The organism is Hymenobacter sp. IS2118 (genome assembly GCF_000715495.1).
Classification (GTDB): Bacteria; Bacteroidota; Bacteroidia; order Cytophagales; family Hymenobacteraceae; genus Hymenobacter.
Map to the genome: position 1 here is coordinate 1 of NZ_JNLX01000087.1, position 81876 is coordinate 81876.

The window sequence follows — 81876 nt, forward strand, 5'->3', positions numbered from 1 at the left end:
TGGCGGGCGTGGCCGCCGGTATCGCGCAGTACTTCGCCATCAACCCGGTGTGGGTGCGGCTGGGCTGGATTGTGCTCGTGTTCCTGCTGCCCGGCGTGTTCGGCGGCTTCAACTTTGATGACGGCGACAATCACTTCAGCTTCGGCGGCTGGGCGTTTCTGGCCTATGTCATCCTTTGGATTGTGCTGCCCAAGCGCTACGACGCTCCGGCGCCCAACGAGGCCATGCTCAACCAAGGGCCCCTGGCCGGCCGCAAGCTGTTTCGCGACACCGGCACCGCTAAAATTGCGGGCGTATCCGCCGGTTTGGCGGCCTACCTCAGCATCGACGTGACCCTGGTGCGGGTGCTGCTGCTGGCTGGCTTATTTGCCGGGGGCTTCACCTTCATCCTCTACATCATTCTGTGGATAGTCTTGCCCGAAGCCAAAACGGTTTCGGACAAGATGCGCATGCGCGGCGACGCCGTGACGCTGGAAGGCTACGACAGCAGCCTGCGGGCCAATGAGTTTGGCGAGAGCCCGGCCATGCCCAACCGCCCGGTGGGCGCGTTTGTGGAAGATGCGGCCCGTGGCCTGCGTCCGTTGGTTGATTTCGCGGGCTCCACCATCCGCATTGTGGCCGGGGTGCTGCTCACGCTCACGGGCTTCTCGCTGCTGCTGGGCCTGGCCGTGCTCTTGGGCGCGGGTATTGGCCTGATTCCCAGCTCCGAAAACATTTATTTGGGCGATGCGCCGGCCCACGTAATGCTGAATAGCATTCCTGCCTGGGGCATCATCGCCGGCTTCTTCGCTTTTGGCATTCCGGCCCTGGCGCTGTTTTTGGGTGGCCTGAACCTGCTGCTGCGCCGCTCGCTGCTGTCGCGCACCGTGGGCTTGTCGATGCTGGGCCTGTGGATTCTGAGCATTGTGGGCGTGACGATGGCCGTAGCGCAGCAAAGCCGGCAGTACCAGTACGAGGCCGAAGTGGAGCAGCTGGAGCGCTACCCCGCCATCAACACGCCGGTAATTATGCTGGACGCCCGCCGCGTGAACCGCGACCGGGAGCAGCGCGTGGACGTGCGCATTGCCGCCGCCGATAGCGGCCGCGCCGTGGAAGTGCTGCGCCTGCTGGGCTCGAAAGGCCCCTCCGAAGCCGAGGCCCGCCGCAACGCCACGGGCTCCATTGAATACACCATCCGGGCCCGGGGCGACTCCTCGCTGGTATTCGACGACCATTTCTCCTTCCTACCCAATGCCAAGTACCGCGACCAGGAGCTGGCCCTCACGCTGCGCCTGCCCCGCAACCGCACCTTCCGCATGAGCCGCCGCTTTGCCGAAGAACTGCTCGATGACGAGAACTTCGTGAACAACCGCCGCCCCAACGACGCCGAGCGGTACCAGTACCGCATGCGCGGCAACCAGTTTGAGTGCATGGGCTGCGCCGAAACCGACCTGGGAATTTCGGCCGGGGACGAAGACAGCAATGTTGACATCAACATCGACATTGATGATAACGACAGCGACCCGGACGAAGGCGACATGAGTGACAATGAAGACGACGACAACGGCCTCAAGCTCAACTACGGTGGCGCGCCTGCTTTCGACACCGATATGGATAGCTACGGCAGCAGCCGCCGCTCTTTCCAGCAAACTGACTTCAATAAGGTGGAGGTTGCGGGCGGCTACCGGCTGGTGGTGCGCAAAGGCAGCGCCTTCAAAATAGAAGCCGGTGGCAATTCCGATGCGCTGGAAGACCTGCGGGTCACGACCAGCGGCAACACCCTGGAAATCCGGCCCCGCAACACGTCGTTTTTTGGCGGAAACTGGCGGCGTAAAGAAAACAAAGTGCTCATCGTCATTGAAATGCCCGCTATCGAAAAAATTGACCTGGCTGGCAGCGTACAAGCCGACCTCGGCGGCTTCGACCGCCAGGACCGGCTGGACATTGAGCAGACCGGCGCCAGCCACCTGCGCCTGAATGGCAGCTACGGCAACCTGAAAATTGAGCAGGCCGGCGCCTGCCGCACCACCGCCACCGGCAGCGTCAACACCCTGGACCTGGACGCCGCCGGCGCCTGCGAGCTGGCCGCCGCCAACCTGCAGGCCCGCTCCGCCACCGTGGACCTGGCCGGCGTGTGCAAGGCCCGCCTGCACGTCACCGAAAGTATTCGGGGCGATGCCGTGGGCGCCAGCCAGATTACCTACAGTGGCAACCCCGGCAGCAGCAACGTAGACGCCACCGGCCCCTCCAGCGTGAAGCGTCTGTAGTTGGCGGCCGCGCGACGCAACGCTTTGCTTCGCGCGGCCGTCGTTGGCCTCAACTTGTATTTCACTGGCTAAAACTGATAATTGCCAATTGTTTACCTGGCCGCTACGCGAATATTCCCGTATAGCTTAGCCGGGTACCGAGAAGCCCCGGCACCACGAAAAAAAAGAAGTCAGGCTTAGTTTGGTGAGTGAACGAAGCCTCCTTCCGGACGAAGTCCTTTGGCCCGCCCTGCTGCAACAGGAAAGGTCAGGGCTTCGTCCATTTCGTTTTCAGGCCTGTGAGCAAATCCGACGAGGCGCTGCCGATAAAAGTCGAAAAACAGTTTATTTCCGGGCAACCGTAGCTGCCTGACCTGCATTTGGGAGTCGTATCAAACTACTGCTTCCAACCCTATGAAACCGTTTTTCCTGTCACTGCTGACGGCGGCTCTGCTTACGTGGAACCCCAACAGCGCCCGCGCCCAATCCCCTGATTTCAATAGCCTGATGGAACAGGGCGGCGCCCAGCTCCAGGCCCAAAATCCGTGCGGCGCCGCGGCCACTTTTGAGCAGGCGTTTGCAGCCGACAGCACCCGCGCCAACGAGTTTGAGCTGTTTGGCGCGGCCACTGCGGCGGCGGCCTGCCCCGCCCAACAGGCGCTGGCCTGGCGCTGGCTGGGGCAGCTCAGCCGCCGCCGGCCGCTGCGCGTGACGCCGAGCGACCTCGACAACGTGAGCCGGGACCCCTCCCTCGCCCCGTTGACAACGGATGCCGCCTGGCCCCGCTGGCTGGCCGCCATGCGCCAGGCCCTGGCCGAGCAGGCCGCCGCCGCGAAACTTGCCCAAACGCGCTGGCTGCGCGATACCCAGGCCCGCGCGCTGCCGGCCCCCGCCAGCGCCAGCCGCAAACGCGGCCGGGCGGCGGCCGAGCCCGGCTTCGCCCTCTATTTCAGCACGGTGCCCAACGACACGGTGCGCGTGCCCTACCTGGTGCGCGTGCCCGTTGGCTACACTCCCGGCCAGCCCGCGCCCGTGGTGGTGTATTTGCACGGCGGCGTGGTGAATACCTCCGCTTTTAGGCACTCCGACCCGGACGTGGTGGAAGAACCCATTTTTGAAGCGGCCCCAGCCAATGCGCTGGTGGTATATCCGTTTGCTAGGCAAAGCTTTGGCTGGGTAGCGCAGCCGGCGGCTTTTGCCCAGGTCGAGGCCATTGTGCGGGAAGTGCAGGCGCGCTACCGCACCGACCCACGCGGCCCCGTGCTGGGCGGCATGAGCAACGGCGGCAGCGCCGCGCTATGGTTTGCCAGCCAGCGGCCCGATGCTTTCCGCGGTTTTTACGCCTTATCGCCGGCCCCGACGCTACCATTGGGCGCTGGCGTGGGGCGCCTGGGCCAGGGCAAGCCGTGCCTCCAGGTAAGCGCCCAGGACGATACGCTTTATCCCTTCGCCACAGTGCAGGCGGCCCACGCGGCGCACCGTGCTCAGGCTCCGCAATGGGAATTGCAGGCCCTGCCCGAAGGCGGCCACGGCTTTTTGTACCGACCAACCGGTCCGGAAATCCTACGTCAAACCCTGACCCGCCTGCTCAAGTAGCTGTTGTATTGATGGAGCAGAAGCAACCGCAACACTATCAGGACTTACACTCAGTTACTGGCGCGCGCCAGCGACTGACTGCGTAAAACCGGAAGAAAGTACCGGTCTAAAAATCGAATCGGATAACGCCACCCGGAATTACAACTGCGGAGGTAGCTGGGTAACCGGTATTTCCGCCGCCGTTTCGGAGGCAGGCGCCAAGCCCCTGGCCGCCCCCTGCTGCAACAGGAAGGCCAGGGCTTCGGCCATTTCGTTTTTAATGGTGCCTTCCAGAATGGCTTCCATCAGAGCTTCCTTCAGCTCGCCCACTTGGCGCGAGGGCTTTAGGCCAAAGGTTTCCATGATGATTTCGCCGGTGATAACCGGGCGGAAGCTGCGCAGGTGGTCCTTTTCCTCCACCTCCTTCAGCTTCTCCTCCACCTGCCCGAAGTTGCGCAGGTAACGCTCCTTGCGGGTGTGGTCCTTGCTGGTAATGTCGGCCCGACAGAGCAGCATGAGGCGGTCCACATCCTCCCCAGCCTCGAAGAGCAGGCGGCGCACGGCTGAGTCGGTCACGGTTTCCTTCACCAGGGCAATGGGCCGCAGGTGCAGCTTCACCAGCTTTTGCACCATGCGCATTTCTTCGCCCTGCGGCAGCTTCAGCTCAGCGAAGATGCCGGGCACCCAGCGGGCGCCCTTATCCTCGTGGCCGTGGAAGGTCCAGCCCACGCGCTGGTCGTAGCGCTTGGTGGCGGGCTTGGCAATGTCGTGCAGCACGGCGGCCCAGCGCAGCCACAGGTCGCCGCCGGCGTTGGCCACGTTGTCGAGCACCTGCAGGGTGTGGTAGAAATTGTCTTTGTGGGCGTGGGTGCCCACTTTTTCCACGCCATGCAGCAGCGCCATCTTCGGAAAAATGAGGTGCAGCAAACCCGTCTGAAACAGCAGCTTGAAGCCGTAGCTGGGTGTGGGCGACTCAATAATCTTATTCAGCTCCACGGTGATGCGCTCCTGCGACACAATCTTTATCCGGTCCTTATTCCGAATAATAGCGTCGAAGGTATCCGGCTCAATATCGAACCCAAGCTGCGCGGCAAAGCGGACGGCGCGCATCATGCGCAACGGGTCGTCGGAGAAGGTTATGTCGGGCCCCAGCGGCGTGCGGATGGTTTTGCTGGCCAGGTCCTTCATGCCCTCGTAGCGGTCAACCAATTCTCCAAAGCTCTCCGGATTCAGGCTCAGGCCCAGGGCGTTGATGGTGAAGTCGCGGCGGGCCAGGTCTTCTTCCAGGGTGCCGGCTTCCACGTCGGGCTTGCGGCTGTCGGCGCGGTAGCTCTCCTTGCGGGCGCCCACAAACTCAATTTCGCCAGCCTCCTTGGTAGGCAGCATAGCCGTGCCGAAGTTCTTGAACACCGTGACCCGGCCGCGGCCCGGCAACCGGGCGCCCACGGCCTGGGCCAGGGCAATGCCGTCGCCCACGGTCACCACGTCAATATCCTTGCTGGCGCGCTCCAGGGCCAGGTCGCGCACGTAGCCGCCAATAACGTAGGCGGGCTGCCCAAGCTCGGCTGCCGCTTCGGCGATGGTATGGAAAATGGGCAACTCTGGCAATTGGGGCGTCTTCATGGGCGCAAAGTTCGCACGTTCACGCTTCATCCGTCTTTTCTGCAGTTCCTTCCGCTGCTTTTGAGGCTTCGTGCCCGCCGGCTTGGCCGCGCCCGATGGCCGCCGGACATTTATATCAGCAACCTTGCTGCACTCCCAACTCCATCATTGCCATGCTGTTTTCCCTGCCATCTTCGGCCTTGGCCGTTCGTATTGTTTTAGGCATGCACATTGCCGCCGGCACGCTGGCGCTGGCGCTGGGCCTCATTCCGATGCTGGGCCGCAAGGGCGGACCGGCGCACGTTCGGGCCGGGCGGGCTTACACTTATGCCATGATAGTAGTGGCCGCGACGGCGGTGGGGCTGTGCTTGTTGCAGCCACTCACCTTGGGCCGGCTGTTTCTGACCGGCGTGGCGGTGCTTAGCTTCTACCTCAGCTTTAGCGGCTGGCGGGCGGCGCGGCGGCACAGCGTGGTGCTGCCCCCGGCCGATGCGGTGCTGGCGGCCCTCGCGGCGCTGGTGGGGCTGGGCATGGCGGGGGCCGGCATTTGGCTGGGGGCGATACTGTTTGCTTTCTTCGGGGGGCTGATTTGCCTTTTTGCGGGCCTCGACACCTGGCGGGCCCTGCGGCCGGCCGCCGTACCGGAGGCTACGGCCTGGTTGTTTCGCCACTTCATCCGCATGGGCGGCTCCTACATTTCGGCATTCACGGCTTTTGTAGTCGTGAACCTGGGCCGCTGGCTGCCCGAATCCGCCCCCTCCTGGGCCGGCCTGGTGGGCTGGATTGCCCCCACCATCATCGGTACCATTTTGATTGCCAGCACTGTGCGGCGCCACAAAGCCCGGCTGCGGCGTGGGGCGGCCCTGACCCTGGCCGGCCTGGCCCTGCTGGCCGCACCGGCCGAGGCACAGCCGGGCCGAAACCTTACGGGTCAGCTCACCAACGAAATCGGCCAGCCCCTGCCCTACGCCACCGTAGGTGTGGTGGGCCAGGGCGTGGGCACCGTGGCCGACGCGGATGGCCGCTTTTGGCTAGCGCTGCCCCCGGCGGTGGCGGCTACCGATACCATCCAGTTTGCGTTGCTCGGCTACGCCAAACGCAGTCTAACGGTAGCGGCGCTGCCCGCCGGCCCCGTCACGATAGTGCTGCCAGCTACCGCTGTGGCCTTGCCCGACGCTACGGTGCAGGCCCGCCGCCTCGATACCCTGCGCATCGGCAATCCGCACTACCGCACGCGGCTGCAAACCAACTTCGCCCTCGGCACCAAGCCCGGCCAGAACGTGGGCTCGGAAATCGGGCGCGTTTTTCAACTACCTAAGGGTGGCGCCTGGCTCGACCAGTTTGATTTCGTTCTCAGTGCCAACGACTTCGATACGGTAACATTCCGCATCAACGTGTACGCGCTGCGCGGCGGGGTGCCGGCGGTGCCTTTGCTGCGTCAGTCCATCTACCGCGAGGTGGTGGGCCGGGGCGCCCGCCGGGTGCGGGTTGCGTTACAAGCTGAGCAGCTGTTTGTGCAGGAAAATGCCATAGCCGTGACGGTGGAGTGGGTGGGCCACTCCCGCCACGGCCAGCAGCTGGCGCTGCCGCTGCTCATGCCCGCCTTTGCCACCCACCTCTACCGCTACGGCGCCGCCAACCGCTGGAAGCGTTTTGCCTCGATGAGTACAACCATGGAACTGCGCGTACTGCGCGCGCCCAAAGAGTGAGCTTACTACACGATGTGGGATTATTATTCCCGGACCACTTCCATTTTCCCATCCGCACCCAGCCGCACCACCCGCGAGGGCGCTACTCTGGTATCGTCGTCCTGACGCCAGTGCGCTACGTGGTCGGCGCCGCGCAAAATGGCAGCATCGATTTCCCCGTACACCGCCGGGGTGGGCTCGCCCGCCTTGTTGGCCGACGTGGAAACCAGCCCGTGCCCCAGCCGCCGCACCACCTTAAAGCAGAACTCGTCTTTCACCACGCGCAGGCCCACCGTGCCATCGGGCGCTACCAGGGCCGGCGTCACGGCTCGGCCCGCGGGCACGATGTAAGTAGTGGGCCGGGTTTCGCTGGCCAGCAACGCTTCTATGTCGTCGGGCAGCTGCGCGGCGTAGCGCTGCAACATCGCCAAATCGGCCACCAGCACAATGCTGGGCTGGCCTTCGGGACGGCCCTTTAACTGATAAAGCTGCTTAACGGCGGGCGGGGACTCGGCATCGCAGCCCAGGCCCCACACCGTATCAGTGGGGTAGAGAATAACTTGCTGGAGCAGCAGCGCATCCACGGCGGCATCTACTTCTTGTTGAAAACGATTCATAATCACTGATTAACGCTGATTTTTATGATTACACTGAGTGGGCTGTCACGGGCTTTCCCTTTGGTGTATTTGGCGACTTAGCAACACAAAACTACTCAGCCCGCATTCGAACGAGGGTCAACTCCACCGACGGAAAATCAGCGGAATCACCCTAATTAGCGCTAATCAGTGATGGTTTGGCACAGTTCCACCAATACGCCGCCGGCACTTTTGGGGTGCACGAAACACACCAGCTTGTTGTCGGCCCCGCGTTTGGGCGCTTCATTTAATAAGATGAAGCCCTCCCCTTTCAGCCGCGCCATCTCCGCCCGGATGTCATCGACCTCAAAGGCGACATGGTGAATGCCTTCGGGCTTTTTGGCCAGAAACTTCGTGATGGCACTATCGGGCGAGGTGCCGGCCAGCAGCTCAATCTTAGAGCCCCCCACCCGAAAGAAAACTGTGTCGACAGCCTCGCTGGCCACGTGTTCCTGCTTGTAAGGAGCCACGCCAAGCAGCGCGGTGTAGAGCGCGGTGGCAGCTTCCAGGTCATTCACGGCCAGGCCGAGGTGTTCAAGATTGGTGAGCATGAGAGCAAGTTTGAAAGCAGTAGACCGCTTACGGGCCTAAAAAGGCGGTTTTGCCGCGTCTTTTGGTTCGCGGCCGCAACCCGAAGCAATTCCTTATTTAGATTGTATCTACTTTTGTGAATTCAAAGAAAACTGATTCCCCTGTAAATGTGTTCTACAGGGGTCCAGCCATTCGCTGGTTTACCACTTTGCTATTCCGCTACGCGCAATGCTTAAGCTCCCCATTTACCTCGACAACAACGCCACCACTCCCCTCGACCCGCGGGTATTGGAGGCCATGATGCCCTATCTGACCGACGTATTCGGCAACGCTGCTTCGCGCAACCATCCGTTTGGTTGGGCTGCTGAAGAAGGTGTGGACTACGCCCGCGAGCAAATCGCCAAGCTTATTGCCTGCGACCCGAAGGAAATTATTTTCACCTCGGGCGCTACCGAGTCCGACAACCTGGGCATTAAGGGCGTGTTTGAGATGTATAGCCAGAAAGGCAACCACGTCATCACCTGCACCACCGAGCACAAAGCCGTGCTCGACACCTGCAAGCACATCGAAAAGCTGGGGGGCCGCGTGACTTACCTGCCCGTGAACGAGCAGGGCCTCATCAGCCTCGAAGAGCTGGAAGCGGCCATGACGCCGGAGACCATTCTGGTCGCCATCATGTTTGGCAACAACGAGACGGGCACCATTCAGCCCATCCGCGAAATTTCTAAAATTGCCCACAGCCACGGCGCTCTGTTTATGACGGACGGCACCCAGGCAGTAGGCAAGATTCCGGTGGACGTCAACGCCGATGGCATCGACATCATGGCCTTCACGGCCCACAAAATGTACGGCCCCAAGGGCGTGGGTGCCCTGTACGTGCGCCGCAAAAACCCCCGGGTGAAAGTAACCGCCCAGATGGACGGCGGCGGCCACGAGCGCGGCATGCGCTCCGGTACCCTCAACGTGCCCGGCATCGTGGGCCTGGGCAAGGCCTGCGAGTTGGCCCGCCTGGAAATGGACGCCGACACCGCTCGCCTGAGTGTGATGCGCGACCGCCTGCAGAAAGAACTGATGACGTTGGAAGAAAGCTACGTGAACGGCTCGGTAGAACACCGCCTGCCCCACGTCACCAACATCAGCTTCAAATATGTGGAGGGCGAAGGCCTGATGATGGGCGTGAAGGACCTGGCGGTATCGTCGGGCTCGGCCTGCACCTCGGCTTCGCTGGAGCCCAGCTACGTACTCAAAGCGCTGGGCCTGAGCGACGACCTGGCCCATTCCTCGCTCCGTTTCGGCCTCAGCCGCTTCACCACCGACGAGCAGATTGACTACGCCATCGGCCACGTGAAAGAAGCCGTCACCAAGCTCCGCGAAATGTCGCCCCTGTGGGAGATGTTCCAGGAGGGCATCGACCTCAGCAAAATCGAGTGGGCGGAACACTAGGCTGCGCCTTAATTAAAAATTGAGAATTAATAATTAAAAATGGCTTCACCCATTTGCGTTAGAACTCAATTTTTAATTCATAATTTTTAATTCTTAATTCAAAAAAAGCCATGGCTTACTCCGATAAAGTAATTGACCACTACAGCAACCCCCGCAACGTGGGCACGCTGGACAAAAGCAAGAAAAACGTAGGCACCGGCCTCGTGGGCGCGCCTGAATGCGGCGACGTTATGCGCCTGCAAATTGAGGTAGACGAAGCCACCAACACCATCACCGACGCCAAATTCAAGACGTTTGGCTGCGGTTCGGCCATCGCTTCCTCGTCGCTCGCAACCGAGTGGCTGAAAGGCAAAACCGTGGACGAGGCGCTGGCCATCGACAACATGGAAATTGTGGAAGAGCTGGCCCTACCGCCCGTGAAAATTCACTGCTCGGTGCTCGCCGAAGATGCCATCAAATCGGCTATCTCGGATTACCGCGTGAAGAATGGCCTGCCCGCTTTGGAGCTTGCCCACCACTAATTATTATTTAGTAGTTAAAAATTGAGAATTAAAAGTTAAAAGCGCGGCTTCGGCTGTTCCTTTTAACTTTTAATTCTCAATTTTTAATTTATACCCCATCGAATGACCGACGAATTTGAAGTTGCCCGCTTAGAGCGCGAAATTCAGCAGTATCTGGGGTTGGAGCCAGCACAGCTGCGGTTTGAATTCCGCGAGGTGGAAGGCCAGGTGCGGTTGGACCTGGTTACCGTGAACCCCCGGCACCACCAGTCTTTTCTGTTTCGCTTCGAAACGGGCCGCGACGAGGTGGAGTGCCTGCAAAAGATGCTGGACTACGTGAAGCGGCTTCGCGACACCGAAAGCTCTTTCACGCTGCAATGGCGCACCCGCGGCGACAAGGAGCTGCAAACGTCCTACTTCCGGGCCCACAATGCGTACGAGGCGTTGGACAAGCTCTATTTCGGCCGCGACCTGAACGCCATTACGGTATTCAGCGTGGTGCTGAATCCGAGCTCGTAGGGCCAATACGGCGCTAAGCGCAGGTCACTGAACGAAGAAAACAAACCCCTTGTTTATAATTTGTCTAAATTGCGCATCCGTTTACGCTATTAGCTGACTGAGGTCTCTGCCTCCTATTGCCATGATTACTGTATCTGATAAAGCCAAAGAAAAAGTAGCGCGTCTGATTGAGGACGCGCACCTCGACGATACGTACCGCCTGCGCGCTTCCGTAGCCGGCGGCGGCTGCTCGGGCCTGAGCTACAAGCTGGACTTCGACAACGAAGTGCGCCACATGGACCAGGAATTCGAAGACAAAGGCGTGCGGCTGGTGGTCGATATGAAGAGCTTTCTCTACCTGGCCGGCACCGAGCTGGACTTTTCCGACGGCCTCAACGGCAAGGGCTTCCAGTTCAACAACCCCAACGCCTCCCGCGAGTGCGGCTGCGGCGAAAGCTTCTCGGTGTAGCCCCACTGGACCACGGACCAGCTCGAATTATTCGGATTGCACGGATTTTCCGGACGCATTCGTTTAGGATTTACCGCATCAAAAAGGCCACCCAATTGGGTGGCCTTTTTGTTTTTGAGTACGTCCACAAAATCCGTGCAATCCGAATAATCCGAGCGAAACGAAGTTCGTGGATTTATTGCTTCTCGAATTTCTGCACCACGCGGCCGGCGGCCGTTTGCAGCTCCAGGAAGTAGAGGCCGGCCGCCAGCGACTCGATGGCTACCTTGGCAGTACCCGCCTCGGTAATGCCGCGCAGCAGAGGCTGGCCGAGTTGGTTGAGCACCCGGTAGGGCGTGGCCGCGTCGGCGATGAAGCTGATGCTGCTGTGGGCCGGGTTGGGATAGAGCAGCAGCCTGGTGGCAATGGCGCCGCCGGATACGGTCAGAACGGGCGAGTAGCTGGTCGTACCATCGGTATCGGCCTGAAACAGCCGGTAGTAAATGGTGCCGGCCGGGGCCGCGTTGTCGAGGCTGGCGTAGCTGCTGAGGCGGCTGCTGTTGCCCTGGGCCTGCACGCGCGCGATGGTGGTGTACTTGCGGCCGTCGAGGCTGCGCTGCACGTCGAAGTGGGCGCTATTCTGCTCGCTGGCGGTGGTCCATTTCAATAGGACTGCGCTGCTGCCCTGACGTTTGGCCGTGAAACCATTCAGCTCCACTGGTAGCGGGTTCACGTTGGTATTGGTATTGGTGGCGCCAAGGGCAAATGTGCCCGGACTAAAGAGAGCGGCAATAGTAGTCGACGTGACGGTACCGGCTGCTCCTGGCCCCGCCGTGCCCGTAACCGCGGACCGGCCCAGGCTCTGCCAACCATTGATTAAAGGCACGCGGGCGGCTACCACCAGACCGGGGTCGTTGGGGTTATTCACGAAATCATCGGCTCCGAAGCTGAGCGTGACCCGGCCGCTCGTGCCGCTGTTTGCGGCGTTGGAGGAGCTCAGCGCGAACGAGCGGATAAAGGAAACTCGTTTGAGCGGGTCACCGCCTATGATATTGATAGGCGACAGCACCTGGCCCGGATTGCCCTCTATCTGTTCGGCGGTGTAGGTGGTGGCACCCGTCTGGGCCGTGATGGTGAGCGTGAGCGGGCGGAAGGCCGTGCCCTTGCCAATGGGGAACACCACGGTGGCGGCGCCGGTGCCGGTGGCGCGGGCCAGCGGCCCGCTCACGAAGCTGCTGCTATTGCCGCCACTGGTAGTAGCAGTGGTAGCCAGGGTGAGCAGGTTGGTGGCATCGGTCGTCAGGTTACCTGCCGTCAACTGCAGGCGATTCAGGGCCAAGGGACGGGCTAGAATAACGCCGGCGGCGTTATTGATTTGTAGGGTTCTGGTTGAACCGATGGTGAGCGCCGAAGCCCCAGCAGTACCGCCGATAACCTGAGGAGCAGTGCCATTCAGCGTTAACATTTCAGCACCATTGTCTTCTGGAACAAAGCTGAGTGTGCTGGTACCATTGACTAACAGGTTGCCACCGATGGCGATGGTGTTGTCCAGATACAAACCCACGTTGCCGCTGGTGATGGTGAGGTTGCCCACAATAGTCAAGGCGCTATTCGCTCCTGAAGTGGTAGTAATACCGTTACCAACATTGAATTCGAGGTTGCCATACGTACGGCCACTGAGCGGGGGCACGGAATTATTGGCCGCGATGCTGTAGATGTAGTTGCTGCTCGGCTCCAGAGTGATGGCACTGGCTGGAGCGGTCGGCCCAAATGGCTGGAGTCCGCCAGCTTGCTCCAGTGTCGAGCCGTTGCGGAAAATCACCTTATTGGCATCCGCAGCACCACTGCCAAACGGGCTGCCATCCTGATTGGCGCTGGCCAGGAAATACCCTCCACTCAAAAACTCGACGCTATTGGCAGTGGTACCCAGCAACCGCTGGGTACCGTTGTTAAACCGGAGCGCACCGGCTACGCTGGCCGTGGCCGCAGCCGAGAGTTGCAGGGTAAGGCCCGTTGCAACCACCGTGGAATTGGTTACGGCCAGCGCAGAGCCGACCTCTATCACCAAATCGGCTCCGCTGGCGTTGCCGTTCACCAGCAGAGTTCGGTTGCCACTATTGTTGAAGGTAACGGCCACGCCGTTGCGTACCAGGAGTTGGCCGATGGTTTGGGTGGTAGTGAAATTTACTAAAACCGAGGTAGTGGCTGGAGTGCCCAGCATGGCATCAAATACCAGTACATCGTTGGTCGCCGCAGTGCTACGGGTGGGCGTCCAGCTGCCGGGCGCTATGTAGCTCGTGCCCGAACCGTTCCACACGTAGGTGGGCGTGGGCGGCGCGGTGGTGGTAAAGGCGGCCGTACCGGGGCCGGTGGTCAGGTAGTTTTCGGCTCCTGCGGTCGCGTTGTCGTTGTAGGCGTAAACTACGGCGGTGTAGTTGGTGCCGGCTGCCAGGCCCGTGATGGTTACCGAGGTAGTACCGGCATCGGCCACTACCACAAAGTTATTGGCGCCGGTGGTTGGTTTGAGACCGGTGGTGGTGCCGTACGTGGTGTTGGCGCTGTACGTGCTTCTGTCCAGGGGAGCGATTGCCACCGACGCTGTAGGCCGTAGCACCACAAGGCGCTTGGCCCCATTGCCCCCGCTGAGTGTGAGCAGCACCGAAGTAGAAGTAACAGCCGTAGCCGTAATGCCCGGCTGAACGGTGGGCTCACTCGCCAGCGGCACGTTGGCCGTTACGTTACCAAAAAGGTTAATATCATCAACCCCAAACGTACCCCCTGAGCCTCCTGAAACATAAGCATAGATGCGGATGGTAAGCATACCGGTGACGGCTGCCAGCCCGGCCGTACCAGACATATCAATGGTTTTAGTTGCTCCGAATGCAGTGCCAGTCGTTTGCTCCGCACCTACTCGGGTTGCATAGCTGTCCAAGCTGGTACGCAACTGGTACTTTGCTGGGCCTGTGGTTGAGCGACGGTCCAGCAAACTCAGACTGCTAAGGTTTGCCACGAAGCCGGGTGCTACCGTGACGACAAATTGAAAGTATCCCAGGTTGAGGCTACTTGGAGTAGCCGTAGTGGGAAAATTCGAACGGCGAAAGTCAGGGGTATTGTTACCATTGGTTGTTGAAAGGTCTGAACTTGCCACAACGGCGGTGCCGGAAATATTGGCATTCCCAGAAACTCCTGCAGTATTGGCCGTTTCGAAGTCATAATAAAGCAACGGTGCCGCAGTGGTAGTGAAGACCTCATCTGCGCCGTAGGTTGTGGCCACACTGTTGGTGGCGTAGGCCGCTACGTAATAGGTGGTACTGCCGGTCAGGCCCGTCAAATCGCTGGTAAAGGAACCTGCTCCGACAGCACCGGGCAATTCGGTGACGCCCATATCGCCAATGCGGGGATTGGAAGTAGTGCCGTACACCACGCCGCGGGCCGTGGTACCGCTGCCGGTGTTGTTGCCGCCGCTACTGGCCGAAATAGCGGTAATGCTCGTGGCCGGCTTGGTCGCGACTACGGGTGGTGCGATGGTGGTGAAGGAGCGGTCAACGCCGTAGCTTGTTCCCACGCCGTTGGTGGCATAGGCCGCCACGAAGTAGGTGGTACCCGGCGTGAGGCCGGTGAGGCTGCTGGTGAAGCTGCCGGTGCCGGGTGCACCATCGGCGAGGGTGGTGGTGGCGGGGTCGCCCAGGCGGGGGGCCGCTGTCGTGCCATACACCACGCCGCGGGCGGTAATCGTAGCGCCGCCGTCGTTGGTCACGTCGCCACCGCTTTCGGCCGAAAAGCCGGTTACGGCGCTCGCGGCCTTGGTTGTGACGGTGGGTGCGGCCGGGGGCAGGGTGGTAAACTCCTTGTCGGCACCGTAGCCCGTAGCTACGCTGTTGGTAGCATAGGCCGCCACGTAATAGGTAGTGTTGGGCATCAGGCCCGTCAGGAGGCTGGTGAACGTACCCGAGCCCGACGCGCCGGTCACATTAACCACGCCTGTACCACCAATGCGGGGGGTTTGGGTGGTGCTATAGACTACGCCCCGCACCGTGATGCTGGAGCCAAAGGCCTCGCCGCCACTGCTGGCCGACACCGGCGTGATGGCCGTAACGTCTTTGGTCGTGGCCGTGGGCGCACTGTCAGTGGTGAACGTTTGGTTGCTGCCGTAGCTGGTGCCGTTATCGTTGGTAGCGTAAGCAGCTACGTGGTAGGTCGTTGCCGGGGTCAGGCTGGTCAGGTCGCTGGTGAAGCTGCCGAGGCCGGGGCTGCCATCGGCCAAAAAGGCCGTACCGGGGGCGCCCAGCCGGGGATTGGCTGTTGGGCCATAGACCACGCCACGAGCCGTGACGGGTATGCCGCCATCGCTGCTCACGTTGCCGCCGGTGCGGGCCGTAGTACCCAGAATCATGGTAACCACAGCAGTCGAAACGCTGGGGGTTGTCGTCACGGTCAGTGTGTTGGTCGAGCTCGACCCAGTGGTGACAGGGTTGCTAGCGACAACCCGAATGCGGTAATTGGTCCCTGCTACGATGCCGGCGGGGATGGTAACGGTGAGCGTGCCGGCGCCGCTAGTCGTGGTCACCAGCGCGGTGCCGGGGCTGAAATTGCCGGAAGAATTCGACAGCAAAGCGCTGAAAACGTTACCGACTCCAAAGGTGCCGGTAGTGGTGTAGCTCACCGTCACATCGTTGCCAGCCACTACGATAGCAGGCGCAATGGTACCCGTGGTAATGGTGGGCGGAGTAACCGTACCCGTGACGGCAATGCTACGCGTGGTGGCCCCAGTGCTGGCATTGTCAATGTTGCCATTATAGGTGCCGGCCGTAGTGGCCGCGGCCAGCCGCACCGAAACCGTCACGCCGGACACCGCGCCGCTGCTGGGCATCAGGCTCAGCGAAGCAAAGCCCGCCGTAGTAAATCCGTCGGTTGAGAATTCGTAGCCCGTCAACGGCCCTACCGCTAGGTTGGCCGTGAGGTCGGCACCACTCAAGGTGTAGGTTTTAATGGCCGAAGCCGTACCCTGCACGGTGGCGAAACTACCCGCTGGCGTGAGGGTGCCCACCGTGATGGTGGGCGTGGGGGTGGCCGTAGTCACTGTGAGCAACACAGCGGCAGCTTGCAAATTAGGCACGCCATCTTCGGCTACTACGTACACTTTGTAAGTCGTACTAGCCGTGAGGCCCGACACGGAAGTAGTAGCAGCGGTATTTGCCGTAGCATTGGTGAAGTTACCAGACAGGGTAACAGCTGTGCCAGCGCTATTCTGGCCAGCTTTTACCTGGGCGGCGGTGGGAGCTGTAGCACCGCTAGGCAGCACTACGTAGTAGGTTTTGCCAACCTCATTAATGGTGGATGAGAGCGTGAAGCTAGTTGTTGCAATGGCTGAGGACAAGGGCGAACCGCTGGCAAACACAGGCGGCGTAGTATCGGCTCCACTTGCGGTACCGGACACAATTACATCGTCTACAACCCAAGTCTCATTATCACTGTCATTCAGAAGCGTAATTTTGAACCGCAGCTGCGCTGTTGGGCCAATCCCGGTTACCCCGACAGTCCCATATCTAGGATTAGCTTCACCCCCTCCTCCAGTAAAAAGGGTAAACGCTCCCGTGCTATATACACGGGAAGCAGTGGTCGCCCCTGTAGCGAAAGACCAACGGCTGTTTGAACTAGTTGTAGAACCACCTCGTATTCGTATTTGGTCAAAGTAGGTAATCCCACCGTCAGTACTGATAGCCAAGGTTACTAGGTCCGGTAAATCTGCACCATTACCAACAGTTCCAGAAAATGAAGCCAATCTGAAATCGACCGAAATGTTTGAGTAGGCACTCGCGTCGATGTTGGCAGAGGAGGTTATTGTCGCCGTACCGTTAGTGACGCTGTAGGCTCGTGCGCCAGATGCGTACAGTGGAGCACTGGGAGTTAGGCCGGAGCTCCGTGTCTCATTCCCGCCACCGCTAGTGCTGATGGGAGCATTCGGCGTAGCAGGAGTGGTTTCAAAGTTCTGGGTTGCAATCGTCACCTGTCCCCAGCCCAGCAGCGGAAACAGGAGCAGCAGCAGGGTGGCGCTGAAGCTAAAAAATGAGCGAAAAGGTGTAATTCGTGTCTGCATATCGAGAGGGGTGTTGAAGAAGCCTGATTTAATCCCGCGGGGTAGACACGTATGCTGTAAAAGTATAGCTAAAACTCTATCGGCGATACTCTTATATTTTTTATTCCTATTTTATACATCTAGGATTACATTATGATATTATCAAGCGAAAATATATCCCGTGTGACCGAAGGCGCACCAGCAGGCCTCAGGCCATTTTTTCGGACCAACCACCTGATTTTTAGCCTATGATTTCTCATGCTGGGCCGGCACCATACACGGGCAGGGCCTGGGCAAGCCTGGCGCAGTGCTTCGCGACCAAATCGTAGTTGGGCGGGCCTTACGGCTGGTAGCAGCGTGCCGCACAGCCGGGGCCGGCGTGGGCAGGAAGCGGTTGCGAGTCCGGTTGCCAGGCCCTCATACCATCAGATTTACGCCTGCGCCCGGTTGCCGACAGGGGTCCAAATATGCAAACGCCTGCCCCGGTCAGACCGGAGCAGGCGTTAAGGCCGCAGGCTGGCAGCCTACGTCCAGCGGCTCAGAAACTGCAGGAACGGCTCCTTGTACTGGTCGCCTACGGGGATGGTGACGGCCCCAATCTGCACGGTGAGGCGGCGCACGGCCTCAATCTTGTCGAGCGCGACGATGAACGAGCGGTGAATGCGCATGAAGCGCCGGGCGGGCAGCTTTTCCTCCATCGCCTTCAGGCTCATGAGCGAAAGCAGGGCGCGCGGCGTGCTTTTGAGGTGCACTTTCACGTAGTCCTTCAGGCCCTCCACGTACAAAATGTCGCTCAGGGCCACCCGTACCAGCTGGTAATCGGCCTTCAGAAACAGGTACTCCTCTTCGTCGGGAGCGGTGGGCGCGGGGGGGGCGTGCTGGGCCGTGCGTTCGGCGTAGGCCCGCGCCTTGCCGGCCGCCCGCAAAAACTCCTCGTAGTTAAAGGGTTTCAACAAATAGTCGAGCGCATCGACGCGGTAGCCATCCACGGCGTACTGGCTGAAAGCGGTGGTGAAGATGACACGGGGCCCGTCGGGGCCCAGCACCCTGGCCAGCTCCAGGCCGGTCAGCTCCTGCATCTGAATATCGAGGAAGGCCAGCTCCACGGTGCCGGGGTGCTCGTGCAGGTATTTCAGGGCCTCCACGCCACTCCCAAACCGACCCACCAGCTCCAAAAACGGCGTTTTCTGGATGAAAGAAACCACCAGCCCCAGGGCCAGCGGCTCGTCGTCAACGGCAATGCATTTGAGGGAGGTCATGTGGCGGGGGGGGTTGGGGTTGGACGTTCACCCCATCCCCTAGCCCCTTCCCCTCCGGGGGAAGGGGAACTAGTTCTAGTCTTATGATAGGCTGTTTTTATACACTAGAGCTAGCTCTAGTCCCCCTTCCCCCAGAGGGGAAGGGGCTAGGGGATGGGGTGAACGTAACAGACGAGGTTAAAAAGTTACAGACAAAATCACTACCTACCTACCTACCTACCTACCTACCTACCTACCTACCTACCTACCTCCTCCCCCACCGTCAGGGTGAGGAGAACCAGGAATTCGTTGGTGGGTGTGTGCTCGTCGACTACCAGCGTGAACCGGCCCGGATACAGCAGGTCGAGGCGGCGGCGGGTGTTCACGAGGCCGATGCCGTTGCTGCCGGCCATGTCGGTGGAGGGCAGGGGCAGCAGGGTGTTGCGCACCTCCAGCGCCAGCACGTGGGGCGTGGGCTGGCGCAGGGCCACGAAAATAGTGCTGGCCTGGGTGGCGGCCACACCGTGCTTGAAGGCGTTTTCGAGGAAGGGCAGCAGCAGCATGGGTGCCACGGACACGTCGTGCATGGGCTCGGGCCGCTCGAAGGTGACGGTGACCCGCTCATCGAGCCGGAGCTGCATGAGGGTGATGTAGTCTTGCACGAACGCAATTTCCTGGCTCAGCCGGGTGTGGCCGCCGGCGCTGTCGTAGAGCACGTAGCGCATCATGCGCGAGAGGCGGTGAATGGCGGTGCGCGCCTGCTCGCCGTCGAGCAGCGTGAGGGCGTAGATGTTGTTGAGGGTGTTGAAGAAGAAGTGCGGGTTGATTTGGGCCTTGAGCACCGACAGCTCGGAGCTGATGCGCTGCTGCTCCTGCGACTGCCGCAGCTGGGCGTCGAGCTGCCACTTCTGCACCACCGTGATGCTGGTGGCAATGCCCTGCACCAGCAGCGTGGTGAGCAGGCCCACGAAATCGAACCGCGGGCCGGACGAACGCAACAGTCGGGGCCGGCCCGCTGCTGCCTCAAATGCCTTGTTCATCAGCTCGGGCAGATTAAGGCCCGCTTCGAGGGCGCGGCTGAACAGCAGCACGCCCAGCGTAGTGCCCACCAGGGCCAGCCCAAACCACCCCGTGCGCCCCTGAAACAGCAGCCGGGGCACGCTTATTCGGGCCGTGAGGTAGTACGAAGCCACCCAAACCAAAAACATCAGCCCCTGCCGCACCCAAAATTCCGGAGGCATCACGAGCCGGCCCGTAAGCGGCTGAATCAGCAGGAAAGTAAGTCCGAACAGTCCCCACACCAGCACGTGCACGAGCGGACTGAGGTAGCGACGGGGCGTGAGTGGGGGCATAGGCAGGCGGGAATTCCGAACAAACTTAGCGACTGCCAAGAGCCGCAACCGCCGCAAACCGATTGCCGGGGGAATTGTATCGACGGCGGGCCGCGTTTCATCGGCCGGGCGGCGACTGGGTGTTGCCGTCAACTGACAACTAACAACCAGCAACTAGCTTGCACCCATGACCCGCCCCTTCCTGCTACTACTTGTGCTGCTTTCCGCTGCTTTGGCCGCTCCGGCCCAGTCCCTCCCCGATTTCGCCAGCTACCCCGTGTACCACGGCCCCGACCTGGGCCTGACCTGGCGTGGGGGCCGGGCCACCCTGCGCGTGTGGGCCCCCACCGCCGACGCGCTGCGGCTGCGCCTCTACGTTGCCGGCACCGGCGGCATCCCCACCGCCGACTATGCCATGACCAAAGCCCAGGCCGGCACCTGGACCTACGCCCTGCCGGCCGGCACCACCGGCTTTTACTCAGTGCAAGCCACCATCAAAGGCAAGCAAATGGCCGAAGTAGTGGACCCCTACGCCCACGCCGTGGGTTTGAACGGCCTACGCGGCGCCGTGCTCAACCCCGCGCTGGCGGCCCCACCCGCCTGGGCCGACGACCGGCGGCCGGCCCTCAAGCAGGCTACGGACATCGTGATTGGCGAAATGCACATCCGCGACCTGAGCATGCACCCGCAGTCGGGTATTCGGGCCAAGGGTAAGTACCTGGGGGTGGCACAGGTGGGCACCCGCGGCCCCGGCGGCGTGGCCACCGGCCTGGAGCACCTCGTGGAGCTGGGCCTGACCCACGTACACCTGCTGCCCACCAACGACTTCGCGAGCATCGACGAAGCCGCGCCTGCCAGTGCCAACCGCTACAACTGGGGCTACGACCCGCTGAACTACTCCGTGCCCGAAGGCACCTACGCCACCGACGCCGCCGACCCGGCCGCCCGCATCCGCGAGTTCAAGCAGATGGTGGGCAACCTGCACGGCCAGGGCCTGCGCGTGGTGCTCGACGTGGTGTATAACCACACCGCCGATGCCGCCCGCAGCAGCTTCGAGCAGCTGGTGCCCGGCTACTACTACCGCCACCGGCCCGATGGCACGCTCTCCGACGCGGCCGCCTGCGGCAACGAAGTAGCCTCGGAGCGGCCGATGGTGCGCAAGCTCATCGTGGAATCGGTGGCGCACTGGGCGCGGGAATACCACGCCGACGGCTTCCGCTTCGACCTCATGGGCATTATCGATATGGAGACGATGCGCGCCGTGCGCGTGGCCCTCGACCTGCAGGACCACAGCATTTTCGTGTACGGCGAAGGCTGGACCGCCGGCCCCTCGCCCCTGCCCGAAGCCCGCCGCGCCGTGAAGGCCAACGTGGGCCGGCTGCCGCGCATCGCGGCCTTCGGCGACGAGCTGCGCGATGGCGTGAAGGGCCACTACGCCCGCCAGAACGAGCCGGGCTTCGCCAGCGGCCACCCCGGCCTGGAGGAGAGCGTGAAGTTTGGCATCGTGACCGCCACCCAGCACCCGCAGCTCGATTACAGCAAAGTAAATTATTCGCAGGCACCCTGGGCCACTGCTCCGGCCCAGGCCATCAACTACGTGGCCTGCCACGACGACCGGGTGCTCTGGGACAAGCTCGTGGTGGCCAACCCCGGCGCCTCGGAAGCCGAATTGATTCGGATGGATTTGCTCAGCAACACCATCGTATTCACGTCGCAGGGCGTGCCGTTTTTGCCGGTCGGCGACGAGTTTTTGCGCACCAAGGGCGGCTCGCACAACTCCTACAACCAGCCCGACAGCGTGAACCAGCTGGACTGGGGCCGCAAGGCCAAATACCAATCGGTGTATGATTTCTACCGCCGCCTCATTGCCCTGCGCCGGGCACACCCCGCGTTTCGGCTGCCCACCACGGCGCAGGTGCAGCGGCACCTCGAATTTCTGCCCGACGTGCCCGCCGGAGCCATTGCCTACCGCCTGAAAGACCACGCCGGCGGCGACGCCTGGCAGAACATCGTGGTGATTTTCAACGGCAACCGCACCGCCGTAAACGTGCCCGTTCCCGACGGCAAATACACGCTGGTCCTCAGCGGCGACCAGCTCAATGAGCGAGGCATCGGCAAGGTGGAGCAAAGCGGCGCGGCCCTGCTCGTTCCCGCCAGCTCCGCCATGATTTTGGTGCAATGAAGCGGTTCAAGCAGCTTGGTGGTTTGTGGTTTGCTATCCTGAGTGCAGGAATTACCGGTCTGGGCGCATGCACGGGCATTCGCCGGGCCGAAGACGTGCAGCTGATTACCACCGACCTGGATAATTTCTGGGCGGCGTATCCGGCCGTGTTGTCGGACACGGCCAACGCGGCGGCGGTATTCGAGCAACGCTATTTTGCGCCCGGCTCGCCGGGGCTGCGCGAATACTACGAAAACCGCTACCAGAGCCAGCCGCTCCGCTTCGCCCGCGCCGTTACGCAGCACCCGCGCTTCTACTCCTCGGCCCGGCCCACGATGCTGGCCATAGCGGCGCAAAAGCCGCAGATTCTGGCGGCGTTCCGACGCTTACAGGCGCTTTATCCGCCCGTTCGTTTCAACAATATTTATTTTCTGGTGGGCGGTTTTCGCGGTAGTACCGCGCAACGCGAAGGGTTGCTAATCGGGGTTGAATACCTCGTCGTAGGCCCTGATGTCGACACTTCCGAACTAACCTTGGTGCAGCGGAATCGGTGCGCGCCGGTCACGGCCGTGCCCGCGATGGTGACGCATGAGATGATTCACAATACCCAGCAACCAGCCGATGGCACCCTGCTAAGCGCGGCCATTCGTGAGGGCATGGGCGATTTCGTGGCCGAGCTGGTAACCGGCATACCCGGCACCAACGCGCGGCTGCACCCCTACGGGCAAGCGCACGAGCGGGAGCTATGGCAGACTTTCCGGCAGCAAATGCACGGCCGCAACACCGATAACTGGCTCGCCAACCCGCAGCAGGAAACCGCCCAAAAGCCCTGCGACCTGGGCTATTACGTGGGCTACAAAATTTGCCAGGCCTACTACAACAAGGCCGTGGACAAGCAGCAGGCAGTAGCCGATATGCTGACCACCAAAGATTTCAACGGCTTTTTGGCGCAGAGTGCGTACGGCACGCAATGGGTGGCGCGGTAGGTTTGCGGCCCAGGTTAGGCCGGCGCCGTAAGCATCATACCGCTTGGCAGGAGTTTCCGCGCTTTCCGGCTGTTTGCGGGCGGCGGCCGTAAACCCGGTGGCAGGGGCCGCCACCTTTCGCGGCCTTTCGCATCATCCCGATACCATTTATTATGTCGACCACCGAGCCTAAATTCACCGTTGAGCGTTTGTCCTTCACTTCGTTAACTGAGCTGCCCAACTCCTGGCAGAACTCGGACTACAAAGAGCTGCTGAAGAAGATGAACTACGAGAACCCGGACGCCATCAGCGAAGCCGAGCTGAAGGACATGTGCCTGATGTCGTTCACTGATATGGAGCCGCGCGAGGCCGCCGAAATCGTGCTGGGCTACTTGTTTCCGGAGCAGCTGAACGCCGGCCAGATTGAGAACCTCTCGCATCAGATGCTGACGGAAAAGCTATGGGAAGAAAACCCCGAGCTGCCGCTGCACGAAGGCTTCTACAAAGCCACGCAACTGCTGCACACCGCGTTCAACGGCACTTTTCCCCGCACCCAGGCCGTGGAGTTTCAGGTGAAATGCACCGCCGAGAACGCCGAAGACCTCGCCCTGTTTGCCGAGGCGCCCGAAGCCCCGCTCCTACGCCTGCTGGCCCAGGGCCTGCCCGATAGCGCGCTGCTCAACCGGCTGTTTTCGACCCACCTGGCCGGCACCGAATTCGAGGAAGCCAAGTCGATAATCTGGGAGTTGAAAACGGTTGAAAAGACCGATTCTTCTCTCACTTTCGACGTCACCAGCTCTACCAGCTGGCTGGAAGAATTCAAGTACGCCGATACCTACGAGGCTACTACGCACGCCGACGCAGTAGTGGAAACAGAGGAGTAAACGCCTTTCCGCCAGCAGCGGCCTCTTCGGGAGGACACTGCTGGCGGCTTATTTAGGAGCGGTACAACTACCTTCCGTTAATTTGGTGTTGCTGGTGCGTGCCGGCGCCCTGGCCCGCGGCTTATTGCTATGAAATCATTCCCTGTCCGTCGGCTCCTGGCTTCGCTGCTGCTGCTTGGGGTGCTGGGAGCTGGGATGGCAGTGTGGCTGCTGGGCACCGAATACGCCCGCAAACGCCTGGCCCAGGCCGTGCGCGAAGGCCTGACGCACGATTCGGAGCTGGTGGTTGGGCCTTTTGAGGTTGACTTTTCGCCGTGGCGCGACTTCCCCTACCTCACCGCCTCCCTGCACCACCTCAGCCTGACGGATACCGCCTACCAGCAGCAGGTGCCCGTGCTGCGCATTGCCCGGGCCGACCTGCGCCTGCATTGGGCCGGCTTATTACGGGGCCAGGCCCACGTGACCCGGTTGGTGGTGAGCGACGTTGATTTCCGGGAACGAGTGGACTCGCTGGGGCATTCCTGGGGCCTGCGGGGCAAGCGCCGCAAGGGCACCGGGAAGGCGCCCACCCTCAACCTGGAGCTGGACCAGCTGCTCGTCAACAACTTCCGCATGAGTGCGCACAACGCCTATTCGCGCAGCGAGTTCGGGGCGGAAGTGCGGCAGGCACGCCTCACGGCCCGGCTCAGGGGCGGCGTGCTCCAGGTGGCCGGCACCCTGAAGGGGCAGCTGAGCTACCTGCGCACCCGCACCGGCTCCTTGTTTGAGCAGGAGCCGGTGCAGGCCTGGGTGAACTACCAATACACGTTTGCAAAGCGTGAGGGCCGGCTCTGGAACACCCGCGCCACCCTCAACGAAGACACCATTCAGGTGAGCGGCACCCACCGCGTGGACCCCAGCCAGCCGGTGGGCACCCTGCTCAAGCTGAAGTTTGTGGGCAACCAGCCCCTGACCGACGTGCTGCACGCGGCCCTACCCCCGCGCCTGGAGCCGTACCTGACGGGTGCTACCAGCCCCAGCCACGCCCACATCCAATACACCATCACGGGGCTCAGCGGGCCCACCATCACGCCGCGCAACGTCCTCACCTTTTCGCTGCGCAACGGCCGCCTGCAATGGCCTGACGCCACCCAGCGCATCAGCCGCTGGGACCTGCAAGGCACCTACGACAACGGGCCGGCCCACAATCCCACCTCTACCGCCCTGACCCTGCAGCGCTGCCGAATCTATTCGCCCGCAGGACAGCTCGACGCCGCAATCAGTATTCGGGACTTTACCCGGCCCTTTGTGGAAGGCCACGTGCGGGGACAAACGGAACTCGGGGAGCTGGCCGCTGTGGTGGTACCGGGCCGCTGGCAGGCCCGCCAGGGTACCGCCGATATTGACGTGCGGCTGCGCGGGCGGCTGCCGCCGCTGGCCGGCCGGCTCAACCCCCGCCCCCTGCGCCGCAATATGTCGGTGCGTGGCAGCGTCACGCTGCGCCACGCCTCGTTTGTGGTGCCGGTGCGCGGCGCCGATATTTCGGGCCTCAACGTGCGAGTGGGCCTGCAGGACAGCGTGTGGCGCCTTTCGAACGCTTCGGGGGTGCTGAATGGCATGACGTTCCGGGCCACGGCGGTGACCACCAATTTGTATGACTACCTGGGGGGGCTGCAACCCAGCGCCCGCATAGCCGGCACTTTTACGGTGGATGAGCTGCGCATTGACCGCCTGCGGGCGTTGCTGCGGCCGGTGGCCCAGACCAACCGGGCCGGGTTTTCGCCCACCAGCCTGCCCAAGCCCAGCCGCGCCCCGCGCGACCGAGCGCAGCTGGCCGCCACGCTGGGCAGCGAATTGCTTCCCGCTGGCCTGCTGCTCGATGTGGACCTGCGTTGCCAGCGCTTGATACTGGCCAGCGATACCCTCAACCAACTGGCCGTGACGGTGCGGCACGACGGCCAGCGCGTGCAGCTCCTCAACCTGGCCGGCCGCGTGTGGAACGGCGACGTGCGCGGCAACGTGGAATGGCCCACCGACTCTACCAACCAGGTAGCGCCCGTGCAGTACCGGCTGGGCGTGCACTTTGCCACCCTCAACTACCAGCAGTTTCTGGCCCGCCTGGCCCGGCCCGACGCCAAAGCGACGCCGCCCACCAAGGCCAAAGGTGCCGCCATTCCGGCCTTGCGCGACCTGCTGCTGGCGGCCAACGGGCAGCTTAGCCTCGATATTGACCGCCTGGTGTTTCCCGGCAATGAAAGCATCGCGCAGGTGCGCCTGCGGACAAAAAAAACCGGCGGCCTGCTGCAGGTTCCTTTCCTGCGCTTCCAAACGCCCGGCGGCGGCCAGGGCGAGGCCACCGCCACCGCGCAGCTGGACGGGATGCACCTGCTGGCGGCCGATGCCGATGTGACTCTGCGCTACAAGTCGCTGGACGTGCAACGGCTGCTTGGCATCGTGGCCAGCCTCACCGCCCCCGCCCAACCGGGCACTTCGGGCCTGAGCCTGGCGCGGGCCACGCGCCGCGCCACCCGCCGCGCCCTCCGCCAACAAACCCAGCCCGACCCTTCCCTGCTCACCAATGGGGTGCTGAGCGCGGTGCTGCGCGTGGAGGCCGACGAGGTACGCTACGCCGATGTCAGGGGCCGCGGGCTGCGGCTGGTATCGCGCCTGCTTGAGGGCGAGGCGCGGCTGGACCAGTGCACCTTCAATGCCTTGGGGGGCCGCATCGGCCTGCGCGGCCTGATGGTGAGTACGCCCGACCGCGCCCATCACCCAACGCAGGCGCAGGTTTCCTTCGAGGATATTCAACTGCCCGCGCTGTTTGCCACGGCCACCGACATGGGCCTGAGCGTGCTGGATGGCGCCAGCATTCGGGGCACGGTGCGGGGCGAAGCCGACCTGCGCACGGACCTTGGCGCGACTTTTCTACCCGATTTAATGCAAACCACGGCCTACCTGAAAACCAATTTGCAGGACCTGGAGCTATTGAATGTGGAGCCGCTGATGGAGGCCCTCAAATTCATACGGGAGGAGCGCACCCGCCACCTGGTCTTTGAGCCCGTGCGCAGCGAGTTCATCCTAATCAACAACCAGCTGCTTATCCCGGACCTGCGCCTGAACAGCAACCTCAGCAGCCTGAACGTGAGTGGCCGCTACGTTCTCCGGGGTCCTACCAGTCTTTTCATTGGCCTCAAGCCCCTGCAAGCCCTGTTTGGCAATAACGACAAGCGCGTCGAACGCATCCAGGACGGCGAGCCAAAGCGCAACGCCAACCGCAAGCTCACCTACATCAACCTGCACCGCGCCGCGCCGGGCGACAAGTTCAAGGTGCGGTTTTTTCAGAAGGAAGAGCAGCGCCGTGAACAAGCCACGCTCCAGCAGGAATACCGCGACTTTCTCCTCACCCAACGCCTGGACACCACTCTACGCGTACTACGCTAAGCCAAGCTGCTACGCGGCATCCGCACTGGAAGTGCCGGCAGCCTGAAATAGGGCAGCACGCATGCACAGCCGCAGAAGGAGTGTTTCTCGCAGAGGGCCACAAATTGCTAACGGTCAATTCTGCGAACCTCGGCGATTTTATCTCGGCGGACCTCGGCGAGCAGAACGTAATATTTGCCAATTGATGCTTAAGCTACTTGACGCTGAAAAACCCAACAGCCTTGTCTTTCACATGAAAACAACTGCTATTAAGTGTGTTTCAATATTCTGCATTCTCTTTTCGCTTGCCTCATGCAGCGATGTTGAGAAAAAATTAAGTGGCGGGTATTTCCTGAGAATGGAGGGAAAAGACCTGAACGACATCTTATCAAATTCCGCTGGGCGCAAAGAAATACCGTCTAATGTTTTGACCTGCAATTACGATAACAACTTCATAATTGCTTCCCAAAAACCAGGTAAAACTGATGACCCACTTTACGAACCAGCTGTTTACAAAAGCGGCAGAAACACCATTTACTATTGGTTAATCGTTCATTCAAAAAAAATAACTCTCGGGCCACTGAGCAACCACGAATTTCTTTCAGCCCGACAAGCTTATAACGTCCCTGCCGACTTGGTTTTAGAACCCCTTGACTGGGAATAATTAGTAATATTGGTTTGCACAGCCGCCACCAAAAACGCCCCCGCCGCAACTAAGCGACGGGGGCGTTTTCAATGGCAAGCTGCACTGATTAATCGAACGCTCAGCTTCTACAACCCGTCGCCGATTACGGCTACAGCTTCGGCCAGGGCAGCGTCTTTGCGCAGCGGCTTCAGAAACCGGGCGAGGCGCTTCGCGGCCGTCGAGTCGCTGCTACTGGCGGTGCTGGCATCGGCCTGGAGCTGGGCGATATCGAGCGTGGGCAGGGCATTTTGGGCGGCGGTTTGCTGCTTGTTGATGACGCGGGCCTGCTGCTGAGTGGCGCGGTAGGTGGCCAGGTTCAGCGAGAGGCTGGTTTGCTTGCGGCGCTCGGTGGCCCGGTCGGATGCTTCGGTGATGAGGCGGAAACCGGGGCTGGCGGCTACGCGGGCTGCGCTGGCGGTGCGCAGCTTTTCCACGGCCGGCAAGGTGTTGGTGGGTTGGTAAGCCGCCGAGGCAATTTCGTCCCACTGCAGCGGGTAGTCGGTTTCCTGCTCGCCTTTGGCAAAGGAGGTCAGGGCATCCGGCAGCGTGATGTCGGGCACCACGCCCTTGAACTGGGTGGAGCCACCGTTGACACGGTAAAACTTCTGCACCGTGAGCTTGAGCGAGCCAAGGGGCGTGAGGGCCTTTGCTTCGGGCGACACCGCATTGTCGAGGTCAAACACCTGCTGCACGGTGCCTTTGCCGTAGGTGGTGCTGCCCATCACGATGCCCCGGCGATAGTCCTGCATGGCGGCAGCCAAAATCTCGGACGCCGAGGCGCTGTACTTGTTCACGAGCACTACCAGCGGGCCGCCGTACTGCACTTGCGGGTCTTTATCGGCCAGCGGCTGGGCCTTGCCCCGGCCGGTTTTCACCTGCACCATGGGGCCAGTGGGCACAAAGAGGCCACCCATGGCCACGGCGTCCTGCAGCGAGCCGCCGCCGTTGTAGCGCAGGTCGAGAATGACGCCGGCCACGTTTTCCCGCTGGAGTTTGGCCAGCTCGGCTTTGATGTCGGTGGCGCTGCTGCGGCCGCCTTTGCCCCCAAAGTCGGCATAGAAGCTGGGCAGGTGAATGTAGCCGTAGTTGCGGCCATCGCGCTTGATAACGGCCGATTGCGCGTAGGTTTCCTCTATCACCACCACGTCGCGGATGATGGGAATGATGATGATGGCGCCGTCGGGCTTGCGCACCGTGAGGCGCACCTCCGTGCCCTTGGGACCGCGAATGAGCTTCACGGCCTTATCGAACCGCATGCCTTCCACGTTCACCGGCTCGGCGGCGCCCTGGGCCACGCGCAAAATGATGTCGCCCACTTTCAGCTCGCCCTGCCGGAAGGAAGCCGAACCAGCCACGATGTCCGTCACTTTCAACAGCCCGGCGTCCTGCTGCAGCTGTGCGCCGGTGCCTTCGAGGCGGCCCGACATGGTAATATCAAAATTGTCGCGCACCAGGGGCGCAAAATATTCGGTGTGCGGGTCGTAAGTGTTGGCAATGGCGTTGGCGAATGCGGCCAGCCGGTCATCGGCGTCGCTTTTCAGCTGGTCGGCAAACGCATCGTTGTAGTACTTGAGCACGCGCTTGCGGGCCTCGGCTTCCAGCTCCACGTCGGTGCGCGGCAGGGCTGTGGTGGTGCTGGTGGCCGCGCTGGCTTTAGTGGCGGCCAGAGGCTTATCCTTTTTGGCGGCTTCCGCGTCCATCAGCTCCGAGAGCTGGGCCAGGGTCTGGTACTTGAGCAGCTTGCGCCACTGCTCGCGCTGGTCGGCCGCGTTGGCCGCGTACACGGCCTTTTCGGGGTTGGTTTCCCAGTTTTCCTGCACCGAAAAGTCGAAGGGCTTGGCCAGGAGTTCGCGGTACAGGGCCTGAATTTCCACGGTGCGCTTGCTCAGCAGCTGGCTGGTTACGTCCAGAAACTCGTGGGTGCCGGCCTTGAGCTGGTCGTCAATCTGGGTTTGGTACTGCCGCAGCTGGGCTACTTCGGGGGCACGCAGCAGCTGCTTGTTCACATCTACCCGCTTGAGGTAGGTATCAAACACACGCTGCGAGAACTGGTCGTCCAGCTTTTCGGGCTGGTAGTGGGCCACGGTGAGGCCTTGCAGCATCACGCCGAGCACCACCTGGTCGCGCGGCGGCGTGCCCTGGTACACCGAAAACGAAGCCAGCCCCAACAGGGCCAGCGAAGCAATTAATCCAGCCTTAAATCGGGGAGCTTGCATGCAAAGAGGATATTAGAAGGAAAAGGGAAGCCGCTGGGGCGAAATACCGTGCGGGAGCTGGGGCGAGGGCTAAGCCCGACGTTTGCTTAACCAGAATCGCACCAATAATTGTTACTAAAGTCGAAATGTACGGGATAAGGTTGCGGAAAATTTGGTTGCATTTCCAGACGCACCATCCTCCGCTCACCGCCGAAAAATCAGAAGCTCAGCGTGAGCTGCTTGCCTGCGGCGGCGGGGCCGGCAACCGCCTGGCCGGTGCTGAGGTTGGAAAGGGACACGCCCAGCAGGCGCACGCCCTTTGCCAGCGGAAACAGGCCCTCGACCAGTTCCCGGCAGCTGCGTTCCAACACGGCCAGGCTCGGAATGGGTCCCGGACTGCTGCGGCTGCGCGTGATTTGCTGGAAGTCCGCGAATTTCACCTTCAGGGTAATGGTCCGGCCCAGGATGCCGGTGCGCTGGCAGAAGTCCCACACTTCCTCGATGGAAGGACGCAGGCCCACCAACAAATCCGGAAACTCCGTCAAATCCTGCGCGAAGGTGGTTTCGGAGCCCACCGACTTGCGCTGGCGGTCGGCCACCACGGGGCGGTGGTCCTCGGCGCGGGCAATGGCGTAGTAATAATGCCCGGCTTTGCCAAACTGCTGGTGCAGAAACCCGGCACTCTGCTCCCGCAAGTCGGCCCCGGTGAAAATCCCGAGCTGGTTCATGCGGGCCGCCGTTACCGGGCCCACGCCGTGGAACTTGCCCACCGCCAGGCCGGCTACGAAATCCGGGCCCTGCTCCGGCCGCACCACAAACTGCCCGTTGGGCTTGCGGTAGTCGGAAGCCACCTTGGCGAGGAATTTATTATAGGAAATGCCAGCTGAGGCGGTTAGCTGGGTTTGCTCAAAGATTTTAGCCCGGATTTCCCTGGCAATCTGGGTGGCCGAGGCCAGCTCTTTAAGGTTGTGCGTGACGTCGAGGTAGGCCTCATCCAGGGAAACGGGTTCGATGAGCGGGGTGTACTCGGCGAAAATGGCCCGAATCTGCCGCGACACTTCTTTATAGACGTGGAAGCGGGGCGGCACGAATACCAGCGCCGGGCACTTGCGCAAGGCCGTGGTGGAAGGCATGGCCGAACGCACGCCGAATTGCCGGGCCTCGTAGCTGGCCGCAGCCACCACGCCCCGCTCCCGCGCCCCGCCCACCGCCACCGGCTTTCCGCGCAGCTCGGGGTTGTCGCGCTGCTCTACCGAAGCATAAAATGCATCCATATCCAGATGGATGATTTTGCGCGGGAGGTTTTCAATCACTAATTTTGCTCTTTTTTCTATCAAAGATAAATTGGCCGTTTTTGAATTAGAAAGCTGCGTTTAATTTAAATAAGAGGGGTTAAGCGTGGATGAAGCCTCCGTGTTTTTGCATAGATTACACTTATTTTCAAGCTGTTAAAAATAATATAATACTGACCATTTGTATCTGATAAGCACAATGTGTTGGTAACTTTGCAGCAGAAACACAATGTGGGGTGGCGGAATTGGCAGACGCGCTAGCCTATCTCGCTAGTAAAATTAGAGGTTCGAATCCTTTCTCTACAGCAAATTCCCAGGGCCTCGCTCTGGGAATTTTTGCGTTTGCACCTTCCTCTGCGGTGGCTATTCTAACGCCCGCGTCGGTGTCGGGCCCAGAGGCAATAGGTTCTAGCTCTGAGTAATGGGGCAGCCACATACATTAAAATCGGGCGAGAAGAAGGCAATGTATTGCCCCTGATTCCCATTTTTCACGTGTTTTTTAACCAATGTGGGCGGGGTCTAACGAACAACTGCCAGCGACGCGGCAGGGCCGATAAGAGGATTATTTGCGTGTGCCGTAAGTGTATGCAAAAACCCGAAAGCATCGATTTTAGGGCCGTGAAAGCCTTTTTCGAGTCAGTTTTTCGGGTGCGCTACGGCTACATTTGCCTTGGCTGGTCCGTATTTATTCCTTTCTACTAAACTACAATCGCCGCATGAGCAGGTCTACCCCTTTCCGGTTCCAGGTGCCGTTTGCCTACCGCTGGCGCTTTCTTGTGGCGGTGCTGCTCCTGGTTGCGAGCGGTTGGGCCGGGCCAGCTGCGGCCCAGAGCTTCCTGCGGGCCAGCGGTACCAAAATCGTGAATGCCAGCAACCAAGAAGTCATCCTGAACGGGGTGAACCTGGGCGGGTGGGCCTTGCAGGAAGGCTACATTTTGAAGCCCGGCTGGGGCGGCATCAACGGCAAGCAAACGCAGGGCGCCGTGAAGCAGACGCTCTACAACGCGGGCATGAGCGATGCCGCCGTGGAAGCCTTCTACCAGAGCTACCGCGACAATTTCATCACCAAACCTGATATTGATTTCATTGCTTCGCAAGGCTTTAACTGCATCCGGCTGCCGCTGCACTACGACCTGTTTCTGACGCCCGGCCAGCGGGCCGTGCGCAATGCCGTGCTGCGCGGCACCACCACCTACGCCGACTATGTACGCGCGCTCAGCGCCTGGAATAATGCCAACGAGCTGTTTGTGGACCCGGCCAACATGGAGGCGTTTCGGATGATAGACCGGGTATTGGAATGGTGCGCGGCCAACCAGCTGTACGTGGTGCTGGACCTGCACGCCGCGCCGGGCTCGCAGGGCACCGATGCCAACATTGCCGATTCGCTGATACCCCTCGATTTCTGGAACAACCCCATCAACCAGGACGTGACCAACCGGCTGTGGGCCAGCGTGGCCCGGCGCTACAAGAACGACGCCCGCGTGGCCATGTACGACCTCATCAACGAGCCGAACCACGTGCCCAGCAACCAGCAGATTCGGGACGTGTTTCAGCGGCTAATCAACACGGTGCGGGCCGAGAGCGACAACCATTTGCTGCTACTGGAAGGCAATGGCTTTGGCAACGATTATAATTTTATGGAGAAGCGCAACTTCACCAACACCGCCAACCTGGTGTACAATTCGCACCGCTACAGCGGCACCGGCTACCTGCTGGATAACAATGTGAGTTCCTCGGAACCCAACAACCCAAACAGCTTGCGCACCATCGGCAACCTCACCCGGTTTCGGACCGAAAACGATGTACCGATTTGGGTGGGCGAAACCGGCGAAAACACCAACGGCTGGATGCAGGAAGCCGGCCGCAACCTCAATTCGGTGGGCATCGGCACCTGCCACTGGACGTATAAGCGCTTCGATGCCAACAACAACGCCGCCCTGCTGCGCATCAACCCGCCCTACATCGTGGACGGGCAGTCGGCCCTACCGCAGGTGCTGACCAATATCCTATTCGCCAACTGCGTGCCGAACAACACGCTGGCCGCCGTGTCGCCCCTCCAAAACGGCCTGGTGAACTACCCCGACGGCGGCAACTACCTGGGCACGGCCGGGGCGGGCTACACCGGCCCGGCCGTGGGCCGGAACTATGAAATCAGCGCCAGGCACAGCGGCAAGGCCCTCGAAGTTGAAAACGGCTCGCTGGCCAACGGTGCCCGGCTGCAGCAGGTGGCGGGCGCGACGGCCCCCAATCAGCAGTGGGAGCTGGTGGAAACGGGCAACGGCTACGTGCGCATCGTGAACCGCAACAGCCGGAAGTCGCTGGACATCGACGGCCCTTCCACCGCCAACGGCGCGCTCGTGCACCAGTGGCAAAACCTGCTGACAGACAGCCAGTACTGGCAGATTTTGGGCAACGGCGACGGCACGTATCGCGTTATCAATAAATTCAGCAACAAGGCTTTGGAAATAAGAAATGCAGCCCTCACCGACGGGGCCGGCGTGCAGCAAAGCACCTGGGCCAGTGCCGACAACCAGCGCTGGGGGTTCCGCGACCAGGGCGCCGTGGGCACGCCCCTGGCCACCGGCCCGGCCCGCGCGGCGGCTGCTCTCGGCGCCTATCCCAACCCGGTAGCCGGCACCCTGAGCTACCCGGTGCCAGCGGGCCTGAGAACCCACCGCCTGGTGGTATTGGACACCGCCGGCCGCCAGGTGCTAAGCAAAACCTGCGGGCCGGCCGGCGAGCTGCACACCCTCGATGTGGCGGTCCTCAAGCCCGGCCTGTACGTGGTGCGCATCAGCAGCCCAACGTATAACACCGAGTTCAAAATCAGCAAGCAGTAGCGAGCTGCAAGCTCCAAGCCGAAAGCTGATAGTTCAACCCGAGGCGTGGTGCCGGGCCATTACAGACGAGGTTTTCGGGTGGCGATATTTCCAGTGTTGCGGGCAACAAGGCGCGTAGGTTCCAGCTTTCTGCTACTTTTAGAAACCTGAAGCCGGAACCATTGAAAATAGCGCGTGATTTCTCGGAACCGGACTGCATCCGGCAGTTGAAGCTGGACGACGAGCGGGCGTTCGACGCCCTGTTTCGGCATTACAGTGCCCTGGTTTACCGGTTTGCCTACAGCTACCTCAAGTCGCGGGTAGAGGCCGAGGAAACCGTGCAGGACTGTTTTCTCAAAATCTGGGAGAAGCGGCAGGAGCTGCGCGACGACGTGCCGCTCAAGGGCTATCTGTTTACCATTGCGCACCACGCCATTCTCAACCAGCTGCGGCGCAACCAGCACCACCTGCGCTTTCAAACGCATCTGGCCACCCTGGTGCCCGGCGTGGCCACCAACAGCGCCGAGTTTTCGGAAATGGAGGCGCTGTATCTGGCAGCCCTGGAGCGAATGCCCCCCAAGCGGCGGCAAATTTTTATTTTGAGCCGGCAACAGGGCCTCACCTACCCCGAAATTGCCCAGCAGCTAAACCTGTCGGTGAAGACCGTGGAGGCGCAGATAATGCAGTCGCTCAAGTTCTTGCGGGCGTTTTTCCGGGCCCACGGCAGTGAGGTACTGAGCCTGCTGCTGCTGCTGGCAGTGGGGGCAGTCTAAAAATTATTTTTTCAGGGGGAGTAAGGGTGCAGGCCGCTTGCGGTGTAGTACTGCAAACGATTGCGGCTTTTTGACCAATCGTTTGCAAAAAATAGGTGGCCCGCACGGGGTTTTCTTCATCGGAAACCGGTCCGGCAACTTGCTTCACTGCTACTCTCCTCCTGAATTACATGCAGACACCGATTACCGAAGAAATGCTGGCCCGCTACGTGCAGGGCAATGTTTCCGGCCCCGAAACGGCCGCCGTGGGCGAATGGCTTACCAACCCGGCCACGGAGGCCAAGGCCCGCGAATGGATGCACCGGCGCTGGGACGATTTAGCGGCGGCCCCCGCCCCGGCTGGGGCACTGGACGAGCCCGACTACGAGGTGCTGCTCAGCAGCCTGCACCAGCGCCTGGCATTTGGCCGGCCGCGCCTGCCCGTGGCGCAGCCCAGCCCGATGTGGCGGCGCTGGGCCGCGGCCGCCGCGCTGGCCGGCACGGTGGCCGGCAGCGGCTGGCTGCTGTATTCGCAGCGCACCGTAGCCCCGATAGAAACGGCCACCAACTACGGCCAGACCCAGAATATCCGCTTGCCCGACGGCTCGGAAGTAACCCTGAATGGCCACTCCAAACTGCGCTATGCCGCCCAATGGACGGCAGATAAGCCCCGCGAAGTGTGGCTGGATGGCGAAGGGTATTTTTCGGTGCAGCACCAGCCCAACCACCAGCGCTTCGTGGTGCACACCCAGGCCGGGTTTAGCGTGGAGGTGCTCGGCACCAAGTTCACCGTGAACCGGCGCCGCGACCAGGCCCGCGTGGTGCTGCTTTCGGGCAAGGTGCGGGTGAACTTCGACGACCCGGCGGTGGCCGACGTCATCATGAAGCCCGGCGAGCTGGTGGAAACCCGCGACGCCCAACCTACCGCCCTGGTGCACAAAACCGTGCGCACCGCCCCCTACGCCGCCTGGAAAGACGCCCGACTGGTACTCGACGAAACGACCATTGCCGAAATGGTCACCCGCCTGCAGGACACCTACGGCATTGAGGTGGTGGTGGAAAGCCCCGAGCTGAACCAGCGCAAAGTGACGGGCACCATTCCGGTGCGCGACCTGGACGTGCTGCTGCTGGCCCTGGAGGAAGCCTTCCACCTCAAAGCCGCCCGCGTAGGCAACCGCATCACCTTATCCGACCAATCTGCTTCCCCCCGTCCCACCTCTTCAAAATAATTCCCTATGAACACCCCTACTCGCAAGGGCAGTCGTTATACCCGGCCGGCCGGGCTCGCAGCCGGCGTGCTGCTGCTGGGCGCCCTGCAGGTGCCCGCGTCGGCGTCGGCCCAACTACTCGCTTCCGCGCAGCGGCTTCAGACGCCGGCCAGCACCGAAACGGTGTCGCTCAAGGACCTGCTTAAGCAGTGGGAAAACGACTACCACGTCACTATTTTCTACGAAAGCAACCTGGTGGGCAACAAGCGCGTGCCCCGGCCTACCGGCGTGGCCACGCTCGAAACGCGGCTAAGTGCCGTGCTGCCCGCCGCCGACCTGGGCTTCAAAAAGCTGCGCGAGGATTACTTCATCGTGACCGGCAACGCCCAAAGCACAAGTACGGCTCCCCGCTCCGCTAGTGCGGTGGCCGATGTGCCGGTGTCGGGCCGCGTGGTGGGACCCAACGGTATGGGCCTGCCCGGCGTGACTGTGCTGGTGCAAGGTACCAGCACGGGCACCAGCACCAATTCGGACGGGAGTTTCGTGATTACGGCGCCCGAAGGCAGCACCCTGGTGTTCAGCTTTGTGGGCTTTGTTACCCAAACTGCCGTGGTTTCGGCTTCGTCGGGGGCATTGGCAGTGACTTTGCAGGAAGACGTGGAGAAGCTGAGCGAAGTGGTGGTGGTGGGCTACGGTACCCAAACCCGCACGGAGCTAACCACGGCCGTGAGCTCGGTGAATGCCAAAGCCATTGAGCGGCAGCCGGTGGCGGGCTTCGACCAGGCTTTGCAGGGGCAGGCGGCTGGCGTGCAGGTAACGGCTCCGTCGGGGGCACCCGGCGCGGGCATCAACGTGCGCATTCGGGGCAACAGCACGGTGAGCCTGAACGCCTCGCCGCTGTACGTTATCGACGGCATTCCCATTCTGCCTACCTACGACCAGGAGCTAGCCGTGGGCAACCAGCGCCCCAACCCGCTGAATGCCCTGAACCCTAATGACATCGAGGATATTACCATCCTGAAAGACGGTGCCGGCGCGGCCATCTACGGCGTGCGGGCTTCCAACGGCGTGGTGGTGATTACGACCAAGCGCGGCAAGGTGGGCACGGCCGTGGTGGGCTTCAGCGCCTACTACGGCCAGCAAACGCTGCGCAAGAAGCTCGACCTGCTCAACGCCCGGCAGTTTGCCGAGTACTTCAACGAGGCGCAAACCAACGCGGGCCTGGCGCCGGGCTTTGCGGACCTCAACAACCTGCCCGCCGATACCGACTGGCAGGACCAGATTTACCGCTCGGCGGCCATTCAGAACTATCAGCTCAACGTGAGCGGCGGCACCGATAAAACCCGCTACTACCTGTCGGGTGGCTATTTCAAGCAGGACGGCATCAGCCTGAATTCGGGTTTCGACCGGTTCAACTTCAAGATTAATCTGGACCAGGAGCTGGGGCAGCGCTTCCGGGCGGGCACCACGCTCAACCTGAGCCGCACGATGACCAACGGCAGCGTGCGCAGCGAAAAAGGCATCGGCAACTCGGGCACCGTGCTGGGCGCGCTGGCCCAGGCGCCCACCGTGCCCGTGCGCAATGCCGACGGCACCTATGGCACCAATCCGTTTCAGAACTTCGACAACCCCGTTGGAAACCTACTGGAAACCAGTAATAAGGCCAACATCTACCAGGTAATTGGCAACGTGTACGGCGAGCTGGACCTGCTCAGGAACCTGGCGCTGCGCAGCTCCATTGGCATCGATTTCCGGAGCCAGATTGAAAACGAGTTTATCACCCGCGACTATCCGGGCACGTCCAACTCGCAGCCCGAAACCCGTGGTAGCGGCCGCACCGGCACCAACCAGCAGGTTATCTGGCTCCAGGAAAATACCCTGACCTACAACCCCGAGCTGGGCGAAAAGCACAACCTGACGCTGCTGGTCGGCGAGTCGATGCAGGAGTCGGACCGGTTTACGTCGAGTGCCGCCGGCTCAGGCTACCCGTCCAACGGCGTGCCCTACCTCTCGGGCGTGTCGGTGTTCACCAAGCCCAGCAGCTACCAGGACCAGTGGGGCCTGCTGAGCTTCTTCGGCCGGGCCATCTATAACTACGACGGCCGCTACCTGGCCACGGTGAGCATGCGGGCCGACGGCTCCAGCCGCTTTGCCGACGGCCAGAAGTTCGGCTACTTCCCGGCCGTGAGCGCGGGCTGGCGCATCTCGAAGGAGCGTTTCTTCCCGCAAACTCAGGCTGTGTCGGAGCTGAAGCTGCGCGGCAGCTTCGGGGCCAACGGCAACCAGGAGTTTTATACCTACCAGCGCTTTCCGCTCTATGCGGTGGGCTTTAGCTACCCTGGCGCGGGCAGCACGGTGCTGCCCGGCATCGCGCCTTCCAGCATCGGCAACGCCGACGTGAAGTGGGAAACCACCTACCAGTACAACGCCGGCCTGGACCTGGGCCTGCTCGGCGACCGCCTGACGCTGACGCTGGACGCCTACCACAAGCGCACCGAAGACCTGCTTACCCTGGTGAGTATTCCGCTGAGCACCGGTGCCCAAAGCCTGGAAATATTGCAGAACGTGGGCACCGTGCAGAACCGCGGCCTGGAGCTGGGCCTGAACACCATCAACCTGAGAGGTACGAACGCGGATGCCTTTACGTGGTCGACCAACTTCAACGTGTCGATGAACCGCAATAAGGTGCTGGACCTGGGCAAAGTGGTGAACGAAACCGGCGAGCAAATAGACCGCCGCCTGCCCAGCGGCAACGGCTTCACGCTGGTGGGCCAGCCCCTGGGCGTGTTCTACGCCTACCAGGTGCAGGGCATCTTTCAATCGCAGGACGAAATCGCGCAGGCGGCCCGGCAGGACAACGCCGCGCCCGGCGACATCCGCTTCCGGGACCTGAACAACGACAACGTCATCAACGAAAAGGACCGCACGGTTATCGGTAACCCCAACCCCGAGGCGGTGGCCGGCGTCACGAACACCTTTGGTTTTAAAGGGCTGGAATTAAGCGTATTTTTTCAGGGCAGCTTTGGCAACGACATCTATAATCAGAACCGCGAAACCATTGAGGGCCTGCGCGACCCGCTGAACCAGTCGACGGCTGTGCTCGACCGCTGGACCCCGACCAACACGAATACCAACGTGCCCCGCGCCGTGCGCAACGACCCCAACGGCAACGCCCGCTACTCGGACCGCTTCCTGGAAGACGGCTCCTACGTGCGCCTGAAAAACCTGACCCTGGCCTACAACGTGCCCGTGACGCTGACCAAGCGGGCGGCCATCAGCAGCCTGCGCCTGTACGTGACCGGCCAAAACCTCATCACCTGGACCGATTACTCCGGCTACGACCCCGAGGTTAGCTCCGACCCCTTCTCCACCACGGGCCTGGGCCGCGACTTCGGCGTGTACCCGCAGGCCCGCACCTACACGGTGGGCCTCAACGCTTCCTTTTAAGCTCCGCGCCTAGCCTTCCCCTTCCCATGAAAAAGCTCACAACTTCCCTTTTTGCGTTGGCCCTGCTCGCGGGCTGCAACGTGCTCGACAAGGACCCGCTGCCCAGTATTTCGCCGGCCAACTTCTTCCAGACCGCCGACGATGCCGAGGCCGCCCTCACGGCCGCCTACGACGGCATTCAGGGCACGGGCGCCTATGCCCAGGAACTCAACGTGGTGGGCGAGATGCCCTCCGACAACTGCACGAGCACCAACGGCGACGTGGCCGCGATGGAAAGAATTGCCTGGACTCCGACTACTAGTCAGGTCAATAACATTTACCGCGAAGCCTACATCGCCATCAACCGGGCCAATGCCGTGCTCAAGTACGTGCCCGCCCTGCGCATGGTGGAGGCCCGCAAAAACTCCATTCTGGGCGAAGCCCGCTTTCTGCGCGCCCTCTCCTACTTCAATCTGGTGAAGCTTTACGGCGGCGTGCCCCTGCGCCTGGAACCCACCGAAAGCGGTGCCCCGGCCGTGCTCAACCTGCCCCGCGCCACCAGCGAGCAGGTGTACCAGCAGGTAGTAGCCGACTTGACCGAAGCCGCCGGCCTCACGCCCACCGCCAACGCCACGCGGGCCAGCAAGGGCTCGGTGAACGCGCTGCTGGCGCGGGTGCAGCTCACGCAGCGCAACTGGGCGGCGGCCCAGGCAGCGGCCAATCAGGTTATCACCGGCGGAGGCGGCTACGCGCTGGCGGGCAGCTTCAAGTCGCTGTTTCCGGCTGATAACAAGTCGGAATCGGTGTTTGAGGTGCAGTACGCGGGCAACCCCGACGGCGGCACGTCCAACATTCTGCCCGACCTGCTGCTGCCTTCGCCGCCCGCTACTTTCTCGTTTCCGAAGTTCAACATTCCCACCGCCGAGCTGCTCGCCTACGCCGACACGGTGAACGACCTGCGCTGGCGCTTCCAGGGCAAAACCAATGCCGGCCGCGACCACGGCAGCTACGTGGACGGCGGCCGCGGCAACAGCAACGACGACGGCCCCTTCGTGTACAAGTGGCCCAGCAACCCCAACGGCTTCAACAGCCCCGACAACTACTACGTGCTGCGCTACGCCGACGTGCTGCTGATGTACGCCGAAGCCACCAACGAGCTCAGCGGCCCCACCGGCGACGCCCTGGCCCGGCTCAACCTGGTGCGTCAGCGCGCGGGCCTCGCGGCCCTCACCCCCGCATCGGCCCAGGCCGCTACCAAACAGTCGCTGCGCAACGAAATCGACCGCCAGCGTCGCCTGGAGCTGGCTTTTGAAGGCGAACGGTGGTTCGACCTGCTGCGCTACGCCCGCCACAACCAGGCCGAGGCCGGCGCCCACGCCGTGACGGCCCTCGACCTGATTGCCCAGCAGCGGCAGGGCCAGCGCGACGTGAATTACCTGTTGTTTCCCATTCCCTTGGGCGAGCTGAACACCAACACTCAGATTCTGCAAAATCCCGGGTACTAGGGTGTGGTCGTTTCGGGGCAGGGAAGCAGGTGGGAACCAAGACAGTACCTGCCCTGGGACGACTTTTTTTTTAAGCACTCGCTCAACAGTAACCGCAGCAAAAAACCGTCATGCTGAGCTTGTCGAAGCATCTCGCTCGCTTCGTTGGGCCGCTTCAACGAGGCGAGCGAGATGCTTCGGCTGCGCTCAGCATGACAAACGGATAGAATACGATTGCTTCTACACCACTCCTTGATTGTTATCCTTTCGATAAAAATCTGACTGACTGCCCATTTACTTACTGATTTCAAACCATCCATGTCCTTGTTCTCCCGCCGTATTCTATTTCTGAGCCTGACGCTGCTGGCTTTTGATGGCTGCGCGCAGAAAACCGCCCGCCAGAGCGCCCCGACGGCGCGCACAACGGCACGGGCAACGCTCTGGCTCACCACACCGGACCAGAAGAGCCTGTTTCAGCGGCAGCCGGGCACGCTGGCTTTCGGCGCGACGGCCGGAGCGGGGCCGGTTATTGAGGTGGATGAGCAACAGCTTTTTCAGCCCATCGACGGGTTCGGCTACTGCCTCACGGGCGGCAGCGCCATGCTGCTGCACCGCATGGGCGCGCCCGAACGCACGGCCTTGCTGCGCGAGCTGTTCGGCACGGCGGGCAATGACATCGGGGTGAGTTACCTGCGCCTGAGCATCGGGGCGTCGGACCTGGACGAAAGGGTGTTCAGCTACGACGACCTGCTGGCGGGCGAGACGGACCCGACGCTGGCCAAATTCAGCCTGGCGCCCGACCGCGAGCACCTGCTGCCGGTGCTGAAGGAGATTCTGGCCGTTAATCCCAATATCAAAATCCTGGGCTCGCCGTGGTCGCCCCCCGTTTGGATGAAGGACAACGGCGCGAGCAAAGGCGGCAGTCTGAAACCGGAGTTCTACGATGCTTACGCCCGCTACTTCGTGCACTACATCCAGGAAATGAAGGCCGAAGGCGTACGCATCGACGCCATTACCATTCAGAACGAGCCGCTGCACCCCGGCAACAACCCCAGCCTGCTGATGCAGGCCGGGCAGCAGGCCGGGTTCATCAAACAAAGCCTGGGGCCGACGTTTCGGAAGGCCGGGCTCGACACCAAAATTATTGCCTACGACCACAACGCCGACCGGCCCGACTATCCCATCACCGTTCTCAACGACCAGGAGGCGCGGCAGTACGTGGACGGTTCGGCGTTTCACCTCTATGCCGGCCCCATTGAGGCCCTAAGCCAGGTGCACGACGCGCACCCCGACAAGAGCATCTACTTCACGGAGCAGTGGATTGGCGCGCCCGGCAAGTTTGCCGGCGACCTGGCCTGGCACACCAAAAACCTGGTCATCGGGGCCACCCGCAACTGGAGCCGCACCGTGCTGGAATGGAACCTGGCCGCCGACCCGCAGCAAAACCCGCACACGCCCGGCGGCTGCACCGAGTGCCTGGGCGCCGTGACCCTGGCCGGCAACGCCGTAACCCGCAACCCGGCCTATTACATCATCGCCCACGCCAGCAAGTTTGTGCGGCCCGGCAGCGTCCGCCTTGCCTCCAATGCCCCGGCCACCTTACCGAACGTGGCCTTCCGGGCGCCCGATGGGTCGCGGGTGCTCATCGTTATCAATGAAGGCACTGCGGACCAGTCATTTGCCATCCGGCACCTGGGGCGGCAGCTGCGCGCTACGCTCCCGGCCGGGGCCGTCGGCACCTACGTCTGGTAAGTTTTTTTCACTGGCCCCGGCCGGTTATTTCAACTCATTTTTCCCAATTTTCAAGTTCCCCCATTTTCACATTTTTCACATTTTTCAAGTTCCCATGAAAAAGTATTTTACCCTTTCCGCTCTCGCCGCGCTGGCACTTTCTTCGCTGAGCGCCCAGGCGCAGTTCACGGTTGACGGCACTCTCTCGCCGACCGAAGTTGGCACCGGTACAGGCAAGTACCAGCTGCTGGGCACCTACACGGGCACCCACTCCATTGCCGACCGCGGCCTGAAAGACCTATACGTGGGCGTCACGGCCACAACCCTAAACATCATGGTGGTGGCTTCGCCCGAAATTGATGGCTACAACTCGATGCTGTTTTACCTGGACGTGCCCAACAAAACGGGCATCGCGGCCGGTACCCGCCTGCCCGGCAGCAGCAACGACGGCAACGGCGGCCGCGAGTCGCTGCGGCAGCGCCCTACCCTGGACATGCCCGTTGACTACGGCTTCCGCCTCACCACCTCACCCTTCGGCAGACCCAACGAGAATGCGATTTACCTCAGCCGGGTAGACTACACCGTAGCGCCGGGCGCCAACGGCTACAATGAAATCGGGATGGGTGCGGGCAAAAAAGACGGCACACTGACCACGGATGCCAACGACCCCGCCGGCGCCAAAACGGCCTTCCAAACCAGCGCAACGGGCAGCGTGGCCGCCAACACCAGCACCGGCTGGGAGCTTGAAATTCCACTGTCGGCCCTCGGCGGGCTAGCCACGGGCAGCAACCTCCGCATGATGGCGGCTTACATCGACGACTTCCGCAGCTTCAACTCCGACGTGCTGCCCCAGATTGCCGGCCGCACCACCGCCCTCGGCATCGACCCCGACTTCACGGCCATTGCCGGCGACCAGTTCTACACCTACCAGGTGAACAGCACCGCGCTGGCCACCCGCACCGGCAGCGCCCCCGCCCTGCAGGCCGCCGCCTACCCCAACCCCGTTGCCGCCGCCAGCCGCCTGGCCTACACCGTGCCCGTGAGCGCCCAGCCCGTAACGGTGGAAGTGTACAACAGCCTGGGCCAAAAGTCTTTGTCGCTGGTGAACGCCACCCAGAACGCCGGCCGTCACGAAGTTGCCCTGGCCTCCCTGCAAAACCTCGCCGCCGGCCCCTACCTGGTCACGCTGCGCGTGGGCCAGCAGTTGAGCCGCCACCGCGTGGTGGTAGAATAAGGCCACCGGCCGGGGCGGCGCCCACGCTGGTAGCGGGCGCCGCCTTTGGGCCGCGGCACTTCCCACATGAATTCCAGGAGTTGTCCGTTTTTAGTTATCGGTTGCTAACGCAGGTATAACTCTTTGACCAATAATGAATATTAAGCAAATAACAACTTTTCTATTTCTGAACGAACACTTGATTTTATGAATTTCACGATGCTTCTACCTACCCGAACCTTACTTGTTGCCAGCGGCTTGCTGCTGCTTGCGGCCGGGGGCTGCAAGGAAAAAGGCGAGGTCAAGCCCGGCCCCACTCCTCCCGTGGTAGTGTTGCCGCCGCCGCCGCTGGCCTCCTCCCAGATTGCGGCCTGGGTGACCAACGCCGACAAGTCGTCGCTCTTTGCCCGGCAGCGCGTGGTACTGAACTTCAACGCCGCCGCCAACTCCAACCCCATCATCGCCGTCGATACCACCCAGCGGTTCCAGACGATGGACGGCTTTGGCTACACCCTCACGGGCGGCAGTACTCAGGTGCTGAGCCGCATGGGCGCCCCGGAGCGCGCGGCCCTGCTGCGCGAGCTGTTTGCCACCGATAGTACGTGGCTGGGCGTGAGCTACCTGCGCGTGAGCATCGGCGCCTCCGACCTCAGCGAACGGGTATATACCTACAACGACCTGCCCGGCGGACAGACCGACGTGAACATGGTCCAGTTCAGCCTGGAACCCGAGCGCGAGCATTTTATTCCCGTGCTCAAGGAAATTCTGGCCCTGAGCCCCAACATCAAAATCATGGGCTCGCCCTGGACGGCTCCGTCCTGGATGAAGACCAATGGCAACCCCATTGGCGGCAGCCTGCGCCCCGAGTATTACGCGGCGTATGCCCGCTATTTTGTGAAATACGTGCAAGGCATGGCCGCCGAGGGCATTCCCATTGACGCCGTTACCCTACAAAACGAGCCGCTTTACGGTGGCAACGAACCCAGCATGCTCATGTCGGCGGCCGAACAGACCGACTTCATCAAGAACCACGTGGGCCCCGCCTTTGCGGCGGCGGGCCTGAAAACCAAAATCATTGCCTACGACCACAACGCCGACCGGCCCGACTACCCCATCGCCGTACTCAGCGACGCGGCGGCCCGGCCCTATGTGGACGGCTCGGCCTTTCACCTCTACGGCGGCAGCATTAGCGCGCTGAGCCAGGTGCACAATGCCTTTCCCGACAAAAGCATCTACTTCACCGAGCAGTGGACCCAGGCACCGGGCTCTTTCGCCAGCGACCTGCGCTACCACGTCGATAACCTCATTATCGGGGCGCCGCGCAACTGGAGCCGCAACGTGCTGGAGTGGAACCTGGCCAACGACGCCAGCTACGGCCCGCATACCTCCGGCGGCTGCACCGAATGCCTCGGGGCGGTAACCATCGCGGGCAATGCCGTGACGCGCAACCCCGCCTACTACACCGTGGCCCACGCCAGCAAATTTGTGCGGCCCGGCAGCGTGCGCGTGGGCACCAACGTGCCCGGCAACCTGCAAAACGTGGCCTACGTGCGCCCCGATGGCCGCAAAGTGCTGATGGTGCTCAACAACGGCAGCGCCCTGCAAACCTTTAACATTCAGTTCAAGGGCAAGATGGCATCTACGGCGCTCTACGGCGGGGCCGTGGGCACCTACATCTGGTAGCCGAAACCACGGGAAGTGACCTGAGCGCCGGCCCTCCCGCTACCTGCTTTTGAGTTTCAACTTACTGTTTTCTTTTTCTCACAATGCCTTGATTCATTGTTGACTGGCCCGGCGTGCTCGAGAGTGTCTGGTTTGCCAACTGCTTTTTTCTTCTGAATTTTTTCACCCAAAATCCCCACAATTCATGAAAAAGCTTTCCAGACCGCTGTATTCTCTGCTGGCCGCCGCCCTGGCCCTGCTGCCCCTGAGCGCCTCCCGGCCCGCCGCCCCGCTGGCCAACGAGCCGGTGAGCGTGTGGCTGACCACCGGCGACCAGAGCAAGCTGCTCCAGCCGCAGGCCAACGTCAGCTTCAGCTCCTCGGCGCCGGGGGTGGGCACCACCATCACCGTGAACGAAGGCACGACCTACCAGAGCATGGACGGCTTCGGGGCGTCGATGACCGGCTCTTCGGCCTTCCTGCTGAACCGGCGCATGAACACCGGCCAGCGCGACGCCCTGCTCAACGACCTGTTTGGCAGCGGGGGCATCCGGCTGGGCTTTTTGCGCCACACCATGGGCGGCTCCGATTTTTCGGCGCAGGGAGATTTCACTTACAACGACCGGCCGCAGGGACAGACCGACCCCAATCTGGTCAATTTCAGCATCGCCAACGACCTTGTTGATGTAGTGCCCATGCTGAAGGCGGCCTACGCCCGCAATCCCAGCCTGAAAATCATGGGCTCGCCGTGGAGCGCCCCGGCTTGGATGAAGGAAACCTACAACCTGCGCGGCGGCGGCTGGCTGAGCACGGCCTGGTACCAGGCCTACGCCAACTACTTCGTGAAATACGTGCAGGCCTACAACGGCCAGGGCCTGCCGGTGTACGCCGTGACGCTGCAAAACGAGCCGCTGTATGCCGCGCCCTACATGGCCATGCGCATGGACGCCGGCAACCAGGCCGCGTTCCTGAAAAATAACATCGGGCCGGCCTTCCAGGCGGCCAAAATCACGACCAAGCTCATTGTGTACGACCACAACTGGGACCGGCCCGACTACCCTAACGAGATTTTTGCCGACGCGGCGGCGGCGCAGTACGCGGCTGGGTCGGCCTTCCACGGCTACTCCCCAACTGCGGGCATCGCCAACCAAACCGCGGTGCATAATGCTTACCCCGGCAAGGACATCTGGTTTACGGAGGTGTCGGGCTCGGCCGGGGGCAACTTTGCCGGCGACCTGAAATGGCACGCCTCAAACATCCTCATCGGCAACACCCGCAACTGGGCTAAATCCGTGCTGGAGTGGAACCTGGCCCTGGACCAGAACAACGGCCCTACCAACGGCGGCTGCACCACCTGCCGCGGCGTCGTCACCATCAACAACGGCACCGGGGCCGTAACCAAAAACGTGGAATACTACGTGTTGGGCCACGCCAGCAAGTTTGTGGATGCCGGCGCGCTGCGCATTGCTTCCACCTCCAACGCCGGCGGCATCGAAACCGTGGCTTTCCGGAATCCCAACGGCAGCAAAGTCCTCATTGCGCTCAATAACGGCAGCTCGGCCAGCACTTTCAAGGTGCAGTGGAACGGCCAGTCCTTCAACTACACCCTGCCGGCCGGCGCCCTGGCCACTTATAGGTGGAGTACCGGCGGCAGCACGCCACCCGCCGGCGTGAGCAACATTCCGCTGGGTCGCGTCTTTGAAATCAGCGCCAAGCACAGCGGCAAAGCTATGGAAGTAGCGGCTTCGTCGACGGCCAACGGCGGCCGCGTGCAGCAGTGGGGCTGGGTGAGTGCCGCCAACCAGAAGTGGAAGACGGTGGACATGGGCGGCGGCTACGTGCGCCTGGTGAACGTGAACAGCAACAAGTCGTTGGACATTGCCGGGCCCTCCACGGCCAACGGCGCCCTGGTGCACCAGTGGGACTGGAGCAACAACGACAGCCAGGCGTGGCTGGTGCAGCAGCAATCCGACGGCACCTACCGCATCCAGAGCAAGTACAGCGGCAAGGTGCTCGATGTACCCAGCGCCGCCCTGGCCGACGGCGCTGCCGTGCAGCAGTGGGACTGGTCCGGGACCGATAACCAGCGCTGGTGGTTCAGCGACCAGGGCGCGGCCCGCACGGCCCTGGCCACCGTGCCGGCCGGCAGTTCCGCCGATGCCCGCCTGCAGGTGTACCCCACCGTGGCCAACCAAGAAGTGCGGCTCGACTACAACGCTGCGGCCGCGCAGTCGCTCAGCCTGAGCGTGCGCGACCTGACCGGCCGGGTGCTGAGCAGCCAGCTCCGCCCCGTAACGGCCGGCAACAACCATTTCACGCTACCCGTCGGCACCCTGGCCGCCGGCATCTACCTGCTGCGCGTGGGCACCACCGAAGGCACTCTGGTGCGCCGCGTCGTGGTGGCGCACTAGCGCGGGGGCGGCCGGGCCGGGCGGGTTCGGCAGCCACTTTTTTTCACTTGTTTTTTAAGCAAGCGGCGGCTGGGTTGGCAAAGGGCCATTGGGGCACCTGCCGGCCCAGCCGCCGCCTTGCAACGTGTGTTGTACGTGTATCAGCAACCGCTATAAATCATTTCGCAGCCTCTAAAGCCATTTTCCACCTGAATACCTAACGACGCGGCCGGCTACATTTGCTTAGGCTCAAAGCTTGCGCACGCAGCTTTTTTTTGACGCCGCACCCTTCGCCCGTCCCCCACACTAGTCAGCTTTTACGCTGCACCAATTTTTCCGATATGTCCTCCAAAATCCCATCCGTCCTCCTGCTTTCCGTGCTTGGCTTCGGGGCCAATGCGCAGCAGCCGAAGTCGAAACCCGCTACCGCCCGTCCCGCTACGGCTGCCTACTCGGTGGCGGGCAAAACGGCCCAGGTGTACGCCACCGTGGCCGGCACCAGCCAGCGCCTAGCAGCTGGCGAAAAGCTGGCCTTCACGCCCGCCGGCCAGCCGCTTGAAACCCAGGTCTGCGTTTTTGTCGACCCCAACCACTCGTTTCAAACCATGCTTGGCATTGGCGGGGCGCTGACGGATGCCTCGGCCGAAACCTTTGCCAAGCTGCCCAAGGTCCAGCAGCAGGAGTTGCTGCAAGCCTACTATAGCCCCACGGCCGGCATCGGCTACACCCTGGCCCGCACCAGCATCCACAGCTCGGACTTTGCCAGCGGCAGCTACACCTACGTGGCCGACAACGACAAGACGCTGAAAACCTTCAGTGTGAAGCACGACGAGCAGTTTCGCATTCCCTTCATCAAGCAGGCGCAGGCGGCGGCCGGCGGCAAGCTCACCATGTACGTAACACCCTGGAGCCCGCCGGCCTGGATGAAGGACTCGGGCTCGATGCTGAAGGGCGGCAAGCTGCTGCCCGCCTACCGTCAGGCCTGGGCCGACTATTACGTAAAGTTCATCCAGACCTACGAGAAGCTGGGTATTCCTATTTGGGGCCTGAGCGTGCAGAACGAGCCCATGGCCACCCAGAGCTGGGAATCCTGCATCTATACCGGCGAGGAGGAACGGGACTTCATCAAAGGCTACCTCGGGCCCACGCTGGACAAGGCCGGGCTGGGCAGCAAAAAGCTCATTGCCTGGGACCACAACCGCGACCTGCTGACCCAGCGGGCCGCCGCCGTACTCGACGACCCCGAGGCGGCCAAATACGTGTGGGGCATCGGCTACCACTGGTACGAGACGTGGACCGGCAGCGCCATGCTCTTCGACAACGTGCGCCGCGTGCACGAAACTTACCCCGACAAAAACCTGCTCTTCACCGAAGGCTGCCTCGAAAAATTCGAGTTTGCCAAGGTAGACCGCTGGGACCTGGGCGAGAAGTACGGCATGTCGATGATTGGCGACTTCAACGCCGGCACCGTGGGCTGGACCGACTGGAACGTGCTGCTGGATGAAACCGGCGGCCCCAACCACGTGGGCAACTTCTGCTACGCCCCCATCATCGGCGACACCCGCACCGGCAAGCTCATCTACACCAACGCCTACTACTACATCGGCCACTTTTCCAAGTTCATCCGCCCCGGCGCCAAGCGCATCGGCGCCGCCGCCAACCGCGACGTGCTGCAAACCACCGCCTTCCGCAACCCCGACGGCAGCCTAGCTGTAGTGGTGATGAACCAGACCGACAAGCCCCTGGATTTCCAGCTCCGCCTCGCCGGCCAGGCTGCCAAGACCACCGCCGCTGCCCACTCCATTATGACGTTCGTACTCTAGGCAGCAGCACGTCAGCAAACAGCTTCAATAGTAAAACAGCTGTTCATGCTGAGCTTGTCGAAGCATCTCTACCGCGCAGCTAATCAATTTTAGTATCTGACGTTACGCATCAACAGGCTGGCGCGCGTCTCTGACGCGCTGCCTACTGGCTTCGAGCCGCTGGCTCGTACGTGCAATGGCGTTACGGACGACCTTCCGATTCGAGCCAGAGGCTCGGAACCAATCTGCAGCGCGTCAGCCTCTCTGCGTAACAGCAGTTAGTATTGCGGTAGTGATGCTTCGACAAGCTCAGCATGACCCTTTTTTAAATCAAATTGATTAGCAGCAGCCACTTAGCATCGCTCGGTTTTTTTGAAAACGATGTTCTGTTGAGTGCAGCAAACCCTTTTGCTTATGTCCAGAACGCCCACGATACTGCTACGCCGGGCCGCCGCCCTGGCAACCGTCCTGCTCCTCAGCACAGCTGCCCATGCCCAGCAGCCAGCCGACCCGGCTGCCACCCAAAAAGCGGCCGACGACGCCTACCACCAGCGCCAGGAATACCTGCTGCACAACGACTGGCCCAACCTGCAGAAGTATGCCGCCGCCAACCAGCGCCTACCCGCCCCGGTGCCCGGCCGGCCCCGCGTGGTCATCATCGGCAACTCCATTACTGAGGGCTGGGTGAAGGAGGATTCGGCCTTTTTCCGGGGCAAAGCCTACGAGTACGTGGGCCGGGGCATCGGCGGGCAGGGCACCGGGCAAACCGTGCTGCGCTTCCGGGCCGACGTAATTGACCTGCACCCGGCCGTGGTTGTCATTTTGGTGGGCACCAACGACGTGGCCGAAAACAACGGTCCCTACAACCCGCAAAATACCCTCAACAACATCATGACCATGTGCGAGCTGGCCCGCGCCCACGGCATCCGGGTGGTGCTGGGCGCGGTGGCTCCCAGCCTCGATTTCTGGTGGCACAAAGGCCTGAATCCGGCTCCCAAAATCCTGGCTCTCAACGAGCGCCTCAAAGCCTACGCAACTCAGCAGCGCTTCGGGTACTACGACATGCACACTGCCCTGAAAGACGAGCAGAATGGCCTGCGCAAAGCCTACGGCGAAGACGGCGTGCACCCCAACCTGGCCGGCTACCGCGTCATGGAGCCGCTGCTGAATCAGGCCGTCGCCGCCGCGCTGAAGCAAAAATAGACGCCGACCTAGAGCGGTTTCCGCCGCCATGAACATAATTAAAAATGAAGAATTAAAAATTAAAAGCTTGACTGTCAGATTTTTAATTTTTAATTCTTCATTTTTAATTCCCTTAAAAACTGTTCACTAACCTGGAAACCGCTCTAATCAGCATTTCGGGCCTCAGATTTTACGCCGGGTAGCGGCACCGGCCGCTGGCGCGGCCGGCTTTTTCGCCTTGGCTTTTACTTTGGGCTTCGCCTTGGGACGGGCTTTTTTTCGCCGAGTCGGCAGGCGGGCGCGCTCGGCTTTGCGCTCGGCCCGCCGCAGCAGGCGCTCGGGCAGGCGGGCCATGAGGCGGTCGCGTACGAACTGCGCCAGGCCCGAAAGTGGCACCAGCTGCGTGGTGCGCAGGAACTGGCCTACTTCCCGCAGCCGCAGCGTGCTCACGCCCCGCAGGCCCAGCGCCAGCAGGTACTGCTTCACTTCTTCCAGCAGCAGCAGCCGGGCCAGGGGCGCCCGCTCCACGGTGGCGTTGTAGGCAGCGGCACGGTGCGGGCGCAGGCCGTCGGGCGCAGCTACCAGCACACCTACCCAGGCGGGCAGCAGTGGCAGCAGCTTGGGCAGGTGTTTTTCGGTTACCACAAAGGTGACGAAATCGTAGACTTCGCCGTAGCAGCGCAGCTGGTTGGCCACCCGCTGCAGGGTGTCGCCGTCGCCCTTCACCTCGTAGCCGTGCATGAAAGCGGGCGTAATATGTACCACATCGGCGCGGGTGCTGCCAGTGGGCAGCTCGTCGATGCGCACGCCGCCGAGCAGCAGCGGGTAGAGCAGGGCACGGATTTCCGGGTCGTTCATGGCAACCTCAAAAGTAAGCCGGGCCAAGTATTGGCGCGGTTGAAAGTGCGTTCGGGCGTGGCGCGGGCAGGGGAATTTTACGGCGTGTCCTGTACCTTGCCGGCCCCTGCGGGCACCCGCATTTTTCACGCTTTAGCGGCTGGCGGGGCGGCAGTTCTACTCCGGCAGCCAGAATCCAGCTTCTGATTTCCAAGGCTCGGCTACTTCCCTCTTCCCTTTCTTCATGACTGAAATGAGAAAACATCTCCTTTTTGGCTTCCTGGCTGCTGGCTTGCTGGCCGCTGCTCCCCCTTTGCCGCCCGCGCCCCCAGCCGATGTGGACAGCTTGAAAACCCAGGCCATTAATGCGCTGGATGCCCGGTATCCCGACTACCGGCAGGTAGCGCTCAGCATCTGGAACTTTGCCGAAGTGGGCTTTAAGGAAACTAAAAGCTCGGCCCTGCTGCAAAAAACCCTGCGCGACAATGGCTTCACGGTGCAGGCCGGCGTGGCCGAAATTCCCACGGCTTTCGTGGCCACTTACGGCAGTGGCAAACCGGTAATTGGCATTCTGGCCGAATTCGATGCCCTGCCCGGCTTGTCGCAGCAGGCCGGGACTGAGAAGCTGCCTGTGGCGGGCCGCGACGCCGGCCACGGCTGCGGCCACAACCTCTTCGGCACGGCCAGCGTGGCGGCGGGCATCGAGCTGAAAAAACTCATCAAAGAAGGTAAATTCAAGGGTACCGTGAAAGTGTACGGCACGCCGGCCGAAGAAGGTGGGAGCGGCAAAGTGTATCTGGTGCGGGCGGGCCTGTTCAACGGCGTGGACGCGGTGGTGCACTGGCACCCCAGCAACCAGAACCGGGCCATAATGAGCAGCTACATCGCCAATTCCTCGGCCAAATTCCGCTTTCACGGCATCGCCTCGCACGCCGCCGCCTCGCCCCAGCGCGGGCGCAGCGCCCTCGACGGTGTAGAAGCCATGAACCACATGGTCAACATGATGCGCGAGCACGTGCCCCAGGAAACCCGCATTCACTACATCATCACCAACGGCGGCAAGGCCCCGAACGTGGTGCCCGAATTTGCCGAGGTGTATTACTACGTGCGCCATCCCAACCGCGACGAAGTGCAGCAGACTTTTGCCCGCGTGGTGAAAGCGGCCGAAGGTGCCGCCCTGGGCACCGGTACCAGCATGGACTATGAAATCATCGGTGGCACCCACGAGCTGCTGCTCAACGAAACCCTGGCCCGCGCCCTGCAAGTGAACCTGGAGCGCGTGGGCGGCGTGACCTACACACCGCAGGAAATGGCCATCGGCCGGCAAATTCAGGCCACGCTGGGCTTTGCGGCGCCCGCCGTTGAAACCGCCGCCACCGTGCAACCCTTCGCCCTCAGCGATGGAGGTGGCAGCTCGGACGTAGGCGACGTGAGCTACATAGTGCCCACCGTGGGCCTCACGGCGGCTACCTGGATACCCGGCACGCCGGCCCACAGCTGGCAGGCTGTGGCCTGCAGCGGCCAGGAAATCGGCACCAAAGGCATGATGGTGGCGGCCAAAACCATGACCCTCACGGCCATTGACTTATTTACTAATCCCGCGCTGCTGGAAAAAGCCACCGCCGAGTTCAGGCAGGACGTGGGCCCGTACGTGTACAAACCGTTGCTCGGTGACCGGAAGCCGGCCCTCAACTACCGGGACTAACGGCGCTACCGAAAGGGGCGTGCTTAAGCGGTGGGTTGCTTCGCGGGGGCCACATAGGCGGCTGTGCCTACTAAAGGCGTGTGCTTCCGCGCACTGTAGCCCCGCCCGGCAACGGCCCGCCCGGCCATTGAAGCTACTATTTCCTGCTGCAGCTCAATAAGTTTCAGCTGACGCTCAACCTGTTTGCGGGCCATGTAGGCGCTGTATGCTTTGTCTAGTGTCGTTTCCATGTAGTGAGTAAGTTACTTTTTTTCTGAATATATTCACAATAATAATCTTTTTTACGCATAATTCAAACTTGTTTCCTTTATAGTATTATCTGGGTGTTTGCGGGACTGGGGCAAAGTATTTACGTTCTCCTGCTTTGGGCCTGTTCTTGACCAGAAAACACGAAAAATTATTGCCGAATTTTCTTATTCTTCACTTTCCTTTTTAACCATTTGTTGCCGTGCCAACGAAAACTTTGGCTGACTTGCTACTCCTCGGCGACCCGCGCCTCTACGAAGTATGCGCCCCGGTAACGGCGGCGGAGCTGCCCTTGGTGGCGAGCTGGGTAGCCGACCTCGATAACGTCATGACTGAGGTACGCGCCAAGTACCACTTCGGACGCGGCATTGCGGCCCCGCAGCTCGGGGTAATGAAACGGCTGGTGTACCTCAACCTCGACCGGCCCAGGGTGTTGCTCAATCCCGTGCTCACCGAATGCAGCGACGCCCTGTTCGAGGTTTGGGACGACTGCATGTGTTTTCCCAACCTGCTTGTGAAGGTGCAGCGGCACGTCAGCGTCACGGTGCGGTACCACGACGAGCACTGGCAACCGCAGACATGGACCGTGCAAAACGCCGTGGCCGAGCTGCTGCAGCACGAGTGCGACCACCTCGACGGTGTGCTCTGCACCATGCGCGCCGTGGACGCGCAGTCGTACCGGTGGCGCCCGTAAGTGCGGTTGCGTGCACTGCTTTGTGTCAGAAACAACCCCGGTAAAAGGCGTGAATGCACTGCTGCTTTTTTCGCGTTGCCACCCTTACTATAGACCGCAAAAAAGCCTCTCACGCTACCGTGAGAGGCTTTTTGTGGGCCCACTCGGAATCGAACCGAGGACCTACTGATTATGAGTCAGTTGCTCTAACCGATTGAGCTATGGGCCCTTTGCCGGAGGCAGTCATCTTTCACCTCAACCCTGGCTGTTTCCAGCCCTCCAACGGCACAAAAGTACGACCTTCGCCCACGTAAAAACAAGCCAGCCCATGCTACCCCATCTGTTATTTGATTTTGGCGGCGTCATCATCGATATTGATTACGACGCCACCCCGGCCGCCATGCGCCGCCTGAGCCGCGCGGGCAGCACCATCGCCTTTTCGCAGGCCAGCCAGTCGGCGCTGTTCGACCAGCTCGAAACCGGCCGCCTGACGCCCGCCGAATTCCGGGCCGGACTGCGCGAAGCTTATGAGCTCGACGCGACCGATGCCCAGATTGATGCCGCCTGGCACGCCATGCTGCTGGACGTACCGGCCGCGCGCCTGGCCCTCATCGGCGAGCTGCGGGCGCAGGGCCACCAAACGGCGCTGCTCAGCAATACCAACGCCTTGCACATTGCCGAAATCAACCGGCGGCTGGCGGCCCGGTACGGCTTCCAGCACGGCATTGCCGATGTGCTGGACCGGGTATTTTACTCCCAGGAAGTAGGCCTGCGCAAGCCGGGCGAGGAAATATTCCACCACGCGCTGGCCGAAATGAACTGGCGGGCCGAAGACGTGTTGTTTATTGAAGACAGCCCGCAGCACGTGGCCACGGCCCGGCGCCTGGGGCTGCGGGTGCTGCACCTCGCCCCACCCCTCACCCTGCTCACCGCCCTGCCCGAAGCCCTCCGTGCCTTTCCCCGAGAATACGCCCCCGCCCAGTCCTGACCCCGATTTTAGCCAAGCTCCTGAGCTCGCCGTGCCGCCCGCCGCTGACACCTTTCGGCTGCGTTTTGAGCGCGCGCGGGCCCGCCGCCTGCTACGGCGCTACGAACGTCCGGAACGCTCCAAAACCTACACTTACACGGTCCACATTCTGCTGTTTGTAGTGACGCTGGTGACCACCACGCTGGCGGGCATTCAGCTCACGCGGGGCGGCCTGGGCTTCCTGCCGCTGGATGTGTTTGCGTTGCGCGGAACGGCGCTGCGCACGGAGGTAGCGCGCGGGTTGTGGTTCGCGCTGCCGTTTTTGGGGGTGCTGACCGTGCACGAGTTCGGGCATTACTTCACGGCCCGATACAACCGGGTGCGCACTTCGCTGCCCTACTACATTCCGTTTCCGCTGGGGCTGGGCACTTTTGGGGCCGTCATTCGCATCAAGGAGCGTATTTTTTCGCGGCGCGAGTTTTTCGATATTGGGCTGGCTGGCCCGTTGGCGGGCTTTCTGGTGGCGGTGCCGCTGCTGGCCTACGGCTTCCTGAGCCTGCCGCCCCTGGAGGAGTATCTGTTCAAAATCCATCCCGAGTATGCCCGCTACGGTGCCGACTACGCACGCTACGTGTACGGGCCCGGCCAACAGGGTATTACGCTGGTCAAACCCCTGCTCTACCAGCTGCTCGAAACCGGTTTGGCCGACCCGGCCCGACTGCCGCACCCCAACGAGCTGCTGCACTATCCGGTGCTGCTGGCCGGGGCCCTCAGCCTGTTCTTCACGGCCCTGAACCTACTGCCCATCGGCCAGCTCGACGGCGGCCATATTCTCTACGGCCTGCTGGGCCAGCGGCGCTTCAACCGGCTGGCCACGCTACTGTTTGTGGGGTTCATTTTTTACGCCGGGCTGGGCCTTTTCAACCTGCAATCCGACTGGCAAACCTGGCTTTACGGGGCGCCGGTTTACGCCTTGTACCTGGGGCTGATATTCTGGCGCGTGCTGCCCACGCCGCGCCGGGGGCTGTTGCTGGCGGCGGGTATCTGGGCGGCGCAGCTGGCTTTTTCGGTGGCTGCGCCGGATGTGATGGGAAACCCCGGCTGGCTGTTTTTTGGCCTGCTGCTGGGCCGCTTCACGGGCATCTACCACCCGCCCGCGCCCGACGAGCGGCCCCTAAGCGCCGGCCGCCAGGTACTGGGCTGGGCGATGGTGGCTATTTTTGTGCTTTGCTTCACACCCAGCCCGTTCCGCTAGGGTCTTTAGTTATTGGTTGTTAGTTGTCAGTCTAATAAATATCCAACAACTGACAACCAGCAACCAACAATAAACTCTGCTGCTATTTTCGGAATGATATTCAACCAAAAACAACTCTTTCTGGGCACCACGCATATTGCGTTGCGGGCTGAGAGTCTCTACGTCTGCAAGCGTAACCCGCAGGGCGTGGCTACGCTCGAAACAGAAATACCTTACGAGGAGATTTTACCGGTGAAAGCCAGCGAGTACCGCCACATCCCCACCAATCAGCTGCTGCTCACGGGGTTGCTGCTGGCTTTTTTGGGGTATGCGCCCCTGCGCGAATGGCTAGCCACCGGTGAGGCCGGCAATCAGCTGTACCTGTGGGTGGTTATTCTGGGTATCAATGCCCTGGCCATGTGGCTCCGCTTCGAGCAGCAGTGGTCCACTTTCCGGTTGCAAACTGCCCATCTGGCCCTCACGCTGGCCGGCCGGCCGTGGCAGCGCAAGCAGTTCCGGGCGCTGGTGGCGGAGCTGGAACGCCGCACCAAAACCTACCTGCGCCACGAGTACGGCCAGGTTAACCCGTTGGGGTTCATCGAGCCGCAGCTGCGCCGGGTGGCCTGGCTGCGCGAGCTGAACGTGCTCAGTGCCCGCGAGGCCCAGGCGCTGAGTACCCGCCTCACCGGCCGGCGCAGCACCGAGCCGCTCAAGGGCATGGGCCAGGAGTTGGAGTCGCCATATCTGAATTAGCTAGTGGCAGAGGCATAGCCGTCTATTACTTGTTTGATTAACAGCTAATTATTGGATTTCCCTAGTGCTACCATGCCTGGCCGCCGAACGCGCCAAGGCGCGTTCGGCGGCCGTTCAACGATGCAATAATTCTCAGCACGTTCCATGCGTGGAAGAGTTGTAGGAACGCGCCTTGGCGCGTTCAGCAGTTGGGCACGGTAGCACCACTAAACAGGAGAAAGCAACTGACAACCAAATCCAAACGCTATGGGGTCGTTTTCTGCTGCTGCTGCTCCGCCGCTGGTCAGCATTATTATTCCGACTTACAACGAAGCCGAGGGAATTGAGGCACTGTTGCACCACCTGCGCCGGGCCGGCACCGCAACCGACGCGGCCGTGGAAATCATCGTGGCCGACGGCCGTAGCACCGACGCCACCACTACCCTGGCGCGGCGTGGCGGGGCCAAGGTAGTGGCGTGCCCCATTAAAGGCCGGGCGTCGCAGCTCAATTTTGGGGCCCGCCAGGCGGCCGGCAGCATCCTGTATTTTCTACACGCCGATACGCTGCCGCCGCCGGACTTCCTGACGGCCATTCGGCGGGCGGTGGCGGCGGGATTTGGCTGTGGCTGCTTCCGGCTGGCCTTCGATGAGCCGCACTGGTTCCTGCGAATCCACGCCTGGTTCACGCGCTTCAACCTAGGCGTGGCCCGGTTTGGCGACCAAAGCCTGTTTGTCGAGCGCACTGTGTTTGAGCGGGCGGGCGGCTACCGCGAAGATTTACACCTGATGGAAGACCAGGAAATAACGCGGCGACTGCGGCGCCTCACGCGGCTGCGCGTGCTGCCGGCCACCATCGTTACCTCGGCCCGCAAGTACCGCGAAAACGGTGTTTTCCGTTTGCAAGGCGCGTTTTATTTGCTGGTGGCACTCTATTATCTGGGCGTGCCGCAGTCCCGGCTACTGCGCATCTACCAGGCTTTTATCCGGCAGAATAAGCTGTGAGCGCTGGGCCGGAGCGGGCACGGCGCTGGGTTGAATTATGAGCATAATCCCTCTGCTACAAGCACTTGCATTTCTTTCAGACCTGTTCCTTCGGTTTCATACGAGCAAAAGCGAAGCGACCATGAATTCAGTACAAATTTCCGTACGGCCACTTCCGCACAGTCCACCGCAACAGACTGCTTGCGAACAAAGAAAGCGCGGCCCAACAAGGCTACCACGCACCAAAAATGCCGCCAGCCAGCGCCTGCGGCTCCTGAAAAAGAAAGCCTGAGAAAGCCTGAGAAAGCTACAACGAACAGCGGCCCGGCTGCAGATGCAACCGGGCCGCTGAAAGGGCGCGTCGAGAGATATTATTCGACCACTAGCTTTTTCACCACCATGCCCGCCTCCGTTTGCAGGCGCAGCGAATACACGCCCGTGGCCACGTTGGCCAGCGGCAGGGTGTGCGTAGCCCGGCCGGCGGGCAGCACCTGCTGCACCACCACGCGGCCCAGGGCATCGACCAGCGCGGCCGTCACGGCCTTGCGGCTGAGCCCGGCGGGCAGTTCCAGAAATACCGCTTTGGTGGCGGGGTTGGGGTACACGGCCACCTGGGCCACCAACGTGGCCGAAGCAGTAGCCAGCACCTGCCGCGCAAACACCAGCTCGAAGCGCGGAGTGGAATTTGCCGCATCCTGGGTGAAGGTGTAGCTGGGTTGCTGGTGTAGGTCGGTGAGGGTGTTCAATTGCAAATCGCGCAGGAAGGGCTGGGCATTGGGACTGAAATTGAGCACTTGCAGCGCCGTTAGCGTGTACGTTCCCGTGGCCGGCACCCGCACCCGCAGGGGCACCACCAGACTGGTGCTCACGGGCAGCGGCAAGCCGTTGATGGACAGCTCGGAGCCCAGCGCGAGCGAAGACAGGTTCAGGCCCGTGGAATTGGCCAGTTTCACGGCATCAAACTGCGAATCCAGACCGGCTGTGGCGCCGGCTTCAAAGTAAATATGGGTGTTATCGGTGGCCAGGCCTGCGGCGGGACCACCCAGCTGCAGTTGCACCAAAGGGCGCGTTTCGGTGGTGCTGCGGCGGAAGGTGGGGTCCTGGTAGGTGGTCAGGCGCTGGCTGTTGCGGAACGTAAGGCTGCCCGTAGTCTGCCCCTCGCTCACCCGCACGAAGAAGCCCTGCCCCATGGTGACGACGGGGTTACCGAGGCCATTGATGTAGCTGCGGTACTGCCCGTTGTACTGGCTGGTGCTTTCGAAAACGTATATGGCCGCGTCGAGATTGGGCCGGTCGCTGGCGGCTACAAGGCTAAAATCGAGCGGTGCGGGATATCGGTTGCCCACCAGCTGCCAGCCCGCCGCGGCGGCCGTGGAGCCGCTGTTGCGGGCCAGGCTCAGGGTCTGGTCGCCGTTGTTGAGCGTGCCCACGAAATCTACAACCTGGTTGGCCCGCAGGTTCACGGTGTAGCCCCGGCCCACCGCCAGCGCCGCGGTGGTCGAAGCCGGCGAAAACCAGCCTTTATCAAAAGCTGCCAGGTTGTTGCTGGTCGTGGCCAAACGGCTCTGGTCGTAGCCAAACACCGTGGGATAGGGCTTGACTGTCGTAGGCGTAGCCGAGGTATTGTAGCTCCCATTAACTACCGGCCCGAAACCCGTTGTTGCCAGGTCGGCCACGGTGCTATTGGCCACCGGCGAGCTGTAGTGGCGGTAGCCCGCGCCCGCGTTGAGGCTGGGGTTGATATAGCGCTGCACCGTGGCATTGCCCACCACTGTTCCGCCGGTGTTCACCACCATCGCCGTGCCGGCGGCATTCGAGAGCAGGGTAAATGAATTAGCGTCGGTAGTAAGACTGCCTGCCAAGGTCAGCACCCGCTGCACGGCAGCAACGCCGGTCAGGGAAGCGCCGTTGGCGCCCACGCTCAGGTTCCAGAAGGTGCTTGGGGCGCTGCCGCCCACGGCCTGGCTGACGGTGCCGGTAAGGGCCACGCTGCCGCCGGTGGCACTAAAAATACCGTTGTTTACGAAGCTGCCCTTCAGGTCAATAACACCACCGTTCTGGGCTAGCCCAGCGCCTGTACTCAGGAACAGGCTTTTGGCTGATGCCGTACCGGCCTCCAGCAAAGGGTAGCGGGGCGCGCCGGCCGGAATGGTGGCATCGATAGTGGCTGTGGGCACGCCCCCGGTCCAGTTCTCCGGCGTAAACCAGTTGGTACTCATGCTGCCGTTCCAGACTGCCACCGTGATGGGAGCATTGTACTGAATAGTGAACTGCGTAGCGGCCGAGTTGCCCGTGTTGTTGGCGTCGATGGCCACATTGGCGGGCACGTTCACCGTCACTGCGCCGTTGCCGGCGGGCGTCACATTAAAGGTGTAGGTAGTGCCCGAGCCGGCAAAACCCGACAGCGTACCGTTGTCCAATACCACGTCAGAAGCCACGAAGCCGCTCACGGCTTCCGAAAAAGTCACCGTCACCGGAATCGGCGAGGTGCTCGTCGGGCTCGTGGCCGTGCTGCTGATGAGTGCCGTTGGGGAGGTGGTGTCCACGGTCCAGGAGTAGGTGGCCGGGGTGGCATCCACGTTGCCCGCGGCATCCGCGGCGCGCACCGACAGCGTGTGACTGCCGTCGGTAAGGCCGGTGTAAACCCGCGGGTTTGCCGTAGCGGTGAAGCCCGCCCCGTCCAGGCTGGCCTGGTACGTTACCGGACTCTCGTTGCTCGAAAAGCTAAATGTGGCCGTTGTGCTATTGGTGTTTGCGGGCGGCCCCGATACAATGCTGGTTTGCGGAGCCACCGTATCCACCGTGAAGGTATTGGTATTGCTGTTGGCGCTCACGGCCGAGCCGCTGGTCTGGGCCGTGGCCCGCACCGTGTGGCTGCCCTGGGCCAAAGCCGTGGGCTGAGGCAGGCTCCAGCCACCGCTGGCCGAGGCCGTGGTCGTGCCAATGGCCGTGCCATCGACAATCACCGTCACGGTGGAACCGGCCGGGGCCGTGCCCGTGTAGGTGGGCGTGTTGGTGCTCACCAAGCTGCCGTTGGCCGGCGCGATTACCACCGGGGCCGCCGTCACCGGCTGGCTGTAAGTAATGGTGAACTGCGTAGCGGCTGAGTTGCCCATGTTGTTGGCATCGATGGCCACATTGGCGGGCACGTTCACCGTCACCGCGCCGTTGCCGGCGGGCGTCACATTAAACGTGTAGGTCGTGCCCGAGCCGGCAAAGCCCGACAGCGTACCGTTGTCCACTACCACGTCAGAAGCCACGAAGCCGCTCACGGCTTCCGAAAAAGTCACCGTGTAAGCAAACGGGCTGGCGCTACTCGTGCTGCCGCTGGCCCCCGTCGAGCTGCTGATGTCCACCAGCAGTGAGGTCGGGGTCACCGTAAAATAGGTGGCCGCGCTATACACGGCCTCGCCGTTGGTAAAGAATAAGCCGACTATTACGCCGTACCTGCCAGGGGCCAGATTCGTCGGTTGAAGCACGCTGAAGGTGCCATCGGCCGTGGCAATGGTGCCACCTCTGTTTACGAGAGAAAATGAGCCGCTGCCGGTCACATCCAGATATACTCCAACTACGCCACCGGCCTGCGCCGTGCCGCTGTAGGTGGGCGTGCGGATGGCCGTTTGGCTGCCATCGGCGGGGCTGAGCAGCACGGGCGGGCCGGCCGTGGCAAAGTGCTCTACGCTGCCGTAGCTGGTGCCTGCGCTGTTGGTGGCATAGGCCCGCACGTAGTACTTGGTAGCGGGCGCTAAGCCGGAAATGGTGGCTGAGAACGAGCCCGTGCCGGTGCCGTTAGCCGCCTTGGTATCGGCTGTGGTTGGGGTCGTGTTGGTGGAGCTGTACACCACGCCCCGGTCCGTCACGGCTGCGCCACCGTCGGCCGTCACGCTGCCGCCAAGCACGGCGCTGGTGGTTGTGATGCTGGTGGCCGCGGCCGTGGTCACGGTTGGGGCTACGGCTACCGAAACCGCGAGGGCCAGGCCATTATAAGTAGCGCCGGCCGTGGGTGGTACAATCACCGTGCGGCTGGCGCCGGCGGTGCTGAAGCGCAGAATACCACCGGTACTCACAAACTGGTCGGCTACGTACAAAAAGCTGTTCGTTGCGTCCAGGGCAATACCGGTGGGCTGGGTAAAGCTGGCGGCGCCGCTGGCCAGCGTGGTTACGGCAAAGCCCGTGGCCAGGCTCACCACTTTCAGCGCGTCCAGCGTAGCATCGGCGCTGCCCTGGGTAAAGAAAATGCGGTTACTGGCCACGTCCAGGGCCAGGCCGTTGTAAGCCGCATTGGCGAGGGCCGGTACCACCACCGTGCGGCCGGCACCCGTCAGGCTGAAGCGCAGGATGCCACCGCCGCCGATATACTGGTCGGCCACGTACAAAAAGCTGTTCGTTGCGTCCAGGGCAATGCCGGTGGGCTGGGTGAAGCTGGCGGCGCCGCTGGCCAGCGTGGTTACGGCAAAGCCCGTGGCTAGGCTCACCACTTTCAGCGCGTCCAGTGCGGGATTGGTGGCGCTGCCCTGGGTAAAAAACAGGCGGTTGCCGGCCACGTCCAGAGCCAGGCCGTTGTAGGTAGCGCCTGCGGTGGGCGGCACGATAACCGTCCTGTTGGTGCCGTCGGCGTTGTAGCGCACGATACCGGTAGCGCCCAGGTAGTGGTCGGCCACATACACGAAGCCGTTGGCCTGGTCGAAGGCAATGCCGGCGGGCTGTCGGAAGTTGGTGCTGCCGCTGGCCAGCGTGGCGCCGGCCGTACCATCCGGGTTCACCGCTTTGGCGGCGTCGAGGGCGGCGTTGCTGCCGCTGCCTTGCGTGTAGTAGAGCCGCACGGCCTGGGCCGAGGCACCAGGCGCCACCAGCAGCAGCAAAAGCACCAACGCTACGCCCAGTTGGGCAAAGCACCGCAAATTATAGCTGTGTTTCATGCGGGCAGGATTTGGCGAAATAAAGAGGATTCCATGAGAAGTAGCGGGTTGCAATACGACATCAATTAATTATGCATCAGAAGCTTGGGTAAACCCCGAATACCGATATGCAATAAATCATGGCCAGCGAAGGCGGCATAATATCGACGGGCTGGCCGCTGCCGGTGGGCTGCACGGTGCCGGCAGCGGCCGTTTCGTTGGGCGAGGCGCCGTAGCCCAGCGCGCTCACGGCTTCGCCGTTCACATCGGTGGCCACGGTGGCGGCCGGCAACAAGCCAACCGGGGAGGCACTGGTGGGCGTGGCGCTGGCCCGCAGCCCATGGGTGTGGGTCGGCAGCTGCGCCTGCGTTAACGTCACGGTTTCGGCCCCGAAAGACTGGCCCAGTACATAATTATTGGCAAGGCCCGGACCCTGACCAAAATGCCGGGGCGCCCGGCTGCGCAGGTCGGGTAAGGCAAAGGTGTCTTGGCCATCGCCGCCGTAGGTGGTCCCAATCAGATTAAACAAGACGTCGTATTCCGATATTGGCAATAACCGCCCGTCACACGGTAGGTAGTTCTGAGGTGCGAAGCTGCCCGCAAACAGCATTATCTCGCCGACGTAAGGCGCGTTTAGCGTATTGCGGGGGCCGGCCACGGCGGGGGCCGCCACGGTGGCGCCGAGCATCAACGCGCCCAGGCGCTTGAGCCAGCTGCGGCGCTCCGGCTGCGCCGGAGCCGGACGAACACCATAGGCCGGCATCAGGCCGGCAGCGGTAGCTATTAGTCGCATCGCAAAGAAATTATTAAAAAAGGAAGGTAAATGCCCGTACTATGGGGTGAGCCATAAGCTTTAAGCTGCAAGCCGCAAGCTTTCATTTTGATTATCAATTAATTGCCAGCCATTCATTGTGCGTTTATTTTCGCATAATTGCTTAAGGACGCGGCGGAAACAGGCCGGAAAGGCAGATGCAGTAGTTCAGGGCCAGGTAAGGCGACAGCTCAAAGGGCTGCTGGGCACCGGCGGCGGCCACGGTGCCGACGGCGGCGGCGGCATCGGGCGCGGGGGCGCGGTTGAGGTAGACAATGGCTGCGCCGGTGGCCGTGGCGCCGTTTGCCAGCACCGCCGGCACGCCCACGGTGGGCGAGCTGCTGGTACCGGCCGCATTACTCACCCCAGCGGCGTGCTGGTGCGCGGGCAGCTCGGCGGTGAGCAGCGTGTGTGTTGGGCTGCCAGTGCGGTCGCCTACGTTTTGCTGTGTAAGGCCCGGCCCCTGCCCTACCCCAATGGCGGCGGCCCCACGCAGGTCGGGCAGGCCAAAGGTGGTTCGGCCGTCGCCGCCGTAGTTGGTGCCCAGAATGGAAAACAACGCCGTGTTTGAGGCGATGGGCAATAGCTGGCCCTGGCACAGGGCGAAGTTGCGCGGCGCGAAGTTGCAGCCCAGCAGCACTATCTCGCCAACGAAGGAATTCGTGCCGCCCAGGGGGCTCGCGGGCCGGGCCAGCGCGGGGGCAGCCAGGGCGGTGCCGCCCAGCAGGGCTCCCAGGCGCTTCAGCCAGCTGCGGCGGGTGGGTTCGGGCTGCGTGAGCCCGGTCGCGGCCGCCAGGGCGGCAGGTGAGTCGAAATCAGTCATAAGAAATAAGACGGGAGAGGAAGCACCCCGGCCGGGGCTTTAGCTGCGGGATGGAAAAACGCCCTGGAGGGCAATGCAGTAGCAAAGCGCCAAACCAGGCGACATCACGTTCACGGCCTGGCTGGCTCCCGCCTGGGCGAGGGCAGTACCGGCGAAGTTGCTGGTGGGGTCGGCGCCGTACGCCAGCAGGCTCACGGCTTCGCCGTTGAGGTCGTTGCCGGCCGAGGCCACGGCCGCCACGGTATTCACGGGCGAGTTGCTGGTGGCGGCGGCGCTGCTCACCTGGTAGCCGTGGGTGTGGGTGGGGAGCTGCGTGCTCGACAACACCACCGCATCGTCGCCACCGAACTGCCCCTGGAAATAGTCTGGCCGGCCCGGCCCCTGGCCAAAGCCTATCGGCATGCGCCCACGCAGGTCGGGCAGGGCAAAAGTGGTTTGGCCATTGCCGCCGTAGGTGGTACCCAGCAGCGCAAACAGGGCCGAGTACTGATTGATGGGCAGTAGCTGGCCGTCGCAACGCGCCCAGCCTCTCGGAGCCGAGCCATAGGGAAAGAGCTGAATTTCGGAGAGGTACGGCTCAATGCTCTGCACCTGCAGGGGAGCGGCAGGGCGGGCCTGGGCACTGCGGCTCAGGAGCAGGCCACCCACCAGCGCGCCCAGGCCTTTGAGCCAGCTGCGGCGGGCGGCGGCAGGCGGCGGTGCGCCGGGCTGCGCGAGGCTAGCAGTAGAAGGTATTGCCATAAAAAAGAGGAAAATGAAGAAAACAAAAGGGCGGTGGCAGTCAGCAGAACTACTAAAGGAAGGGCAAACAAACATACAGCAATTCATTTATAAAAACTAGCATATCTACCCTGAATAAAACACCAAAATGCCCCCACCGCCCGCATTGGGCCGTGGGGGCATTTTAGCTACCCTTAGCAAAACTGTAGTACCAGGCGGCGGTGCTAGCCCAGCGCCGCCACGCCGGGCAGCTCCTTGCCTTCCATGTACTCCAGCAGCGCGCCGCCGCCGGTGCTGATGTAGCTCACCTGCTCGCCGAAGCCCAGCTGCTGAACGGCCGCGGCCGAGTCGCCACCGCCGATGAGCGAGTAGGCGCCTTTGGCCGTGGCGTCGGCAATGGCGTGGGCCACCTGCTCGGTGCCTTGGGCGAAGTTGGGCATCTCAAACACGCCCATGGGACCATTCCAGAGAATGGTTTTGCTCTCGCGGATGATGGCCGTGAAGGCCTCGCGGCTTTCGGGGCCCAGGTCGAGGCCCATCCAGCCCTCCGGGATTTCGGTGTTGGGCGCCTCCTTCACATTGGCGTCGTTGGCGAACTTGTCGGCAATGAGCGAGTCGGTGGGCAGCACCAGGTTCACGCCCTTTTCTTTGGCTTTCTGGATGAGCTCGCGGGCCAGGTCCACCTTGTCGGCTTCGAGCAGCGAGCTGCCCACTTTGCCGCCCTGCGCCACCGCAAAGGTGTAGGCCATGCCCCCGCCGATGAGCAGGTTGTCTACCTTATCGAGCAGTTTTTCGATGATTAGAATCTTATCCGAAATCTTGGCGCCGCCCATGATGGCGGTGAAGGGCCGCTCGGCTTCTTCCAGCACTTTCTTGGCGTTGTCGAGCTCCGACTGCAGCAGGTAGCCGCCCACCCGGTCTTCGGGCGCAAAGGAGTGGGCCATTACGGCCGTGGAGGCGTGGGCGCGGTGGGCGGTGCCAAAGGCGTCGTTCACGTACACGGTGCCCAGCTTGGCCAGTTTGGCAGCAAAGTCTTTATCGCCGGCTTCCTCTTCTTTGTAGAAGCGCACGTTGTCCATCAGCAGCACCTGGCCGGGCTGCAGGGCCGCGGCTTTTTGCGCGGCGTCGTCGCCCAGCACGTCGCCCCCAAACTGCACCTCGCGGCCGTATTCCTCGGTGAGGCGCGCCACCAGGCTTTCCAGCGAAAACTTCTTCTCGTAGCCGCCCTTAGGCCGGCCCAGGTGCGAGAGCAGCACCACGGAGCCGCCGTCGTTGAGGATTTTCATCACCGAGCGCGTGGCCATGCGGATGCGCGTATCGTCGGTGATGCGCAGGTCTTTGTCGAGCGGCACGTTGAAATCGACGCGCATTACGGCGCGCTTGCCAGCGAAATTGTAGTTATCGAGGGTGTTCATCGAATGGGAAGGCGTTGGTTTGAGGCTGCAAAGTAGCACGACAACTCCCCTCCTTACCAAGGAGGGGACGCTGGTGCGACGCGCCAGCGGGGGTGGTTGTGGGCATTGGACGCTAGCGGCGCAACTCGTCCTTGAACCGTTCAGCCGTTGTTCAACGCCTCAACCACCCCAGCCAGCGCGTTGCGCTGGCATCCCCTCCTTGGTAAGGAGGGGAGTTGTCGTTCTGCTGGCCCCGTTCCCCTCCTTACCTTTGCCTCACTTATGAGAATCGGCATTTTTTTCGGGGGCACTTCGCGCGAGCGGGAAATTTCTTTCGCCGGCGGCCGCACCGTCTTTGATAATTTAGACAAGGCCCTGTTTCAGCCAGTGCCCATCTTCGTGGACAGCCTGGGGCAGTTTATTCTGCTCGACTGGCAGTTTATTTACAAGGGTACCATTCGGGACTTCTACCCGCCGGTGTCGTCGCAGCCGCCTTCGCTGCACCATTTGCAGGTGTACATCGAGAGCCTGGGCGAGCTCAGCCCCGAGGAGAAATTCCAGGCCATTTCCAAAGTGGGCCGCCAGGTGCAAATAGCGGAACTGCCGCTGCTCATGGACTTCGCGTTTCTGGCCCTGCACGGGCCGGGCGGCGAAGACGGCGCCATTCAGGGCATGCTGGAGTGGCTGGGCATCCCGTACTCGGGTTCCGGCATTCTGCCCTCGGCCTTTGGCATCGACAAAATTGCGCAGAAGAACCTGCTGCACGCCCTGGGCCGGCCCACGCCCGCTTTCCGCGTCATCAAGGCCGAGGAATGGGACAGCACCAACCACGCCGCCACGCTGAGCTACCTGGTGCGCGAGCTGGGTTTGCCGCTGGTGCTCAAAGCGCCGCGCCAGGGCTCTAGCATCGGCGTGAGCATTCTGAAAACCGACGACTTGGCCAAGTTCGAGGACGCCGTGGAGCGCAGCCTGTTCCGCAAAACCCTCACCAAGGAGGAATGGCTGCGGCTGGGCGAGCAGGACAAGCTGGCCTGGGTGCAGCACCTCACCGACATCCGCGAAGGCATTGGCCTACCAGTGGTATTCGACGACGAAACCGCCCCCATCTACCACCCCGAAACCTTGCTCTTTGCCCTCAACGAGCGGTTTGAGACAGCCGACAGCGTGCGCCTGACCAATGTAGACGGCGAAACGCAGGTGCTGATTGAAAGCTTTGTGGCCGGGCGCGAGTTCAGCTGCATTGTGGTGGAAGACGCCAGCGGCCTGCCTCTGGCCCTGCCGCCCACCGAGATTGTGAAGGGCGACGAGCTATTCGACTACCGCTCGAAGTACCTGCCCGGGCTGGCGCGCAAAGTCACGCCCATTGACCTGCCCGAGGAAAAAATTCAGGAAATCCGCGAAGCCTGCGAGGAGATGTTCCGCACGTTCGGCTTCCAGGTGTACGCGCGCCTCGACGGCTTCTATGTGGAAGGGAATGAGGGTATGGGGGTAGGAGGGCATGAAGTAGACAAATCCTATACCGCAACTCCTACCCCCATACCCTCCCCCCCCCCTACCCTATACCTCAACGACCCGAACACAACATCGGGCATGCTGCCGGCGTCGTTCTTCTTCCACCAGGCGGCCGAAATCGGGCTCAACCCGTCCCAGTTTCTCACATTTCTGATTCGCACGTCGCTGGCGGCGCGGCGCCGGGCCGGACTGCGGCCCGTGAAGCTGGCGCAGCTGCTGGCCCGGCTGGACGAAGCCGTGGCCGGCCGCCAGCACGAAACCACCGAGCGCATCCGCGTGGCCGTAATTATGGGCGGCTACTCCTCGGAGCGGCACATTTCGGTGGAAAGCGGCCGCAACATCTACGAGAAGCTCAGCTCCTCGGCCAAGTACGCGCCGGTGCCGGTGTTCCTCACCGGCTCGGCCGACGAGCACCGCCTCTACGTGCTGCCCGTGAACGTGATGTTGAAGGACAACGCCGACGACATCCGCGAAAAGATTGAGCACGCCGAGGCTGGCGAGGCCCCGCACCCCATTCTGGAGCGTATCCGCCGCGAAGCCAGCGCCATCACGAGCACCTACGCGGGCCAGGGGCTGGCCTTGCCCCGCCGCATTACCTTCGAAGACCTGGCCCAGCTGGCCGACGAGGTGTTTATTGCCCTGCACGGCCGGCCCGGCGAAGACGGCGCGCTGCAGCAGCAGCTGGAAAAATTCGGGATGCCCTACAACGGCTCGGGCGTGGCCAGCAGCAGCGTCACCATCAACAAGTTCGAAACCAACAAGCGCCTGCGCACCGCCGGCCTGCTAGTGGCCGAGCACCGCATGGCCGCCAAGCTGGAGTGGCAGGCCGAGGCCGAAAGCTTCTACCGCACGCTCGAAACCCAGTTCCCCTACCCCTTCATTGCCAAACCCGCCGACGACGGCTGCTCTTCGGCGGTGAAGAAAATCAAGACCCGCGCGGAGCTGGAAGCCTTCAGCCAGCTCATTTTTCGGACCGAGGAAGACCTGCTCACGGGCCCCGCCGGGGTGCTGCAGTTGGGCTTCAAGGAGGAGTTTCCGCGCAAAGACGCTTTCCTGGTCGAAACGCTCATCGGCCGCGACGGGGCCGCGCATTTCCTGGAAGTAACGGGTGGCCTGCTCACGTCTTTCGACGAAGATGGGCAGCTCAGCATCGAGGTGTTTGAGGCCAGCGAGGCCCTGGCCACCGGCGAGGTGCTGAGCCTGGAAGAGAAATTCCTGGCCGGCGAAGGCCAGAACATCACCCCCGCCCGCTACCACGCCGACCCCGCCGAACGCCAGCGCATTTCCAACGAGGTAAAGGCCGTGCTGCGTCGCGTGGCCGAAGTGCTCGACATTCAGGGCTACGCCCGCATCGACGCCTTCGTGCGCGTGCGCGCCGGGGGCGAAGTTGAGGTGCTCATCATCGAAGTAAACTCCCTGCCCGGCATGACGCCCGCCACCTGCATTTTCCACCAAACGGCGCTGGCTGGCTACACGCCGTATCAGTTTATCGACCGGATTCTGGAGTTCGGCAAAGCGCGGGTGGCCTTAAGCACAACCAATTAGCCCGTCATGCTTTATCTGGCGTCCGCTTGCTGAAGCATCTCTACCGCGTAACTAACCCAATCAATTGGATTTACTATTGCGGTAGAGATGCTTCGACTCCGCTCAGCATGACGTTCTTTATTCCTTCAAATAGCATCTTATTCGCTCAATGTCATTCTTTTCTGCTAATAGCCCCCTTGATGTGGTGAAGCACCTGGTGCTGATTACCGTTGCCGGCCTGCTGCTGGTACTGGGGTTCTTCTACGTGTACCTGCCCATGACCACCCACCACGGCGAAACCATCACCGTGCCCAAGGTGACGGGCATGAACGTGGCCGACCTGGAGGACTACCTCGAGGAGCGTAACCTGGCCTACTTCGTGGATGATTCCAGCTACAGCCCCAGCATTCGGCCCTTTACGGTGCTGGTGCAGGACCCCGCGCCCGGTGAGAAGGTGAAGGAAGGCCGCAAAATTTACCTGCAGGTGAGCATGCAAAACCCGCCGGTCATCAAGATGCCTAAGCTCACCGATGGCTCCTCGAAGAACGCCATGCTCATCCTGAAAAGTTACGACCTGGTGGTAGGCCAGATTCAGCTGGTGCCCGACCTGGCCCAGAACGCCGTGCTCAAGCAGCTGGTGAACGGCAAGGAGATAGCGCCCGGCGCCCCCATTGCCAAAGGCACCAAGGTCGACCTGGTGGTAGGCGACGGCCAGGGCAACCAAACGTTTGCCGTGCCCAACCTCATCAATATGCCCGAGGACGAGGCCATTACGCTGCTGGTGGGCCAGGGCTTGCAAAAAGGCGAAGTATTTGAGCAAACCGCCGAAGCCGGCCAAGTTACTGGCACAGTGGTGCGCCAGCGCCCCGCAGCCGGCCCCGACGCCACCATTCGCATGGGCCAGCTGGTCGATATCTGGGTGGCGCGTTAACGGTCAACCAAGTATTGCGCGGGTTTGCAGGCGACGTGCTGATGGTTTCGCACTTTTTATACGGCGGTTCTCGTTAGGCTGCTTTTGAGTAGTCAGAAAATTACAATTCCGATAAAAGGCGCGGCTAATTGACTGCACTTTTCACGCGTACCCGGCCGTTAACCTCACTCCCTAACCCACTCTTCTTGGGGAGAGAGGGCTAGGGAGTGAGGTTAACGGCCGGGTACGATTGCACAATACGGGCACACAAAAGCTAACTACCTATGACAACACCCTTCCGCATGTGGCGCGGCCTGCTCCTACCCGGGCTGCTTATCCTCGCCGGTGCTGCTTCGGCGCAAGTAGTTCCCACGCGGCCCCTGTCGGCCGACCCGGCCCGGGCCGCGTATGCGCCCCAGCCAGACGCGCGGGCCCAGCGCCGGACCGCCGCTTTGGAGCTGCCCTTTTTCGACGATTTTACCACGCCGCTGGAAGGCGCGCCCGGGGTTGAAAACTGGCTGCCAACCGGCGGCGCGCTGGTGAGCAACCGCCTGGCCATTTACCCGCTCACCCGCGGCGCGGCCACGCTGGATGGCCTCCGGGCCAACGGCCAGAGCTACAGCGGCACCGTCAACGCGTCGTATGGCATCCTCGATTCGCTGGTTTCGCAGCCCATCAATCTGGCCGGCCTCACGCCAAACGACCAGCTCTACCTGAGCTTCGCCTGGCAGGCGGGCTCCATCATCGGGGTGCCCAACCGGAATATTGGCAACACCCAGGTGCGGCTGGAGCTGTATGCCAAAACGGCGGCCGGTGCCTGGGAGCTATTGTGGCAGGAGCTGAGCACGGGCCGGCGCACGGCGTTCCGGCAACAGGTTTTCAGCCTCAACGACGCGAAGTACCTGCACGGCAGCTTCCAGTTTATGTTGCTGGCCACGGGCAACCGGGCCGACAACAGCGACGGCTGGAGCGTGGACTACGTAGTGCTGGACCGGGGCCGCACGCGCGGCCTGACCGATACCACGTTTGTGGACGTGGCCACCAGCGCCGGCATCCGGGGCGGCATTCCGTCGGGTGGTTTGAGCAACCCGCTGCGCCGCTACACGGCCATGCCGGTGTGGCAATTCAACGCTGCCACGCCGCCCAACAGCGAAGTAGCGGCCCGCATGGGCGTCAATTTCACCAACCTGAATGCGGGTAATCTGCCCGTTCCCATCAGCATCGCAGGCACGGTGCGCGAGCTGCCCACTAGCTTGGTTCCTGGTAATTGGGCCGGGCGCTCCATCGCCTTTCCCGTGAATCCGCGTCAGGACAGTGTGACGGGCCACCCCGACCGCGTGGCCATTCCGCGCACGCCCACGGCCAAAACCCTGCGCTACACGCTGGTGCTCGACGCCCAGGAAACCGACCCGCGCACGCAACCCAACGACACCATTTTCCGCGACGTGGTACTGGATAACTACTATGCCTACGACGACGGCTCGGCCGAAAATATCGTGCAGCTGGTGTCCTACTCCACCGGCATTGCCTCCGCCTTTGCCTACCGCATCAACCTCAACCAGCCCGATAATGTGCGGGCGCTGCGCCTCTACCCCGTTTTCACGGCCTCGGACCGCGCCAGCCGACCTGTTACCATCAGCGTCTGGAATGAGGAAAATGGCCGGCCCGCCGATATGCCGGTGGCCACCAAAAGCGTGAGCCTGCCCAACCCGCTGCCAGCGGGAGCGCCGTACTTCGAAATCACTTTCGACCAGCCGGTTCCGGTGTCGGGCACGTTTTACGTGGGCTACTCCCAGCCCTCGCAGGGCCGCGACCTGCACTACGGCCTGGACTTGAACAATACCTTCCCGCCCGCCCACCTCTGGCGGCGCGACAACACCGGCGCCTGGGACACCGTGAGCTTCGTGCCGCGCGGTGCCGTGCGGCGGGGCGCCCTGATGATGCGCCCGGTAATGACCAACAGCGTGCTAACCGCCAGCGCCACCGCCCGCCAGGCCGAGGCTTACAGCCTGTTTCCCAACCCCACCCGTGGCACGGTAACCGTGGCCGGGCCCGCATTTGCCCGCGCCACCGTGCTCGACGCCGTGGGCCGCCGCGTGTGGGAGCAGCCCGCCGCGCAGGCCGGCCAGGCCACGCTCGCGCTGCCCTACCTGCCCGCCGGCGTCTACACCGTGCGCCTGACTCTGGCCGATGGCCGGATAGTGGGCCGCCGCCTGATGATTGAATAAGGAAGAGCGTTAGTCGCAGCCGCCACCCACCAAAAAAAACACCCACCGGCCAGCCGGTGGGTGTTTTTTGTTTACGAGCAGCAAGCAGAACACCTGTTTGGGACTGTCAGCCTGCTGCTTGATTGGCTGACTATTGAGCGGGCATCAGCACCGTGTCGATTACGTGAGTTACGCCATTTTTAGAAATAACGTCGGCGATGGTCACGGTGGCCATGCCGCCTTTGGCGTCCTTAATCATCACGCCGTTGCTGTTCTTAATCACCGTCAGGGTTTCGCCCTGCACGGTGGTGAGGACCTGGCCATCCGTAAGGTTGGCGGCAGTAACGCTACCGGGCACTACGTGGTAGGTCAGGATTTTGGTGAGCGTAGGCTTCATTTCGGGCGTCACCAGGGAGTTGACGGTACCGGCGGGCAGCTTGTCGAAGGCGCTGTTGGAAGGTGCAAATACGGTGAAAGGACCGGCACTTTTGAGGGTTTCTACCAGGCCGGCGGCCTTCACGGCAGCTACCAAGGTGGTGTGGTCGGCGCTACCCACGGCGTTGTCCACGATGTCCTTGTCAGGCGTCATCATGGCGCCGCCTACCATTACACCGGCACCCATGCCCATGTCGCCTTTCATATCGGCTTTTTTGTCGTCTTTGCGGGGCTTGGTTTTGGCCTTCATCTTGTCGCCCTTGTCCGATTTGCCTTTGACCTTCATCTTGCCGTCATCGGCCATCTTGGTCTTGGTCATCATGCCATCGGCCTTGGTTTTGGTCTTCTCGTCGTCGCTCTTGGTTTTCATATCCTGGGCAAAAGCAGGAGCGGTGAAAGCGACGGTAAGAGCGAGGGTTGCGAAAAATGGTTTAATATTCATGGTTCAAAGTTGAGTAAACGAAACAGTTGAAAAACACAGAATGCCTTATACGCAGAAGCGGGGCCGAAGGCTGAGAACCGGTCGATTATAGCCAGCAAATCGCTTCATGAATGGGTTTGCCACGGAACGACAATCTTGAAAATAAGCCTGGAATCCTCCTCGAAAACTCTCCCCAAAAGCCAGTAGTCAGCCATTGGGCAGTACCTTCTGCCGTAATTTCCTAATCAACAACTTCCCTTACCGCTTGCCGTTATGCCATTTCCTTTCGTCTTACGGATAGGTGCTGCCCTGCTCCTGCTCGTGCCCGCCGCGTGCAGCTACGACATCGCCGAAAGGCCCACCAGTGGCCCGGTAACCGAGGCCGTTGATAACGCCGCTCCCACGACCTCGCCCCTGCGCGACGTGCGCTGGGAGCTGCGCGAGCTGGCTGGCCAGGCCCCTCCCGCCATGGAGCAAACGCCGTATCTGGTACTCGACGAAGGCCGGGCCCGCGTGGAGGGCCGCGCCGAAGGCCGGGCCCGCGTGGAGGGCCGCGCCGGCTGCAACCGGTTTTCGGGTCCTTACACGGCGCCCGCCGTGGGCCAGCTCCGCCTAGGGCCGCTGGCCACCACCCGCAGCGCCTGCCCCGACCTGGCTACCGAAGGCATTTTCCTGCAAGCCCTCAACCAAGTGCAGCACTACCGCGTCAGCGGCACCACGCTCAGCCTGTTTTCGGCCGATACGCTGGCGGCCCCGCTCGCCCGTTTCCAAGCCATAGCGGGGAAGTAAGTGGCCGCGCAGCCGCTCTGAATGCTTTCTGCCCCACTGCAACTACTGAGTACCAGCTCGAACGTTTTCTTCGCGTTCGGCATTTCAGCAAGAAAAAACCCCCTAAGCAAGCTGCAGAGGGGGTTTTACGTGGCCGCGTTAGGAATCGAACCTAAATCAAGAGCTTCGGAAACTCTCATACTATCCGTTGTACGACGCGGCCGGATTAGGCTGCAAAAGTAGCCAAAAAAGCGAAGGGGACCAAATATAACCTCACAATTCCTACGAGCCAGCCGAGAAGCGACAAAACCCCAGACCGGAAAAAGCAGTTAAACTAACTGTATTAGTGAGCATAAATCTTCATCCTCCTACACTGTTTTTATGAAAAAGAATCTGTACACGGCCGATGCCTCGGCCATTGGCGGCCGCAGCGGCCGCGTTCGCTCGGCTACGGGTACCATCGACATGGAAATGTCGGTACCAGAAGGCCTGGGTGGCAAAAAGGATGCAACCAACCCCGAAGAGCTGTTTGCCGCGGGCTACGCCTCGTGCTTTCAGCAGGCGCTGCTCGTGATTGCTCAAAAATCGGGCGACACCCTCGACAAAGAAAGTACGGTGCAGTGCTCCGTTACGCTCTTTCAGGAAGGCGAAGCCTACGGTCTCAGCGCCATCCTTGACGTGGATTTGAAGAAATTTGACGAAGGCAAAACCATTGATATGGTACGCCAGGCGCACAAAATATGCCCCTATTCGGTGGGCACTCGCGGCAACATGGAAGTCGAGCTCAAAGTAATGGGCAAGACCATTCCGGTGCAAGCGGAGGAAAACGTGGGCGTAGCCGAAGGCAAGTGAATTAAAAATTGAGGATTAAAAATTAAAAAGGCCGTTCGGATATGTTCCGAACGGCCTTTTTAATTTTTAATCCTCAATTTTTAATTGCCGCTACGCAGCCGCCAGCACTTCTTTCACGCGGGCAGCGGCGTCCTTCAGCAGGGTAGCTGACTTCACTTGCAGGCCGCTTTCGTCGATGATGCGGGCGCCTTCTTCGGCGTTGGTGCCCTGCAGACGCACGATGATGGGCACGCGGATATCGCCGATTTTTTTGTAGGCTTCCACCACGCCGTTGGCCACCCGGTCGCAGCGTACGATGCCGCCGAAGATGTTAATCAGGATGGCCTTCACGTTCGGGTCCTTCAGAATGATGCGGAAGCCCGCCTCCACCGTCTGGGCGTTGGCTCCACCCCCTACGTCGAGGAAGTTGGCCGGCTCGCCGCCGCTCAGCTTAATGATGTCCATGGTGGCCATGGCTAGGCCGGCGCCGTTCACCATGCAGCCCACGTTGCCGTCGAGCTTCACATAGTTCAGGTTGTTCTGGCTGGCTTCTACTTCCAAGGGGTCTTCCTCGTTAAAGTCGCGCAGGGCCACGAAATCCTTGTGGCGGTACAAGGCGTTTTCGTCCAGCGTCACCTTGGCATCAACGGCCAGAATCTTGTTGTCCGACGTTTTCAACACGGGGTTGATTTCGAACATGGCGCTGTCGGTTTCGTCGTAGGCCTTGTAGAGGGCGGTTACGAATTTCACCATTTCCTTCTGCGCTTCGCCCTCAAGGCCCAGGTTGAAGGCAATTTTGCGGGCCTGGAAGCCCTGCAGGCCCACGGCGGGGTCCACGTGCTCGCGGTGGATTTTCTCGGGATGCGCCTCGGCTACCTCCTCGATGTCCATGCCGCCTTCGGTGGTGTAGATGATGACGTTTTTGCCCAACGCCCGGTCCAGCAGCACGCTCATGTAGTACTCCTTCGGCTCCGAATCGCCGGGGTAGTACACGTCCTGGGCTACCAGCACCTTGTTCACTTTGCGGCCTTCGGGACCGGTTTGCTTGGTGATGAGCTGCATGCCAATGATGTCCTTGGCAATGCCTGCCACCTTGTCCAGGCCTTTGGCGAGCTTCACTCCGCCCCCTTTGCCCCGTCCGCCGGCGTGAATCTGCGCCTTGATGACGAACCAGGTGGTGCCGGTGTCAGCCGTTAGTTTTTCGGCGGCGGCCACGGCCTCCTCGGGGGTATCGGCCACAATGCCTTCTTGGATACGGACACCGTATTTTTTCAGGATTTCCTTGCCCTGGTATTCGTGAATGTTCATAAGGTTGGTAAAGGGGTGGGTTTAGCGACTCTTACCTTCGGTTGGTAGCACGAAAGTACGGCGGCCAGTCTTTATTGTAGCAATTGCGTGCTCGTAGCACAAGCTTTAGCTTGTGACGAGCACCGCGAGTTCGGCGGCTGGCTTCGTTAAACGGTGCGTTACCGGATACTCGCTGCACTCGTCACAAGCTAAAGCTTATGCTACATTATAGCTTGCACTACTGCCCGTACCAGCGGGCCAGCACGGCTTCGGCGGGTTTGTGCTGGGGCGTAAAATCGGCGTGGCGGCGGGCCGGGCCGTCGGGGGCCAGGCCGGGGTACCACTTCCAGATAAACATGCCTTTCAGCCACGGCTGGCCCCAGCAGGCCCGGAACAGCGCCTCGTAGCAGCGGGCCTGGGTGGCTTCGTCGGGCGCGATGGGCAGGGCCAGGCGCTCGGGCCACTCCCAGGGCCGGGCCGCGGCGTCGGGGGTGGTTTTGTAGCCCACTTCGGTGAACACAACCGGCTTTTTGACTTTTTTCTGCCAGGCGGCCAGCTCGCGTAGGTGGGGCTGCCAGCCGGCCATCAGGGCGTCGAGGGACGGGTTGGCGGCTGGGCTCAGGGGGAAGTAAGCTTGAATGCCCACGTAGTCCAGCGCGTCCCAGAACCGGATTTGTTGGTACTCCCCGCTCCAGTTGGCGGCGTAGGTGAGTGGCCCGTGGTACACCTGCCGGATTTGGCGAATGAGGCGGCGCCACGCCTTTTCGTGGGCGGGCTCGGTGGGGTGCAGCAGCTCGGTACCAATGCAAAACGCGTCGAATTTACCCTGCTCCGCCACTTGGGCGTAGTGCAGGATATAGGTGGCGTAGCTGGCAAACCAGGCGTCCCAATCGGCCGGGCTCTTCATATTAATGTCGCCGGGCCAGGCGCCGTTGCCGCGCACCCAGAGGTGAGGCTTGAGCAGCGTGCGGATGCCGTGCTGGTGGGCCAAGCGCGCGGTGTGCAGCAGGCCGGCGTCGCTCTCGCCCCAGTAGCTGCCGCGACCGGGCCGCCGCCCGGTGCTCACCCGAATCAGCGGCTCGTTGGCCCCGGTCTGCCAGCCAAAGGGCATCTGGGCTATCCAGGTCACGTGGGCTTTGCGCAGGGGCTCCAGGTCGGCGGCGGTCGTAGAGTCGCCGCCCACCCAGCTCACGCCGCGCAGCCGAGTACTATCGAAGACTTCCGCGCCGCTGAAAGAGGCGGTTCCGAATGCAGAAGGCATTGTGGCCAGTTGCTGGCTAAGGGCCGTATCGGCGCCTTCGCCCCCCACCTGCCGGGGCCACCACCGCAGGGCCAGCAGCGGCACTGCCGCCAGCAGCACCAGCAGCCACCAGCGCCGCCGCAAAACAAAAAATACAGGCATTAGCGAGAGGTCAGTCACTGGCACAATTTCAAAATACGCCGCCCGGTCTATAACATATTTGCGGCCTCGTAACGCTAGCGCAGATTCTGCGTAGCTTTGCCACTACCGCATCATTCACGCTTTTCGTTGCCTTCCGTTGCTGCAAGCTATCAACATTCACAAGAGCTACAACTCCCTGAACGTGCTCAAGGGCATTGATTTGACGATTGAAAAGTCGGAAATTGTCAGCATCGTGGGCTCTTCGGGCGCGGGAAAAAGCACGCTGCTGCACATTCTGGGCACCCTGGACAACCCGGATTCGGGCGAGGTGTTGTTCGATGGCGAGTCGGTGAGCACGCTGGGACGCAACGACCTGGCCCGGTTCCGCAACCGGCACATCGGCTTCATCTTTCAGTTTCATAACCTGCTGCCCGAGTTCACGGCGCTGGAAAACGTGTGCCTGCCTGCCTACCTGGCCGGGCGCTCCGAGAAGGAAGTGCGCGTGCGGGCCCGCGAGCTGCTCGGCATGCTCAACATGGAATTCCGGGCCGACCACAAGCCCAGCGAAATGAGCGGCGGCGAGCAGCAGCGCGTGTCGGTAGCCCGCGCCCTCATCAACTCGCCCGAAATCATTTTTGCCGACGAGCCCAGCGGCAACCTCGACACCAAGAACGCCCAGGAGCTGCACCAGATTTTCTTCCTGCTGCGCAAAGAGCTGGGCCAGACCTTCGTGATTGTGACGCACAACGACCAGCTGGCCGAAATGGCTGACCGCAAGATTGTGATGCGCGACGGCCACATCGTGGAGGGCGGCTAACGGATACCAACAACGATTTTTCCCGCAGAGGAGCGCAGAGGTTCGCGCAGAGGGCCGCAGAGGATGTTCTTCTGCGGCCCTCTGCGCGAACCTCTGCGCTCCTCTGCGGGAAAGCTTTAGGGCCGATTTTTCCAAAACTTCATTCTCGCGAACCACTTACCCAATAGGATTAGTTAGTTTATTTTTCATAAATGTGCATAACAACTTGATATACAGCAATAAAATTTACCAATATTTTTGGCTTTTCTGGCACGTTTCTCGCAATGCTTCGGTTATAGACCCGAACATCAGTTGGACACATTACTAAAGAACAAAGCCATGAACGAGGCCACCAAAACCACCAAGGACATTACCAAGAAAGTAAAAGTCGAGAGCTACGACATCAGTCGCTCCGATGAGACGCTGGACCTGGCGAAGGACCTCGCCAAGTTCATCAAGGACAACAAGCTCACTACTAACGTGCAGGGCAAGGAGTTCGTGAACGTGGAGGGCTGGCAGTACGCCGGTTCGCGCCTGGGCATCGTGCCCATCGTGGAGCACGTCATCAACGTGAGCAGCCCCGATGAGATGAAATACCAGGCCAAAGTCACGCTGTTTGATATCCGCCACCAGACTACCGTGGGCGCTGGCTTTGCCGTGTGTTCCAATAAAGAGAGCGGCAAGAAGTTCTACCAGGAGTTCGCCATCATGAGCATGGCCCAGACCCGCGCCATTGGCAAGGCCTACCGCAACTGCCTGGCTTGGATTATCCGCGCTGCTGGCTACGAGCCTACTCCTGCCGAGGAAATGGACTACAACACCAACACGCCCGTTGCTGTCGTGGCGCCGGCTGCCGCTGTAGCCCAAGCCGTGCCCGCCATGCAGGTGGTGCCCGCCGAGGTCCCAGCCGTAGCCGCCGAGCAAGCTGCGCCGGTGCAGTACGCCACGGCTTCGCAGAAAGAGGAAATCATCCGCCTGCTTAACCACCCGGTGATTACCCGCCCCGAGAAGACCAAGATGCTGCTCAACATCAACCGCCTCGATGAGGAGCGCGCCATCCAAGCCATTGCCAAGCTGCGCAAGGCCATTGATGACCGTGAAAACGGCGAGAAGGTGGCGGCCTAAGCGGCGGCCTCGTTATTTAAGAAGCCCGGTGCCGTGAGGTGCTTGTCCTTACCCACATCTTAGGGCTGGTTAAGCTGAGCGGCGAGCTGGACGCCTTCGACGAGTAAGCGCAGGCTCATCAGGCCGCGCCAGAGGGTTTGCCAGCCAGGTGGTCCGTCGCCTTTGCGGCCCAGGTGGCCGCCCAGGCCAGCCAAGGCATAATACACGTCGCGCACAGTCTGCACGGGTCGTGAACTGCGCAGCGTGAGGACCTGTAAAAAAGTCGCTTCCAGCCCCGCTGCCGTCGCCGGCAAGTCGGGTTGGAGGCGACTTTTTTCGCGCATATCCACTAGCGCCAATGCGACCACGCTGAGCAGGGCGACGGCGGCAAAAAGACGGTCAGCGGTTTGGAGCTGGAGCTTTTCGGCCCCCAGGCCCGTTTTCAGGGCTTTGTGAAAGTCCTCGATGAGCCAGCGGCTCACGTACTGCCGGGCGCAGGCGTGGGCCTGGGCAAAATCCGTGATGGGTTGGTCGCAGAGCAGCAGCCATTCCAGGGCGGGCGTGGCCGGGCCTGTGTCCCCGACTTGGGCGGCTTCCCAGACCCGTACCAGGGCGCAGGGAACCGGGTCCCCTTTGCCCGTCGCCGCGCCCGGTCGCTGGGGCGCACGCAGGGCCAGCGGGGGGCTGAAACTGACCTGGAGCAGCACTTCGCGGGCCGGCTGGCCCGGCCGGCCACGCAAGGCCAGGGTCAACTGGCCCGCCGAGGGCTGGGCCCGCGCCACGGCGAAGAGCCGCCCGGCGGGCGCTTTGTCGGCGCCGGCCACCAGGGCCCGGTCCTGGGCGGCGCGCACCACGAAGCCCAGGCCCTGGGCCCGGCACTGCTGCAGGTGCTCGTAGATGTCGGCCCCGCGGTCGGCCACCACCACCCAGCGCGCGTCCGGTGGCGGGCTGCCCACGTTGCGCAAGCTCCGGGACCAGAGCGCCGATTCGCGGACCCGGCCCTGGCGCAGGCGCGAGCCGCCGTGGAGATGGTCTTTTTCGGCCTCCGGCACCGGTTGACGGACGTGAAACTGCTGGTCCAACAGGCCCAGCAGCGGCAGGGCGGGCCGTTTGGCGGCCGGGTCGGGGTCCTGCACCGGCCAGCCGGCGGCCACCAACGAGTGCAGCAGTACGCCCTGGCTCGTGGCCTTGCCCGGCCCGACCGGCCCCAGGCCGGGCCGGCGCTCGTCGGCTTCGGGCCAGCTCAGTTCGCTCGTGTCTTCGACCAGCAGGTAGGTGCCCGGCTCCTGTAGCGCTTGGCGAACCACGGCCTGATGCGCCCCCTGCAGCGCCTCGGGCGTGGCCCTTGCACCGCCCAGCAAGCGATACGCCGCTTTACTGGCCCCCGCCTGGCCGGTCCCCAACTGCGGAATGGTGGCCCCCGGCTGCCGGGCCCAACCGGCGGCCAACTGCACCACCCGTCGGCTGCGGCGGGCATCGCCCAACACCGTGCCCCCAAAATGCGTCTGCGCCCACAGCTGCGGGTCGCAGAAATGCGTCGAAATACTCATCTCGCAAGCTACTAAGCCGGCCCCGCAAGAACCCACAAAAAAGCGCCGACCTGTTGGCCGGCGCTTTTCAAAGATGTGGGTAAGGACAAG

General features: G+C 61.9%; 55 protein-coding genes and 3 tRNA genes. 37 read left to right on the forward strand and 21 right to left on the reverse strand.

Annotation, left to right across the window (positions count from 1 at the left end; genetic code table 11):
- A partial coding sequence (locus GM79_RS07785) for a GIN domain-containing protein (protein ID WP_035561847.1) occupies positions 1–2246 on the forward strand: 2246 nt, incomplete at its 5' end.
- Positions 2247–2639: 393 nt separating this feature from the next.
- Positions 2640–3821 carry an alpha/beta hydrolase-fold protein gene (locus GM79_RS07790; protein WP_035561850.1) on the forward strand — a complete coding sequence of 394 codons (1182 nt, stop codon included), beginning with the start codon at positions 2640–2642 and terminating at the stop codon, positions 3819–3821.
- A gap of 138 nt (positions 3822–3959) precedes the next feature.
- Here GM79_RS07790 and GM79_RS07795 read toward each other — a convergent pair whose 3' ends face one another.
- The gene (locus GM79_RS07795; RefSeq protein ID WP_035561852.1) at positions 3960–5423 is read right to left on the reverse strand and encodes a CCA tRNA nucleotidyltransferase; all 1464 of its coding nucleotides are present in this window, start codon (positions 5421–5423) and stop codon (positions 3960–3962) included.
- 152 nt (positions 5424–5575) lie between these two features.
- Between GM79_RS07795 and GM79_RS25395 the strand changes: the two genes are divergently transcribed.
- Positions 5576–7111 carry a carboxypeptidase regulatory-like domain-containing protein gene (locus tag GM79_RS25395; protein ID WP_161787138.1) on the forward strand — a complete coding sequence of 512 codons (1536 nt, stop codon included), beginning with the start codon at positions 5576–5578 and terminating at the stop codon, positions 7109–7111.
- A 23-nt stretch (positions 7112–7134) separates the two neighbouring features.
- Here the strand turns inward: GM79_RS25395 and GM79_RS07810 are convergent, their stop codons facing one another.
- Positions 7135–7707 (reverse strand): L-threonylcarbamoyladenylate synthase, encoded by a 573-nt coding sequence (locus GM79_RS07810; protein WP_051718639.1) that lies wholly within the window; start codon positions 7705–7707, stop codon positions 7135–7137.
- A gap of 161 nt (positions 7708–7868) precedes the next feature.
- Positions 7869–8276, reverse strand: coding sequence for a methylmalonyl-CoA epimerase (mce, locus tag GM79_RS07815; RefSeq protein WP_035561857.1), 408 nt, complete (start codon positions 8274–8276; stop codon positions 7869–7871).
- A 208-nt stretch (positions 8277–8484) separates the two neighbouring features.
- On the opposite strand from mce, the gene GM79_RS07820 reads away from it, so the two are divergent.
- The 4 genes from GM79_RS07820 to GM79_RS07835 all read left to right on the forward strand — a co-directional run bounded on the left by GM79_RS07820 (position 8485) and on the right by GM79_RS07835 (position 11166).
- Positions 8485–9699, forward strand: coding sequence for an IscS subfamily cysteine desulfurase (locus GM79_RS07820; protein ID WP_035561859.1), 1215 nt, complete (start codon positions 8485–8487; stop codon positions 9697–9699).
- 110 nt (positions 9700–9809) lie between these two features.
- Positions 9810–10220, forward strand: a complete 411-nt coding sequence (iscU, locus tag GM79_RS07825; RefSeq protein WP_035561862.1) for a Fe-S cluster assembly scaffold IscU — start codon at positions 9810–9812, stop codon at positions 10218–10220.
- Between the two features lie 102 nt (positions 10221–10322).
- Positions 10323–10718 carry a hypothetical protein gene (locus GM79_RS07830; RefSeq protein WP_035561864.1) on the forward strand — a complete coding sequence of 132 codons (396 nt, stop codon included), beginning with the start codon at positions 10323–10325 and terminating at the stop codon, positions 10716–10718.
- A gap of 121 nt (positions 10719–10839) precedes the next feature.
- A complete protein-coding gene (locus GM79_RS07835; protein WP_035561867.1) occupies positions 10840–11166 on the forward strand; it encodes a HesB/IscA family protein in 327 nt (108 codons plus the stop codon).
- A 175-nt stretch (positions 11167–11341) separates the two neighbouring features.
- On the opposite strand, the gene GM79_RS07840 is transcribed toward GM79_RS07835, so the two are convergent.
- The 3 genes from GM79_RS07840 to GM79_RS07850 all read right to left on the reverse strand — a co-directional run bounded on the left by GM79_RS07840 (position 11342) and on the right by GM79_RS07850 (position 19811).
- Positions 11342–16522 carry a beta strand repeat-containing protein gene (locus GM79_RS07840; protein ID WP_152559896.1) on the reverse strand — a complete coding sequence of 1727 codons (5181 nt, stop codon included), beginning with the start codon at positions 16520–16522 and terminating at the stop codon, positions 11342–11344.
- Positions 16523–17745: 1223 nt separating this feature from the next.
- Positions 17746–18480 carry a LytR/AlgR family response regulator transcription factor gene (locus tag GM79_RS07845; RefSeq protein ID WP_035561872.1) on the reverse strand — a complete coding sequence of 245 codons (735 nt, stop codon included), beginning with the start codon at positions 18478–18480 and terminating at the stop codon, positions 17746–17748.
- 236 nt (positions 18481–18716) lie between these two features.
- Positions 18717–19811: a sensor histidine kinase gene (locus tag GM79_RS07850; protein WP_035561875.1), complete on the reverse strand. Its 1095-nt coding sequence runs from the start codon at positions 19809–19811 to the stop codon at positions 18717–18719.
- A 166-nt stretch (positions 19812–19977) separates the two neighbouring features.
- Between GM79_RS07850 and pulA the strand changes: the two genes are divergently transcribed.
- The 5 genes from pulA (at position 19978) to GM79_RS24750 (ending at position 27863) form a co-directional block, all read left to right on the forward strand.
- A complete protein-coding gene (pulA, locus tag GM79_RS07855; RefSeq protein ID WP_035561878.1) occupies positions 19978–21972 on the forward strand; it encodes a type I pullulanase in 1995 nt (664 codons plus the stop codon).
- On the forward strand, positions 21969–22937 hold the full coding sequence (locus GM79_RS07860; protein WP_051718640.1) for a DUF2268 domain-containing putative Zn-dependent protease: 969 nt from the start codon (positions 21969–21971) through the stop codon (positions 22935–22937). Before pulA ends, GM79_RS07860 begins: the two co-directional genes overlap by 4 nt.
- A 152-nt stretch (positions 22938–23089) precedes the next feature.
- Positions 23090–23800: a hypothetical protein gene (locus GM79_RS07865; RefSeq protein ID WP_035561881.1), complete on the forward strand. Its 711-nt coding sequence runs from the start codon at positions 23090–23092 to the stop codon at positions 23798–23800.
- Between the two features lie 129 nt (positions 23801–23929).
- Positions 23930–27220, forward strand: coding sequence for an AsmA family protein (locus tag GM79_RS07870; RefSeq protein ID WP_072008568.1), 3291 nt, complete (start codon positions 23930–23932; stop codon positions 27218–27220).
- A gap of 232 nt (positions 27221–27452) precedes the next feature.
- Positions 27453–27863 (forward strand): hypothetical protein, encoded by a 411-nt coding sequence (locus tag GM79_RS24750; protein WP_152559897.1) that lies wholly within the window; start codon positions 27453–27455, stop codon positions 27861–27863.
- 107 nt (positions 27864–27970) lie between these two features.
- On the opposite strand, the gene GM79_RS07875 is transcribed toward GM79_RS24750, so the two are convergent.
- Both GM79_RS07875 and dinB read right to left on the reverse strand, forming a co-directional pair.
- Positions 27971–30100, reverse strand: a complete 2130-nt coding sequence (locus GM79_RS07875; RefSeq protein ID WP_035561886.1) for a carboxy terminal-processing peptidase — start codon at positions 30098–30100, stop codon at positions 27971–27973.
- 197 nt (positions 30101–30297) lie between these two features.
- On the reverse strand, positions 30298–31392 hold the full coding sequence (dinB, locus tag GM79_RS07880; RefSeq protein ID WP_035561889.1) for a DNA polymerase IV: 1095 nt from the start codon (positions 31390–31392) through the stop codon (positions 30298–30300).
- Positions 31393–31601: 209 nt separating this feature from the next.
- Between dinB and GM79_RS07885 the strand changes: the two genes are divergently transcribed.
- From GM79_RS07885 to GM79_RS07940, 12 genes are all read left to right on the forward strand, one after another.
- A tRNA-Asp gene (locus GM79_RS07885) sits at positions 31602–31677 on the forward strand.
- 410 nt (positions 31678–32087) lie between these two features.
- The gene (locus GM79_RS22825; protein WP_081867624.1) at positions 32088–34211 is read left to right on the forward strand and encodes an RICIN domain-containing protein; all 2124 of its coding nucleotides are present in this window, start codon (positions 32088–32090) and stop codon (positions 34209–34211) included.
- Between the two features lie 161 nt (positions 34212–34372).
- Complete coding sequence (locus GM79_RS07895) at positions 34373–34963, forward strand: RNA polymerase sigma-70 factor (RefSeq protein WP_051718642.1); 591 nt, start codon at positions 34373–34375, stop codon at positions 34961–34963.
- A gap of 170 nt (positions 34964–35133) precedes the next feature.
- Positions 35134–36171 (forward strand): FecR family protein, encoded by a 1038-nt coding sequence (locus GM79_RS22830; RefSeq protein ID WP_051718643.1) that lies wholly within the window; start codon positions 35134–35136, stop codon positions 36169–36171.
- 6 nt (positions 36172–36177) lie between these two features.
- Positions 36178–39597 (forward strand): SusC/RagA family TonB-linked outer membrane protein, encoded by a 3420-nt coding sequence (locus GM79_RS07905; RefSeq protein WP_051718644.1) that lies wholly within the window; start codon positions 36178–36180, stop codon positions 39595–39597.
- 26 nt (positions 39598–39623) lie between these two features.
- Entirely contained in the window at positions 39624–41081 is a 1458-nt protein-coding gene (locus GM79_RS07910; protein ID WP_035561892.1) for a RagB/SusD family nutrient uptake outer membrane protein, read from the forward strand.
- A 297-nt stretch (positions 41082–41378) separates the two neighbouring features.
- Complete coding sequence (locus GM79_RS07915; protein WP_035561894.1) at positions 41379–42812, forward strand: glycoside hydrolase family 30 protein; 1434 nt, start codon at positions 41379–41381, stop codon at positions 42810–42812.
- 94 nt (positions 42813–42906) lie between these two features.
- Positions 42907–44025 (forward strand): T9SS type A sorting domain-containing protein, encoded by a 1119-nt coding sequence (locus GM79_RS07920; protein WP_035561896.1) that lies wholly within the window; start codon positions 42907–42909, stop codon positions 44023–44025.
- Between the two features lie 198 nt (positions 44026–44223).
- Positions 44224–45687: a glycoside hydrolase family 30 protein gene (locus GM79_RS07925; protein ID WP_152559898.1), complete on the forward strand. Its 1464-nt coding sequence runs from the start codon at positions 44224–44226 to the stop codon at positions 45685–45687.
- 184 nt (positions 45688–45871) lie between these two features.
- Entirely contained in the window at positions 45872–48076 is a 2205-nt protein-coding gene (locus GM79_RS07930; RefSeq protein ID WP_051718645.1) for an RICIN domain-containing protein, read from the forward strand.
- Between the two features lie 320 nt (positions 48077–48396).
- Complete coding sequence (locus GM79_RS07935) at positions 48397–49878, forward strand: glycoside hydrolase family 30 protein (RefSeq protein WP_035561901.1); 1482 nt, start codon at positions 48397–48399, stop codon at positions 49876–49878.
- Positions 49879–50271: 393 nt separating this feature from the next.
- Positions 50272–51060 carry a GDSL-type esterase/lipase family protein gene (locus GM79_RS07940; RefSeq protein ID WP_051718646.1) on the forward strand — a complete coding sequence of 263 codons (789 nt, stop codon included), beginning with the start codon at positions 50272–50274 and terminating at the stop codon, positions 51058–51060.
- Positions 51061–51222: 162 nt separating this feature from the next.
- On the opposite strand, the gene GM79_RS07945 is transcribed toward GM79_RS07940, so the two are convergent.
- A complete protein-coding gene (locus tag GM79_RS07945) occupies positions 51223–51897 on the reverse strand; it encodes a sce7726 family protein (protein ID WP_152559899.1) in 675 nt (224 codons plus the stop codon).
- 232 nt (positions 51898–52129) lie between these two features.
- On the opposite strand from GM79_RS07945, the gene GM79_RS07950 reads away from it, so the two are divergent.
- Complete coding sequence (locus GM79_RS07950; RefSeq protein WP_035561966.1) at positions 52130–53581, forward strand: amidohydrolase; 1452 nt, start codon at positions 52130–52132, stop codon at positions 53579–53581.
- Between the two features lie 23 nt (positions 53582–53604).
- Here GM79_RS07950 and GM79_RS07955 read toward each other — a convergent pair whose 3' ends face one another.
- Complete coding sequence (locus tag GM79_RS07955) at positions 53605–53811, reverse strand: hypothetical protein (protein ID WP_035561906.1); 207 nt, start codon at positions 53809–53811, stop codon at positions 53605–53607.
- Positions 53812–54029: 218 nt separating this feature from the next.
- Between GM79_RS07955 and GM79_RS07960 the strand changes: the two genes are divergently transcribed.
- Positions 54030–54521: a peptide deformylase gene (locus tag GM79_RS07960; protein ID WP_035561910.1), complete on the forward strand. Its 492-nt coding sequence runs from the start codon at positions 54030–54032 to the stop codon at positions 54519–54521.
- Between the two features lie 134 nt (positions 54522–54655).
- Here the strand turns inward: GM79_RS07960 and GM79_RS07965 are convergent.
- Positions 54656–54729: transfer RNA gene (locus GM79_RS07965), tRNA-Ile, on the reverse strand.
- 99 nt (positions 54730–54828) lie between these two features.
- On the opposite strand from GM79_RS07965, the gene GM79_RS07970 reads away from it, so the two are divergent.
- From GM79_RS07970 to GM79_RS07985, 4 genes are all read left to right on the forward strand, one after another.
- Positions 54829–55488 (forward strand): HAD family hydrolase, encoded by a 660-nt coding sequence (locus GM79_RS07970; RefSeq protein ID WP_051718648.1) that lies wholly within the window; start codon positions 54829–54831, stop codon positions 55486–55488.
- 31 nt (positions 55489–55519) lie between these two features.
- Positions 55520–56722, forward strand: coding sequence for a site-2 protease family protein (locus GM79_RS07975; RefSeq protein WP_235183979.1), 1203 nt, complete (start codon positions 55520–55522; stop codon positions 56720–56722).
- Positions 56723–56815: 93 nt separating this feature from the next.
- Positions 56816–57454, forward strand: a complete 639-nt coding sequence (locus tag GM79_RS07980; protein ID WP_035561913.1) for a hypothetical protein — start codon at positions 56816–56818, stop codon at positions 57452–57454.
- Positions 57455–57700: 246 nt separating this feature from the next.
- Complete coding sequence (locus GM79_RS07985) at positions 57701–58435, forward strand: TIGR04283 family arsenosugar biosynthesis glycosyltransferase (protein ID WP_051718649.1); 735 nt, start codon at positions 57701–57703, stop codon at positions 58433–58435.
- Positions 58436–58785: 350 nt separating this feature from the next.
- On the opposite strand, the gene GM79_RS07990 is transcribed toward GM79_RS07985, so the two are convergent.
- The 5 genes from GM79_RS07990 to GM79_RS08010 form a co-directional block, all read right to left on the reverse strand.
- Positions 58786–63333 carry a beta strand repeat-containing protein gene (locus GM79_RS07990; protein WP_035561916.1) on the reverse strand — a complete coding sequence of 1516 codons (4548 nt, stop codon included), beginning with the start codon at positions 63331–63333 and terminating at the stop codon, positions 58786–58788.
- A 76-nt stretch (positions 63334–63409) separates the two neighbouring features.
- Complete coding sequence (locus GM79_RS07995) at positions 63410–64105, reverse strand: phage tail protein (protein WP_235183999.1); 696 nt, start codon at positions 64103–64105, stop codon at positions 63410–63412.
- 142 nt (positions 64106–64247) lie between these two features.
- Positions 64248–64946: a phage tail protein gene (locus GM79_RS08000; protein WP_081867627.1), complete on the reverse strand. Its 699-nt coding sequence runs from the start codon at positions 64944–64946 to the stop codon at positions 64248–64250.
- 39 nt (positions 64947–64985) lie between these two features.
- Positions 64986–65687, reverse strand: a complete 702-nt coding sequence (locus GM79_RS08005; RefSeq protein ID WP_081867628.1) for a phage tail protein — start codon at positions 65685–65687, stop codon at positions 64986–64988.
- 203 nt (positions 65688–65890) lie between these two features.
- Complete coding sequence (locus tag GM79_RS08010) at positions 65891–67081, reverse strand: phosphoglycerate kinase (RefSeq protein ID WP_035561919.1); 1191 nt, start codon at positions 67079–67081, stop codon at positions 65891–65893.
- Between the two features lie 261 nt (positions 67082–67342).
- On the opposite strand from GM79_RS08010, the gene GM79_RS08015 reads away from it, so the two are divergent.
- The 3 genes from GM79_RS08015 to GM79_RS08025 all read left to right on the forward strand — a co-directional run bounded on the left by GM79_RS08015 (position 67343) and on the right by GM79_RS08025 (position 73234).
- Complete coding sequence (locus GM79_RS08015) at positions 67343–70117, forward strand: hypothetical protein (RefSeq protein ID WP_035561922.1); 2775 nt, start codon at positions 67343–67345, stop codon at positions 70115–70117.
- Between the two features lie 148 nt (positions 70118–70265).
- Entirely contained in the window at positions 70266–71027 is a 762-nt protein-coding gene (locus GM79_RS08020; RefSeq protein WP_035561924.1) for a PASTA domain-containing protein, read from the forward strand.
- A gap of 263 nt (positions 71028–71290) precedes the next feature.
- The gene (locus GM79_RS08025) at positions 71291–73234 is read left to right on the forward strand and encodes a T9SS type A sorting domain-containing protein (RefSeq protein WP_081867629.1); all 1944 of its coding nucleotides are present in this window, start codon (positions 71291–71293) and stop codon (positions 73232–73234) included.
- Positions 73235–73364: 130 nt separating this feature from the next.
- On the opposite strand, the gene GM79_RS08030 is transcribed toward GM79_RS08025, so the two are convergent.
- Positions 73365–73853: a fasciclin domain-containing protein gene (locus GM79_RS08030; RefSeq protein ID WP_051718656.1), complete on the reverse strand. Its 489-nt coding sequence runs from the start codon at positions 73851–73853 to the stop codon at positions 73365–73367.
- A 489-nt stretch (positions 73854–74342) separates the two neighbouring features.
- Between GM79_RS08030 and GM79_RS22835 the strand changes: the two genes are divergently transcribed.
- A complete protein-coding gene (locus GM79_RS22835; protein WP_051718650.1) occupies positions 74343–74858 on the forward strand; it encodes an META domain-containing protein in 516 nt (171 codons plus the stop codon).
- Positions 74859–74988: 130 nt separating this feature from the next.
- Here the strand turns inward: GM79_RS22835 and GM79_RS08040 are convergent.
- Positions 74989–75060 (reverse strand) — tRNA-Arg (locus GM79_RS08040).
- A gap of 158 nt (positions 75061–75218) precedes the next feature.
- On the opposite strand from GM79_RS08040, the gene GM79_RS08045 reads away from it, so the two are divergent.
- Positions 75219–75689, forward strand: coding sequence for an Ohr family peroxiredoxin (locus GM79_RS08045; RefSeq protein WP_051718651.1), 471 nt, complete (start codon positions 75219–75221; stop codon positions 75687–75689).
- Positions 75690–75779: 90 nt separating this feature from the next.
- Here the strand turns inward: GM79_RS08045 and sucC are convergent, their stop codons facing one another.
- Together sucC and GM79_RS08055 are read right to left on the reverse strand one after the other, a co-directional pair.
- Positions 75780–76976 carry an ADP-forming succinate--CoA ligase subunit beta gene (gene sucC, locus GM79_RS08050; protein WP_035561928.1) on the reverse strand — a complete coding sequence of 399 codons (1197 nt, stop codon included), beginning with the start codon at positions 76974–76976 and terminating at the stop codon, positions 75780–75782.
- A gap of 217 nt (positions 76977–77193) precedes the next feature.
- Entirely contained in the window at positions 77194–78357 is a 1164-nt protein-coding gene (locus GM79_RS08055; RefSeq protein WP_051718652.1) for a glycoside hydrolase family 113, read from the reverse strand.
- Between the two features lie 136 nt (positions 78358–78493).
- On the opposite strand from GM79_RS08055, the gene GM79_RS08060 reads away from it, so the two are divergent.
- Positions 78494–79153, forward strand: a complete 660-nt coding sequence (locus GM79_RS08060) for an ABC transporter ATP-binding protein (RefSeq protein WP_035561930.1) — start codon at positions 78494–78496, stop codon at positions 79151–79153.
- 318 nt (positions 79154–79471) lie between these two features.
- Entirely contained in the window at positions 79472–80257 is a 786-nt protein-coding gene (locus GM79_RS08065; RefSeq protein ID WP_035561932.1) for a hypothetical protein, read from the forward strand.
- 59 nt (positions 80258–80316) lie between these two features.
- Here GM79_RS08065 and GM79_RS08070 read toward each other — a convergent pair whose 3' ends face one another.
- On the reverse strand, positions 80317–81786 hold the full coding sequence (locus GM79_RS08070; protein ID WP_035561936.1) for an IS4 family transposase: 1470 nt from the start codon (positions 81784–81786) through the stop codon (positions 80317–80319).
- Positions 81787–81876: the final 90 nt, after the last annotated feature.

What these genes read in the sequence shown, in the direction of transcription:
- GM79_RS07790 (WP_035561850.1), top strand. Translation starts at nt 2,640, where the DNA reads ATGAAACCGTTTTTCCTGTCACTGCTGACGGCGGCTCTGCTTACGTGG.
- GM79_RS07795 (WP_035561852.1), bottom strand. Translation starts at nt 5,423, where the DNA reads ATGAAGACGCCCCAATTGCCAGAGTTGCCCATTTTCCATACCATCGCC.
- GM79_RS25395 (WP_161787138.1), top strand. Translation starts at nt 5,576, where the DNA reads ATGCTGTTTTCCCTGCCATCTTCGGCCTTGGCCGTTCGTATTGTTTTA.
- GM79_RS07810 (WP_051718639.1), bottom strand. Translation starts at nt 7,707, where the DNA reads ATGAATCGTTTTCAACAAGAAGTAGATGCCGCCGTGGATGCGCTGCTG.
- mce (WP_035561857.1), bottom strand. Translation starts at nt 8,276, where the DNA reads ATGCTCACCAATCTTGAACACCTCGGCCTGGCCGTGAATGACCTGGAA.
- GM79_RS07820 (WP_035561859.1), top strand. Translation starts at nt 8,485, where the DNA reads ATGCTTAAGCTCCCCATTTACCTCGACAACAACGCCACCACTCCCCTC.
- iscU (WP_035561862.1), top strand. Translation starts at nt 9,810, where the DNA reads ATGGCTTACTCCGATAAAGTAATTGACCACTACAGCAACCCCCGCAAC.
- GM79_RS07830 (WP_035561864.1), top strand. Translation starts at nt 10,323, where the DNA reads ATGACCGACGAATTTGAAGTTGCCCGCTTAGAGCGCGAAATTCAGCAG.
- GM79_RS07835 (WP_035561867.1), top strand. Translation starts at nt 10,840, where the DNA reads ATGATTACTGTATCTGATAAAGCCAAAGAAAAAGTAGCGCGTCTGATT.
- GM79_RS07845 (WP_035561872.1), bottom strand. Translation starts at nt 18,480, where the DNA reads ATGACCTCCCTCAAATGCATTGCCGTTGACGACGAGCCGCTGGCCCTG.
- GM79_RS07850 (WP_035561875.1), bottom strand. Translation starts at nt 19,811, where the DNA reads ATGCCCCCACTCACGCCCCGTCGCTACCTCAGTCCGCTCGTGCACGTG.
- pulA (WP_035561878.1), top strand. Translation starts at nt 19,978, where the DNA reads ATGACCCGCCCCTTCCTGCTACTACTTGTGCTGCTTTCCGCTGCTTTG.
- GM79_RS07860 (WP_051718640.1), top strand. Translation starts at nt 21,969, where the DNA reads ATGAAGCGGTTCAAGCAGCTTGGTGGTTTGTGGTTTGCTATCCTGAGT.
- GM79_RS07865 (WP_035561881.1), top strand. Translation starts at nt 23,090, where the DNA reads ATGTCGACCACCGAGCCTAAATTCACCGTTGAGCGTTTGTCCTTCACT.
- GM79_RS07870 (WP_072008568.1), top strand. Translation starts at nt 23,930, where the DNA reads ATGAAATCATTCCCTGTCCGTCGGCTCCTGGCTTCGCTGCTGCTGCTT.
- GM79_RS24750 (WP_152559897.1), top strand. Translation starts at nt 27,453, where the DNA reads ATGAAAACAACTGCTATTAAGTGTGTTTCAATATTCTGCATTCTCTTT.
- GM79_RS07875 (WP_035561886.1), bottom strand. Translation starts at nt 30,100, where the DNA reads ATGCAAGCTCCCCGATTTAAGGCTGGATTAATTGCTTCGCTGGCCCTG.
- GM79_RS22825 (WP_081867624.1), top strand. Translation starts at nt 32,088, where the DNA reads ATGAGCAGGTCTACCCCTTTCCGGTTCCAGGTGCCGTTTGCCTACCGC.
- GM79_RS22830 (WP_051718643.1), top strand. Translation starts at nt 35,134, where the DNA reads ATGCAGACACCGATTACCGAAGAAATGCTGGCCCGCTACGTGCAGGGC.
- GM79_RS07905 (WP_051718644.1), top strand. Translation starts at nt 36,178, where the DNA reads ATGAACACCCCTACTCGCAAGGGCAGTCGTTATACCCGGCCGGCCGGG.
- GM79_RS07910 (WP_035561892.1), top strand. Translation starts at nt 39,624, where the DNA reads ATGAAAAAGCTCACAACTTCCCTTTTTGCGTTGGCCCTGCTCGCGGGC.
- GM79_RS07915 (WP_035561894.1), top strand. Translation starts at nt 41,379, where the DNA reads ATGTCCTTGTTCTCCCGCCGTATTCTATTTCTGAGCCTGACGCTGCTG.
- GM79_RS07920 (WP_035561896.1), top strand. Translation starts at nt 42,907, where the DNA reads ATGAAAAAGTATTTTACCCTTTCCGCTCTCGCCGCGCTGGCACTTTCT.
- GM79_RS07925 (WP_152559898.1), top strand. Translation starts at nt 44,224, where the DNA reads ATGCTTCTACCTACCCGAACCTTACTTGTTGCCAGCGGCTTGCTGCTG.
- GM79_RS07930 (WP_051718645.1), top strand. Translation starts at nt 45,872, where the DNA reads ATGAAAAAGCTTTCCAGACCGCTGTATTCTCTGCTGGCCGCCGCCCTG.
- GM79_RS07935 (WP_035561901.1), top strand. Translation starts at nt 48,397, where the DNA reads ATGTCCTCCAAAATCCCATCCGTCCTCCTGCTTTCCGTGCTTGGCTTC.
- GM79_RS07940 (WP_051718646.1), top strand. Translation starts at nt 50,272, where the DNA reads ATGTCCAGAACGCCCACGATACTGCTACGCCGGGCCGCCGCCCTGGCA.
- GM79_RS07945 (WP_152559899.1), bottom strand. Translation starts at nt 51,897, where the DNA reads ATGAACGACCCGGAAATCCGTGCCCTGCTCTACCCGCTGCTGCTCGGC.
- GM79_RS07950 (WP_035561966.1), top strand. Translation starts at nt 52,130, where the DNA reads ATGAGAAAACATCTCCTTTTTGGCTTCCTGGCTGCTGGCTTGCTGGCC.
- GM79_RS07955 (WP_035561906.1), bottom strand. Translation starts at nt 53,811, where the DNA reads ATGGAAACGACACTAGACAAAGCATACAGCGCCTACATGGCCCGCAAA.
- GM79_RS07970 (WP_051718648.1), top strand. Translation starts at nt 54,829, where the DNA reads ATGCTACCCCATCTGTTATTTGATTTTGGCGGCGTCATCATCGATATT.
- GM79_RS07980 (WP_035561913.1), top strand. Translation starts at nt 56,816, where the DNA reads ATGATATTCAACCAAAAACAACTCTTTCTGGGCACCACGCATATTGCG.
- GM79_RS07985 (WP_051718649.1), top strand. Translation starts at nt 57,701, where the DNA reads ATGGGGTCGTTTTCTGCTGCTGCTGCTCCGCCGCTGGTCAGCATTATT.
- GM79_RS07990 (WP_035561916.1), bottom strand. Translation starts at nt 63,333, where the DNA reads ATGAAACACAGCTATAATTTGCGGTGCTTTGCCCAACTGGGCGTAGCG.
- GM79_RS07995 (WP_235183999.1), bottom strand. Translation starts at nt 64,105, where the DNA reads ATGCGACTAATAGCTACCGCTGCCGGCCTGATGCCGGCCTATGGTGTT.
- GM79_RS08000 (WP_081867627.1), bottom strand. Translation starts at nt 64,946, where the DNA reads ATGACTGATTTCGACTCACCTGCCGCCCTGGCGGCCGCGACCGGGCTC.
- GM79_RS08005 (WP_081867628.1), bottom strand. Translation starts at nt 65,687, where the DNA reads ATGGCAATACCTTCTACTGCTAGCCTCGCGCAGCCCGGCGCACCGCCG.
- GM79_RS08010 (WP_035561919.1), bottom strand. Translation starts at nt 67,081, where the DNA reads ATGAACACCCTCGATAACTACAATTTCGCTGGCAAGCGCGCCGTAATG.
- GM79_RS08015 (WP_035561922.1), top strand. Translation starts at nt 67,343, where the DNA reads ATGAGAATCGGCATTTTTTTCGGGGGCACTTCGCGCGAGCGGGAAATT.
- GM79_RS08020 (WP_035561924.1), top strand. Translation starts at nt 70,266, where the DNA reads ATGTCATTCTTTTCTGCTAATAGCCCCCTTGATGTGGTGAAGCACCTG.
- GM79_RS08025 (WP_081867629.1), top strand. Translation starts at nt 71,291, where the DNA reads ATGACAACACCCTTCCGCATGTGGCGCGGCCTGCTCCTACCCGGGCTG.
- GM79_RS08030 (WP_051718656.1), bottom strand. Translation starts at nt 73,853, where the DNA reads ATGAAAGGCGACATGGGCATGGGTGCCGGTGTAATGGTAGGCGGCGCC.
- GM79_RS22835 (WP_051718650.1), top strand. Translation starts at nt 74,343, where the DNA reads ATGCCATTTCCTTTCGTCTTACGGATAGGTGCTGCCCTGCTCCTGCTC.
- GM79_RS08045 (WP_051718651.1), top strand. Translation starts at nt 75,219, where the DNA reads ATGAAAAAGAATCTGTACACGGCCGATGCCTCGGCCATTGGCGGCCGC.
- sucC (WP_035561928.1), bottom strand. Translation starts at nt 76,976, where the DNA reads ATGAACATTCACGAATACCAGGGCAAGGAAATCCTGAAAAAATACGGT.
- GM79_RS08055 (WP_051718652.1), bottom strand. Translation starts at nt 78,357, where the DNA reads ATGCCTGTATTTTTTGTTTTGCGGCGGCGCTGGTGGCTGCTGGTGCTG.
- GM79_RS08065 (WP_035561932.1), top strand. Translation starts at nt 79,472, where the DNA reads ATGAACGAGGCCACCAAAACCACCAAGGACATTACCAAGAAAGTAAAA.
- GM79_RS08070 (WP_035561936.1), bottom strand. Translation starts at nt 81,786, where the DNA reads ATGAGTATTTCGACGCATTTCTGCGACCCGCAGCTGTGGGCGCAGACG.